Raw genomic sequence first — 115,343 nt, 5'->3', positions numbered from 1 at the left:
CGGTCCCTGCCCGAGAGCGAGCCGGCGGCACCGGACGAATGGCACGTGGCACGTGCCACGTGCCACGTGCCAGGTGGGCGCGCGTGCCACGAGCTAGAACGCCGAACATGTTGAAAGTCGTCTAATCCAGGATCTGAATCGCTGCCGCCTTCTGTTTCGGGTCGCTCCAGTCCAGGTCGAGCCCGGCCTTGATGCTGGGAGCCAGAAGCAGCGGGATGCCCGCCTTGCGGCAGATCTCCTCGGGCGGACGCTCCGTGATCTTCGACACGACGCGGACGATGCTGCGTGCAGCGTGGCCGAGCAGGTTGATCGTGTCCTCAACCCGCCCGGCCCCCGCTAAAGGGCGGCTATCGATGGCCACGCGCAGCGCCTTGGACACCGCACGCCTCTCGCCCTCCGTCATAGCGCCGGACCGAACAAGCGCCACGGTCCGCTCCAGCAGCATCCGGTCCATCTCGTGCGCGACCATCCGCTCCCGGAACGCCTGAAGCGCGCCCTGCGGGAACGGCGGCGTCGCCGCACCCAGGCAGCCGAGCACCGTCTGCCAGCGCAGGTCGACGACGCACAACTCCACCGCCTCGGCATCCGATGCGCCGACGTAGCCTTGGAGCAGCGTGACCATGCACATCAGCGCCGGTGGATGCGGCGCCTCGCCTGCCCCCGTCGTCCGGTACATGCCCTCCAGCTGCTCCTGGAACGTCTCATCGAACAGCTCGTGCCGGTGCTGCCTGAGAAAGCCGAACAGTGCTCTCACGCGCGTCAGCCGCTTCATCAGCGCCTGCTCTTGCCGCGACAGCTCCACCGGCGGCGACCATCGTTCCATCCGTGCACCTCCGGACGCGGACGAGATCATGGCCCGACGAGACCGTCGAACCTTCCATCGAAGCGACCAGAATTATCGCAAAATCAACCTGATCGGTCCTCTCGCCTCTTGCCGAAGATCCGGCCGCGCGGCGCGCCGAAGACCTCGTGGCACGGGCGTGCGCTCGGCGCTCGCTGGAACAGCTCGGTGACGATGCCGACGAACGGCAGCCGCGGCGTCAACGTGTTGACGACCGCTGGGGTTGACAGAATGGCACGGAATAGCCAGTCACGCCCGGGCTTTTCATAGCCGATGACAGACAGCAAGGCGCGACTCCGGAGGAGGCTGAAGCATCTGGGCGTTGGGCTCGCGGCTACGGCCGCGCTTTTCGTGCTCTTCCGGGCCGGCGCATCGGCCTGGGGGCAATCCCGGCTCCGCGATTACGTGGATGCCACCGAGGCCGAGTGGGACGCAGAGCGCGCGCAGATCCGCGAGCGCGCGCGGGCCGCCCGCGCAGGCGCCGGGGGCGAGGACTGCGGGGCGAGCTATGCGAGAATACCGATGATCCCGCTGAGCCCCCTTTCCCAGATGTTGGAGCAAGCGATCGAGGCTGGGCCCAGCGCGCCGCTCTCCCCCGAGCTCCTCGCCGTTCTCGAGCGGCAGCGCCCGGCGCTGGACGCCTTCCGGCAGGCGGCGCGGTGCTCTCACGTCGAGCTGGCGAAAGACGAGCCGGTGGGCGATCTCGCGCTGGTGTGGCCGGCGCTGAGGGCGAGCCGACTGGCCTTGATCGAGGGGCACGCGCTCGCGGCCAGGGGAGACGCTCGCGGCGCCCTTGATCGCTATCTCACCGTGGCCAGGGTCAGCGCGGACATGTCCGCTGGGTCGCACACCGCTGTCGTGATCAGCGCGTTCGCCGCCACGCCCGCGTACCGCGGCATCGCCGCGCTGGTCGCCGGCGCGCCGCGGCTCGCCCCCGCGGAGCTCGCCGAGCTGGACCAGGCGCTCGCGGAGCGAGGGCGCCACCTGCCTCTGCTCTCCGACGCTATCCGGAAGGAGCGCTTGGACCTCCGGAAGACGGCCGTGGGCCTGAGCGAGGGGGGCACTTCCGCCGAGGAGATCCCTTTTCGCGTGACGTCCACCAGCGTTCTCGCGCTCACCCTGGTGCTCCCGGCGGACGCCGTGTTCGGCGAGGGCATCCCCCAGCTCGACGCACGGCTGCGGCGCGCGGAGCAGATCGCGCTCGATGCGCAGCGCGATCCGTCTCAGATAGGACGATTCCGGGAGCTCGCGATCGACTCCCTCGCCGCCGAGGCCACCCCGTTCGGCACGTTCCGTGACCCTGAGTTTCTCCAGGACCTGGCGCGGCGGGATTGCGCCCTGCGAGCGTCGCATCTCCTCGCGCGCGCGGCCGTCGAGGCGGAGCGGGCGTATACGGACGGCGGCTACCCCGAGGCGCTCCCGGCCCTCGCGCAAGACCCTTGTGGGACAGGACCTCTCGTATACAGAAAGAGCCCGGACGGCGGTGGTTACAGCCTGTTCAGCGTCGGCAAGGATGGCAAGGCAGGCGGTCCGCGCGCCGAAAACGGCAGGATCAGCGACGGCGACGATCTCGTCGTCACCCGGCGAGGAGAGGGCATCCGGTAGCGGGCGATCAGGCGGCGGAGCGCTAGCCGCGGCCGGGCACGGTGACGGATGAGCCGCGACGATGAGCGCCGTCCCGACCCCGCGCACGTCGACCCGGAGGCCGCTCTACGGCTGGCTCATCGCCGAGGCCCTCTCGCTCACCGGCACCCGCATCTCGCTGATCGCGTTGCCGCTCTTCGTGCTCGAGACGACCGGCAGCGCGACCCGGACCGGCCTCGTGGCGCTCGCGGAGACGCTGCCCCTGGTCCTGTTCAAGGCGCTCGGCGGTCCCGTCATCGACCGGGTGGGCGCGCGCCGGGTCGCGATCGGCTGCGATCTCGCCTCGACGCTGGTCGTCGCCTCGATCCCGCTGCTGTACCACGCTGGCCTGCTGGGCTTCCCCCTGTTGCTGGCCCTCGTCGCCGTCGCCAGCGCGCTGCGTGGACCGGGTGACGCCGCCAAGCAAGCGCTCGTGCCGCTGGTCGGGGCCAATCCGGCTCGTGGAGACCGTCGGGCGTGGAGGGAGTGGAGCACTGGCCAGGTGGCAGCGACTTCGATAACTACTTATCGAGCAGAGGCCGCTCCGCCGCACCGGCCAGCCGGACGACCTCGCGCCCGTCGCGAGGGAAATTGACACCCGTCGTGTGAGCGTTCACAGTGCGCCCGCGCTCGTCCTTTCGATCTGAAGACTGCACGGGTCGTCATGCGCACCCGCCAGAGATCCTTGTAGCCGGGATTGGCGACCAGAACGACTCAGGACATGACCATGAGAAAATACAGCGCTTTCATCACGGCGACGATCCTGATCGGGTCTCTGCCCATCTCCTGCGTAGAGGACGAGCGGGTAGAGCCCGTGGCGTATCCCCTGACCATCGAGGCGAAGGGGGACGGGACGACCGATCCGCCGCCTGGAACCTACCTGCACAGGGCCGGCACCGTGGTGACCGTGACCGCCAGACCCGCGCCGAGCGCCGACTTCGCGGGATGGAGCGGAGCGGCGAGCGAGGCGGACGACGTCGTGGAGATCACGGTGGACGGGAACAAGACCGTGACCGCCGCCTTCGAGACAGCGACCTGGTCGAACGAGCCCCAGTCCACCTACCTCAACCCGATCCTGCCCGGCGATCACCCGGACATGAACATCTATATCGAGGGGGACGATTTCTACATCACCGGCTCCAGCTTCAACATCTCACCCAACGTCGAGATCCTGCACTCGCGGGACCTCATCCGCTGGGAGCGCGTGTCGCGCGTCGTCGATCCGGCGTGGTCCGGCCTGGAGACCTCTACCTCGGCGGGGGGCGGGACGTGGGGCGGCTTCATCGTCAAGACCGACGCCGGCTACCGGGTCTACTTCGCCGTCAACTTCAACCAGTACTTCGCGGAGGCCGAGAGCCTGGCAGGGCCCTGGGGAGAGCCCGTCCACGTGGAGCCTGTGGGCCCCTACACGCCGCCTGGAGAGGACCCGGAGCTCGTGTCGTTCGACCGCGGGACCGGCTACGACGACTCGGTGTTCGTCGATGACGACGGGACCACATACCTGGTCGTGAAGGCCGGGCAGTGCAAATGGAACGGAGCGACGGGCGGCGAGGAGAACAACTTCGGCGTCAACCTCCTCCAGAAGATCGATCTCGAGACAGGGCAGCTCAGCGGCGAGTCCATCGATCTAAGCTTCGTCAACTGGGACGTGGAGAACGGGGGGTGCGGTGATCCCGCGGCCGACCCTGACAACGCGGTCGAAGAAAACTGGGCCGAGGGGCCCACGATGACGAAGCGCAACGGCTTCTACTATTACTTCGATTCGACCCACACGGGGTGCGGCGGCGAGCAGTACGGGTGGCGCTCGGCCACGCTGAGCAGCAATCCCGACGACTGGACGCCGCTGGGCAGCGTCCTCACGGGCGAGGCCCCGTTCAGCGGCGCGCAGCACAGCACCGCGCCGTTCCAGATCGCCGACGGGACGTGGTGGGTCTTCTCCCACTCGTACGAGTGCGACAACAACTGGCGTGGCCTGGGACGGCAGGGATTGCTCAGCCAGGTGACGTGGATCGACGACGAGAGCGGCGCCGGGGTCCCGGTCGTGAACGGCCGTCTTGGCGAGCCGGCGCCGGCTCCGGCGCTGCCGCCCAGCGACATCTCGTTCCTGCTGCCCGTCAACGACGAGTTCACCGGGGACGAGCTCGCGCCGGCCTGGACTTTTTACGGCAACATGCCGTCCGATCGCTACTCGGTCACCGATCGCGCCGGGTGGCTCCGGCTCAAGCCGGCAGCGGACGAGACGCGGTGGGTGGTCCAGAAGGACGCGTTGCACCAGAAGGCGATGATCGTGAGGATGGACTTCGCCCCCGAGGCGGAGGGCGACGCGGCTGGCGTTCGCCTGGGCAACGCCGTCCCGGAGCAGGATCTCACGGCGTTTGGGACCTGGGCCAAAGCCATCAGCCAGGAGGTGTCGGTGGCGCGCGTCCGGGCGGACGGCGACGACCGGATCCGCTTCTCGTTCCGGTCGGTCGTCCCTGTCCTGAACGCCGACGAGAGCGCCTATGAATCGGTGGACGCGACAGAGATCGGCTTCGATGCCCCGGCGCCGGCCGAGCGCACCCTCTGGCTGAAGCTGGTGCACGGCAAGGACCACGAGGCCACCGGCTGGTTCAGCACGGACCGTCTGACCTGGACCCAGGTGGGCGAGCGGATCGATATAAGCGCGCTCGAGGACTACGACACGGTCAACACAGGCTGGGTCGGCAGCCAGGCCGGCGTCTTTGCCAGGAGCGCGAGCGCTGACTTCGACCTGTTCACCTACCGCGACGGCTTCACCGCGATCGTGGCCGCGGAGCCGGACCAGGAGTCCGGCACCGAGGTTGTGTCGAGCCAGTCGGCAGGGCCGGTGCTGGGCGGCCTGGAGGACGGCGACTGGGCCATGTACGGCAGCGTCGATCTGGGCAGCGGCGGCGTGGCGTCGGCCGAGATCGAGCTGCAGGCCTCCAGCGCGAAGGGCGGCGCCGTCGAGGTATGGCTCGACCCGCTGGCGGGCGGCCGCCGCGTCGCGACCTGCGATGTCCCCGCCACCGGCGGCTGGGAGACCTGGACGACCGTGACATGCAAGGTGAGCGCCGCCGGCTCCCACGAGGTCTACCTGAAGGCAAAGGGCGGCTCTGGTGAGCTGCTGCGCCTCGCGTCGCTCCGCTTCGTGCCTGGGAAGAACGGATGAGCTCAGCGTAATGTAGACAAGATACCACAGCCGAGTGAAGTCGTTGGATCTGTCGGTTTTTGTAGGCGGATCAGTGGATCGTACTCTTGTATATTATGTCGACTGCCGGTCGTTGAACGAAGCCACCTTCGGCGGCAGCTTCCTTCGCCCACGTCGACCGGGTAGGCTGCCGTAGCTGGCCGCGCGTAGGCGGTGATGCCCAGCCGACACTCTTCCCATGCCGGCGGGGAGGGGGCACTGGACGAGCCACGTGGCAGGTCCTTGGGTGTCGACGGCTTCCGCAAACCACGACGGGAATACTGCCGCGGATTTTTTGGTACCCGCCCGGGTGCCCCGCTTGAGGTCTGCCCGCAGATCCCGCTGCTTCAGCAACTTCCCCGTATTTAAGAGCAAGGCGCATGCCGGTACTGGACCGGGCCTGGCTGCCCGGGCGGCGCGCGACGTGAGGATGGGCGTGCTGCCGCTGCTGGGCGAGGTGTGGAACTACCTCCGTGGCTGGTCCACCGCATCTGCGGCGCGCCGGGTCGGTGAGCCGGGCGGGCAGGGCCGTCCGGCGGATCGCATCCGGTTTTGGTGCTCACCTCGCCTGCCCGATACAGCGCTCCTCTCCCTCGCCGCGCTCAGTGTCCCTCCGTCCTCGCGCATGCGCTCACATCTCGGCCTGACAGCCGCGATCCACGGACAAACATCGCGATGCATGAGAACCGGCATTGGCCGGTGTGTTCTGTATTGCGTCGACGTGTGAGTCTCCGCTCCAAGACTCGTCGCTTGCGCTCATGTGCCCTTGACAGAACGAAGCTCGATATGATGGCGTATCCCGCGGGGGAAGAATGTACTTTCGGATGCTTGCCGCGCCGCATCGCCGCCGTCGAGCGGGCGTGTGCTCCGCGCCTCGCCGGCGGCGCATGCGCTGGCTGGAGACCGGGCTGGTCCTGGGGCTCGCGTCCCTCTTCTCCGCCTCATGCGCGCCGGAAGAACCCCATCACCCCGAGAATGCGATCGTCCTCGGGGCGCTCCTGCCCTTCTCCGGCAGCGAGTCGGCCATCGGCCGCAACCTCGAGCAAGCGATGTTGCTCGCGGTCCAGGATCTGAACGCCGCGGGGGGGCTCGACGGGAGACCGTTCCACCTCCGGAGCCGAGACAGCCACTCCAGCTCGGAGCGCGGGCTCGAGGAGCTGCTCAAGCTGCTCTACACGGATCAGGTCCGCTACCTGATCGGGCCGGAAGAGAACGGGCTCGCCCGCGAGATCGCGCGGGAGGTGAAGGCGCTCGACGTGTTCCACATGCTGCCGGGCTATGCCGCGCCCACCGTCGCGCGCAGCGACGCGATGGGAGGCTGGATGCGGCTCGCCCCCTCCTCGTTCGACGTCGGTTGCACGCTGGCGCGCATCGCCTTCGACGAGGGCATCGAGACCGTGAACAGCCTGGCCGCGGGGGACGACTACAACACCACCGTCAGCAGCGAGTTCACGACCCACTTCGCGGCGCTCGGGGGGAGGATCCTCCCCTCGGTGACGTTCACGTCAGGCCAGCAAACGTATACGAGCAAGATCGAGTCCGCCTTCGGCGCGAACGCCGGCCGGACGCTCCTGGCCTCGTATCCCAGCACCGGCTCGATCATCGTGACCGAATGGGCCGTCTCCGGGCGGCCGGGCACCTGGTTCCTCGGCCCTGCGCTGCGCACCGAGGTGCTCCTCGCCAACATCCCGACAGGCTCACTCGACGGATACGTCGGGGTCTCGCCGTCGCTCAGCGTGCGGAGCGAGTGCCGCACGATGGCCGAGGGCCAGCAGGTGGTCGGCTGCACGACCGAGAACGCCGCCGCCTTCATCGGGCACTTCTCCAGCTTCTGGGACGGCGAGGCGCCGCTGCCCGCGGCGCACTTCTATTACGACGGGGTCGTCCTCATCGCGATGGGCCTCGCGTACGCCCAGGCGAAGAGCGGGGCGATCCCGACCTCCGGACACGATCTGCACGAGATCATCCGCGAGCTCAACGACCCGGCCCACGAGGCGGCCTCGTGGCGCGACCTCCCGGCGGCGATGACCAAGCTTCGCGCGGGTATCCCGCTCCGCTACGTCGGCGCGGCCGCCGAGTACGAATTCGATGAGTACGGGGCGAACAGGCATTACTTCATGCAGCTGTGGACCGTCGACGGCGACGAATTTGTCGATCTCGCCCCAGTCGCCGTCAGCTGCTTCGGCGGGCGATGAGGCCGCCGCGCGATAGAGCTTCACGCGAGGTTGCTGCATACGATAGGACGAACCACGGAGCATAAGGGGGTATCATGAACAGGATTGGACGACGCTGGGTGGCGGCCTTCGGGCTCGCGCTGATGACGGCGGCATGCGGATCGGGCGACACCACCGGCGAGGGCGAGCACGCCTCGCCCATCAAGCGCGCGCCGACGCCCAACAGCGAGTTCACGGCGAAGGAGATCGAGGCGACGCTCGACGCGCTCGTCGCCGAGATCAACGAGGGCGCCATCGAGCCCATGCAGATGGCGATCCTGCTGAAGGAGCTCGGCGGGTTCTTCACGCCGATCACCACGGGGGCGAACCGAGCCATGGGCGAGCTCGGGGCCACGGGGAACGTGGTCGGGCCCAGTGGACCGGGGAGCGATCAGCAGCAGAGGGCGGAAGCCCAGGGGGAGCAGATTGGACAGGCGGTGGTGGACGGCGCCGAAGGGATCGGTGTCTCGCCCTTCGGCGACGCCATCGCGGCCGGCATCGATGAGGCCGTCGCCGGCGGGGTTCCTGTGGTGACGCTCGACACCGACGCGAAGGACTCGAAGCGTTCCATCTATGTCGGAACCATCAGCGAGTCGGCCGGCGTCACGGCAGGAGAGACCCTGCTCGCGTTGCTGCCCCCGGCGCCGGGCACGGTGGTGATCCACGGCGCCGACGACCCGTCCTGGGTCGACGGGATGAATCGAATGCTGGGGGCTCGGCGCGTCCTCGAGGCCGCCGATTACACGGTCGTGGTGCGTCCGATCACCTGGTCCCCGCCGGGGGAGGTCGCTGACGTCGAGGCGATGAAAGCCCAGATCGAGACCGCGGACCCGCCCGTCGTGGGGTTGCTCGGCCTGCACAACGTCTCGTACCGGTGCGCGATGGCCACGGAGGCCGCGGGCGCGACGGAGCTCCCCGTCGTCGCCTTCGACTTCGAGCCGAAGACCGTCGAGTACATGCGCCAGGGGCTCATCAAGGCGACTCACGCCCAGCGGCAGTATTATGCGGGGTACCTCGTGCCCTACATCCTCTACGGCATCAAGATCGTCGGTCTCGACGCGACCAAGGCGATGCTCGCCCCTCGGATGGTCGACGAGAGCCGGCTCAACGTCGGCCTCGACGTGGTTCCGTGGGACAAGATCGACGAGTACAACGCCTTCCTCGATTCGATCGGCGTGACTCAGTAGCGCGGTGCCGTAGCACGAGGAAGACCACGAGCCCTCTGCGCGCCACGTCGTCAAGGTCGACTGGCGCACGCTGCTCGCCGCGTTCACGGGGATCGACCTGTCCATCTGTCCTCGCTGCGGTCAGGCTGCGATGGCTCGCCGCCCGCTGCCGCCTTGCGCGCGACGGGTCCGGTTCGAGCGAACCCGGCGCAACTTGCGCAAGACCACCTCAACCTGATCCCGCGTTTGGCGGAAAAGCCTGGCTCATCCCGCTGGCACGCCGCTTGATATGCGGCCAGCGCGCGGCCGCGCGGCGGGCCCTTGGGGGTGCGCGCGCAGCCGCCTCGCCGGCACCGACCGGGCCGGCACGAAAGGACGCGTTTGCCTATGCAGACCTTCGGCAAATATCTCGCCCTCGCCCTCGGCGGCGCCGCGATCGTCGTCGCGTGCAGCGCTTCGCCCGACTCCGATCCGCCCGAATTCCTCGAGCCGTATAGCGCTGCAGCGAAATGCGAGGATTGCGAACCGCCGCCCCCCCCCGAGTGCACGCCCAGCTGTGCGGGCAAGGTGTGCGGGGCGTCCGACGGCTGCGGCTGGAAGTGCAGCACCGGCTCCTGCCCGGCGGGCACGACCTGCGGCGGCGGCGGCGTGGCCTACCAGTGTGGGTGCACGCCCCAGTGCTCGGGCAAGACGTGCGGGGCGCCCGACGGCTGCGGCGGCATCTGCACCGGCGGCTCGTGCCCGGCGGGCCAGGCGTGCGGCGCGTCGGGCGTGCCGGGCCAGTGCGCGACGCTGCCGGTTGGGCAGGGGGTCGAGTGCTTCGTGTTCAACGACGGCGCCACCGAGTTGGCCGGGCCGACGCAGGCGCTCTACTTCCAGCGTGACGGCAAGGTGTGCATGCCCGACGGCACCCCGGGCGGCACCTGCCGCAAGTGGTTCGGCAACTGCCGCACCACCGACCCGAGCCACACGCCGGTGCTCTTCTCGGTCTTCAACGACGGCAGGGCCGACATGACGAGCCCGTCGGGTGCGGTGTACCTGACGTCGAACCTCAAGGCGTGCATACCCGACGGCACCCCGACCGGCACCTGCCGCGAGTGGTTCGGCGCCGCAACGCTGCCCGACGGGCGCCCGATCGAGTGCCGTCTGTTCGAGGACGGCGGCGCGCAGAAGACCAAGGTCACGGACGACGACATGTTCATGAGCGGCCTCCCGAAGGTCTGCTTCGACAACGGCACCGGGTACACGTACGGCAAGTGCCGCAAGTGGTTCGGCGAGTGCATGGTGGCCGGCTGCGGCGACGGCGCGTGCAACAACGGCGAGACGCCGTCGAGCTGTCCGTCCGACTGCAAGTGCGGCGACGGGATCTGCAACGGCAACGAGTGGTGTGGCAACTGCGCGACCGACTGCGGCTCGTGCTGCGGCAACCACGCCTGCGAGCCTAGCCTCGGCGAGAGTTGCAGCACGTGCTCGACCGACTGCGGCTCGTGCTGCGGCAACGGCGCCTGTGACAACAACGAGACGTGCGACAGCTGCTCGAAAGACTGCGGCGCGTGCGCTCCGAAGACGTGCTCGGGGCAGACGGCCGGGTCGGGGGCGCAGCACTTTGCTGTGAACGTCGAAGAAGTCTACGCGGTGGGCGGCGCACAAGTCGTCGGCTGCCTGGTCGCGACCCCGGTGTACCTCGCCAACTCGCTGGGCGAGGCCGAGCTGTGCGGGCATAACGCCTACCCCGGCTACAACATCACCACGAGCGGCACGCCCGCGCAGTACGTCTACCACAGCGACCCGACCTACTGCACCGCCTACTATCCTTATGCGACGTCGTCGTCGAAGGCGGACTGGTGCGGGTGGGCGCATGGCTACCCGTACGAAGGCCCTTGCCCCTGAAGCGCCGGTAGGGCGCCCGCGCGGCGCCCTGCGGGCCGGCATCGTCGAGGGCGTCGGGGGAGCGGTGGTCGACCTCGGCGACCGCGAAATCCCGTGCTGACGCGCGACGCTGCGGGGGCCCCATCCACGGCAGGGGAGACCCTGCTCGCGATGCTGCCTCCGGCGCCGGGTACGGTGGTGATCCACGGCACCACCGATCCGACCTGGGCCGATGGCATTGCTCGAACTCAGGCTGCCGAGGGCGTGTTCACATGTCCAGCGGCAGTACTATACGGGGTACCTCGGGCCCTACATCGTCTAAACCAGGGGTACGATGTTCACCCGCGCCTTGGCTCAACGCTGGTCGTACTCGTCGTGGCGGCGGAACCAGATGCCCGTCTCGTTGCGCCCTTTGGGTGCGCGGTCGAGCCACTGGTACATGCCCCAGAGACCGTCCAATCCGCGCGCATAGGCGGAATAGGTGTGGTAGAGGACGCCGTCCTTGAGCACGAACGCGCTCAGGCCCGGCCTGTCGAGCGAGTAGGTGGGCGCGTCGGTCCCGGTCATGGCCGCGGACTGGGCGACGGGCAGCGGGACCGGTGTCGCGTCCATCGCGTGGCCGGCGCGCTCGAAGTTGTATTCGACGGTCCCCTCGCGCTGTTGCTCCTCGGTGAACGCGACGTTGAAGTCGAAGTTGAAGCGGCCGTCGCCCGATGACGCCCAGGGGAACGTCCACCCCATCCGCCGCTTGTACGCCAGGAGCTTCGCGAGCGGCGCCCGCGACACCGCCGAAAGCGTGACGTCGTGGTTCGCCAGGTGGACGGCGATGCCGTTGAACCCGTCCGCGATCGCCGAGCAGGACACACAACCCGCCTTGTAGTCGGGCCCGAACATGAAATGGTAGACGATGAGCTGCGAGCGCCCTCGGAAGAGCTCTGCCAGCGAGGCGCTGCCTTCCTCGGTCTCGAATCGGTACTCCTTGTCGACCCGGACCCACGGCAGCTCCTGACGCCGCCGCGAAAGCTCGTCGCTGCGCCGCGTGAGCTCCTTCTCCGCCTCGAGCAGCTCGAGCCGCGCGGCCAGCCACTCTTCACGTGTCCCGGTGATGTGCGTCGTCATCGCTCTTCTCTCCCTTGGGTGTCCATCGTCGCTCGTACCGTTCTCGATACGACGTGCTGGTTTTTGGTCGTGAGAGATGTAGGACCGGGCATCGAGCCGCGGGAGTAACAAGTGTGTCGGGATTGCACGCGACGGCGGACACGGGCTGCGGCAGGCGCGGGAGAGCTTCGAGGCGAGCGCGGCAGAGGGCAGGGGCTATGTGGAGCTCAAGGGCGCGACGCACTTTCTCCACGGGCACCGTCAGGCGGCGGCGGGCCTGATCGCCTGACGTGATGGACCGTCGGCGTCGCCAGGCAGGGCATCTCACCTTTGAATGAGGTGTTTCAAATCGTCCTGGAGCGTCGCGTGGACGTGCGCGATCGTCTTGCCGCGGAGGCGCGCCTTCGTCGCCTCGAACGCCGGACGCGCGAGGCTCGAGAGCTTCGCCGCTTCCTCCTTGGCCCGCGCGAGCACCGCCTCGGGGGGCACCAACGCATCGAGATACCCCACGCGTACGGCCTCGTCTGGAGCGTAGATCTGCGCCATCAGCGTCGCTCGCGCGAGCTCCGTGCGCGCGAGGCGATCACGCGCAGATCGAAGCCGGCGCAGAACCGATCCGGCCGGCCGGCGACGACCATCGCGCTCGCCTCCTCTTCGGCCCTCGAGAGGGCCCCGAGCAGAGACTTGGCGCTCGGCATGATCGAGCGCGCCGTGCGCGACGGGATCCCCGGCGACATCGTGCTCGCCGACGCCTTCTACGGCAACGCCCATGAGTTCCGGGAGACCGTGCGCCAGGCGCCCCTCGGGCGGGCGGCCGAGCGCGGTCCTTGAAGCGCCGCGGCGGCGCCCCCATCATCGCGGCCGTGCGACGTGTACAGCTCGTGGAGCTCGAGGATCTCCCCTGGATGCCGGCCGCGATCCGCGACGGCGGCACCGACTTGCTCGACTTCGGCGTCGACCGCATGGGCTTCTACCGTGGCGTCGTGCCGAAGCTCGCCGCGCTCCTCGACCGGACGTCCCGCGCCGAGGTCGTCGACGTGTGCTCGGGCGGCGGCGGCGGCGCGCTCCAGGCGATCCGCGCCCTCCGCAGCGAGCGGCGCGTGGACGTCCGGTTCACCCTGACCGATCGGTACCCGAACGAGGCGGGCCGCGCGCGCGTGGCCGCGCTCGCCGACCCGAAGGTCGTCTACCGCGCGGAGCCGGTCGACGCTCTCGCGGTCCCGCCCGAGCTCGACGGCCTTCGCACGATGTGGGGCGCGCTGCACCACTTCCCGCCCGAGGCCGTGACGGCGCTCGTCGCCTCGATCGTCCGCGACGGCAAGCCCTTCGGCTTCTTCGACCTTGCGGCGTCGCCGATGTTGCGGCGGATGCCGGTCGTGTTCGCGCCGCTCGCGATGGGGTTCAACATGGCGGTGCTCTTCGCGGGCTCGCTCGCCGCGATGCCCTTCGTGCGCCCGCGGCGGGCGTCGCGCTTCGCGCTCACGTACGTCGCCCCGCTGATCCCGGCGCTCTTCGCGTGGGACGGCACGGTCTCCGCGCTGCGCGCCTACACGCCCGACGAGCTCCTCTCGATCGCGCGCTCGGTGCCCGGGAGCGACGGGTACGCGTGGGACGCGGGGGTCTCCGGATCGGCGCTCTACTTCACGGGATGCCGGCGGGGGGCGTGACGGGGCTCATTTTCCCGCCTTCATCTCGATGCCCCTCGGGTTTTTCGGAGCATAACAAATCAGCTCCGGGTGCTCGTCCTTCATGTTCGCCTTCACGTGCGCAATCACGGCCTCGCCCTGCTCCTTGCTCTTCACCGTGACCCCGATGCGCCGCCCGCCCTCGTAATACTCCACGAGGCCGATCTCGGCGACGGCGGGGAACGTGGAGAGCGCCTTCCGCGTCGTGGGGAACGTGAATTTCGCGTCGTTTTGCAGGGCCACGTCATAGAGCTACACGAACGGGGTCTTGCAGTAGGTCTCCGCCTCTCCGGCGCTCCACTCGCGGAGCGCGCGCCGAAGGTGGTTGCCGCGGACGGGAAGGCCGAGGGACGGCCAGCCTCGCCCACTGGCCGACCGCGGGTGGGCGGCGGTCGAGGCGGGGCGCGCCGCGCGCGCCGCGGTGAACAGGCGGCTCCGCGCGCTGCTCGGCGAGGAGCAGGTTGGCGCGCTGCTCGCGTCGCTCCAGCGCATCGCGGAGCGCACGGGAGGGCTCGAGCTCCTGTCCTCACGGCGACTCCGCCAGCCGTAGGCTCCGCGATGGTATACTCCCCGGATGCCGTCCCACCACCTCGCTCAGGTCAACATCGCCTTGCCGCTGGAGCCGCTCGACTCGGCGCGGCTGGCCGATTTCGTGTCGGCGCTCGCCCCGGTCAACGCGCTGGCCGACGCCGCGCCAGGGTTCGTGTGGCGGCTGCAGGGCTACGGCGGCGACGCCACCGGGGTGCGGGCGTTCGGCGACGACCAGATCCTCGTGAACATGTCGGTGTGGGAATCGGCAGAGGCCCTGTCCGACTTCGTCTTCCGCAATCCGGAGCACGCCGCCGTGATGCGCCGCCGCCGGGAATGGTTCGTCCCGATGAAGGAGGCGATCACGGCGCTGTGGTGGGTCCCGGCCGGGCACATCCCGACCGTCGCCGAGGCCGAGGAGCGGCTCGAGCACCTGCGCCGGCACGGCCCGACGCCCCGCGCGTTCACCTTCCGCCACCTATTCCCCGCGCCCGACGCGCCGGTCGCCGCCGTTCCCGCTCCCGTGGACGATTCGCCGCGCTGCCCTGCCGGCTGAGCCGCGGGTCGATTCCGATCCTCGTAAACCCCTCTTCCAGAAGCTGTCCTGTCATGACGCTGACCTCCGCGAGCCGCGCCTCGTGCGATGGCGACCTGGAGGCAATGGAGCCCCAGTCGGTCAGGCTGAGGGCGACGAGCTCCCGGAAATCGGGGTCATCGTCGATGATCAGCACGCGGTTTCGCAGCATGTTCCCTCCGCTAGCTAGCGTCGGAGTTCCAGCGAGAAGACCATGAGGTCATCGGGGCTCCGCTCGATCCAGAATCTCGCGCCGTGGAGCCGGGCGATCCCCTGGAGAAAGCGTTGGACGGCGGTCACCATCCGGCGGATGCGCGGCGCGATCGCGCGGTGCATGGCGAGGCCGAAGAGCGACGCCGCCGTGACGCCGCTGAGGCCGGCGGCCAGGAAGAAGAGGAGGATGAGCCGCCTGTTGCGCTCAGCGTGGTGTAGACAATATACCACAGCCGAGTGAACTCGTTGGATCTGTTGGTTTTTATAGGCGGATCAGCGGATCGTACTTTTGTACGTTATGTCGACTGCCCGTCGTTGGCGGGAAATTCTTGACAGGTCGGAATGGCTTTGCGCGGGCTATCCTCCGCCCCCCCGGGCGCGTCAGGCGATGGCCGCGATGCCCATCGCCTTTCGCCCGATCATGGCGTCAGAAGACGTAGACGCTCTTGGGGATGAACGGCAGCGGGCTCAGGCCGCTCTCCGCGTAGATGGGGTACGGGTAGCCGATGCAGTCCTCGTTCTGGAACATCGCGGCGCCGACGCCGTTGGTGTTGTAGGCAGAGTGTGCCCTTCCCTCCCAGCCGTGCTCCGGAAGGTTGACGCACGTGCCCACCTGCGGGTCCAGCGCCCGGACGTTGAAGATTTCCCCGCCGTAGTCCTCCTCCTCGAAGAGGCAGAGGACGCTGTCGAACGGGCAGGGAACGGGGTCCTCCTCCTGCGCCGAGGCTACCTCGGGAAGCAGCAGGCCTGCCCCCGCGAGGAGGCCGGCGCCCACCAGGGCACGCAAGCCCAGGGAGCGGGACGGAGTGAAACGACGGAGGTTCTGAACGTACTCGAGCCAGTGCATGTGTACTCCTCCTCCTGCCCACCCATGGGCAGGTACTGCGAGCCACCAAGCGCCCGAGGCCATTCACGCATTCCCGGCCTTCGGCTGTTGTTGACAGGATGTGACATGAAAAGCACGCGGGCTCGCATGTTCCTGGAAATATCTCGTCCTGACGGATGGCGGCCTCATCGACATGGAAGCCCTCGGCAAAGATTCACCATGTAGGCCAGAAGGGGCGGCGCGTGAACTTCTACAGGTTCATTGGCTTCACCGGCCGCACGAAGCCCCGCAGGGGGAAGGCATCATGGGAACGTGGGTGCGCCGGGATAAACCGGTACGGAGATGGGTTTGCAAAAGACCTACATCGAAGGCGTAGCGAGCCGCGATGGCCCCGAGTCATGCGCAGGCATCCGCGAGGAGGTCGGCGAAGCGTTGACAGGGATACGCGCAGACAGGGACATTGAGCCGCGAAATCACATCGATCGGGGTGCCGACGCTGTCCACGTAAGCGGAAGGCCACACGACCAGGAGCGCCAGCGCGAGCTTCTGGGCGACCCCGCGCGGTCGAAGACCCCGCGCATGTGCGGACTCTCCGTGCGCGAGAACCGGGAGGTCCCCTGGCCTCCGGCCCTCGATAGCGAGGCCGGACGCAAAGGGAAGGCCAAGGCCATAAGCCGACGATGAACGGCCAGGGGACGTCAGACAGGCCCGTAGTGTGCGCTGGGCAGCGCGCTGATCAGGAGGGTTCAAGTCCCTCCGGGTGACCCCAGGAGGACTCGCTACGTCTCCGGGTGGCACGGGGGAAAGCAACCCTATAAGCGCGAGCGACGTGGGAAGCGATGCGCGGCGAGTCGTCGGACGGACGGGTAGTACCACAAGCGCGGTGACAGCCGCGTGACCGAGAGATGGGAAGAAGGTCCACTCATTGATTGACAAGGTGTACAAACGGAAGATCCTTGAGATCGCCTGGAAACGCGTCAAAACGAACCGCGGAAGCGGAGGCGTTGACGGGGAGAGTGTTGATGCATTTGCCGAGCAGCTCGATGAGCGGCTCGACCAGCTTCATGCCGAACTCCGCACCAATACCTACCGCCCGAGGCCGGTAAACCAGACGCCTATCCCGAAGGCCGGTAAGCCGGACGAGCATCGCTTGTTGGGCATCCCGACGGTTTACGATCGGGTATGCCAGCAAGCGCTGCTTCAACGCTTGGAACCGATGATTGTTCGGGACGTCTTGCGTATCCAGAACCGACTCAACGTGCAGGCCGCGGTTGGCATCGAAGCGAACGACGAGGAGGGGCGCGAACGCCTCTGCCGCTACTGCGCCCGGCCGAGCTTCGCCCTCGATCGCATCTCGCAACTTTCGGACGGGCGCATCGCGTAGCCTGCCGCGGAAAGCAAGGCGCTCCCGCCGACCGAGCGCCCGGCAGCCCCGGCTCGTCGGTCGGGAATGGCGGCAACTCCAGCACCGGGGGCGGCTCGTCGGTCGGGAATGGCGGTTCCGCCTCGACCGGGAGCGGCTCCGGGCCGGCGACGGCCGGCGCGATCGCGCTCTTCAGGAATCAGTTCCCCGAACCGTCGAACGAGTCCGAGAGCAGCTCCTCCGCCGGCGGCGGGCCGGGCACTTCTCCGAACGATCTCTTCATCATCTTCGGCGCCCCGGTGAGCTCCTGCGCGGATCCATCCGGGACCATCGGCTGCGGCAACTGGCAGCTGGGCATCAGCATTCCCCCTGCGCTGCAGGTGCCCGGCATCATTGATCTGAGCGCGCCGGAGGTGTTGTTCTCGTCCTACGCTGTGAGCCGCCCTGACAGGGGCGACTGCTGGTGGGGCGAAGGCTCCTTCAGGTCCGGCACGATGGAGATCGTGAGCATCGACGCCGCGGAGGTCGTGGTCCGGCTGAGCGGCACCGATACCCACGACATCGACGCCAACGGCGAATACACCGCAGCTCGATGCCCCTGACGTCGCTGGCTCCGTGACGGAGAAGAATCCTCTCGTCGAGGGTCTGGCGATTCCCAAGCGAACGAGACGTCCGCTCATTTCGATCTACGTCACGAGCTGATCGACGTTCCTGCGCGGTGATTCAGCCGTGCGCGGCGCGCAGCTGCGCGCGGACAGCCGACGGCGTCGCCCCGGTCTCGCGCCGAAACGCGCGCTGAAACGCCTGCACCGTGGCGAACCCGACCGCGTGGGCGATCTGCTGGTTCGACAGCGTCGTCTCGCGGAGCAGGCGGCGCGCGTGCTCGGTGCGCAGCGTCGCCCGGTACGCCATGGGCGGCGCGCCCGTGGCCTCGAGGAACCGCCGGGCGAGCGTGGCGCGCGAGACGCCCACCGTTCGCGCCAGGGTGTCGACGCCCCACGCGCGCGCCGGGTCGTGCACGAGCTCGGCGATCGCGCGGGCGACGACGACGTCCTGCGTGGCGCCGAGCGCGGCGAGCTTCGCGGGCTCACGGTCGGCGAGCAGCCGCACGAGCTCGATGAGGATGAGCTCGAGCCAGCGACGGCGAGCCAGCCCCGCCCCCGGGCGCGTCTCGCGCAGCTCGCTCCGCAGGCGCGCCAGCGCGTCGGCAAACGAGGGCCGCGCCTCGATGGCCCGCGCGCCGGCGTGGATCACCGTCGGCAGGACCTGCAGCAAGGGGGCAAGCGCGTCGTGCTCGAACCGGAACACGCCGCACAGCGCGTGCGCCGTGGTGGCGCCGCGGCCGAGCACGCGCTCGCCGTCCTCCTCTCGCGAGACCTCGAGCCACCGGTCGAGGAGCACGGGCTTCGCCCTCGCGTCGCCGTGGTCGACGCGGTGCCCCACGTTCGGTCGCACCAGCGCCACGTCGCCCTGGTAGAGCGAGACAGCCTCTCGCCCGGCGCGCAGCACGCAGCTCCCCTCGGTCACGTGGTGGAGCACCAGGATCGGACGCGCCGGAAGCTCGAGCGCCCAAGCCCCTCGCGCAGCGGTCCGGCAGACGAGCTCGGACGAGAGTTTTGCCAGGAAAAATCGGCTCGATAGCGGGTCATCCTGGTACATGGAGCGAGCCTAGCGATGATCCAGAACGCGCGCAACGTGAGCGTCTGGGGACATTCGTTGCGCGCGCCGGCCATCGCGGGCGCGTCCGCCGAGGGCTACATCCAGCCCATGAACAACGCCACCATCGCTTCCTCCGCCTCGTCCCTCCCGTCGCGCCGCCTCGGCGGCGCGGGCATCGCCACGCTGCTCACCGGCCTCACGCTGTGCTTCATCGGCGCGCGCTTCCTGGTTGTCCCCGGCACCGCGGCTGCGGCCTTCGGCGTGCCGCTCGCTGGTCTCGCCGCGTACGCTGTCGCCAAGGGAGCGCGCGACCTCTCCGTCGGCGCCTTGCTCATCGCCTTCACGCTCCTTGGCGAGCGGCGCGCCGCGGCGCTCGCGCTGCTCCTCGGCTCCGTGATCCCCGTCGTCGACGGAGCCATCGTGCTCGCGTGGCGCGGCGCTCACCCGGGCTACCTCGCGATCCACTGGGGCACCGCCGTGTTCTGCATCGCGCTCGGCGTGCTGCAGCTCCGCCGCCGTGCGTGACCCTACCAGGTGCTTGAAGGAGTCCCACCGGGGCGATGGTTGATCACATCACGTACTTCTTCTGGTTCTACAACGCGGGGGTCGCGATCACTGTGCGCATGATGGGCGTCCACGGCATCGCGACCGTGCTCGGCTACCACGTGCCGGAGGCCGTGCCGTGGACCGCGGGGGTGGGCCACATCCTGCTCACGGTCGGGCTCATCCTGCTGTTCGTCCTGCTCGGCAAGCGCCTCGCCGAGCCCGTGAAGCCGGGGAGCGCGGAGTCGGAGCCCGCGAAAACCTCGGCCTGAACCGTCGTTCTTGGGCCTTTTCGTGCCACGCGCATCCCCGAGCGCCAGCCCGCGCTGGTGGCCCGCGCCGTTCTGCCTTTCGTGATCCGGCCGGCTCGTCCTAGCCTCCCCGCTCCGGGACGTGTCGGGGATGCTGCGCTCGTTCGACTACGTCGGCGCCTCGGCGCTCCGGGACAACCGCGTCCGGCCGGGGGACGTCGCGGTGCTCAAGCCGTGGACCGACGCCTGGGTGGCCTGGGTCTCCGCGAGCTACCTCGCGGGCTACCTGGAGACGATCGCGCGCGCACAGGCCACCGCAGAGGCGCGGACCGACGAGACGGCGCCGTTCGTGCCCGCAAACGACGCCGACACGGTGCTCCTGCTCGACTTCTACATGCTCGAAAAGTGCATCTACGAGGTCAGCTACGAGCTCAACAACCGGCCCGACTGGCTGGACATTCCGCTGCGGTCGCCGCCTGCAATATCGGGGCGCTCGCCTATCGGATCGGCGACGCGCCTGCTGCCGTGCGCTGGTTGTCGCTCTGCAAAGAGATCATGCGGCCGCCGAGCACGCGAGGAGCGCGACCTGTACGCGTCGCGGATCTTCGACCTGGCGCGCGCGCGCCAGCTCGTCGGCGAGCTCCGCATCGTCATCCCTGCCGGGGCTACCTGCGCCATCGACGGCGAGCAGGTCGCGGTCGAGCGCGACAAGCCCATTCCCGTCGACGCGGGGCGCCACGCCGTGGTGGCGACGCTGAACGGCGCCGCCGTCCGGGTCGAGGCCGCCGGCACGCTCGGGTTTGCGCTCTTCACACACCCGCGCGCCGAGATCACCGCGTCCACCACCGGCATGACGCTCCGCGGGGTGTGGTGATCCTGGTCCCCCGCTGAGCGCGCCGGCGCGCTGGACGAAGCGGGATGCGCCGTTATCCTCGAGGGCTGGTGGGGCGATGATCCGGCTGGAGCTCGCAGGCGCGCACACGCGATTGCACTCGACCTTGTGCGGCGCATGCCCGCAGGGGGCGACCGGCTGCTGCGCCAGCCCGCCGGGGGTCGAGTGGTCGGACATCGGGAGGATCGTGTCGCTCGGCGGCGCAGGCTGGCTCCTCGCTCAGATGACGGCAGGCAACCTGCGCCCCGGTCGGCGCGGCCTGCTCATCCTGCGCGTCGAGCCCCAGGGCAGCGACGGCCACGCGCTGCCGAAGAGGTGTGCTTTCCACGGTCCCGAGGGCTGCACCATCCCGCCGCAGCGGCGCGCGGCGACGTGCAATTACTATGTCTGCGACGACGCCTTCGCGCACGGGGGCGAGCCTCGCGGCGCCCCTGAAGCGCTGGCCGGCCGCAGGGCCCATGACGCGCTCGTGGACCTCTATGGGGGCTGGGATCTCGAGCTCGCCGATCGCATCCGTGCAGGCTGGCCAGACGGCCCTCCCTGGACCCAGGATTTTCTCGCCTGGCTCGGTCGAGAATACAATCGTCTCGCTGCCAGGGCAGCCTCCTCCACGCCGGCGCTGAGGGCTGGATAGCCCCGCCGCGCGCGCCGGAACGCCGAGACGGAGCAGCAGGATCACATTTTTCGATAATCGGTGCAATTCCGTTGCCGAATAGGTGCTCGATGCGAAATTTTTTTGACGTAGCTGCTTGGACGCTCGCCGTGTTAGGACATCCTCGTGCCCTTGATGGCTTGGTGGCGTCCGGGGGGCAACTGCCTGCCCGCTCGGGTCGCGCCGAGAAAAGGAGACTTATGTCACGGTGGTTGAAGCTCTCATTGGTCGCCCTTGGCGCCAGCGCTCTCTTGGCCGCGTGCGGGGATGACGGCGACTCGCCCGCTGGTTCCACCAGCACGTCGAGCGGCGCGAGCACGTCGTCCACGACCGGCTCGGGCGGCGGTGATGGCGGGAACGGCGGCGGCGGCGGCGACGGCGGCGGCGGCGACGGCGGGAACGGCGAGGGCGGGAACGGCGACGGCGGGAACGGCGGCGGCGAGGGCGGGAACGGCGGCGGCGACGGCGGGAACGGCGGCGGCGCGTCCCTGCGGGCCGAGGCGGAGATCCAGGGGTTGAACTCGAGCGGCCTGACCGGGGCCGCGGCCTTCACGCAGGTCGGAGAGGAGGTGACGCTCACCATCACGCTGTCAGGCTGCCCTGCCGGCGAGCACTCTGCTCACATCCACGAGAACAAGAGCTGTGGCAGCAACGGTAATGATGCGGGCGCCCACTGGGTGCCCAACGGCGAAGGACTCGGCAGCTTCGCGTGCGATGCGAGGGGCCAGGGCACGCAGACGGTCAAGCGCGGGACCGGCGTCTGGACCGTCGGCGACGGCGCGGACACCGACGTGACGAAGTACGCGATCGTCGTGCACGCCGCGGCAGACCCGGCCGCGGGCGGCCGCATCGGCTGCGGCCTCATCGAGCTGGAGTAACCCTCCGCGGAGCTCGTCTATCCGGACCCGCCGGGGGGCGCATCGGCCCCCGGCCGGCGCGCTCTCCCTGGGCTCGGGGCCGCTCGCGCCGTCCGTACACACTCAGCGTGGGACTCGGCCGCGCCGGATAGGGCGCTCCAGACACGAAAACCGCCATGGCGCCACGCGCGCCAAGAGAACCGAGATGATCCTCTTCTTGGCGTCCATGGCGCCATGGCGGTTCAATCTCTCCTCGCAGGAGCACCGCGAACCAGAGCGCAGCGCGGGCTTCCCGGGGCTGTCTATCTGGAGGATGTGCTCGCGTGTCCGTGCGGTGGGCGCCGGCGGCTCGTCGCCGACATCGGTCAACGTGCGCAGCGCGAAGCCATCGTGGCGATCGTGACCCATCTCGGCATCCCCACCGAGCCGCCGCCCATCGCCAGGGCCAGAGACCCGACGAGGCGGAGGCGCTCGTCGACGAGCTCGACGACGAGTCGCTCGAGGAAGCGGTGGCCGAGCTCCACGTACTCACAGGCATGACGACCTGGGCTTCTGCGGCGGGTGGGTGCGCTCCGCGCCCCCGTCGTGCCGCCCCCGCGAATCGTGATGAGTGGCGTATCCGACGCCTACCCCGCCGCGTCGAGGAGACCGAGGCAGGAGCGTGAAGGCTCCACACCGGAGGACCGCGCGGGCGGGTCTCCACGCCTCCGAGCGCGCGAGAGCGCGGCGGACCGCACGCCGGCGCCGCGGCGCTCACGCCCTCGCGACGGCACGGTGACGAGATGCACCGGATGCATGACGGACATGCAGTATTCGATTTGGAAAATGTATTTACAATGATCCACATGTCCGTCGAATCTACGCTGGGCGCCGCGTGCCCGCGGGCGAGCTGGCTCGCCGCGATGGGCATTTCAATCCGTACGCCCGCCCTCCGCGCGCGCTGGGCCCAGCATCTCCGAGAAAGGCAGTATGTTGGACAACAGCATCTCGTCGACGCACGTCACGTCTCGTCGCGCCCGGCGCGCCGCCCGCCACGGCGACGCGCTGGCCCTCTTGCTCCTCGGGGCTATCGGCCTGATCGTCGGGTGCTCCGACGACGAGCTCGCGCTCGAGGCCCCGGTCGAGACCTCCGCTCAGGAGCTCACAAGCATCCCCACTATCCCGGACGAAGCTCTCCAGAAGACCCTGGCGCCCCTCCGAGCGCTCGAGATCCCTGGCAGGGTCTACATGAAATCCGTCGAGGAGACGTTCTCCGGCTCGGGGACCTTCTCGCAGGTCGTTCACGTCTATCAACCAGACGCGAACGGAGAGAGGATCCGGTTCGAGCTCGCCGCGAAGACAGCGGGGGGACAGGTGGACACGAGCCACAGGTTCGAGTCCGCCAAGGTCACCTCGCGCCCGGGAGAGCCGGACCAGACCCAGCAAACGCTGTCGAACAGCAGCGGCCAGCAAGTGTACGAGCTCTCCAGCTCACGCCAGGGCTGGTATCGCTTCGAATTCACGTACGTCGCCCCGAACGCGGGCCGCACCCAGAGCTTCAAGGCCACGGACGTCTCCGGGAACTCCCTGAAGATCGTCTGGGTCGACCCCCCGAGCGCCGCCGTGCAGGTCCGCGCCAAGGTCGCCGTGGACAGCTCGGCGTCCCAGGTGTTCCTCAAGGGAGGCGCTTACCGGAACACCGATTCCAGCCAGTCCGCCTATGCCGACAACGTCAAGCTGAACGGCAACCTGCTCTATCGCCGCGGGTTCGATCAGGGCCGCTACAACTTCCCGCTGGGGCAGCTGAACGCAGCGGAGCACACGCTCGAGTTCTCGCTGGCCGCGAGCGGCTACAATCCTGCCAAGTTCTGGTTCGGCGTCAGCGAGAAGAGCTTCGCGCCGGCGGGCACCAAGACGAGCTGGGACCGGGTCCAGTTCCTCTACCACGGCGCGATGCGCACGGGCGACTATGACGCCTGGAGCGAGGGCGTGGCCTTCGCGCAGGGCGCCACCGTCGTGAACGGCGTCCGTCCTCCGCCCGTCCGCCGCGGCACGACGTTCGCGGTCGCCGTCGAGGACTCGAGCCTGAACGGCGCCACGCAGAACGCGACGCTGCGGGTCATCTCGAACGCCGCGGGCGCCGAGGTGTCCTGGGCGAAGTCTCTGCCCGCCGAGGGCGACTACACGGGAGGCATCTTCACGAGCGGCGCGTTCTCCAGCCGGAGCCGCGAGCACTGGCGGATCACCGTGCCGAGCGACGCGCCCATCGGACGCTACCTTGTGCGCGCCTTCGCCCCATCGGGCACCCGGATCGGTCAGGACGTCGTGTTCTACGTGATCCACAACCCCTATCCGCTCGTCGCCAGCGGGGCCATCTCCAAGGCAGAGCTCGAGACGTATGGCTACGACGAGGACGAGGACGGCGTCAATCTGAACGGCGGGTACGGCACCGATCAGGACAACATCCGCGATCACTTCACGGTGCTCTACGAGTGGTCGCCGCCGTACGCCGTGTACCCGAAGCTCACCGCGGCGTTCCGCCGGACGACAGACGAGTCGAAGTTCTCGTTCCTGGATCACGCCGTGGCGGCAGCGCAGGGGACCACGAGCGAGTTCGAGACGATGCGCCGGCTGTATCGCCTCGTCACGCAGCGATACCGGTACAGTCAGGCGACCAACCAGGGCGATGTATCGTCCATCTTCCTGAGCGATGGCCTGGATCCCGCTGAATCGCTCCAGTACGGGAAGCCGGGCTCGCAGCTCAGCTGGGACGACGGGGTGATGGGCGCCCAGTGCTACGACTACGCTCCGGTCCTGGCGGCCATCGCCCGCAGCGCCGGTGTCCTTTCCCGGGTCGTGTCCAGCCAGGGCTTCCTCGGCGGCTGGGGGAACCATTTCTTCACGGAGGCGTACACCCCGGGCGTGCCCCATCACGGCGGCAACCAGCAGAACAGCAGCTCGAGCCCGAACAGCGACACGAGTCCCTGGTACGTGTTCGATGCGACCAATCCGGATGCGTCCGGCAACACCCCGTATCAGTATCTCTGGGAGCGCTACTCGGAGGGGATCGCGCCGCAGGCGCAGTACGGCAAGGCGACGTTCGTGCTCTCGGGATACAAGCCTCTCGGCACGACGACCAACACCGTCACCTGGGATCCGCTGGGCCCCACGGACGATATAGGCGCGGACGACGTCCTGTCCCTGCAGGCCCAGTACGAATCCGGACCGGACTTCTGGCTGACGCAGAGCGGCGTCACGGGCTTCCTCGGGCGCGGCGAGAAGGACGTCTATCGCATCAGCAAGGCGACCACCGGGGCAAGGGCGGTCTCCGTCAGGACGGCGCCGGGCGGCGGGAACACCCTGCAGCCCGTGCTCTGCGTGGGGCCCTACGTCGATCCCAACGGCCCTCCCGTCGAGAGCGAGCCCGGCGTGGCGCCCAGGTGGGCCGCCTCCGTGCCGGTGCGTTGCGCGGATCGGGCGACGACCTATCCCCTTCCCGAGGGGGAGTCGTACGTGGTCGTCTTCCACGACCATGGTCAGCCGGATGACGCCTACCCCGACCAGAACGACAGGCTCAAGCTGGGAGACTCTGTCCAATACGTCCTGGATCTTCAGTACTGAACCTGCCGAGGCCCTCCCGTCGTGGCGGAGCGCCGCCCTCGTTCTTGGGCCTTTTCGTGCCCCGCGCATCCCCGAGCGCCAGCCCGCGTTGGTGGCCCGCGCGGTTTTGCTTTTCGTGATCCGGCCGGCTCGTCCTAGCCTCCGTCATCTGCCCACCGATGATCTACGGGCGGGGGACGGGATTGAAGCGCCACTCCGCCGGCGTCACGCAGCGGGAACCGCACGGGCTCGCGCCCCCGCGCGCCTCCTCCCGGGCCTGTTTGTAAAGAATCTTTAAAAATGGAGCTCCGGGCCGCGCCGAACGTTGAACATCGTTTTTGTTCAGCTACATCATCGGTCGCCTGAGGTCGCTCCTGGCACCGCCTGACGCTCCCAGCGCGCGGCCTCGCGCGCCGGGCGGCGAGGGCTGCCTCCCCGGCGGTTTCCCCGCCGGGGCGTGGCTCACGAGGTCCACGCCGCACCGCCGGGCGGCTCGGATGGCTCCGCGACCACAGCTGAAGAGTGGATGAAACGCGCCGCTTTCCTGCTCGTGGCCGCTCGCCACGGCCGGGCGCTGCGCTTGTAACGGAGAAAGCTCGATGGGACGCTCGAAGATGGGGCTGCTGCTCGCGTGCGGGGTCGGAATGGCGCTGTTCGCCGGGGGGTGCTCGGAGGCAGAAGACGAGATTCCGGAGCCCCTCGGCGAAGCTTCGCAATCGCTCGCGCTGGCGGATCGGCTCGCTGAATGCGCGCAGGATCCGCGGGTGGTCGCCGGGCTTGTCTCGCAGGACATCTGCGCGGGCGCAGGTGTCTTCTTCCACGAGACGTTCGAGGGCAACGGCCGCACCTGCGGCACCTGCCACCCCGTGGCCAACAACACGACGCTCGACGTGCCGTTCATCCAGGCCCTCGACCAAACCAGCCCCAATGACCCGCTCTTCGTGTTCCGGCAGGTGCCGGAGCTCGCCGAGCTCGAGACCTCGGATCTGCTGGACGACGCGGCCATCCTCGAGAACGTGGACGGCTTCGTCGATCCGACGCACCGGTTCGTCTCGCGCGGGGTGAACCACGTCCTCTCGCTCAGCACCAGCATCCGGGCGGATTCGGGGGACGGCACCACCAATCCCCCCACGGAGCGGACCGGCTGGGGCGGGGACGGCTCGAGCGACGGCACGCTGCGCGGCTTCCTCAAGGACGCGATCACCCAGCACTTTCCCAAGCGCCTCGCCCGCGAGCCGGGCGTCGATTTCCGGTTGCCGACACCGGAAGAAGAGGACGTGACCCTGGCCTTCCAGCTCAGCCTGGGCCGGCTGAACGAGCTCGATCTGGCGAGCGTTCGCCTGTTCGACGCGGAGGCGGAGGACGGCCGGCAAGCGTTCATGGACCCGAACCGCGGCCGCTGCAACTTGTGCCACCACAACGCCGGCGCGAACTTCCAGGACACCGGCAACAACCGCAACTTCGACACCGGCACGCGCACCAAGGGGTCGCCGCTCAACGGGGGCAGCTTCGGGGGCGAGTTCCTCGCGGACGGCGGCTTCGGCGGGCGAGACCTGCCGGCGCCCAACTTCGACGCCACGGGCATCGGCTTCCCCAACTCGTTCGGCAACGGCACCTTCAACCCGCCGCCCCTCATCGAGGCCGCGGACACGCCGCCCTTCTTCCACAACAACCTGCAGATCAACGACAAGGCGGATCCGGGCCTCACCGACGCCGTCACGTTCTACGCCTCGACGCCCTTCCTCTTCTCTCCCGCCGCCCAGGAGCTCGAGCAGCGCTTCGGGACGCCGCTCAACCTCGTGCCGCTCGACGCGATCGCCATCGCTCGCTTCCTGCGCGCGCTGAACGCCGCCTTCAACGCCGACATCGCGAAGCAACGGCTGGACGCCGCGCGGGTGCTCGTCGACCAGTTCGCGAACACGCGCGCCGACGTGCAGCAGAAGCTGATGGAGCTCGCCCGCGTCGAGATCGACGACGCCATCGAGGTGATGGCCCCGATGACGCTGTATCCCGCCGCGGCGCAGCAGCTCGACCTCGCGCGCGCCGAGATCGCCCAGGGCCTCGCGGCGAGCTCGGCGGCCGAGCGCCGCAACCGCATCGTGAACGCCACCGCGCGCGTGACGACCGCCCGGGCCCAGTTCGGTCAGAACATCACCTTCGTGCTCGGCCAGGGCAACCTGATGTACTGAGCGCGGCCGTGGCGCCGCGCCCCCGCGCCGCCACGCCCCTCCCGCATGGACTGGGCTTCCCTCATCCGCCGCGTCTATTGGGAGGATGTGCTCGCGTGTCCGTGCGGTGGGCGCCGGCGGCTCGTCGCCGACATCGGTCAACGTGCGCAGCGCGAAGCCATCGTGGCGATCGTGACCGATGCCGGCATCCCCACCGAGCCGCCGCCCATCGTCAGGGTGTTATTGAGACGGGTTCGCCCACGCGCGCGGGGGCGCTTCCCGTTTTCGATTCGTACTTGGCCTCGAATGGATTCGGCGGCATGATGCCGGCATGAGGATCGCGTTCATGACAGGATGCATGTCCGAGCGGAGCAGCGACGCTTGAGCACGTTCGTGTTGATCCACGGCGGCGGCGACGTCGGTTGGTACTGGCACCGGCTCGAGGCCGAGCTGCGCGCGCGGGGGCACGATGTCGTCGCGCCCGACCTCCCGGGGGACGACGACTCGCTCGAGCTGGACGACTACGCAGATGCGGTGGTCGCGGCGGTGGCCGATCGCAGGGATCTGGTCGTCGTTGCTCATTCGTTCGGCGGATTCACCGCACCGCTCGTCGCCGTCCGGCTCCCGGTCGACGCCCTGGTGTTCGTGGCCGGCATGGTCCCGTCCCCGGGCGAGGCGCCCGGGGACTGGTGGGTCAGGACCGGCTATCGAAAGGCAGTGGAGGAGCAAGCCGCGCGCGACGGCGGCGCGACCGGCAACCAGGATCCGTACGTCTCCTTTTACCACGACGTGCCGCGCGAGCTGGCCGCGCAGGCGCTGAGCAAGGAGCGGGCGCACCCGTCGGCGGCATGCACCGCTTCGCCCTGGCCGCTCGACGCGCTGCCGGACGTGCCGACCCATTTCGTCCTCTGCACCGAGGACCGCTTCTTCCCCCCCGGCTTCCTCCGGCGCACGGTTGCGGATCGCCTCGGCGTTGTCCCGGACGAGATCGCGGCGGGCCACTGCGTGGCGTTGAGTCGTCCGAAGGAGCTGGCCGACATCCTGGAAGGCTATACGAAGAAACTTCGTCCGCGGCTGCGGTGGGCCGATCACTATGACGCGGAGCTGCGGGCTCACGACGAGCGACTGCGCGCGGCGATGGTCGTCGACCAGGCAGACCGCATACTCGACATCGGCTGTGGGAGCGGCCAGACCACGCTCGACGCCGCTCGGGCCGCGACGTTGGGAAGCGCGCTGGGCGTAGACATCTCCGAGGAGATGCTGGAGCGCGCCCGCCGCCGCAGCGCCGAGGAAGGTGTTTCCAATGTTGCCTTCGAGCGGGGCGACGCGCAGATTCATCCATTTTCGCCGGCGCATTTCGACCTGATCATCAGCCGGTTCGGCACCATGTTCTTCGCCGATCCAGTCGCGGCGTTCACCCACGTCGCGCGCGCGGCGCGGCCAGGAGCGCGCCTCGTCATGTTGGTCTGGCAGGGTGAGGAGCAGAACGAATGGGCGACGGCGTTCCGTCAGGCGCTGACCGACGGTGCCGCGGTAGCGCCGGCGTCTGGGCCAAATCCGTTCTCGATGGCCGATCCGGATGTGGTCCGTTCCATCCTCGACGCGTCCGGCTTCGTCGAGGTCGGTGTCGCCGACGTGCGCGAACCCGTCTACTACGGACCTGACGCAGGAGCCGCGCTCGACCTCGTGCTCGACATGAGGCGGCACAGGGACCTGCTCGCGCGGCTGGACGCAGCCACTGCGCAGCGCGCGCTCGTCAGGTTACGCGAGACGCTCGCCGCACACGAAACTAGCAAAGGCGTACTGTTCGACTCGCGCGCCTGGCTGGTCACGGCCCGCCGCGCGCCGGCGTAGCGTTACTTGGGGAGATAGGTCGCCTCGGCACGAGCAGCGTGAACCGCCGGCCGAGGGCGCGGTCGCCGGGGACCTGGAGGTCGCGCAGGTCGACGGCGGGCGGGGAAGGGGACGACGCGGGCGCGGCGGCGTCCGCGAGGGCCTGGCGCGGGGCGAGCGCGGCAGCGCAGAGGGTCAGGACGAGGCGCCGGGGGAAGAGCATGCCGGCAGTATCGCAGCTCGTCGGCTCCCGGCGAGCGCGCATGCGACGAGCACCCTCGCCGGGGGCCTATCGCTTTGTTTTTATCCAAGTCGCCATCATCGACGACGCGATCGAACGGCACGCACGGAGGACGCCGGCCGCGTCGTCGGAGATCCGAGATGAATTGATTGCATGAGGATCATGATGCTTATGAATTGGAGCTTTGCTGTTTGAGCATTAAGCGGTGACGCCCTGGGGCAGAGTGTGTAAATGTTTGTTAAGGCTGTCAAAATCGTGCTCCAGGTGAATTGTAATGTTGAGCTGAGCTGCTACGTCCGCTAAACGTTGGGTCGCTAGGGGCTGCTCCGAGCGCGAGCTGCCAGATGGAAGCGCTTGAGTTCGGCGCGACCGAGCCTGGTATTTGCCCGCGGCGCAAGGGCTGGGCAGTCGAGCCTCGTCAACGCCTTTCTGGGCGTTCATGCCAGGGTCGGCAAGTGACGAGCGGCTGGTCTCGCGTCTTCAAGCTCGAGGTCTGCAGGACGCGAGCTCGGGGCTCTCGGCGGAACACAACAGGGGTCATTATGCGCTTTCTCGATCAGCACATTTCCCGATGGATGGTGGCCGGCCTGCTCCTCGCGGGGTGCAGCGCCAGCGACACCGACGCGGAGGTCATCGACACCGCGACCCAGGGGCTGGCTTCGGCCATCAGCTTCTGGCGGATGAACGACTGCGATCCGAGCAGCACGGCGCTGGCGGATTCGACCTTCTCGGCCTTCCACGCCACGCGATCCGCCTCGAGCGCGTGCGTGGACCGCCCGGATGGGCTCAAGGCGGTGGCGCTCGACGCGGAGGGGGAGCGGATCACGACGCCCGTCGCGGCGGCGTACGAGTTCGGTACCCGCTTCGCGGTCGCGGCCTGGATCAACCCGACCAGCATCGACTTCAGCACGGTCCGCACCATCTTCCGCCAGGGGAGCGGCAGCAGCGACATCATCGCGTTCCAGATCGGGCACGGCACGCTGGAGCTCAACCTGAACGTCAAGATTCCCGGATCGAGCACGCTTGTGAACATCCGCGGCGCGGCCTTCGGGCACAGCCTGTCGCCCGGGTGGATGCATGTCGGCGCCACGTACGACGGCCTGGCGATCCGGCTCTTCATCAACGGCCAGCTCGTGAGCACGACCAGCTTCGGCTTCTCGAGCCCGACGCCCATCAACGGCTCGCCCCTCTCGCTGGAGATCGGCGGGGCTCCCCCCCAGAACGGCAGCTCCCGTCAGTTCCTCGGGGCCATCGACGACGTCTGGGTGTCGAGCCAGCCGGTTACGACCGCCGACATGAGCGAGCTCTTCTCCCTGCCGTCCTGCCCCGAGGTGGACGAGAACAAGGAGCTCTTGATCAGGGATCTCGCGGTGGTCGAGGATCCGGTCAGGACCACGGGCGACGGCGTCTGGACGTTCAAGCACCTGATGGAGGCCATGGCGCCCACCCCGGCCCAGGCGCCCGTCATGGTCGAGCAGATGTTCCAGAGCTGGCTCTCGGACCAGACCATGAACACCCACGTCGTCCCCGCGCGGACGGGGATCCAGTCGCTCGTGCTCGATCCCTGGCCCAGGGTCGACGGGGCGCTCGACCTGTCGCGCGCCCCGATCCGGCTCCTCGCCATCGTGAATCGGCTGGATCTCAGGAAGCTCGCCGACGGCAAGGCGGGTGAGGGCCGGTTCGTGTTCGGGGTGACCGACAGCAGCGGGAGCCCGCTGCAGTTCACGATCATCCTGGAGTATCGCCTGCCGGCGACCACCGAGGCAGAGGTGCTCGACTGGGCGAACCTCTGGCACGAGCTGAACGCGCTCTCCCTCGGCTCGGCGGACTACAACGCGAAGCTGGCCGAGATCACCGAGCGGTTCGCTGGGAGCAACGCGGAGCCCGGCCGCGTGAACGGCAGCGCGCTGTCGCAGCTCCGGACGAACGAGATCGCCCTGGCCGGCCCCTGGGAGCTGCGCGAGTTCACCCTGTCGCCGGCCACGGGGCTCCTGCAGCCCGACACGGTGAAGCTGACGCCCGACACGAGCTTCATGGGGCAATCGATCGTCGCCGACTTCATCAACCAGAACGAGGCGTCCATCCTGACCGAGACGCACACCGTGCCCGAGGTCTTCCAGGGGGTCAGCTTCCTCGGCGGCAGCTCCATCAACGACTTCCCCCGCCCGCCCTGGAACGCCCCTGGGATCACCAACAACGAGGCTCGCCACAAGTTCTCGTTGAACGCTTGCAACGGTTGCCACGGCGTGGAGGCGCAGACCGTCTTCCTCCACATCAGCCCGCGCTTCGCTGGCGTCCAGGCCGACATCTCGGCCTTCCTGGAAGGCACCGACGTGCTGGACCCGGTCGACGGCGTCACCGTCCGGCACCTCGACGATCTCGAGCGCCGGGCGACCGACATGGAGCAGCTGCTCTGCGCGCAGCCGGGACCCGCCGCGTTCCGGGGCACGTCCGGGGCGAGCAGCTCCTTCATCGCCAAGGGCATCGATCGCGTGCACTGAGGCGCGCAGCGCAGCAGCTCAAGAGCGCCGGGCCGCCCGGCCCCGGAGAGGGTGTTCGCCGCGCGGGGCAGGCGCCGTAGACCGAGGCGCGGAAGCGGAGCTGTCGTGCACTTCCACGTCGTCGCGCTCGATGGCGTATTCACTCGAAAGGACGGTCCCGAGGTCGTTTTCCACCAGGGCCCTGCGCCCTCGCGCGACGACATCGCCGCTGTCGCCGCGCGCGTCGAGAAGCGCATGATGCGGTGGCTGCGGCGGCGGAAGCTCGTGGACGACGGGCCGAGCGAGGAGCGCTCCAACGAGGTCCCCGAGCTCTCCCCGCCCGAAGCGTGCATGCAACTGTCGCTCTTCGGCGGCACATTTGTGCGCCTCGATGAGGTCGGCGTCCCCCTCGCAGAGGCGGACGACGAGGATCGCTTCCGCCCCCGGGGCAAGAGCCCGTGGGCCGGCGAGGTGGCAGGGTTCAACATCCATGCGGGCGTCACGCTCCGCGCGGGGGATCGCGCCGGCCTTGAACGGCTGTGCCGCTACGGCGCGCGCCCGCCCTTCAGCCTGGAGCGCATCTCGCTCCTGCCCAATGGCCGCGTCGCGTACCGCCTTCGCAAGCCCCGTCGCAACGGCGCGACTCACCTGGTGCTGGCGCCTGTGTATTTTCTGGCGCGCATCGCGGCTCTCGTGCCTCCACCGCGGTATCCGTTGCTGCGCCTTTCCGGCGTGCTCGCGTCGGGCTCGTCGTGGCGAGCCGCCGTGGTGGCTCACCGACCCGCGGCGACGGGCATCCCGGTGCCGGAGACGAAGACGAGCGCGACGGCGCCACCGACCTGCGCCAACGACATCACGGCGCCACCTCCCGCGGCTACCTGGGACCCTCCGGCGAGCGCGCGCACGAGCCTCGGCGACGGCATCGTCCCGCCGGTCTACGCACGCATGGACTGGGCTTCCCTCATCCGCCGCGTCTATCTGGAGGATGTGCTCGCGTGTCCGTTCGCGCGTGGCCGTTGGCCAACCTCTGCCCGCAGCTCGACCCCATGCGAGCGGCGCCCTCGTTCTTGGGCCTTTTCGTGCCCCGCGCATCCCCGATCGCCAGCCCGCGTTGGTGGCCCGCGCGGTTCTGCTTTTCGTGATCCGGCCGGCTCGTCCTAGCCTCTCCTAGCCTCCGCGAGCAGAGGCGGAGCAGGCGCTCGCCTGGAGCGACCCGGACGCCGCCCGCCGCGCGCGCGCTCGCGGACCGGGGGCTCGCCCTGGGCGCGGAGCGGGACGTCGAGGCGGTGCTCCGCGGGATCCAGGAGGGGGCGTCCCGCGCCCTGGGCGCCGGGGGCGCCGCGCGCTCGTCGCGCTCGTGAGCGCTCAGGGCGGCCGCTTCCGCGGCCGCGGGATGCCGTACTCGTCGATGCGGTTGATCAGCGTGCGCAGCGAGACGCCGAGGAGCTTCGCGGCGCGCGTCTGGTTGCCCGCGGACCGCTCGAGGGCCTCGATGACGCGCTGCCGGTCGGCGGCCTTCATCTCGAGCCGGAGCCTCGTGAGGGCGTCGCCGCTCGGCGGCGCGGCGTCGGCTGGCGGCAGCCCGGCGCCGCTGGGAGGGGGTGCGGCGCCGCTCGGCGGCGGCGCGGCGCCGCTGGGAGGGAGCGCGGCGCCGCTGGGCGGCGGCGGGGGGATGGCGCCGCTGGGCGGCGGCGGGAGAATTGCGCCGCTGGGCGGCGGCGGGGGGATGGTGCCGCTGGGCCGCGACGCGGCGCCGCTCGACGGGGGCGTGGCGCCGTTCATCAGGTGCGGCGGCAGATCGGCGGGCAGGACCGACTCCCCCGCGCACAGGACCGCCGCGCGCTCGATCACGTTGCGCAGCTCGCGCACGTTCCCCGGCCAGGCGTACGCCTCGAGGGCGGCGAGCGCCTCCGGCGAGATGCGGGGCGTACCGCGCTGGTCGAGCTGCCGGCACGCCTCCTCGAGGAACCTGCCGGCGAGCGGGCCGATCTCGGCGACCCGCTCCCGGAGCGGCGGGACGACGAGGGAGATGCCGTTCAGCCGGAAGTAGAGGTCCTGGCGGAAGGCGCCGCGCGCGATCTCCGCCTCGAGATCGCGGTTGGTCGCCGCCACGAAGCGGAGGTCGAGCCGGCGCGGGGTGCGGCCCCCGATGCGGAGCACCTTCCGGTCCTCGAGGACGCGGAGCAGCTTCGCCTGGAAGGCGAGGGGCAGCTCGCCGATCTCGTCGAGGAACAGCGTGCCGCCGTGGGCCGCCTCGAGCAGGCCGGGGCGCGCGTGGCTGGCGCCCGTGAAGGCGCTCTTCTCGTGGCCGAAGAGCTCGCCCTCGAGGAGCGACGGCGGCAGCGCGGCGCAGTTCAGCTCGACGTAAGGCCCGCTCGACCGCGGCGAGCGCGCGTGGAGGGTCCGGGCGAGCACCTCCTTGCCCACCCCCGTCTCGCCCAGGATGAGCACGCTGATGGGGCTCCGCGCGGCGCGGGCGGCCTGCTCGTAGAGCGCCAGCATCGCCGGGGCCAGCAGCACGATGTCCGCGGGCGGCTTTCCGCGGTCGGGCTCCTCGGCCGCCCCGCCGGGCGCGCGGCCGACGACGACGGTGGTCGCGCCGAGGTTGAAGCGCTCGCCGACGCCGACCTCGGCGCTCTCCCGCGAGAGGCGCCGCAGGCGGTGCGTGCGCGCCGTCAGCGCGCGGGCCTGCGGCTCGCCGACGAAGGTGCCGTTGGCGCTCCCGAGGTCCTCGATCCGGAGCGGCGGGCCGACGTCGAGGGCCGCGTGCCGGCGCGACACCGAGCGATCGTCGATCCGCACGTCGCACCCCTCGTCGCGCCCGAGGACGACGCGGCCGTGGGGCGGCAGCGGGGCGAAGGTGATCGTGTTGCCGGCCACGATCGCGAGCCGGAGCGTCGTCGTGCAGGAGCCCCGCACATCGCTGCCGGGAAAGCCTTCGTCCACGAGCACATCCTACGCGGCGCCGCGCGCCGCCGTGCGCTGGTTTGGCGTTGATTTGCACGAATCATGCAAAACCGTGCAGAGCGCCGGGACCGCGCGGGCGATCGCGCGGCCGATCGTGCAGGCGGGTGCACGATCGGCGCACCTGTCCGCCGGCGCTCTCGCGCGGCGGCGCCGCGAATCGCTGGGTCCGCTGCCCGGCACGCCTCCTGCTGTTCAGGAATTCGGGCGCTCGCGAGCGTCGATGGCGACCTCAGCGACGGCGCGGGAAAGCGCGCCCGAGCGGGCTCTGCTGCGGCGCGACCCGGCCCCCCACGGATCACGGATCAGGAGCGAGCATGTGCACCGAGCATGGATTTTTGAATCGCAGGCGCCTTCTCCAGGGGCTGGGCCGTACGGCGGCGGTGGCCGCGTTCGCGCCGGCGGTCCTGTCGGCCAAGGTGGCTGAGGCGCACATCCAGACGACGTACGAGCGGCTCGTCCCTGGGCGGCCCGAGGGCGTCGGCCTGTGCTCGGAGCGCATCGAGGACGTCTTTGCGCGCATCCAGCGACGGGTGACCGACGGCCTGTTCCCGGGCGCGGTCGCCCTTGTAGCGCGGCGGGGGAGGATCGTCGGGCACCGGGCGTTCGGCTCCCGGGTCCGCGGCGCGGACGAGCCGATGACGCTCGACACGCTGTTCGACCTGCTCTCCATCACCAAGGTCCTCGCGACGTCGACGTCGGCGGTGATCCTCGTGGAGGACGGCGTGCTTCGGCTGAACGATCGGGTGGCCGATTTCATCCCGGAATTCGCGGCCAACGGCAAGGAGGCCATCACGGTGCGCGACATGCTCCGGTACACGGCCGGCTTGCCGCTGGACAGCCAGTTCCTGGACGACCCGGACGCCGAGCGCGTCTGGCAGCGCATGGCGGAGGCGCCGCTCGAGTACGTCCCTGGCACGCAGGTGCTCTACAGCGATCTCACCTACCGCCTCCTCGGGCGGGTGATCGAGGTCGCCTCGGGCATGGATCTCGACGCCTTCGCGAAGGCGCGCATCTGGGGCCCGCTCGGCATGAGCGACACGACCTTCAACCCGTCGGCGGCGCTCATCTCGCGGACCGCGGCCACGGGCTACTCCGAGCTCCGGGGAAGGATGTGCCGCGGCGAGGTGCAGGACGAGCAGGATCACGCGCTCGGCGGGATCGCCGGCTGTGACGGCGTCTTCTCGACGGCGCGGGACATCGCGGTGTTCTGCCAGATGATCCTGAACGGCGGCAGGTACGGCGGCGCCCGCGTCCTGAGCCGCCAGGCCGCCGCCGCGATGGTGAGCAACCAGACGCCCGAGGTGAAGGCGTCGGAGACCGACGTATCGCCGATAACGAACCTCCTGATCACGCCCAAGGGCTATGGCTGGGAGCTCGCGACCCACCGCTTCTCCAACGGCGGGTCGCGCCTCTCGAGCGGCTCTTACGGCAAGGCGGGCGGCACCGGGTGCTTCCTGTGGATCGATCGCCGCCGCGAGCTGATCGGGGTCATCTTGACGAACCACGGCGTGCCGACGCCGTTCGATGAGATCGGCTGGAACCGGATGCTCGACGCGGTCGGGAACGGGGAGTTCTTCGACGGGATCGTCAACGCCGTCATCGACGACTGAGCCCGGCGTCGGTTGGTACGGGGGGCGCCGTCACACGGTGATGACGATCTTCCCGCGCGCTCTCCCCTCGCCGAAGTAGCGGAGCGCGTCGGGGACCTCGTCGAGCGGAAAACAGCGATCGATGACGGGGCTCAGCTTGCCCGCCTGGAACAGCTCCCCCAGGGCAGCGAGGTCGTGGTTCGCCTTCGCTGGCATGAGGCGCATCTTCTTTTGCTCGCTCCTCGATATCCACGGCCCGACGAGCAAGAGCTGAAAGATTCGACCGATGGAGCCCCCGAGCATCACGTAGGTCCCCCCTCGGTTCAGCGCGCGCGCGTAGTCGAACATCGAGCGGTGCGCCGCGGCGTCGAGGATCAGATCGTAGGTCTTCCCGCCGGCCGTGAAGTCCTCTTTCGTGTAGTCGATGACCTCGGCTGCGCCGGCCGAGCGCATCGTCTCCAGCTTCTCCGTCCGGTCCACGCCGGTGACCTCGGCTCCGAGCGATGTGGCGATCTGGATGGCGAGGGTGCCGACGCCGCCGCCTGCGCCGTTGATCAAGACCTTCTGGGCGGGCCTGAGCCCTCCCTCGTCGCGGAGCCCCTGAAGGGCCATCGCGCCTGCCTGAGGGAGGGCCGCGGCTTGCTCGAACGTCATCCCGGCCGGCTTGGGCGTCAGCGCGCTCTCGGCGGCGCGCGCGTATTCGGCGAAGCCGCCCCAGCCGCACTGGCAGAGATCTCCGAACACCTCGTCACCGGGCCGGAACCGGGTCACGTTCTTGCCCACCGCCTCCACGCGGCCCGCGATGTCCGCTCCCGGGACCTTGTGCTTGGGCCTGAGCAGCCCCCAGAAGCGAAACAGCACCGGCGTTCCGGTCACGAGATCCCAGTCCCACGAGTTCACGGAGGCCGCGTGGACCCTCACCAGGACGTCGTCGTCGCCGATCTCGGGCCTCGGGATCTCCTCGAGCCTCAGGACGTCGGGTGAGCCGTATCGGTCATAGACAATCGCCTTCATCTCGTCTCCGCGGCGTTCCCGCGGCCCCTCAGGCTCACCCGAGCGCCGCGCGGCGCGGCCTCACTTGCCGCAGCCGACGCGCTCGGAGTGGAGCGCGAGGTCGTCGTACCACATGGTCTTGGCCCCGCCGTGGTACTTCTCGAACCCGAACTTGAAGAGCTTGTAGTCGTACGGGCCCCAGTCCGTGACGTGCATCGCGTTGACCTCGGTGCCGTCCACGAACACGCTCACCGAGCGGCCCGGCCCGTCGTAGTGGAACTCGAGGCAGTACCAGGTGTTCGCGACGAGCTTCACGCCGCCGCTGCACATGTACATTCCGCCGTTCGAGAGCATCTCTTTGTCGTCGCTCCTGCGGTTCAGCTCGAGCTGACACTGGTGCTCGCCGATGCGGATCTGCTCGCCGTTGTTGGGATCCCCGTTGCCTTCCGCGGCCGCGACATACGTGTTGTGGCCCATCTGGATGTCGGTGGCGCTCTTGAGGTAGACCCTGCCCCAGAAATTGCTCGGCACGGCCACGCCGAGCATCTGGCTGAAGTCCGTGCCCGAGACCTTGACGGAGCGCGTGCCGCTGTGACCGGTGCTGTCCAGCGTCACGAACTCGCTCATCCTCGGCCGCAGGTACTCGGGGAAGAACTGGATCTCGGAAGGCAGCGAGCCGCCTTCGAAGTCGGAGCAGAAGATGCTGCACCCGCCGGGGTCCGTGCCGCCGGTCGCCGCCGTGCTGGTCGTCGTGTCGCCGGCTCCGGTGCTCGTGGCGCTCGCGGTGACGTCGCCTGAGCCGCTGCTCGTGGCGCTGCTGCTGGTGGCGCCGCCCGAGCCGCTGCTCGTCGTGGCGCTGCCGCTGCCGCTCGTTGCGCCGCCGCCGCTCGTGGCGCCGCCGCTGGTCGCGCCGGGGCCGGAGGAGGTGCTCCCGGGGCCCGGGCCCGCGGCGTCGTCGCCCGACCCGCCGGCGCCGCCGGCCCCGGAGCTGGATTCGCCGCCGCACGCGGCCACGGACGCGAGCGTGTACATGGCAAAGAAGGCAAAGGAACGAGCCGAGAAGGACATACTGGAAGATCTCCTCAAGAACGGGCGCAGAACGGCCCAAGCGATGCGCGCGATTCTATCAGTGAACCCTGCGCGTGTCAGGCAGAACCGGAGGAGTGCGCCAAGGCCAGCTCAGGCCTGCCGGAGCCCCATGGCGCGCCCGACCCCATCCCGGTACGCCAGCCAGGCCGCGTGCGCTGCGGCCACCGCGGACGCGACCGCGTCCGCCGTCGGGCCCTCGTCCGGCACGTGCCCCAGCACCATCTCCCACGCGTCCCGCCGGTGCCCTCCTTCGACCGCCCGGTGCGCCCTCGCCAGGCGCATGCGCTCGGGCGGACACCCGTAGTGCCGCACCATCGGGTGCGCGCGCAGCGCCTCCTCGATCGGCGGCGCCTCGCGCTGCCCGAGGAGCTCCGCGCGCTCGTGCACGCTGCCCTCCACGAAGATGGTCAGCACCGCCGCGCCCACGACCCACGGCGGCGCCGCGCTCGCGCGGTCGAGCAGCGCCCGGTAAGCGTGGGCCTCGGGCTCGAGCGGGATCGACTCGTCCTCGATGGCCGCGCGCGGGATGCCCAGGCCGTCGATCATCTCCAGGAAGAGCGCCGGGTGCGACACGCCCAGCGAGAGCTTGCCCGTCTGCTCTTCGAAGAGGTTCTCGGCGAGGGCGCTGCGCACCGCGGCCGGCGGCGACTGGCCGAGCACGCGCGCGAGCAGCACCGGGAAGTCGCGCACGTAGACCCGGTATTCGTGCCTGAAGTGAACCGCGAGCTGGTCTCGCGTGAGGCCGGGGCCGGTGAGGTGCGCCCAGGCCCAGTGGTTCTTGCGGTCCATGATCGCGAGCAGGCGTTCCTGAAGACGACGCGTCATGCGGCAGCTCCTCGGCAAGGGGTGAGCCTTGGTTGTACAGCACCGACGGCGTCTGCCCAGCGCCGTCGTCGCAGGTCGCGCGGAGGGCGGCGCGCCGCCAGGGCAGGGCGGGGAGGAGCTCGAGAGCCTGAGGCGCTCGTGCGCCGTCCTTGTCACAGATCGCCCGCTCCGGCCGATGACGCGCCATGAGCTCACGTTCCTGGGGATTCATCGCCGCGGTCACCCTCGGCCACCTCAGGATCCGCGGGGCGATGGGGGAGGGGGTCGAGGAAGCGCGTGGCGGCTCCGGCCGGTGAGCGGTGCGGGGCGACCGAACCTGGGCCGGGTAGCTATCTTCTGGAGCTCCTTGAGTTCGGCATCGCTACGTACGGAGCTGGTGGCGCCATGTACGGAGCTTGCGTCGCTAACTACAGAGCTGGCTCCGGGTCGCCCAACCTGGGTCGGGTCGCTCTGAGCCGCTCAGGGACAGGCAACAGAGTAAGAGAGAGTACACAGGGAGACGGGGAGACGGGGAGGAGAGAGAGATAGACAGACCAAGGTGGAGAGGCGAGAGGCGGGGACCATCCTTCGCGCCTGCTCGCCGCCCCGCATCGATGCCGCCCGAAGCCGCCGGCGCCGAGCCTGATGGTTCGAACGGCTGATCCCCATCTCTCGCCTCCCCGCCTCCCCGTCTCCCTGTGAAGCTCTCCTTCTTCCTCTCCGCCCAACATTTTCTTCGCCCCCCCGTATCCTCCCGGCCGCGCCGTTCGTCGGTGAGCCATGACGACGACGACCCCGACCGAACGACGCCTCTACGTCTCCATGATCACGTCCCTCGACGGCTACATCGAGGGCCCGGGCCGCGAGCTGGACTGGTTCCAGGACGGCAACCCGCAGTTCGAGCGGTACTGCGACGAGATGGTCGACTCCGTCGGCCTCGCGATCTACGGGCGCACCTCCTACGAGCTCATGCTCCAGTACTGGCCCGACGCCGAGGCGCGCCCGCGCTCGCCCCAGGACCTCGCGTTCGCGCGCAAGATGAACGCCCTGCCCAAGGTCGTGCTGTCCCGGACCCTGACGCACGCCGCGTGGGCCAACACCCGCGTGGCCCGTGACCCCGAGGAGATCGCCGCGCTCAAGCGGCAGCCCGGCAAGCCGATCGTCGCCTGGGCCGGCGCCGCCCTGGTCTCGACGCTGATCGAGCACCGCCTCGTCGACGAATTCCGCCTGATCGTGCACCCGGTGGTGCTCGGCGGCGGCACGCCGCTGTTCGCGCGCCGCGACCATCGCCTCTCGCTGCGGCAGATCCGGACCCAGAACCTGGGCGGCGGGCTGTCGGTCCTGTGCTACGAGCCGGTCTGGTCATGAGCGACGAGCCGCGCGACCTCGGCGAGCTGAGCAATGACGTGAAGGCGTCATGGCAGCGGTTCCTCGACGTGTTCGAGCCGCTCCGGCCCGAGCTGTACCGTTACTGCCGCTACCTGACCCGGAGCCCGTGGGACGCCGAGGACCTGGTGCAGGACACCATGGCCCGCGGCTTCGTCACGCTCGGCACCCTGTTCCACGAGGTGCCCAACCCGCGCGCCTGGCTGTTCCGGGTGGCGTCGAACCTCTGGATCGACCGCGCCCGGCGGCAGCGGCTCGAGCGCGACGCGCTCGGCGAGCCCTCGGCAGCACACCCGGCGCCAGGGCACGCGCCCGACGAGCGGGCGCCGCGCGAGGCCGCCGGCACCCTGGTCGCGCACCTGTCGCCCCAGGAGCGCGCGGCGGTCGTGCTGAAGGACGTGTTCGATTTCTCGCTCGAAGAGGTCGCCGCGTCGCTCTCGACCTCGGTCGGCGCGGTCAAGGCGGCGCTGCACCGCGGCCGCGGCAAGCTCGTCGCGCCCGAGGCCGACGAGCCCCGGGCGCCCGCGCCGGGCGTGCTCGACGCCTTCTGCGCCGCCTTCAACGCCCGCGACCTGCCGGCCCTGACCTCGCTGCTCCTCGACAGCTCGATCACCGAGATCGTCGGCGTGGTGACCGAGTACGGGCGCGAGCCCCCGGCCGATCCGCGCACCGGGTCGTTCGTCGGCAGCCTCTCGCCGATCACGACCACCGACGCCGGCGGGGTCGACGCCCGTCACCTGGTCGGCTACCTCGGCGGCCCGCCACGCTGCGAGGTGCGCGAGCATCGCGGCGAGCTCTTGCTGCTCTTCTGGTTCGAGCACGACACCGGACCCGCGGTGCGCACCGTCTGGACCGTCGAGACCGACGGCGAGCACATCGCCCGCATCCGCAACTATTTCTTCACCCCCGATGTGATCGCCGAGATCTGCCGCGAGCTCGACGTGCCCTTCCGCACCAACGGCTACCGGTACTGGATCCACAGGTAGCGCCCGGTCGCTCAAGGACGAAGGACCACGGGGGGTGAGCGGCTGTCCACCGAGAGCACGTGGGGATACCCGGGAACGGCGATTTCGCCGCGGCGGCGTCCTCACATAGGCGGGTGAAGGTCGGGTCGCCGGTGCCGCCGGGCGTCGCCCTACGAGCCGAGTCACGACATACCGCCTGGAGGGGCTCACCTGTGACGTGGTTCACGTTCGCTGAGATGTCAGTCCGGGCTGATCTTGACAGGTCAGATGGAATGAGGTGTCCTGTCCCAAGGGCAGGCGTCGTCGAGGGCCGCCGGTCTGACCGGGCGGTATCAGGGGGGATCCATGAGGGTCGTTATCAAGCAATCGACCGAGACACGAACCGGCATCTCCGTCGTGAAGACCGCGGGGGCCATCGATACGTTCAACATCCTCGGCCGCCGCATCCATACGATCGAGAGCGCCTATCGCGATCAGCGCATCCTCATCCACCGGTGGTTCGGTGAGGTCTTCGATGAGGAGATCAAGGAGATTCTCGGAGGGCACTTCGTGGAAGCGTTCGTCGAGAGCAAGTGCACAAAGCTCCTCGCTGACCTGAGCCAGTGGGCCGCGAGCTGGGACGGCGTCAACGATTACCTGCGAGACGACGTGATGCCGCGGCTCTTCGCAGCCGGCCTGCGGCACCTGGCCGTGTTCGTCAAGCGAGACGAGAGCATGGAGGACGACGCCAATCGATTCGCGCTGGAGCGATTCGCGAACGAGATCGACAACGTGAACGCCTCGTTCTCCTCCGAGCAGGATGCCATGGAATGGCTGAGGACGCGCGGTTGAGCAGCGCGATGAACGCTGAGCGAGGGGCGCCGGGATGCAGGAGAACAACGATATAGCTCGCAGCGAGGCCGCTCCTGGGCACAGGCAGCCGGACCGCTCACCGGCGAGGCTGGGCGAGATGTTCGATCAGCTTCGCGACGCCGTCATTGTCTATCGACTCGACGGCTCCGTCGCTGATTACAACGCCCGCCTGCTGGAGATGTTCGAGGTCGGGCACGAGGGCGTGCGCCTCTTCGAGGTCGTCGAGGGCAGCGCCGGCGTCGCTCATCCGCTCGATCCGCTGCGCAAGCTCTGGCCCGAGCTGCTGAGCGACGTCCACAAGAGCTTCGAGTGCCGTCCCCGTACGCTCCAGGATGGCAGCCTGCTCCACGTGGAGTGCTACGCTCGCAAGGTGGATCTCGCGTCGGACCAGGCGATCCTCGTCGATATCCACGACGCGGCGCGGAGGCGGCGAGCCGAGGAGGCTTTGCGGGAGAGCAAGCGACAGCTCGAGCAGCTGGTCCTGAGCCGCACGGCGGCGCTGCAGGAGAAGATCCGGCTGATCGAGGAGCAGCAGGAGGCGCTGTTCGCGCTGTCTACCCCGGTGATCCAGGTCTGGCAGGGCATCCTCGTCCTGCCGCTCGTCGGCACGGTCGACTGCAGGCGCTCGCAGCAGATCATGGAGAGCGTGCTGTCGAGCATCGTCAGGACCTCGGCGCGGGAGTTGATCATCGATATCACCGGCGTGCCCTCGGTGAGCGACGAGGTCTCCCGTTACCTGCTCCAGACCATCGGGGCAGCGAGGCTCCTCGGCGCGACCTGCTCGCTCACCGGGATATCGGCGGATGTCGCGCGATCGCTCGTCGCTCTCGACGTCGACTGGTCGTCCCTGCGGATCAGCGGGACCCTCCAATCGGGTTTGCAGGCCGCGATCGCGCGGGTCTGAGCGGGGTGCCGTGAGGCCCCGTCGCCCGCGTCGGATCGGGCTGCCCCGCCCTCATGCCTGAGAGCGCCGGCGCTGGGGATCCGCCTCTACCGAGCGGCCAGTTCGCGTCGCTCATGAACAGCGGAATCTCGGTGCTGGGGGCGGGCCCCGGACGCAAGGGGAGCACGGCCCATGAGGCGAGCGGACGAGCCGAGAAGTACGCGCTGGAGATCTCCCCGACAAAGAGCGCAGAATGGCCCGGGCGATGAGGGCGACCTCCCGATCTGGCTTCAGGCTCACCAGCCGCCGCGTCGCGAGGCGCCACGAGGCCCTCGGCCGCATCTTCGGAGGCCTCGCGCTGCTCGCGATCGCGGGGCCCTTCCTCGTCAGCGTGATCGCCTCGGTCCTCGCAGGCGTGCTCCACGATCCGAGCCTCGGCAGGTTCGCGGTCAGCGCTCTCTTCCTGACCCTGCCCGGCGTGCTCGTCGCCTTGGGCCTCTCCTTCTTGAGCGCCCTGTTCGCCACCACCGCCGTCGGCTGGAAGGGGCCGGCGCATGTGTCCGCCGACGCGGCCGGGCTGCGCTTCACCTACGGCGCCGTGAAGCGATCGATCCCGCGCACCGAGATCCGCTCTGGCCTGGTCCTGTCGGATCCGCACGTCCGCGTGGAGCTACGCCTGCGCCGCGGGCAGGTGCTCGAGGTGCACGTCGCGCGCGAGGAGGAGGGCGCGCGCCTGCTCGCCGCCCTCGGGATCGGCCCCGCGGAGCGGCGCGTCGCTGTCTCGCTCGGCGGCGTCCACCGGGAGCTCGCGGCCGGCTGCGTCGGTGTGCCGGTCTTCACGATCCTCTGGCTCATCGTGATCTCGGCGCTCACCAGGCCGCTGTCGAACGCCGGCAGCTTCTGGCCGGTCGTCGCGTGGGCCGCCCTCGCCCTGCTGTCGACGTGGCTCCTTCGCCGCGCTGCGCGCAGCACCCAGGTCGTGGTGGGCACCGACGGCGTGCGCGTCGAGCGGCCTTTCTCGACCGTCTGGATGCCCTACGCCGAGCTCGCCGCGGTCCGGACGCTCGGTGATCGGCTCCTCCTCCTCTCCCGCCGTGGCACCTCGGTCGTGCTCAGGACAAGGGACAGCCTGACCGAAGCGCTCGCGCAGCGCATCCGCGATGCGCACGAGGGCGTCGTCGGCGGCGCTGCGCCGCGCGGCGCCGAGGCGCTGGAGCGGCGCGGCCGCGAGCCCGCGGTCTGGCGCGAGGACCTCCGCAAGATGCTCGCCGGCGGCGACTACCGCGCCGCCGGCCTGACCCCCGAGGACGCGCTCCACGCCCTCGACGACGCCAGCGCGCCGCGGGATCGCCGGGTGGGCGCCGCCCTGCTTCTGCGCGTCGCCGGCTACCCCGACGCGCAGGAGCTCATCCGCGTCGCCGCCGAGGGCACGGCCGACGATGCGTTGCGCGCGGCGCTCGAGCACGCCGCCGAGGAGGAGGTCGACGACGCGGCGCTCGCGCGGGCCCTGCGGTGAGCGGCGCTGCGGTGAGCCACTCTGGGCCATGCGCGGCGGGCGGCACCGTAGAAGGCGAGATCTCCAGGGATATCCGGCGGTAGCGAGATGGCACATGTCCTGCACGCTGCCGTCAGCGGAGGTGTTCATGTCACGTAACTTTCTTTCGGACGATGCATCCTTGTTATCGCCGCTGCCCACGCCGCCGCCTCGGACGGCGGCCCTTGTGCAGCGGGTGTCTCGAGCGGCTGTAGCGGCGGCTGCCGTCTTCGTGGTCGCCTGTGGTCCTCCGGGCGTGGACGAGGGAGAGGATCCGGTCGATCAAGGCGAGATCATCCCGCCGATGCCGCCGCCTCCTCCGGACGAGGAGATCATCCCGCCGATGGCACCGCCACCCGACGAGGAGGTCATCCCGCCGATGCCGCCTCCTCCGGACTGCGAGGGCGGCGAGATTGTCCCGCCGATGCCGCCGCCGCCGCCGGACGGGGAAGAGGGGGAGATCATCCCGCCGATGCCGCCGCCGCCGCCGGACGGGGAAGAGGGGGAGATCATCCCGCCGATGCCGCCGCCGCCGCCGGACGGGGAAGAGGGGGAGATCATCCCGCCGATGCCGCCGCCGCCGCCGGACGGGGAAGAGGGGGAGATCATCCCGCCGATGCCGCCGCCTCCTCCCCCGTGCAAGTGAGGCGCTCGATCGTCGCGCCGTTGCGCTCCCCAACATCGTGAGGTCGAAGATGGGCGAACAGGAACGCGAGCTGGAAGTTGCGCCCGAGTGGTGGCGCTGGGCCACGGAGAACCTGCTGCGCGGCGTGCCGGAGGGCGTGATCTCGGAGCAACTCCAGGCGGCCGGCGTCAGCGGCGCGCAGGCTGGAGAGCTGCTCTCGGCCATCGTCCGTTCGCCCATCTTCGTCGCCGCTCGGCCCTTTGCCAGGTCGGCGCGGCGGCACGAGATGCTGGCGCGGCTCCAGCAGCGAATGGCGTCGACCGCCTGCGACCCGACGGGAATTCCGCGGCGCTCCGGCGTGTCTGGCGAGGAGCTCCGCGACGTCTATGTCGCCGGCAACATCCCGGTCGTCCTGACCGACGTCGTGACCCGCTGGCCCGCCTTCGGCCGGTGGACCCCGGCGTACCTCTCCGAGCGCTTCGGCGATGTCGTGGTCGACGTCACGACAGGACGCCAGAGCGATCCCGACTACGACATGCACGCGGCGCGGCACACGGAGAGCACCCCGCTGCGCGACTTCGTCGCGCGCATCGCCGGCGCAGCGCGCGAGGAGACGAACGACTTTTACATGGTCGCCAACAACCGCGTCCTCGAGCGGACGAGGCTCGGCGCGCTGCTGGACGACGTGGTGCTCCCGGACGGGTACTGCGCCGCGCAGAGGCTGCTGGGCGCCTCGGCGCTCTGGCTCGGCCCTGCCGGGACCGTCACGCCGCTGCACTACGACACGTCCAACATCCTGTTCGGGCAGGTGTACGGCAGGAAGCGTTACCGCATGATCGCGCCGTTCGAGACGTCGCTGTTCGACGGCGCACGCGCGATGTACGCCGATCGGGATCCGGAGAAGGACCCGCTGGCCCCGGTGCTCGTGAAGGACGTCGTGCTCGAGCCGGGCGAGGCCCTCTTCATCCCGGTGGGCTGGTGGCACCACGTCCGCGCGCTCGACGCCAGCATCAGCCTGGGGATCAACAGCTTTCCGTTCCACAACAACTTCGACTGGTACCGGCCGAGCAACATCGGTTAGCGAGACGCTCGACCATCGGTCACCACGTGAACGTTTACGTGGTCGTAGGAGCATTCCTCTCTTCCTGGGGGCATACCGCGCTTCCGCGGCCATCCGTGAAATCGGTCTTGATCCTGCCCCGGCACACGGGGAAGTGGGCAGCTCCGCAGAGCGAGCCGCGAGCGGTCCAGCGAACCACGGGGCGAGCAGGACCGGCGCGATCAGCATCGTGAAGGGAGGAAACAGGGCGATCTTGAAGAAGGACCATGCCCCGCGGGACAGCTCCGCGAAGACGTACGCGGCAGGCACGGCGCGCGGCCCCGGCCGGAGCGGCGCGACAGGGCGAGCGCGCTCGGCGAGCATCGATTCCATCGCGCGGAGGGCCTCGCCGAGGCGAGCTGCTTCTCCGGCGTAGTACGCGCGCTGGCCCTGGAGGAGCTCCACGGAGGCCGGCGCCCCGGCCGCGATTGGGAAGGCGATGGAGAGGCTGAAGTTTCTTGACGTTCACAACAGTGCTTGGACTTCCTACCCGCCAGCGCCGAGCAGCGGCGTGATCAGGGCGGGATCGGCTCTCTGCGCTGCTTACGGGAGCGGCTTGTTCCGGAGGGCCTGGTTGTTGACGTAGGCAGCCTTGTAGGCGTCGTGGCACGCTTTGCAGTCGGCCTTCACGTCGTCCGTCTTGTTGGCCTTGGCGTCGTCGGCCGTCTTCTTGGCCAACTTGGCCCAGTCCGTCATGTTGGGACCGCCGAACTGGCTTGCCTTCTCCATCGCCTTCCCAATCGCGGCGAGTTCGCCAGATGCCATGGGCGTGCCCGCGTTGTCGCGCATCCACTGCTGGAGCGGACAGGGCTTCGCCTTGCCATCGCACTTCCCCGCGGCGATCGCCGCGCTCGGGAGCGCTGCGGCACCGACGCCCCCGGCCACGGCCGCCACCAGGATGGCCAGCCACACTTTCTGCATCCTTACCATGAAAGAATCCTCCAGGTTGAACCTAGCCAGGGCGTCGTGTTCGTCAGGAATGCGGCGCCCTCACGAGGATCAGACGACGCAGAAGGGCCAAGCGAACCGTGTGCCATGCTCGTCGCATCTGTTTGGCTGCGGGAAACATGGGTTACGGGTGTGCCGACGGCTGCGTTGATGGGTGCCTGTTCGGGGCCGCGCCTGCCTCGCCGGGGCCGCAGGTGATGACGGGAGGCTGCGGCCTCGGCGCATCACCCCGCGCATCTTCTCCGGGGCTCGAGGCGGTTTCGCGCAACCCCAGGGTTGAAGCCTCTGCGGCGTGCCGCGCGCGTCCCTGATCGCGCTGCTGCTCTACAGCCGCGCTCAAGCGGCAGCCCGGCGCAGCGCTGCGCGCCCTCCACGCAGAGGGTCCGATAACAGAGCGCCGCGCCTTCCGCGGAGCAGCCAACAACGCCGATGTGCTGGGACATGACGGTCGCGTCCGATGAAATGGGGGGAGCGCGCCGCTGCGCCGCCTTCGGTGCGGCTGAGCCGACCGTCAGGCTGCCACGGCCGGCGCCGCGCGGTCGAGCGTGCCGCCGAGCGCGCGGCCCGCCGGCGCCGCTGGAGCCCTCGCGCCCGGCGCTGGCGTCGTCGCTGCGAGCGGCAACGGACGCAAGGGGGAGCACGGCGAATGACGCCAAGGGGCGAGCCGAGAAGTACCTGCTGGAGATCGCCCCGACAACGAGCGCAGAATGGCCCCGGCGATGCGGGCGACCTCCCGACCTGCCTTCGAGCTCATGAGCCACCGCGTCGGGCGGCGCTACGAGCGCCTCGGCCGCGTCTTCGGAGGCCTCGCGCTGCTCGCGAGCGGGGGAGGGCCTTTTCTGATCAGCCTGATCGCCCTTGTCCTCACGCACGTGCTGGACGAGCCGAACCTCCACGGGGTCGCGTTCCACGCCCTGACCCTCACCGTGCCCGGTGTGGTCGTCGGCTTGGGCCTCTCGTTCGTGAGCGCCCTGTTCACCACCACCGCCGTCGGCTGGAAGGGGCCGGTGCGCGTGGCCGCTGACTCCGCTGGGCTGCGGCTCGACTCCGGCGCCGCGGAGCGCTCGATCCCGCGCGCCGAGATCCGCTCCGGCCTTGTCCTGTCGGACCTGCGCGTCCGCGTCGAGCTCCGCCTGCGCGGCGGGCGGGTGCTCGAGGTGCACATCGCGCGGGAGGAAGAGGGCGCGCGCCTGCTCGCGGTCCTCGGGATCGGCCCCACCCAGCGGCGCGTCGCTGTCTCGCTCGGCAGCGTCCACCGCGAGCTTTTGGCCGGCTGCTTGGGTCTGCCGGCCTTCATGATCCTCTGGCTCGTCGTGCTCGTGGCGCTCTTCCAGCCGCTCACCGGCAGCTCCGGACCGGTCGTGGCGTGGTCTGCCCTCACCGTGCTGTCGACCTGGCTCCTCCGCCGCGCCGTGCGCCGCACTCCGGTCGTGGTGGGCACCGACGGCGTGCGCGTCGAGCGGCCCTTCTCGACCGTCTGGCTCCCTTACGCCGAGCTCGACTCGGTCGAGAGGCGATACGGTCGGCTCGTCCTCTTTCGCCGGGGCAGCGATGGTCCGGTCGTGCTCCGGACGGGGGAAGCCCTGACAGAGACGCTGGCGCAGCGCCTCCGTGATGCGCACGAGGGCGCTGCCGGCAGCGCAGCGCTGCGCTGCGCCGAGGCGCTGGAGCGGCGCGGCCGCGATCTCGCGCTCTGGCGCGAGGACCTCCGCAAGCTGCTCGCCGGTGACGACTACCGCGCCGTTGGCCTGACCCCCGAGGACGCGCTCCACGCGCTCGACGACGCCAGCGCGCCGCGGGATCGCCGGGTGGGCGCTGCCCTGCTCCTGCGCGTCGCCGGCGACCCCGAGGCGCAGGAGCACATCCGCGTCGCCGCCGAGGGCACGGCCGACGATGCGTTGCGCGCGGCGCTCGAGCACGCCGCCGAGGAGGAGGTCGACGACGCGGCGCTCGCGCGGGCGCTGCAGTGAGCGGCGCTGCGGTGAGCCACTCTGGGCCATGCGCGGCGGGAGCGTCGGGCGGCGCTGTAGAAGGCGAGATCTCCAGGGAGATCCGGCGGTAGCGAGATAGCACATGCCCTGCACGCTGCCGTCAGCGGAGGTGTTCGTATCACGCAGCTTTCTTCCGGACGACGCGACTTTGTTATCGCCGCTGCCCACGCCGCCGCCTCGGACGGCGGCCCTTGTGCAGCGGGTGTCTCGAGCGGCCGCAGCGGCGGCCGCCGTCTTCGTGGTCGCCTGTGGTCCCCCGGGCGCCGAGCAGCGACAGGACCCGGGCGATATGTCGCCGGCAACATCCCGGTCGTCCTGACCGACGTCGTGACCCGCTGGCCCGCCTTCGGCCGGTGGACCCCGGCGTACCTCTCCGAGCGCTTCGGCGATGTCGTGGTCGACGTCACGACAGGACGCCAGAGCGATCCCGACTACGACATGCACGCGGCGCGGCACACGGAGAGCACCCCGCTGCGCGACTTCGTCGGCGCAGCGTCGTGCTCGAGCCGGGCGAGGCGCTCTTCATCCCGGTGGGCTGGTGGCACCACGTCCGCGCGCTCGACGCCAGCATCAGCCTGGGGATCAACAGCTTTCCGTTCCACAACAACTTCGACTGGTACCGGCCGAGCAACATCGGTTAGCGAGACGCTCGACCATCGCCGAGGCCACCCGGCGCTGGTTCGAGGCGCACCCGCTGGCCAGCTGGGCGGCGGCCGGCCGCTGAGACCCCGCGCGCGGGACGCGGTGCGGCGCCCCGGCGCTGGAAATTCTGCGAAATGCGGACGCTCGGACTCGGCGAGCGTCGCCGTGGCGCCGTGCCTGCCGCGCAGTAGACTGCACGGTGAAGGCAAAGGGGGTTGGCTCGAGGAAGCCCTCGGCGCCGCCCGATGGGTACACGTGCCGCCCAACGCGAAATGTGCTCTTGCGGCCGAGACACCCGGGCAAGCGCGAGCCGGACACGCGCACCTGCGGATCCTGGCAAAAGCCGCGAGTCGGCTCGTCCTCTGCGACGAGCCTTCGGCTCTCCTCGGATCCCTCTTCGAGGAGCTGGCAAACGACCTCGGCGTCGAGCTCTACTTCAATTACATGATCGGCGAAGAGCCGAATACCCTCGTCCTCGAGTCGGCCGCGGGCATCTCGCCCGAGGACGAGCGGCGATATCGGACGATCAGGTTCGGCCAGTTCATGTGCGGGACCGTGGCGGCGACCCGGATGCCCCTCATCGCCTTCGATCTCCAGCGCTCGACCCTGGAATGCGGGGCAGAGCTGAAAAAGGCGGGCGTGCAGGCCTATGCGGGATATCCGCTCATCTCGCACGACAGACTGCTCGGGACCCTGGCCTTCGCCACCAGCAAACGCTCGCACATGAACGCCGACGAGCTCTCGCTCATGCAGACGCTCAGCGTGCAGGTGGCGGCCGTCCTCGAACGCAATCGCCTCTGCCGGAGCTTGCGCGCGAGCGAGCAGGCCGCGCAGCGCCACCTCGCGCTCCTGCAGAACGTGTATTCGACGGCCCCCGTCGGCCTCTGCTTCCTCGACCGGGATCTCCGGTACGTGAGCGTCAACGAGACGCTCGCGCGCATCACCGGTCGGCCCATCTCCGAGCACCTCGGCCGCACGCTCGGCGAGTTCATCCCCGAGGCCACGCCTTTCAAGGACCTCTGCAAGCGTGTCCTCGAGACGGAGCAGGAGGTGACGAATTGCGAGCTCCGGGTTGCGCGGCCCGAGGGGGACCACCATTGGCTGGTCAGCGTCCACCCCGTGCGCGACGAGGCGGGCACGATGCTCGGCATCAACGTCGTGGTGCAGGAGGTGACCGAACGAAAGCGGGCCGAGCAGGCGCTGCTCGCGAGCGAGCAGGCGCTCCGGGAGGCCGATCGCCGCAAGGACGAGTTCCTGGTGATGCTCGCCCACGAATTGCGCAATCCGCTCGCGCCCATCCGGACGGCCATCCAGGTCCTCGACATCACCGGCGGCGACGCGCCCGAGGCCGTCCGGACGCGCGACATGATCGCGCGCCAGGTGGCGCACATGGCCCGGATGATCGACGACCTGCTCGACGTGTCGCGTGTCGCCCGGGGCAAGATCGAGCTGCGAAAAGAGCCCTGTGATCTCGCGCGGATCGTCCGTCAGGTCACGGACGATTATGCGCCGAGCTTCCAGGACAATGGCATCGAGCTTCTGGTCTCCCTCCCGGACGAGCCGGTCTGGGCCGCCGGGGATCACACGCGCCTCGCGCAGGTCATCGGCAACCTCCTGCACAACGCGCTCAAATTCACGGACGCGGGGGGCCGGGTGATCGCCTGCCTGGAGGCGGATCCGGCGACGAACACCGCGGTGATCGTGGTGGAGGATTCGGGGATCGGCATGGATCCATCGATGATCCCGCGCGTCTTCGAGACCTTCAGCCAGGCCGACAGCAGCCTCGATCGACGGCGCGGCGGCCTCGGCCTCGGGCTCTCGCTCGTGCACAGCCTGATCGCGATGCACGGCGGATCCGTCGAGGCCCACAGCGAGGGCCCCGGGCTCGGATCGACCTTCCGCGTCCGATTGCCGCTCTCCTCCACGCCAGTTCCTTCCATCCGACGGCCGGAGCCCGTCCGGCCTGCGACAGCGTCGCGGGAGGAGTCGCTCCGGGTGCTCGTGGTCGAGGACAACCTCGACACGGCGGACATCCTCAAGCAATTCCTCGCCCTCCTCGGGTATCAGGCCGAGGTCGCGTACACGGGCCCCGCGGGGCTCGCCATGGGGCGCACGCTCGCGCCCGACGTGGTGCTCTGCGACCTCGGATTGCCGGGGATGGACGGGTATGCCCTCGCGCGGGCGCTGCGCGCCGATCCCGCCACGGCGGGGGCCTACCTCATCGCTCAGACCGGGTACGGCCACGCGGAAGATCGCCGCCGCGCCCAGGAGGCGGGGTTCGATCTGCACATGACGAAGCCGATCGATCCCACGGAGCTCGAGCGGGTCCTGTCCTCCGTCGGCACCCGCGCTTAGCACCACTGCGGGAAGTTGCCCCGGATCGGCAGAAAAACCGCCATGGCGCCAGGGTCGCCAAGGGGAGAGAGGACGCGCCGTCTCGGCATTATTTCCTACCATTCCTCTGGTTTCTTGGCGTCATGACGGTTCGCTTCCCCGTCCGACTTCCCGCAGTAGTGCTAGCCCGCCCGCTTCAGGCTGCGGGGAAGCGAACGCGCAGCGAGCTCGGCCCGCGGTCCTGCAGGTTCGAGCCGGCGTAGCTCAACGTCGGTTCGGCGAGCTCCCAGCGCGGCAGCGAGAGCAGGGCGCGCACCGACTCCTCCACTTCCATCCGGATGAGCGGGGCCCCGGGGCAGTAATGAGCGCCGCTCCCGAAGGTCAGGTGCCGGCTCTGCTGCCGGGTGATATCGAAGCGGTCCGGCTCGGAGAACAGCCCGGGATCGCGGTTCGCCGCGGCGATCATCGCGAAGACGAACTGCCCCTCGGAGACCCTGGTGCCACGGATCTCCGTGTCCCTCGCGCACATGCGGCTGAGGGAGAGCACGGACGGCTCGAAGCGCAGGCTCTCCTCGACCGCGCCGCGGACGAGGCCCGGCGCCTCCCGGAGCTTCGCGAGCTCGGCGGGGTGGTTGAGGAGCGCGAGCACGGTGTTCGCGATCTGGTTCACGGAGGTGACGAATCCCGCGGCGACCATCTGGAAGCATTGCATGGCCGCCTCGCCCGCAAGCTCGGTGTCTCCGCCTTCTGCCTCGATGAACCTGCTCGCGACGTCTTCGCCCGGCGCCTTCCGGCGCTCCTCGACGAGCCGCATCATGTAGTCGACCATGTCGCAGCAGCTCTGCTTCACCGCCCGCTTCTGCTCCTCCGAGGTGACCCCGCCGCCGGCGAGCTTCAGGAGGTCCGTCGACCATCTCATGAACTGCGGCCGATCGGCCTCAGGTATCACGAACATCTCGGCGAGCGTGTTGAGCGCGACCGCCTCGGAGAACGCCGAGACGACATCCATCTCGCCGTCGCGCCGCGCCTTCTCGGCGGCGCGCTGCACGAGCCCCACGACCCGCGGGCGCATCCACTCGACGGCCGACGGAGAGAACCCTTTCATGATGAGCTGTCGAAGCTTCGTGTGGCGCGGCGGGTCCTGAAAGAAGGCGAGCCGCGACAAGGAGTCGAACGTCTTTCTCGAGAGCTCGTCCTCGCCGAGCATGCCGAGGCTGCCGAGGATCGCCGTCGCCCGCCGCGCGGTGAAGCTCGGGTCCTTCACGAGCCCCTCGATATCGGCAGGAGCGGTGATGAGGAAGCACCGCAGCGGCTCGAAGAAGTAGACCGGCGCCTCGGTGCGGAGCCGATCGAGCGTCGGGAATGGATCGGCGAAGAAGCGTTCGCTCGTGAGGTCGAAGCCAGAGGTGACGGCCATGGTCCTTCTTTCCTTGTGGCGCTCGCGGCGCGGCGGAGATCCACGGCCAGGCTAGGGTATCGCCACGCCGCCGTGAAGCGCCCCGCCCGCGCGTCGATCGCCGCGCGACGGCGGCCGAGATGGGCGCGCGAGGCTCCTCGACGCCGCGGCGCAGCTCGACGACCCCGCGCGGCGCGCGCGGTCCCTCGAGCGCGTCGAGGAGAACGCCCGCACGCTCGAGCTCGCGCGGGCGTGGGTCGACGAGGGGAGCGCCGTCGCATGAGGTGAGGAGCCGTTGCCTCGTCGAGGAGAAGCGTTGTTCCCGGAGAGGCGCCGCTTCACGCCGTCGCCGGGAGCACGACGATGTCGGCGGCTCGGCCTGAGCGGGGCGCTTCCCGTGATCGGGCCGCCCTGATACGGTGGGGCCCCTCAAGGAGGAGCTAGCCTGATGGTCGCCATCAACGAAGCACGCGTGAAGGAGAGGTACGGCCGGCTGCCGAGCTCGGACGAGCAGGCGCTCTCGTACCTCAAGGCGCTCAAGGTCATCGTCGGCGCCGACGGGGAGATCCCCGAGGCCGAGCTCAAGGCGCTGCGCAAGGGCATGCAGCGCCTCGGGCTCCCGGAGTCGTTGACCCGCGAGGTCGAGGGCTTCGACTTCCGCAGCGGGAAGCTCGAGGTGCTCCTGCCCGGCTTCAAGAAGGGCGGGCTCCGCGCGCGCATGCTGCTGCGCGACGCCATCGAGGTGGCGCGCGCCGACGGCACCTACGCGGAGGCGGAGAAGGCCGCGGTGGCCAGGGCGGCCGCGCTGCTCGGCGTGGAGCAGGCGACGGTGAAATCCATCGAGGCGCTGGTCGAGCTGGAGCACGCGGCCAAGCACCTGCGCAAGGCGCTCTTCCCGAAGAAAGAGAAGTAAGCCGCGGATGGATGCCCCGGCGCGACCCCGGCTGACATCGCGCCAGCTCGGGCTGGTCAGCGCCATCACCCGGAGCCCGCGCCTGAAGCGGGCGCTGGTCGAGGCCACGGAGGCGCTGCCCGAGGGCGCGGTGGTGCGCGTCGGCGGGCGGTTCCTGCGGGTCGGCGGCGCGCTGGGCAGCGGCCTCGTGGGCGTGGTCTACGAGGCGCGCTGCCTGGAGACGGGCGCCCGGCTCGCGTACAAGCGGTCGCGGGCGGGCGTCGCCTTCTTCCGGGAGGCGCTCCGGGTGGAGGCGCTCTCGGCGCGCCGCGCGGCGGCGCTCCGCGCGCTCCGGCCCGCGGCCATCGTGGAGACCGACGCGCGCGGCATCACCAAGGAGCTCTGCGCCCGGCCCACCCTGCAGGCGGAGCTGCTCGCGGGCGAGCTGGATCCGGCGCGGCGCGCCGCGCTGGTCGAGGCGCTCGGGGAGGCGGGGGATCTCTTCCGCCGCGAGGGGATCCTCCTCGATCTCTCCCCGAAGAACCTCTGCTGGGACGACGGGTGGGTGCTGCTCGACACGGGCCCCAAGCTGCAGCGCTCGGACCTCGTGGGCGTGCTGGAGCGGCCCGCGTGGTCGACCTACGTCGCGCACGCGCGCCGGAAGCTCGCCGCCGGCCCATCGGCCCCGTCGGCGGTCGCGCTGCCCGGGGGGCCCGAGCCGCCGCTCGCGGCGCGGCGCTGGGCGTTCGTGCGGGATCTGTGGCGGTGGTTCCCCGTCGATCCGGCGCCGGACGTGGCGTCGTTCCTGGTGATCGTCGACGACGATCACGCGGACGACGAGGCGGTGTTCCTGACCGACGAGGCGGACGGCCGGGTGGTGCCGGCGCCGGGCGCGGACGCGCGCCTCGCCGGGAGCGCGCTCGTCCGCCGGTGCGCCGAGGAGGCGCCGGACCGGCCCTTCCGGCCGCGCGGGGAGGCGCCGCTTCCGCTCCCGCTGGCGGCGCCGGTCGTGGATCTCCCGTCGCTCTCGCGCGAGGTGGCGCCGGCCTTCGCCGGGCGCGCGCTGAAGATCGCGGTCGCGCCGGGCGCGCCGCTCGCCGCGCCGACGCTGCCGGTCGGGCGCTACGCGCACTGGCGCGATCTCGCCGCCGCGGACAGCGCGCTGCGGCCCACGGACATCTTCACGCACGAGGTGCTCGAGGGCTCGCGCGCCCTCGCCGAGCGCGTGTTCCGGGCGCGCGGCGCCCGGCGCGTCGACGTCCCGCTGCCGCGCTCGGACGGGCCGTTCGCGGAGCTCACCTGCATGCAGGTGGGCGAGGCCCGGCGGGCCATCGTGCTCGTGCCCGGCTTCCGCGCCGGCCCGGACGCCGCGGCGGCGCTGGTCTCGGCGCTGGCCGAGCGCGGCGTCGCGGGCCTCTACGCGATCGCGTACGTAGGCGTGCGCAACCCGCGCGGCCAGCCGCTCGTGACGAGCGGCCGCTGGGAGGCGATCTTGCTCTGGAGCGCGATCGACCACCTGTGCGCGCGGCTGGGCGCCGGCAGCGCCGCGCTGCTCGCCGCGTCCCACGGCAACTTCGGCGCGATGATCGTCGCCGGGCTGCACCCCGCGGTCGACTGCCTAGCGCTCGACTCGCCGATCGAGCGCCCGCTCGATCTGCCGGCGAGCTTCGGCGCGCTGCGGGGCGTGCCGGCGTCCGCGATCCATGAAGAGCTCGCCGCGCACCACCTCCCGAGCGAGCCGGTCTCCTTCCGGATCCCCGACCGGCCCGGGCTGCGCGTGCTGACGCTGCGGCCGCGCGAGGACGCGTTCGCGCGCATCTGCGGGGGGCTGGAGGGCGGGGAGGTGGTCGTCTACGACGGGGGGCACGCGGCGACGATGCGCCACGACAGCGCGGAGCGCGGGGTTCCGGCGGTGTGCGTGGAGCGGATCGCGGGGCTGCTCGGGCCAGGATGACTGCGCGTTGGCCGGGGTCGGCCCTGGGCGGTTCGATGGTGCCGCACCCGCCAGGGTCCCCACGAGCGGCGTAGACAGCTCCCCCAGGCCGAAGAAGTGCGCCAGCGCGTACAGGCCCGAGCCGCTCACCGGGGGTGGCCGGCCGGGTGCTCCTGGTTCGACGGGGTGTTCAAGAAAGGATCCCAGTCGCCCCCCGGATCATGGTGTTCGATCGCCGTGAGGCGATGTGCGCCGGGTCGTCGAAGCTGGGCGGCGGATCGACCCGCGGCGATTCTCGCCGCTGCCACGCGCGCCGACGTGGCAGGACGATGCTCGAGCTCAGCTGCGACACCGCGCGAGGAGGGAGCGGCTACAGGCGAGGCGGCTGTGCAGGTGGCGGGAGCTTGGCCCATGGGCTCTTGGCTACTGTAGGCCGAGCAAGAACTCCTGTATGCGGGCCGATACCACGCCCCCTGCCTCGAGGAGCATCGCGTGGCCTGTACGGAGCACGATCATCCACTCGGCACCCGGAATGAGGCGGCGCAACGCGTCGAGATCGGCCCGCAGGGCCATCACGTCGCGCTCGGGCGCGATCACCAGGACCGGCACCCGCACCTGGGGGAGGACGTCCGACGCGCGTGCCTCCATCAACGACCGCAGAGACTCCCAGTAAGCGCGAAGGTCCATGGTCCCGACGGCGCGGAGGAAATGCTCCAGCTCCTCGCGAGGCGCCTCGGGCCCGAAGACGCCCGCGGCCTGGCCCAGGGGGAAGAGGGCCTTGGACGCCGTGACGCGGCGCACGACCGGCGCAATACGAGGGACGATGGGGGCCGCCGTCCGTAGCGCCACACGGAGGGCCGCGCGCGCGCCGGGGATCCGGAAGGCGGCGTTCGACGCGTAGGGGTGATCGGCGCCGCCGGCGATGAGCACCATCGCGCGCACGAGATCAGGGCGGCGGCGGTAGAGCTCGAGCAGCACCGTGACGCCCATGGAAAAGGCGATGTGCACCGGCGCGCCGGCGAACGTACTACGAGCACGGACCGCCTCCGTCACCCGGAGAAGGTCGTCTGCGTGGGTCGGAATGGCGTAGTCGCCCGAGCGCGCCGTCTCGCTCTGCCCGTGGCCCCGGTAGCTCCAGTGGACCAGGTGGGTCGTCGTTGCGAGCGCGCTGACGAGGTGCTTCCAGAAGTTCTCCGTCGTGCTGAGGCCGTTCGTGAGGACGACAGGCGCTCGATCTCGCAGCTGCACCTCGTCGCCTGGGCGCTGGTGCGTGTGCCACGCGATGCGCGTCCCATCGCTTGCAACGATGTGCCGGAGGATCGAGCCTTCCATGATCGGAACGGACGGTAGCATGCGCGACCTCGCGACCAGCGCGCGACAGGTCAGCGTTCCACCTGCTCGGAGGTCACGCGTGAACGGCCCCGGGCGTCCCCGGGGCCGTGATTCAGCAGCCAGCGCTGCCGCTCGTGGTCCCCGCTACCGCGCCGGGCTGATGGTCACCTTCAGCATCTGGTTGGCCGCAGGATACAGATAGCCGTCATCGACGGAGCGCACCCGGTCCGTGGGATCGTCGGCGCCCATCTGCGGCCCGGCCTGGCGCGGCGCCTGGTCGGGGCCCACGCCGGGCCACTGGTTGGCCTCGGTGCCCGCGTCCCAGATCGAGACCTGGTCGGAGACATCGCCGCTCACCGGCTCGCCGCTCGCGTCGAACAGCGCGATCCCCTCCTCGCTCGGGGCGAAGAACAGATCGTTCGATTGCCCCAGCATCGACGCGAAGCTCAGCCGCTCGCCGGGCCGCGCGGTCACCCTGAAGCTGAACTTCGCGCCGGGCAGCAGCGGCCCCGGCATCGAGGCGCCCACGGGCGTGTCGTAGACCAGCACCGACGAGAGCCCGCTCTCGCCCCCGACCTCGGCCTCCAGCGACTCCGCGAGCGTGGTCGGGTTCCCGTCCTCGGCCAGCATCCCGAGTCCCTTGCTCCGGTCCGCCTCGCCCGACCTGAACAGCGGCGCTGCGGCCCCGTGCACCACCGCGACGCCCGGCGCCGCCGGCGAGGTCAGCCCCGCGCGGGGCATGACCCCCTCGTGCAGCATCATCGGGTTCCCGTCCTCGGCTTGCGCCTCCAGCCCGTTACCGGGGTACGCCTGCCCGACCGTGAACAGCGGGTTTTCCATCGTGTGCACCACGAAGAGCCCCGGCGACAGCGGCACGGCGGCCGGCTCTCCGCCCTCGGGCATCAGCGTCCCCACCTCCGACATGTTGGTGATCCGGATCGTGAACTCATTGCCCGGCTCCGGCGTCACGATCACGTGGATGACCTCCTCGACCGCCGGGTAGGTATAGCCATCCTGGACCAGCCGCACCGTGTTGTCCGGGTCCTTGGCGCCCGTGTTCGGGCCGCTCTGCCGGGGCGCCTGGTTCGGCCCCGCGCCCGGCTCCTCGTTGGCCTCGCTGCCTGCGTCCCACAGCAGGACCTGGTCGGTCACGTCCCCGCTCACCGGCTTGCCCGCCTCGTCGTACAGCGCGATCCCGGCGCCATCGGGCGCATAGAACAGATCATTCGACTGCCCGAACATCGTCGTGAACGACAGCCTGTCGCCTGGCAGGGCGCCGACGCGGAACTCGAAGCTCTTCTCTGGGAAGAGCGGTCCGGGCATGCTCTCGCCCACGGGCGTGTTGAACACGCCGGCCACCCGGTAATCCCGCGCGGGCGTCACGTTCTCGATGGTCACCTCGAAGCTCGTGGCCGCATCCCCGCCAGCAGATCCGCCGGCGCCTCCCCCGCCCATGCCGCCGGCGCCTGTGGTATCGCCGCCTCCGCCATCGCTGCAAGCAGCGGCGAGGGTCAGGACAAGGGACATGGCCGACAGCGTGCGACGCCGAATCTTCATGACGATCCTCCAGAAGCAGTGAATGAGATGACGCGAACTGGATCGCCCTCGCCGCGGCGAGCGGCGTGCAGCGATCGTTCCTCCAACGCGCTGGAGACCGGAGCGGCCGCGGGCGCCCGCGTCGGCTCGCGATGGCCAGTGGCGCGTGGTTCGAGGGTGCTACGCGGCGGGTGCAGATCGGTTTCGCGACTTTCGCACGCGCCTGCACGATCGCGCTCGGGAAGAATTGTTCAGCGCGGCCGTCGGTCGCCTCGAGCGCGTGGGCGCCTCATTTCGGACTCCTCTGTGATCGGCCCGGCGGCGCCCCGCTCGGCACGCCCGCAGCGCTGGCGAAACCGCGGCTCGCGTAGAGGGGTCAGCACGCCCGCAGCTTTCACCCGATCGCCGCGAGCGTGGCGCTCGGGTGCCGGCACAGGCGGCGGCACCGGCGCGGGCAGCAGCAGCAACGCGGGCGGCAGGGCCTCGTGGGCCGGGGGCGTGACCTTCGTCCATACCGGAGATCACAAGGCGGCCGGTTGGGCTCGCGTCGGGCCACACCGGAAGACGGTTCAGCCGCCCGCGTCCCGTGTAGCCATTGAGAATTGTCAAAGTCTCCGCCGTTCGTTCCTCCGCGCCAGCGCCGTCGCCCAAGGACTTCCCTGGTACGAAGGAGCGATCGGGGATAATTTCAATAATTTCGATGGGTTCTGATCGAGGCTCCACACCCCTGGCTTTCGGTGTGGCCCAACGCGGGCCCAACCGGCCGCCCTCGGGTGCATCCGCGTCCGCCGTGGCGGGGGCAGCGACGTCGCGCCGGGCTTGTGCCTGGCCGGTCTGCGCCGGGGTGAGGGCGGCTTCCGCGTGCGCCGCTCGCGTAGCCGGTCCAGAAGGCGCGGGAGCGCCTCCCCCGACCGAACCTCCCTTGCCTCTCAGCTCAGGGATCGCCTCATCCAGGGGAGCGAAGTCGCCCAGGGCAAGCTCCGCGACCTTGCGCGCAGCGCGCTTGTAGTTGTGAATCTGGTCGCTCGAGCTGTGGCCGGTCCGGTCGGAGATCCACGTCTCCGTGCGGCCGTTCGCGAGCTTGATGGTGATCGACCACGCATGATGCAACTCCTGTCACATTCTTTTCGAGGCCTTCCTGCTCGGCGGTAAAGGGTGTTCACGACGGAGTCGACGAAGCCGTCGTAGCTCCACCTTGTCGACGATTACTGCCCACTGCCCTTCGATCCGGCGAGCTTGCACCAAGCCACGGCGGCGCCACCCATGCAGGGTGACAACGGGCATCTTCAACTCGCGAGCCAGGTCCGCAACCCACCAGGCGTTTTCGGCGTTCCTCGGCGGCGGCTTGGGCCCCCGGGGGACGGAGCCGTAGCGAGACAGCATCGCGAAGATCAATCGACCGTTGAACTGGTTTTGCTGTGTCGGAGTGATCCAGCCGTCTGCGTTAAGCTGCTTGGCGATCCGTTCTGCCGTGAGCCCCTTGCACCGCAGGTCGTAGATCGTCGCCATAAGCGCATCCTTGTATCCCGTCTTGCCCAGGTTGTGAACGGGGCGGCGGATGCGCTGATGTGTTTGATGCCCACCGACCCAATGCACGATTAGATCCATCCACGACGTGTCGTTTTCGGTCGTGACGACCACGTGGTCGATCAATAGCCTCAACACAGTCTTGTGCTCTATAACCGTCGTTGTAGGCGCGTTCCAAAGCGCAGGCAGATCTGTAGCAAGGGCACGGATAGCAGCGAGGTCCTCGGTCGTCAGGTGTTGAGGCGCCTGCTGAGAGTGCCGTTCGTACGCTTCGCGCAACTCGCGCTCGGAGCGGAGCGCGTCCTCCCAGGTTCGCTCAAGCGTGCGGGCTACAAGCCGGTTCTCTGGCTCCACGCTCCTATACTGCCGAGCGGCGCGCTCTGCTTCGTAGCGTGCACGCTCGAGGCGCTGCTGCCAGAGGGCTTCCTGCTGCGTACGCTGCTGCTCGAGATCGGTGCGAACCCGCAGACTGATCTCCAGCGCGACCGGCGTCAACGCCGAAAGCGCCAACGCCGTAACCACCCGATCGACACAGGGGCCTGAGATGCTGGTGCAAAGCCGACCACCATGGTGAACCGATTCGTCGTTGCAGACGTAACGCGGGTAGAGACGTCCGTTCTTTTTGCATGAGACGTACTGCACCGACATTCGCACGTTGCAGCGCCCGCACTTGACGAGCCCCTGCAATAAGGCGCTCCCACGCCGCACGGCGCCCCAGGCCGCCTGCGTACGGTTAGTCTTTAGGCGAAGCTGGTTACGCTCGAATTGCTCCCAGCTGATATACGCCGGAAGGCGATCACGGACGCAGGCCTGCCAGTCCGCTGGCTCCACGAACGGCGTGCGCCCCGTCGCGTGGCGGCCTGGTTGTTGCCGACGTGGGTCCGTCTTGCGACGGCCATACACATAGGCTCCCGCATAGATCGGATTGCGAAGCATGTTCGCCACCATGCCACGATGGGGACGGTGCCATTCAAGGCCACCGCGGTCTGCCCCGGTTCGACGACGCACGCCGATCTGGAGCCCCTGCTCGACCATCGCGCACAGCACGGCACGCACATTGCCGAGGCGTTCAAACTGCTCGAAAATGAAGCGCACAACCGCCCTGACTGACTCATCGGGATCGAGGACCACTTCGCCGGAGGCCTGCAGCAGGTAGCCCGAGGGCACTGGCTTGCTCAGCTCTCCACGGCGCGCCTTCTGCAGCTTGCCCTGGAGCAGCCGCTGACGCAGGATGTGTAGCTCGGCCTCGGACATCGTCCCCTTCAGTCCCAGCAGCAGTCGATCGTTGTATTGCGACGGGTCATAGAGACCGTCTAAATCTGCAATCAGGGTGCCGAAGCGAGCGCATAGCTCGAGCAGCTGGTGCCAGTCCTTGTTCGAGCGTGCGATTCGCGACATCTCCACGCCCAGGATCATCCCGACGTGATCCAGAGCGACCTCGGCCAACAGCCGCTGGAAGTCGTGGCGCCCCGCCGCCGAAGCCCCCGAGGTTGCGAGGTCCTCGTCGAGTATCAGGATCCGCTCCGCTTGCCAACCGAGCCCCCGCGCCATCGCTTCGAGGCTGTATTGCAGTCGTGTCGACTCTTGGTTGTGCTGAACTTGGTACACCGATGACTGGCGTATGTACACGATTGCAAGCCGATCGAGGTGGCGGCTGCTGAGCTTCGTCGGGCGCGCCTCGATGCTCGTGCAGGACCCTGCCATGGTTGTCATCGGCCGCCTCCTGGTGCGCCGCCAGGCAACGGCTCAGCATGCTGCTGAGGACGCTCACGAGCTGCGCCTGACTCTCTGGCGTCAGCGTCGCCCACAGATGCTCCTCGGTGGTCCTCTGCTGGGGCATGTGGCACCGTCCCTCCCGGACCTCGCCGCTCACACGGCGCGTCGCTCGACCGTGTACGCAGCCACCGTGCCAACGCCAGCAGCGCCTCTGCGGCAACGACCGGCAGCTCGCTGGGGGTTGAATCCTTTGTGACTTTACCTGTATTCGGTTTGGTTGCTGGTGATGAAGGTCGCACGGGTGTCGTGCAAGCGGATGTTCAGCCGCGCATCGGTCGTCTCGAACAGCTCAGGCCGAGCGATGCCCGCGCGTCGGAGGTGGTCTCTGAAGCGCGCTGCCCCGTTTTGACCCGGCAATGCGTTACCCCACTTCCCCACAAAGACACGCTGCTGATCCTCCGCACAGATGGCCCGCCAGGCTCGAAGCGCGCGCACTACATCAGGCGAGAGTGCCCAGGCGCGGGGATCATCGGTCTTGTTCTCATCGAGAACGACTGCACCGCGCTCAAGATCCACATCCGACCATTCCAGCTGTCCGGCTTCGTCAGCTCGCATGCCTTCTCGAATAAGGAAACCGTAATAGATCCGAAAGCACAGGGGGATCGCCTGGCTTCTCATGAGGACCTGGTCCTCGTCAGGGTACAGATACCCTTTGGCTTTGCCATCGTCTGACTTGGGGACCCATCCGCGCGGCAAGGGATTACTGCTTATGAGGCGCGCCGGATAGGCAGCCAATGTCAGTATGCGGTGAATGACCATCGCGATATTTCGGCGCGAGGCAGGCTCCAAGTGTCCGGGCAGCAGTGACATCGCGCGGTCGGCATGGTCGAGCGTGAGGCGCACGAGAGGGACGGGACCGAGCACGTCGAGTACGTGGCTCAATCTCCCTCTGTAATCATCTGCACTGCGGATCGCCCTCACATGATCCGGGTACTGCTCGGCAAGCTGCCCCGAAAGAACGCGCTCGGCAAACTCCGCGAAGGTGGTCTCTCCGGTTGCGCGGGCGCGCGCTTCGCCCCGACACAGCTGATCGATGGCAAGCCGGACGTCGCGGAGCGCGCTGCCCTCACGCGCCGCAGCGTGCTCCAGCAACGGCATGCCGAGCACGATCTGCCCGGCAGCGAGTAAGCGCCCCGCGAGGTCGGACAGCACCTCCAGGCGCGCGTTGGCTTCTTGCTCGGTCCGGCACGTCGGCAACTTGAACGTGGGTCGACCGGCCTCGCCGAGGCTGAGGCGCGCGGTCCACATCTTCCCGCGCAGCCGGACGGACCCGGAGCCGTTGGCGCGCTTGTCTCCTGCGGGCCTGCCGGGCGCGCGGGCCGCCAGCTTCGATAGCGCCGTCATGCTCGCCGAACTCGGCGAGTCTGCGGCGGGCGCAGCTGTCTCTGCCACTGGAGAAGGGCGCCCGCCGGAGCGGTTCGAACGCGGACGCCGGTCGGTGGTTGACGCTGGTGCAGAGAGGGATGAGGCAGGGAACGACGGCGAGCGCTTGGCACGCGCCCGTCGCTGGGGTACGTCGGTCATGGGTCGGTCTCCGGTGATGCGGGGGTCGATCAAGGGCCCGTCCGGCGTTGGTAGCGCCGAGCGGGCCCGCTCTACTTCGGCGGCAGCCTAGCACGGCTTATACCTGCGGGAGGAGCGCTCGCCCGGCCGGTGCGCGGACATGGGATAGGTTCGAGGCCGGCAGAGGCCAGCACGGAGGCAACCCGCGTGCGCTCATCCACCTCCGCGGCACGTCGTGATACCGGGTCACTGGCCAGCGACTGGAGGTAGGCGATGAACGCCTCGCGCTGGACGATGCGCAGCTTGCCAAGCCTCGTGACCGGGAGCGGGAATCCCGGTCCGCGGATCGTGTCGAGGTAGACGCGTGCCGGGATCCCGGTGACCGACTCGACATTCTTCTGCGAGAGCATCTCCGGCTGCGGCGCTGTGAGCGTGAGCCCGTCCAGCGGGATCGCGAGCGTCGCCGTTGGCGTGGTGGGTCGGGGAAGCCCCCTCGGGGGGCACGATCTTCGGGCTGGCACGTCCGGGAATGTCCTCTCGACCACGCGCGTGCCGTTGTCCGCCTGACGAAGAGCAAGGGGTGCCGATACACGGGCGAGAGCCGCTCGTGTCATGATGTACCTCCATCCGTGTTGGGTTCGTTCGCAACCGTGACCGACGCCGCCGGAAGGTGCCCGAAACGGTAGTTCTGCGCTCCCGGTAGTTCGCGACGAACTACCGGTGTACGCGCCCGGAAAGAACATCAAGCGATGTCGCGGGGTTAGGTGTTCTTGGAAGCGCCGCTGAGGGGCCGAAAAACGGGGAAAACGAAGGGCTCGATTTGGTAGTTCTGAGCGCCCCCTCGGCGCCGCTCGCGGAGGCGACACCGAGGGGTGCACCAGGACCGGCTGCGATCGCGGGTGCGGCCGTGCCGTGGCGGTGGGGGTCATCGGCGGCCCCGGGTCATCTCCATCGCACATCGGCGCACGCTGCCAACGGAACTGCGTCCATTCCGTGCGGTTTCGGCCGTGGGGCGCTCCTCGTCGGCAACGAGCTCGGGCGGCCTCCAAGCGCCCGGCGCGCTCGGCGAGCACCTCAGCCGCCGGTTGGCTTCGCCCTCGGTCCGGAACGCCGCGGTGGGTTTCAGCGTCGGCGATGGGAGGCCGCGGACGGCGAGGCGAGCGCCGCCGCACGCTCGTCTGCTGGTCGGGCTCTGGTCCATGCTGGTGGCGAGCGCTGTGCTCGCGTGACCGTGTCAAGGCTCGGCGTGCCCGCGGCGCGTCGCGCTCGCGGGCGACGTCGTGCAGCCCAAGCCGCGCGGCGGCTAGCCCACTCGCACGGCGACCTGGACCGGCAGCCGATGCCGGCAGGTTGACGAGCACTGGAGCCGCGCAGGCAGCGGCGCACTGGCGCACGCTCTGGACGGTACGACCCACGTCCATGGCGGTGTCCTTGTCTAGATTCCGTTTGACGCCCAATCCTGTCCTCAGAAGAATGGCCCGCGTCGCCACGTTGCTCGTGTGTTTCGGAAGATGGGGGGAGAGACGATGAGGACGACAGGCCGGCAGCTCTCATCGTGGGCGGTGTTCGCGCTCCTGCTCAGTGTCGTTCCGACACAGGCAGACGCATCCGAGCTGAGCGCCGGAATAAGCCTCGGGTGGCTCCAAGCCGGTACCGTTCCGCGCCTCGCGGTGGGGCCGCACGCTGGCATATCGTGGCCCATCCAGCGAGATATCCTGTTCACGGTGCACGACCTGTGCACGATCCTACCCCCGACCCAGGAGGACGGGCCCGGGGTCTACAACCAGACCTCGGTTGACATCGGGTACGCGTGGAAGGACGGCAACATCATCGCGGGGCCATCGGTCGCGTTCTACGTCATGCCGGCGTGCGGCGTCACCTTGTGCGGCCACGTCGCTGGCTTGGCCGTAGGCGGCCACGCGCAGACCAACGCGTACGTTGCCGGACCGCTGGGAGTGTCGGTGAGCGTCAACGTGGATTGGGTCGGTCGGGGCAGCCTGGTGCTCCCGGGCTACGTGTCCGTCGTCGTTGTTGCTGGTCCTGTGCTTCGATGGAGTGAGAAATGAACGCGAGAAGAGTTCTGTTGCTGATCGTGACCATATCGGTTTGGACGCTGGCGGCGTGCAACTGGACGTTCGGCGACTGCTATCCTGTCGAGGAAAGGACTTCGGGTGCAGGTGCCGGTCCAGGCTCGGAGCCCCGCCCCATCTACACCTCCGCCGCATCCGGTGACTTCGGGGCCGACCCGCAAGGTGGCGGCGAGCGCAAGATCGCGTGCAACGAGTCGGATCTCGAAGACGAAGACGACGAGGAGCGCCCGAGTGACAGCTCGGAGAAGCCGACAGCTAGCCCGACGAGCCCGCCAGACCCCTGCCAGCAGAGCGGCGCTCCGACCATGGGGTGCACAGGCAAAAAACTAATCGACCCGAGGGCTTTCGATTTTGTTACCATCGTCGCCTACGATGGGGCAGTCGCGGGTGGTTGGCAGGAGGCAAAGGCATATCTGTTCTTCGGCCACAATCAAGAGGGCGACGATGCGTGCATGGTTTACATTGGGATGCCATTGCAAAGCGTGGTTTGGGGGAAGATCTCGGCGGAGAGGGCGGCCACTATCAGCGCTGATGTGGCGAATTGGTCAGCGGATGAAGTGTACAAAAAGGATGACGGCGAGAACCTCCCTCCTGGTATATTCTGTAGGACGTTCAAGGCTAGAATAACAGAGCAATTTGAGAGCGATTTTTACAAGCCCCTCGGCGCCAGACTCCAGAATCCATGAAACACAGCCTTGCCGAACTACTGGACATTGTCTACCGATACTACCCCCGTGGGGTTGGAATCACCGACGATGTCGACGAACAGCTCCGCAACAAGACCGAAGAGCACGCCCGGCTAGTGGCCGCGCGGATCCAGGCTTCAAAGGACAAGCGCTGGCACGCCATGCGGCGTCGGATCGGAGAACGCTTCCCCGGCATGCTCACGGATCAGTCGCTACATCTCCACAGCGGCGGCTGCGATGGTTGCTATTCCTTCACGATCAATATTCCACAGTCTGCCGGCCGAACGCTCTCGTTTGAAGTGAGCTTTCTGGCTCCTTACTACATCATCCACAGTCCGCGCACGATCGAAATAGTGAAGGAGCTAAGGGACTCTTTCACGGTCTCCTTTCGGGGTATGCTATTCATTGTGTCTCGAAGCCCGCTCGATCCCTGGCACATCTCGAACCCGGACCATGAAAGCCCAAGGACCGTCACCATAACCCGGCGATACGTCACCTTCGATCTGTCGCCTGACGAGCAGCCGTACGCGGACTGGATCTCCCACGAGATCGAAGCAACGTTTGGTTGCGAGCGCATGCCGCCAGAGGTCGGAACCGTACTCGTGCCGGAGGTGGCGACGAACCTGCGGATTCCGGGGGAAGTCAGGCTATACGACTGCCTGTTTTCGGATCGCTACACATGGGTGAAGCCATCGCCGTCCGAAGTGCCGGCACCCCGTGCAAAGGTCGATGAGAGCAGCCTCACGGAACGGTTCGTTGCGGTGCTTACTGTGCTCCGGGCGCATCACCAGATTGGATGGACTCTCAGGTGGCCTGCGATGGTTCGAAGATTGCCGGAGTCAGAACGACAGTCGGCAGCGGTTTTTTTGTCAGCGTCGACGGATGGCTTTCTGCACAAGGACAAGATGCTGGACGAGCTTGCGCGCATGCGCCCGCACGACGAATCGTCGGAGACTCTCCGCGCCATGGCTGCCAAACGGGAGCTCGAAGCGCTGGTCGCTTCGTGGGACGGTGAAGGCGAGCCGCCGGCCTCCATGGTCGCTTGGGCCTCCAGCTTCCTGGATAGCTGGCTCGTGGACTCGGATTCCGAAGCTCACTCGTAGCCGTCGTGGAGCTCTGCGCCGTCCTCGCCGGGACGTGACCTCGGCTATTCGGGAAAGCGAAGCGTCGGGTGGACCTCGCCGCTCTCTCCCACCGTCGTGCTGCCATCGTGGTTCCAGCTCATGCCGCCCTTGCCCGGCTGTCCGGTCTCGATGGTGACGCCCTCGAGCGTGAGCTGGTCTTCGTCGAGGTAGGCGATGCCGATGGAGTCGCCGCCGCGCCCTGGGCCGCCGTAGCCGCCTGGCCCTCCTTGGCCGCCTCGGCCGCCGAAACAGGCGGCGAGTTCATCCCCGAGCGTTCCGCCCGGTGCGCCTCGGCCGCCTATGCCGCCGCGCTGGGGTTCCCCGCCGTCGCCGCCATTGCCGCCGAAGTCCGCCGTGATCTTGGTGTCGCGCACGGTCACCCGGGCGTGAAGCACGAGGACGCCGATGGACGGCGGTGCGTTCGCTCCCCCGCGGCCTCCTCGGCCTCCGCAGCCGCCGGCCCCTCCCGAGCCGCCTGCTGGGCCTCCCTTGGAGCCCACACCGCACACGGCGAGCCCGCCCCAGCGCCCGCCACCGCCGCCGCCGCCTTGGCCCGGCGTGCCCCAGGTCCCCTCGGCCCCCGTGTCGCCCTCCCATCCTGCCTCGGTGAGGCGCCCGATGCCCTTGCCGGGCGCGCCCTGCGTCCCCGGAGCCCCCGGGCCCCCCTCGGATCCGCTGCTGCAACTGACGTTGTCCCGCTCCCCGATACCACCGCGTGCGGGCGGCAAAAGGTCGGCGGGCTCCCCGTCGCTTCCATCCTCGGCGCTGTCGGGCAGCCCATCGCCTCCCTTGCCACCGATGCTCGTGAGCCCGCTCTCGCACCGGTTCACGACCGCAGGGCCGCCGGCGACGACGGCCGCCGAGCAAGCGTCCCCACCGAACATGCCATCCGGTCCGGTGGGTTGCGAGGTCTGCCACTTCTCGCCAGCCTCCCCTCTCAGTCCACCGCGGGCGGAGATCTCGCTACGCAGGATCTCCATCGCCGTGCTCGACTGAACGAGCACTCCGACCTGGCCCGCCGACCGGACGTAGAGATCGGCGAGCGTCGACACCCCGTCCGCGGCCCCGCTGTCCTCGGGGTTCGCGGGCTCGACGATCACCATAGGGCCGAAGACACTAGCGTGAGAAAACTGGGTCCGCGGGAGCAGGGGGTCGCGCTCCCATTTCCGGCAGTGGAAACCCCCGAGGAGGTCCACGCCGGATGGCACCTTGATCTGATCCACCACGAATCCCTCGTTGCAGAGGAACACGCGCCCCCGTCCAGCGCGCGCGAGCTCGATCGCGCGCGCGACGGTGTACACCGGCTTCGCCTTCGTGCCGGGATTCCTGTCGTCGCCGCCACCGACATTTCCGGCGAGGAACACGCCGCAGCCGTCGTCGAGGATTCCGGCGGCGACGTGCTCGACGCAGACCGACTCGGGAGGCGGCTCGTTCTCGCACGAGGTGCCTTCACACGGCGTCACTCCAGGGTCGTTCACGCCGGGAGCAGTTCCGCAGCCAGTGGCCCACGGCGACAACAGAAGGACGAAGGTAGCAGCGGTGGTCTTCCTCATGGGCGTCTCCGGACGTGCGCCGCCAGCACCGGGCGGTTCATTGAGGCGGCTCCGGGTCTGGCGCATCGAACCGGTACCAGAACTGCGCAGTCCCATCGTTCCCCTTGCCGAGCGGGCGTTCCGGGGTTGAATTGCCGCCGAGCCCGCCGGTGCCGGCTTGGCCGGGCAAGACCGTCGCCTTGTACCCAAGGGTCACGGTGGCGCTCACGGAGCCGATGCCGAGCGAGTGGCCACCGAGACCGCCGCCGGCATCGCCCCCGCGGCCGCCGTTGCCGCCACCGCCGCCGGCGCAGCCTCGCGACCAGTCGGGCCCAAGACTGTGCCCACCGTGGCCGCCATCGGGGCCTAATCCGCCCCACTGGCCCGTTCCGCCGACCCCACCATTGCCGCCCTTGGCCCCGAGGACCTTGCTGTCCTCGACCGTGAGGTCACTTCCCTGCAAGGCCACAATCCCGATGCTCGCACCGCCGTAATCGCCACCTTTGCCCCCCTTGCCACCGCAGCCGCCGCTGCCCCCCGATCCGCCGGCCGCACCGCCCTGGGGCCGACCCGCCGGACACGCGTTCATGGGGTCGCGCCCTTTGCCACCGCCACCCCCGCCGCCGCCCTGACCGACGCCGCCCGGCTTCCCGTCCTTCCCGCGGGCGCCGACCCATCCCTCGACGCCCAGGAGGCCAGCGCTTGCCGCTCCGGCAGCGCGCTCCGCGTCGGCACCGTCTGCTCCGCGGCCCCCAACCGTGCACGGCATGCTGGACGCGCCGGTGCCAGCCGAGCCGCGATTGTCCGGAATCTCGACCGGCTCCGGCAGTCCTGACGTTCCATCATCGCCCACCTCGAGGCCTCCATCGCCCCCCTGGCCACTCGTTGACTCGATCCCCTCGCCGCACACGGTCACGACCGGAAGGGCGCCCGGCGCCATGTTCTCCGTACACGCATCCACGCCGTCGTTCCCCAACGCGCCGGCGTTCGCGCGGTAGCTCGGCGCATCCTCGCCCGGCTCTCCATCCTTACCGTCGCCTGCGAGGATCTCGCTCTCCCGCACGATTGCCCTGGCTGCATAGCTCAGGAGCATCGCGATCGACGACTTGTGGTCGCTCGCGGAGGCGTCGGCCGCCACGGCGCGCACGCCGAAGATCACCGACGTCGCGTCGTTCCCTGCGTTGACCGCGTCGTCCCCGCCGAGGACCCGCACCGGGATCCCCACGGGCGGAGCGATGACGGTCAACGCGCTTTGCCCGTCGAGCGGCCCTCCGTAGGACCAGTCGCCGCCGGCACACAGACGGCCGCCCCAGAGGTCGACTCCCTGGGGGAGCGATATCGCCTCCTCGAACACCCCGCCGCACGCGTACACGCGCCGGGTCGGCGTCTCGCCGCGGCCTCGCCCGTGCGCGGCGAGCCCGATCGCGTGCTGGAGCGTCTTGACCGGCGCTCCTTTGGTTCCGGGGCTGTTGTCGTCGCCCTGCTCGCTGACGAACACGCCGCATTTGTCGAGCGCTGGCGCTGTGCCGGGCTCTCCCGCGCACGGGTCTAGCGTGTGCTCCAGATCGGGAGCACACGCCAGCTTTTCCGAGCAATCCTCGGAATAGGCAGCGCAAGCTGTCAGCGTGCTAGCTCCCCACACGCAGACTGCGAGAGCAACGACCGACGTCACGGCGCCTCGGTCTGCCCGCGGACCCATTCTCTCGGCCCCCCGCGTGCTCACCATACCCCCTCGATTCGCGCGCCGATTTCGTTCCCATTCGCCACGGGCGATACGTTGACCCGATCCTGAGCCGGCTTGAATCTCAGGAAAGAGAGGTCCGTGAAGAATGACGCGGCGGTCACGGCACCGACGACACCGCCCGTGATCACCGTGGCCAGACCGGCGCGGCCGAACGTGTTTCGCGCGTCCTGCAGGCGCGCCAGCTCGCCACATGGCGAGTTCCGAGGCGCGTGCCAGCACATCGACGTGCTCGATGACGGCTCGCTTTGGAGCCAGTCACGCCGGGCGCTCAGGTCGTCATCGAGCTTGCCCGCGTGGATCATGAGGATGGTGCCCACCGCCACGCCAGCCGTCGTGACGGCAATCCCCGTGATGCGCAGCGTCCCCGGCCAGGAGGCCCACGGGCTGGGAGCCTTCGCGCGCGCAGCGGGCAACGTGCGTAGGGCGGGCGGCGTCGCTGGCGCGGTGTCCTTCGTGCTGCTCGCCTCGGTGGCGCTCCCCGCCGCCGCGCGGGACAGCTCCATCGTCATCTCGTGCTCCACGCCCGCCACGCCAAGGAACCCCTGAAACGCGTCCGCGTGGCCCGGTGCACGGCCCCGCACCATGTGTTTGTCCCCCGGGTCGAAGAAGAGCGTATAGGTGCGCGCGGTCCGTCCAATGCGCTCACCGTCGATGAGCACCTCGGCGTCGGGCGGATCCACCGAGAGCACGAGCGTAGCGACGCGCTTCACAGCCTCGCGCTGCCCTGCCTGGAATCGTCGCTCGAGCGCGTCCGGCAGCGCTTCGCGCTGTTCGAGGCCCTTGGCAAGGTGCTCGGCCGCATCGCGATACTTGTGCAACGCGACCTCGCAAAGGCCGAGCTCGCCGGCGATCTCCGCCCGCTCTCGCTCGGTGCTGGTCGTCGGGTCCGCGGCGTCGAAAGCAGCCTTGTAGGCAGCGTATGCCTCGCTCCACCGCCCGGCATTGCGCGCTCTCTGAGCACGGCGAACATGGTCCTTCACCGACGAGCTGTCGTTCGGTCCCGCCTTCGAGGGGGACATCGGCGGAGCTGGCAGACTCCGTGAAGTCTGTTGCGCCTTCGGAGGGGCATCATCGGCGCTGGCCGAGGTCGGGAAGCCTGTTGCGACCCCGAGCGTGAGAAATATCGAGAGCGAATGCGCAATGCAACGCATCCAGGGACGGTACTGACGCCGGCCGTTCGGCGTCAACCGCCAGAAATCGCGACGCCTCGGCCGTTTGGGCGAGAATTGGCGGTCGTATGACGGAATGTGCTCAGTCGTCCTCTAGACCCGCTTTTGCGTGGTTGAAGATGACACCTTGGCTTACATTATCCGACCAAAGTTGCTCGTTAGGTCTTTTTTTTGAAGCGGTTGGGCCCGCTCAAGTGTGCTGCTTACCGTGGGCAAGCCACCGACCGTCTTCCCCGGCTTCGAGCTTTTCCGGCGCCTCGCCAGGCGCCACGGCGTGCCGGAGCGAAACGCCGAGGATATCGCTCAGGATGCGCTGCTGCGCGGGCTGGAGGCCGATAAGCGGCTCGACCCGGGGGGAGACCCAGCGCCGTACCGCGTCACGATCGCCATCAACCAGGCGCGCAATCACGTCCGTGACGCACGCTGCCGCGGCGAGGTGCTGACGTCGTTCGATGAGTGCGAGATCCGAGACGAGTACCCCACGCCGGAAGAGCTGCTCCGGAGACGGCAGCGGGAAAAGTTCACGCGGGAGCTGATAGACCAACTCGATCCCAAGTACCGGGATGTCGTGATCAAGCACGACCTTCAAGAGGTTCCGCTCGCTGAGATCGCGGCCGAGCAGGGACTTCCGCTGGACACGGTGAGGACGCGACACTGGCGGGCGCACCAGGAGCTCCGGGTGCAGCGGGAGCGGTGGCAGGCGCAGGAGCGCTCGCAGGGAAGGGACGATCGCCTCTGCGTGCCGCTCGCACTGGGCTTCGGCCGCCGCGCGTCGTGGGTGGCCTCGCTACGCCGCCTGGCCGTGAGGATCGTCGTTCAGGGTGCGCTCGCCGTGCTGACCGGCGCGCTCGTCTCCTCGGTGTCGTCCCTGCCCGATCTGCAATCGTGGTACGGGGCGGCGGCGGTCCCTGCCACCCCGCCCGCTACGCAGGAGGCTGCGGCGTCCCCTGCGCGAGACGGCGCGCAAAGCGCCGCAGCGCCCGCCGGCGGAGAACGCGCGCACAGCGCCGCAGCACCGGCCGCGCCGATCGCGCCCGGGATGTCGTCGCCGAGGGCGCAAGGAAGCGCGCGCGTGCAGGCCGTGGCGAGCAGCACGCCCGTTCCCTCAACGACGACCGATCGCCGGCCCGCGTCTCCGGCGAGCGCCGTTCGACCGACCGGCGCGGAGCGCGAGCGGAGCCTGATCAACCAGGCTCGGAGGGCCATCGAGGCCCGCAATGTCACGGCGAACGTCGAGGCTCTCCGGCTGCTGAACACCCACGCGCAGGAGTTCCCCCGTGGGCGGTTCGTCGCCGAGCGCGAAGCACTCCTCCGGCAGCTTCGCTGAATCCTCGGCTGTCCTTCGGCAGCTCACAGGCGGTGACCTTGGTGATGTCTTCAGACAGCACAAGGCGAAGATCCGCCTTGCATCCCCACATGAGCGATCACGTCCAGGAGACGAAACGCGATGAATACGATGGAGGATCTACTTGGTGCGATGTGGCTCATTTCGCCGCTCGGGCTCGCAATGATAGCCTGCGTCGCGATCGGCTTCGCCGTCACCGCGCGCGAAGCGCTGGGACGGGAGCGCGGGCTTCGCGAGGCGCGTGAGCACGCGCATGACGACGACGAGGCAGCCCTCACCGATGCGAAGGAGCAAGCCGTGGGGGAGCGGGACCGATATCGGCGCCTTCTGGACTGTCACGTCGACGCGGCGCTCGCGGAGCTGACAGACGCCCGTGCGCGCCCCGTCCCCTGGCCAGGAAGGGTCCTCGAGTCGTTCTGCGCGACGATGCCTTCGTGGAGGAGGAAGCTGGCCGAGAGCACGGGGTTGGAGCCGAGGGAGGTGGAACGGTTGCTGAGGAGCGACTTCCCGATGACGCCCGGCCTTGCCCGGCAGCTGGAGGCCTTCACCGGCACGCCGGCGCGGTACTGGGAGCGCCTCTGGCAGCTGCACGACGACCACCGGACGGATGCCGAGGAGACCGTGGTGATCCAGGTCGGCGAGCCCGTCACCAAGCGCGAGTGCTCGGCGCATCCGGCGTCGTCACCCGCGCCGAGCTCGGCGCCGCCGCTCCCGCCCACGATACCTCCCCGCGCGCTCGACGTTCCTCCGCCCGTGGTGCCGTCTCCCGAGCTTGCGGCCAGGAGCCCGCGGGCGAAGCTCCCGCCGCCTCCACAGCTGCGGCTTCGGTCGCCGCTTCCTGTTCGCACCGCCACGGGGCCAGAGTCCGCCCGTCGTGCTGCCACACTGACGAGCTTCCCGCTACAGCGCGACGAAGGAGGGGCGAGCTCCGCCAACGGGTCCGATTGGGAGGAAGCAGAGCGCTCGCCGCTGAACACGACCCTTCCGGGAGTAGGGAGCCATGGATGAGCGCCACCGCGCCTCGCAGCTACACGCCATCAGGCGCCTGCTCGCAAGCATGCCGGCGCAACGGGAACTGAGCAGCTACGGCTGACGTCTTCCTTTGGTAGCGGACAGCGAAGACCGCGAACCGGTGCCGCACAGTGCGGACACGCAGCATCGTCAGATTACGGGCGATTGCCCGAGGGGGAGGGTAAAGCCATGGGTCGTCCGTCGAATGAAGACGAGCGAGCCGCCGCGCACGCGCGCCTGTTTTGCCCGGCGCAGGTTCGTGCCGTGCTGCGCTGGCTGGAAAGGCTGGGGGTCCGCCGGTGCCATCGTACCGACGTCGCAGGCCAAGTCTGGCTCAATGCCTGGGAGAGCTGGCCCAGGTTCGATCCGAGACGCGGCAGGCCGGAACGCTGGTTGAACGCGATCACCGTACACGTTGCATCACACTATCACGAGCGTACGGAGTGCCGCAGGGAGGAGCTCGTCGATTTCAACGATGTGGCCGATCCAGCGCCGAATGCCGCTGCTACGATGGAGTCCGACAGCATCAGGACGGCCACCATCGACGCGGTGAACGCGCTCGATCCGAAGCTGCGCTTTGTTCTCGTGGCACACGACCTGGATGGGATCCCGATGGCCCAGGTGGCAGAAGACGCGGGGCTACCTCTCTCTACGCTCTACAAGCGACGCACAAAGGCCATCGGTGTGCTGCGCGACATCATCGGGCTTCGGGTAACCATGGAGACATTCGCCCGGAGAGTGGGGTCGCAATGAGCATCAAAGGCCTGGTTGTGCACTTCCGGCGCGACTTGGACGACCATGAGGCCGAGCGGACCATCGACGCTCTCATGATGATCAAAGAGGTCATCAAGGTGTCACCTGTCGCAGCCGGTTACGAGGACGATCTGAACCGCCAGCGCGTCAAGCGAGAGCCGCTCGACAAGATTGGTGTGCTTTTGAGTGACGACGAGGCCTCGAGCTAGGTGCCGACGAACCCGCCTCAGAGAGGGGTCAGGGCCAGCGTCATCAGCGAGCCCGCCGAGGTGTGCAAACGCCCGCCGCGTCCACGCTGCGGCCGGGGGGCGCCGAACTCGCGCTCGAGTCGCTCGTCGCCGGCAAGGCGCCCGTGCGCGGTCCGGTGGCCGGCGTCGTGCCTGCGCGTGCCGACGCGTTCGAACGCCTGGACGATCGCAGCGGTCGAGCATGCGCGCCCGGCTTATGCACGCCTGTCTGGTTATCCCCCCGGATCTCCTTCCGAAGAGCTGCCTCTACGCCTTTTCGTTCACGAGTGCGTCGTACTCGACCTGGTCGGCGAGCTTCGTCACGAGCAAGTCCACCCACTCGGGCGTGTAACTGTAGTCCCGGTGCCTCGGATCCGCGACGCAATACCGCGTGTTGCATCCGCCCGGATCGAAGCCTGATCTGCGTACCTTATACCGGGCCCACGCCAGCGTGTGGTGGTGAATGTTGAAGGGCCGCCCGATCTTCGAGGCGACTTCCTTCGCAACCGCCTTCGGAGAGAGCAGGTGCGCATTTGCCACCGGCACCTGCCGCTCTTTTATGAGAGCAATCTGCTTCTGGATCTGGGCCATGTCCTCCGGACGGTTCGGGTCGTACTTAATGAACTCGAACGCAAGGTCGGACGTGTTCGCGTGGTTGCCTGTCTTCGGCACGAGAAAGACTCGGAAGGCGAACCTGGAGTCCTCGTAGAGCGGGCTCGGCAGGCCCGTCCTGTAGGCGTCGATGAACTCCTTCACGTCGTCGAAGTGCTTCGCCTGGAGCTTTCGGAGCGCCTCGGTCTGGCCGGCGGTACGTAGGGCCGTCGTCTGTAACGGGACCGCGAGCGACTCCCGGATGGCGTAGTACGTCCCGAAGTGCTGGACGAGCATCTCGTCGAAGTTCAGGAGGAGCGCCTGACACTCCCCTGCAACGTGGGGATCGATCGCCGGAACGTACCGATGCTCGACCCGGTTACGGAGGCGGATGAAGAAGTCGAGGTTTCGCCTCATCGCGTGATCGGCAGCGGCCCAGAGCTTCTTCATGCACGTATCGAGTTCCCAAGCCTTTTTGTCGCCGTCCACGAGCTTCGGCGTAACGCCGTCCGGCTCCGTGTAGAAGTAGCTCTCGGACCTCTGCTCGAAAACGGCATGGAAGAGCGAGGTCCATGCGATCACCATCAGCACCGCAAACCCCTCGGTTCGGAACACGGTGGCGGGGGCGTTGTAGACGTGGAGCGCCAGCAGGGCGGACTCCCGAGCCTTGCGCACGAGAGCCTCGACCTCGGGGTCGAGATCGGGGCGCCTTGGGTCGACGCTCACCTCGTCCTTCTGGGACATCAGGCGGACGTACTCGGCCTCCGTGAAGCCGCTGACGCCGACAGCGCGAAATCCATGCGTACCCTTGTGGACGAGCTGCCCCCACTTCTTCTTCAGGTAGGTGCCGATCGTGCCGCGCTTCCATCCGGTCGCCGTGACGAGCTCATCGATGGTGAACGTCGTCCCGGCCTGCTCGTGTGCCAGAAGGAACTGGTACGAGCGTCGGACCTTCTCGACTTTAGCGGTCGAGGGCTTCGCAGTCTTCTTGTTCCCGTTCGCCATGGCCCCGCTATGCGATGAGCTCTTGGACGACGGCCTCGACGAGCTTGGCCGCACGGTTCTCGGCTCGGCGTAGACGGGCTTCGAGTTCGTCGCAGACCTTCATGAGCTGCTCGACCCTGGTGACGATGCGCTTCTGCTCCTCCAACGGAGGAAGAGGCAAGGTGATGAGGACCATCCGAGTTAGGCCGAGGTCTCGGTTACCCGTGCCGTGTGTGAGCTTCTGCGACTGGGCGTAGCAATGAGGACTGTTCAATGCCATCGCCACATACTGCGGGAAGACGTTCGCGAGATAGAGCTTCAGCACGGCAACGTGAACCCATACACTGAACTCGAAGTCCAGGTTGTTCACGAGGGCAACGCCCGTTGTGCCACCCTTCGTGTAGAGAATATCGCCGGGCTCCGGCTTTATTCGATCGCAAAACGTCCGATGGTCTTCGGGGGAGACGTATTTCATGTTCTCAAGCTCGAAGCCATCGACCTTGACGTTTCGCCCGGACAAGAAGGGAACGCCTCCCTCCTTCGCCACGTACTTCGGGGAGAAGTGTGGGCCATCAGCAACCTTCCAGCATAAGTTACCCAACCGCGTCCATGACCAAGAAGCCGGGACCGGAAATGGCACTTCGTCGCTGTTCACTGGAGGGATGGAATCCATGCGACGAACCTCCTTTGCTCCAACCCGCCTCTGCCGTTCTGCCTCGATCCGTTCTAGCTGAGTCGCGCCCAATTCCTCGTTTATTTTGCGGTTCGTTAGCGCGCCGCGTATCGCGAGGTTGCGAATGGCGCTCTTGAGCTCGACGGCGCTCTCCGCCCGGTCAATGAGCACATCGAAGTTCTCGACGACCCTCTTCCACGCGGCGTCGAACTCCTCCGGCCCCTCGACGGAGGTGAGAGCTTCGAGGGCCGACTTGGTGAGCCGGGTCCCGGTCTCGCGTTTCTTGGCCTGCCGAGCTTCGAGGTGGTCGCAAAGGGTCATGAGCTGATCGACCTTGGCAACGATGCGCCTCTGCTCGGCGAGGGGCGGGAGCGGGATTCTCAACCTGCGTACGTCCTCCAACCCGAGGCTGTTCTTGATTCCTCGCTGGGCACCCTGCAACCGGCCCAGAAGAGAGGGTGTAGTCAGAGCACGGGCCACAAAGGCCGGCACGACCTTAGGGCCAGGCCGCGCCAGCGCGATATGCTGGTTGATGTACGCCTCTCCAAGGTTCGGAGGCACCAACCCGACCATCCCCGTGTCTCCGGTGATCGAGATCAGGATGTCGCCTGGTTCAACTCGGGTTCGGACGCCCTCCGCATTAGTTGGCGGTTGAACATGTTGAAGGCTGTTGAGATCGAGGTTCGTCGTCTCGTAGTCTAAATTTCCGATGCGCAGAAAGAGTGGTCCTTCGTCGGCGTAGTACTTTGCCCAGCCACGAGAACCGCTTGTCACGAAAGAGAACACGTCGTCACCATGGCTCCAGCACCAATCGTCCGGAACCGGATACGGCGCTTCGACATCCTTATGGGCAGCTGGACGTGATGAGGTGAAGCGTCCTCGGACAGCCAGTTCAAGGACCAACCGCCGCAGTGCGGAGACGCCTCCCGTGGCCTCGGAGAGAACCTCAAAGTTCTCGACGAACTTCCTCACGTCGAACCCGTCGCCCACCATCTCCGCGACCCGCGCCGGCACCTTCGATGTCTTCGAACTCGTCTTCTCGAACAAGGGGATCTGAACGCTCATCTCCTCGCCCCTTCAATAGCGGCTCGCAGCTCATCACGGAGCTGGTTCCGGATCTTGGCAGCCTCGGCAGCGGCTTCCCGGTACTGCTGTAAGAGCTGTTCGGCATCACCTGGACCATCATCGACGGCCCGCGGGTTCTTGATGTCGAGGTTGTAGCTTCTGGCCTTGATGTCCTGAATGGAGACCTTCCACGCCTGGTCGGTTTCCTTGCGCTTTCCCCACCACTTCTTCTCGGGGGCGAACTCCTCGATGCGAAGCGGCTTCGTCTTCGAGTAGCTCTTGTAGCCCGCCGGGTAGGGATGCTCATAGAACCACACGTGTTTCGTGGGCTCGCCCTTCGTGAAGAAGAGCAGGTTCGTTTTGATGCCCGTGTACGGGCTAAAGACGCCCTTTGGCAACCGGACGATCGTGTGCAGGTTGCACTCTTCGAGTAGCTTCTCCTTGATGCGCGTCTTGATCCCTTCACCGAAGAGCGTCCCGTCCGGGAGAACGAGGGCGGCCCGCCCGTCCGGTCTCAAGAGCGCCATCAGAAGGACCAAGAACAGGTCGGCTGTCTCTCGCGTGCGGAAGTTTGCCGGAAAGTTATTCTCTATTCCGTCCTCTTCCATCCCTCCGAAAGGCGGGTTCGTGATGATGACATCGACCCGATCCTTCGGGGCGTAGTCCCTCAGCGGACGCGCGAGCGTGTTATCGTGCCGGATACTAGAGGGGACCTCTATCCCGTGGAACAGCATGTTCGTGACGCAGAGGAGGTGCGGGAGAGGCTTCTTCTCGACGCCGTGGATGCTAGCCTGAAGGACCTCCTCGTCTTTAGTGGTCTTCACGTACTTCTTCCGCATGTGCTCGATTGCGCAGGTGAGAAACCCGCCGGTGCCGCAAGCTGGATCGAGGATCTTCTCGCCGAGCTTGGGATCCACCTGATCCACGATGAACTGAGTCACGGCCCGCGGCGTGTAGAACTCCCCGGCGTTGCCGGCGTTCTGTAGGTCCGAGAGGAGCTTCTCGTAGACGTCCCCGAACTCGTGGCGGTCCGAAGCCCGATTGAAGTCCACCTCTTCGAGCTTGTTGACCACCTGGCGGATCAAAGTGCCGGACTTCATGTAGTTGAAAGCGTCCTCGAAGACACCCCGAACCACCCCGGCGAGCGCTGAGTTCCTCCCCGTCGCGGGGAGCTCCTTCAGCGTCTTGAAGAGGTCGTTGTTGATGAAGTCGGCAAGCTCTTCGCCGGTGATGCCCTCGGCATTCTTTGCCCACGAACGCCACCGTAGCCGCGTCGGGATCGGGCTCTTGTAGTTGTCTTCAAGCAGCTCCTTCTGGGCCTCGTGGTCGTCGAATACTTTCAAGAAAATCATCCAGACGAGCTGGCTTATCCGCTGGGCGTCACCGTCGATACCCGCGTCCTTTCGCATGATGTCCTGGATGGTCTTGATCGTCGTGCCAATGCTCATGCGCTCTTCGGTCCCTGGTTCGCTTCGTAGAGCTCGTCTTCGAGCCCTCGCACTGCCTTCAAGTACGGCCCCTTGCCACCGAACCGCTGCACCAGCTCGACTGGCGTGCCGAGCTGAGAGATCGGCTGCACCTGGAGCACACGGATGTTCTCGATGTCGTCCACGCCTTCGCGCTCGAACTTGTCAAGGAGCGCTTCGAGGACGGCCTGGGCCGCGTCACCGAACTTGGTGAAGTAGTTCCGCTTTCGGACGTTGTTCGCCCGCTCCTTCCGCGTGAGCGGGGGCTGGTCGAAGGCCACGTGGCAGATGAGATCGAAGGCGGAGAGCTCCTTGCCGACCTCCTTCGCGAGCTCCTCAAAGAAGACGCCCTGCTCTTCGAGCTCCTTGATGATGGCCTGCTTGCGGTGGGCCTCGCTCCACGTCTTCAAGAACGCGTCGAGGCTCGTGAACCGCTCTCGGATAGCATTTTTCGAGTAGTCGCGCAGCGACTCGGTGATGAGCTTGCCATCCTTGCCGTAGTATTGGACCCGCTCGGCCACGACATACACGGGCACGTCCTGCACCACGTACTTGATGCGCTTGCCTCCGCCGTCGGCTCCGTCGCCTTCAGGCCCCGGACCTGGACCGCCCGGTCCGCTGTCAGCTCCGGCGCCGATACCATCAGGTCCGCCCGGTACAGCGTCTTCACCCGCGTGTTCGTCGGGAGGAGCGATCGAGTCGCCGTCATCGGGCCGGTAGACCTGGACGGGATTGCCGTCGAAGTCTGGGTCGGCGAAGAGCTCGGTGGCCTTCCGAAAGTCGAGGATAGTGAAGTAGAGCTTCCCGTAGTCCTCGTCAATCCGCGTACCCCGACCGATGATCTGCTTGAACTCGGTCATCGAGCGGATCGTCTGGTCGAGGACGATGATCTTGCACGTCTTCGCGTCCACCCCGGTCGTCATGAGCTTCGAGGTCGTGACCACGACGGGGTAGCGCTCTTCCGGGTGGATGAAGTTGTCGAGTTCGGCTTTGCCCTCGGGGTTATCCCCAGTGATCCGCATCACGTATTTACGGTTCTGGGCACAGAGGTCGCCGTTCTGGTTCACCAAGGCCTGCCGCATCCGTTCGGCGTGGTCGATATCCTCGCAGAACACGATCGTCTTGTCGAACCGGTCGGTGGCCGCGAGGAATTGCGTGACCTTCTGGGCGACGAGCTCGGTCCGCTTCTCCAGGACGAGGGTCCGATCGAAGTCCCGCTGGTTGTAGATGCGGTCTTCGATCTCTTGCCCGAACTTGTCGAGCTTGCCCCTCTCGGGTCGCCACCCGGCGAGGTCCTTGTCGAGATCGATGCGGACCACCTTGTAAGGGGCGAGGAAGCCGTCCTCAATCCCCTGCTTCAACGAGTACGTGTAGACGGCCTCGCCAAAGTAGTGCGTTGTGGAGATATCCGCCGTCTCCTTCGGGGTCGCCGTGAGGCCGACCTGGGTGGCCGACGAGAAGTAGTCGAGCACCTCGCGCCACGCGGAGTTGTCGGCAGCACTGCCTCGGTGGCACTCGTCCACGATGATGAGGTCGAAGAACTCGGGGGAGAACTGCCGGAAGATGTCCTTTTCTTCCTCGGTTCCGGAGATCGCCTGGTAGAGCGCGAGGTAAATCTCGAACGACTTGTCCACCTTGCGGTTTGTGATCTTCGTCATCGCCCCGCCGAACGGCTTGAAGTCGTTCGTCTTGGTCTGGTCGATCAAAATGTTGCGATCCGCGAGGAACAAGATCCGCTTCTTCACCCCCGCCTTCCAGAGGCGCCAGATGATCTGAAAGGCCGTGTACGTCTTGCCGGTGCCCGTAGCCATCACGAGCAGGATGCGGTCCTGCCCCTTCGCGACGGCCTCGATAACGCGGTTGACGGCTTTGACCTGGTAGTAGCGGGGAGCCTTGGAGGCGTCGGAGTAGTAGTCCTGAGCGACAATCGCCTCGGAGGCCGGGGTGATCGCCTTCCAGGCGCAATACCGACGCCACAGCTCCTCGGGCGAAGGGAACTGGTCGAGGGTGAGCTGCTCCTCGGTCTTCGCGGCTTGGCCCGTCCGGTCGTGGAAGAGGAAGCCGTCGCCGTTCGAGGAGAACACGAAGGGCACGTCGAGCATCTCGGCGTAGCCGAGCCCCTGCTGCATCCCGTCCCCCACCCCGTGGTTGTTGTCCTTGGCCTCGACGATCGCGAGGGGGAGGTTAGGCTTGAAGTAGAGAACGTAGTCCGCGAATTTCGCCTTCCCCCGGCTGACCAGTTTTCCCCGGACAATCACCCGGCCCTTGGTCAGGTGGACGTTCTCACGGACCTGAACCTGCACGTCCCACCCGCCCCGTACGATCGCCGGGGTGATGTACTTCGTGCAGACGTCCCTCTCCGAGAGGTCCTTTTTGTTCAGGGAGGCCATCATCGTCCTTGCGCGCCGTTGAGGCGGTAGCGGGCGCGAGCTCGGGCTCGTTCCTGACCAGTCTGCGGCGATGGACGCGGCTGAGTCGCGGCCGCATCCCGTCGCGAGCGAGGGCCGCACCGCGACCTGGTGGCGCCCGCGGGGCTCCCGACACGAGCGGCTCGCGCCGGTGCCGCTCCGCATCGCGGCCTGCGCGCCCTGCTGCCCTCGACGAGGATCCCTCCGCTAGCCTTCGCGAACGCAGACAATTCACGGGCCGCCAACGCGGGTAGCGCGGCATGTCGCCCGCCCGCGTGCTCGTCCAGCTCGCACCCGAGGACGTGGAGCGCCCGCGTCATATCGGTGTCGGCACATCTTTGTGCGAGCCTTCGCATCGGTCCGCCGGGCAGCTTCACCCACGGTTCCGAGGGACGCCCAGGCATGCGTCTGCGGAAGGAGCCGCGCGAACTAGTCATCGCCGCCCGCCTCATCGATCAGATCCGTGTGCCACCAGCCGAGGCAACGCGACGAGCATCGACCTTCGCACGCCCTCCGAATCGTGAGCTGCATCGCGAGGATCGCGTCGAGCGTTCCATCGGGGGCCAGCCTCGCCATACGGTCGAGGTTACGCCCAGCTTGCCGACCTGATCAAGGTTGGTTAGCCTGCCGCTCGTGAGCCGCCGCCGTCGCCAACCGGAGCCCGCGGATCTGATCACGATCGCCCAGGCCGCGAAGCTGCTCGGCGTCAGCCTGCCGACGATGCGCCGGTGGGACGATGTGGGGAAATTTCCTGCGCGCCGGCACCCAATCAACGCTTATCGCATGTATTTGCGCGAGGATGTGATGAAGCTGCGGAAGCAGATCGTCGAGGGGGAGCGAACCGCGTAGCAAATGGCTCAACGGCACCAGCACACCAGTGTGGTGAGGGACAGCCTCGTCCTGTCGGCTGTGGCGATCAAAATCGAGCAGTCGGAGTTCCGAGGGGCGCTTCGAGCCTACGAGGGGGACAACGCCTTTCAAGCGCTCAAAGAGCAGAGCGATCTCTACGTCTATCGACATCGAGGCCGACCGAAGGACGCCGAGGTACTCGTTGTCCCCCGGCACGAGGCTGCAAAAATTGAGGGCCCCCCACTTGAAGCGCTCCCCGTCCAGGAGCACCTCCCCGGAATCGCGCGCCTCGTTGAACATCGACTCGTAGACCTTCTCCCCAAGCTGAAACTACGACGAATCCGATGGGGGCTGGAGCGTATTCGGCGAAAAGACGACCTCATCGACGCCGCGTTTGAGCACCTTGGGCGCGTGCGTCTGGATAAGCTCGCAGGGTTTCATCGCTTCCATCGCACCGTGTTTCGCGTCCGCTGTGAACACGTCGCAGGACGTGGAGCATCGCTCATGATGACCGTTGAGTTCCGGCGGCATCAGGAAATCATCGCGACGGTCGCCGAATTGATCCAGCGCGGCTTTCAACTGCGCGGTCTTGATGTCTTCGAAACGGAAGACGTGGGCTCAAGGAGGTGGCTTGGCCGCATCGTTCGAGCCGAGGAAGGGCGCGTCGTCCTTCACGATGGGTCATGCGAGACCACAATCAACGGCCAAGCCCAGTATGTTGAGTCATCATCCGACACGTTTGCGTCGCTCTTCGAGCAAGCGCTTGGCCGCGAACTCTACGAGCGGCTCAGGCAGGCCGAGTGGGCTCTGCGAGCGAAAGAAGTATGCGGTCAGGGCTACGTAGCACGCCTTCAGCAGGTGGCCGACCACCTGAGAAGTACTGGACTGCTCGCCATCGCGCCTTCCATCGCCATCAGCTTCGGTGACATCGTTCCACTCACGGTCAGCGGTCGGACGCCATCTGCAAAGCAGCTTCCGCCGGTTGAATACTGCTTCTCCTGGGATCGGACGGCGATCGACAAGTACCCCGCGAGCGGTCTGGACAAATTCGGTCCATTTGACGGAACCACCTTCGACATTAAGGAGCCGCGCCTTCTCGTGGTGTGCCCCGAGCAAGCGCGCGACGACGTGGATCGGTTCGTGCGCCGCCTGCGGGACGGAATGGCGGCTGATGGCAAGGATCGCTTTGCTCGGGGGCTTGTCGGCACCTACCGATTGTCTCGGCTCGCCACGCGATTCGCCCCCGTGGTACTTGGGGCCAGAGGACTTGTCGGCCAACGCTATGTGGACGTACTTCGCGAGCAGCTCGGGCGCGAGCGGGCGCCCGATGTCGCGCTTATAGTCGTTCGCGACGAGGACGCCTTCGTCGAAGCCGACAACCCCTACCTCGCGGCAAAGTCGTTTCTCCTCGCTCAGGGCATTCCTTCGCAAGAGGTGCGCCTCTCCGTCATGAGGACGCGCACCGCGGGGTTGCCGTACATCCTGGAGAACATTGCCGTTGCCATCTACGCGAAGCTCGGCGGTTGTCCGTGGACGATTCGTCCAACCCCGCCTCTCACAAAGGAAGTCATCATTGGTATGGCGCACGCACAGTTCGGCGGGCGCTACTCGCCGCTCCGAAGGGTAATGGGCATCACCACCGTCTTCAGTAGTGACGGCACGTATCTGCTTGCGGCCGGTTCACCGCGTTGCGAGTACGAGAAATACCCAGAGACTCTCGCTGCCTCGGTGCGCGACACGCTCGGGCGACTGGCCAAAGAGCAGGGGTGGACGTCAGGGGATGTTGTGAGACTCGTTTTTCACGCGCCCAAGCCGCTAACCGGCAACGAGGTTGACACTATCGCGAAGATCGCGATTCGCACCCTAGGCGACGGGATCCAGTTCGAGAGCGCCTTTATGACCATCGAAACCGACCATCCATTAAAGGTTATCGCTCCGCAAGAGCGCGGGAAGGAAGTTTTCGTCGAGCGTCTTGACGGGAGCAGCGGGAAGGCTCGGGTCGGCGAATGCGCGCCCCAACGCGGTCTCGCTATCGATCTTGGGAGGTCGAAACGACTGCTCTGCGTAAACGGTCCCCTGCTGATAAAGCGTGAAGGAGAGTCGATCCCTCAGCCCCTTCAGATCACGCTGCACAAGAGTTCGACGTACGCCGACATGACAGCGCTAACCCGTCAGGTCTTTCAATTTACGGGCCTCTCGTGGCGGTCTATGCTGCCCGTGACGGAGCCCGTGACGATCTTCTACCCGCGCCTGATCGCCAAGTTGCTCGTGCGACTGTCTACCTTGCCCGGATGGTCGGACGACCTGCTCGACACGCGCCTTCGAAGGAGTCGCTGGTTCCTATGACGACCGGTTCCGCCGCCCAAACGATCGCGCTCGACGCGGTGAGGTCACTACGCGCGCTTGTCGTCCAGGAAACGCGAGAAGTCGGCGACGTAAGACGGAATGCGGCGGTCTTCCTTGCGAGAAGAGCGGGAGAAAAGCGGTCTTCCTTTGAGCGAAATCTCCGGCCCGTCGTCGACGCAACGCGCCTGACCGAGCTTCCCTATCTGGGATCGCTCGGGTACTTGCTCGCGGCAGGCCTGCTCGGACACGCCGCAGCGGACCAACTCAGGAGGGCGCTCGAAGCCATTGGGCGACGTGCCGCTCATACGGCGGAGCGAACCGGCTACGCTGACGATGCCCTGTGCGCCTGTGGACTTTTCCTGCTGGCCAGGGCAGTTCAAGATGAGGCGCTATGCCAGCAGCTGCGCGAAGGGTTGGGCGAGATGGCCTGCTCGGATGCGGCCGTGAGCGCCATTGTCGCGGCCACCATCTCCGCCACAGTACGCTCGACCGTCGAGGTTGATGACCGATCTCCTGAGCACGTCGCAGCCGCCCTCTTGCTACGTCGGGTCGATGAGGGCGTCGGGCGCAAGTTGTTCCCAGGTCTTTCAGCGGATCTAGACGGACACCTTCTCTCGCTAGTCGCGGGAGGCTCTTACACACCGACGGCCGACTTCGGCGCGATGGTGGTGCTCGCGGCGCTCGAAGCAAGTCTCGCGCTGCCTGACGACGAGCTGCCCGCGGAGGATGGGCGCTGCAACGTTGGTATCGTCGTCGCCCTCAAGGAGGAATTTCGCATCCTCTTCGATCGCTTCGAGAGTCGCCACACGCACGTCGAGGATGGCGGTCGTTCCTACTACCTATTCGATGTCCCGACCCTCGCAGGTGTCCGTCCGTATCGATGCGTCGCGACGCTCGTGGGCGAGATGGGCACGAACCGGATTGGCGTCATTGCCGAGAAGATGATCGGGCGATGGGACCCCTCACTCATCGCGATCGTCGGTATAGCGGGTGGTGTTCACGGTGACGTGAAATTGGGTGACGTGGTTGTGGCATCCGAAGTGAACAACTACCTCGAAGGCGCAAAGGTCGCTGACGGCACTGCTGGCCCGCCGTTTCAGCGCGGAAGCGACAGCTTCAAGACGAACCATGCGATCCTTGAACGGGTGAGGAACTTCGAGTTTGCGAACAGGGCGAGCTTTCTGAAATGGCAGGCGCGTTGCACGACGCGGAGAGGAGCGCTTCCTGCAGAAGTCGACGCGCTGTTGAAGGACGGGCTGCTTCGCGAGCGGCCGTCGCAAAAGGAGGGCCACGTCGCCAGCGGTCCCCTTGTAGTCACGTCGAAAGAGTTCGTAGCCTGGATTCGTGCTGGGGACCGTGCTTGCTTGGCCGTCGAGATGGAGGCCGGTGGACTAATGATTGCCTCGCACATGGATCCCGAACGACGCGATACCCTGGTGATCCGTGGTGTTTCGGATTTCGGCGACGATCGCAAGGCCAAGCTGGATCAGATCGGCGAAGGCGTGCTTAGGCACTACGCGATGGAGAACGCGACAGACTTTCTCTGGAGCCTGTTGGAAGCGGGAGTCCTGCCAGGTGGCGCTGAAGTCGCTACAAAACCTGGCTCGGCCGAAACGATCGAGGAGGCATTGCTTCGAGTGCTTGGTGCCCGGGCAGATGTAAACGGCGAGGTGACGGCGACGTGGCGCGAGATCCAAACCTGGATGGGAGGTCGTGCGGGTGACCTCCACGCCGCCGCAATTCACCTGAAAAAGGATGGCTACTTCCGAAGCGCGATGTTCGACGCTGGGCCTGATGGCATGTGCAATGTCGTTCTTCGCCGATGAGGGTATGCTACTCAGGTAACGCGACCATCTATGTCTCCGGCAAGAACGTGGGGTCGTTTCACGCACCGGGTCCACCACAGTCATCTATCGATGACGGGCGAGGAGCGATCGTGCTAGCTGCGCTTCAACATGAGTTGGCTTGTGCGGTCGATGCGCGACTATGTTGAGGTCGGGCACGCCCGGCATGTCACGTGCCCCCCCAAATTGCGGCTAAAGCCCTCGGCCATGCCGTGCGGACCCGCGGAGACCACCTCCCGGCGGCGGTAGGCCTCCCCTTACGTTACGGGCGCGAGCGCGCTCGCCCCTCCGGTACCGCCGACAGTCCGAGCAGCCGACCGATCGCATCGTGAACGACGCGGGCTGCTGTCTCATCTCCAAGCGCGACGGCGCGGGTAAGCGTCTCGGCGAGCGAGGCGACCACGGCGGCCCGAGGCGACGGATCGACCATCGCGAGCTCCCCGTGCCCGGGGCTTGCCGCTTGGGCCGGGGTTGGGGCCATGCCTTCCGAAGGGGTGCGATCGGTGGTCTGGTGCCCCCAGAATTGCGGCAAAAGCGACGGTTCGCGACGGTTCGGCACGGCAAAATCGTTGCCCAAGAACTTCCCCGGTTCCGCGCTCACGGCAGGCCCCCGGCGGCTTGGCACCACCTCACACGCAGCCACACAAACACCTGGGCGACGCGCCGCTACACATCCGGAGCGCCTCCTGGGCTAGGGTAGCGATCCCTGGACCGAGGCGACGCCCCGCGCACCCCCGCCCAGCGCTGCGAAGGAGCCCCCGATGAGCCGTTACGCCGACCATGAACCCGCCTGCGTGGACTCGTCCGCGAACGCGATCGAGCTCGTCATCGATGCGCGCGCCCGCGATCTGGGCGGCTTCTCCGTGCGACGCGTTCTGCCGTCGGTCCGCCGCCGGCTCGTCGGCCCGTTCGTCTTCTTCGACCACATGGGCCCTGCGCGCTTCGCCGTGGGGCAGGGCATCTCGGTGCGCCCGCACCCGCACATCGGGCTCGCGACGCTGACGTACCTGTTCGAGGGGGAGATCCTCCACCGCGACAGCCTCGGCACGGCGCAGCCGATCCGGCCGGGCGACGTCAACTGGATGGTCGCCGGGCGCGGCATCGTCCACTCCGAGCGCGGCGACCTGGCGCACGCGGCGCACCTCCACGGCGTCCAGTGCTGGCTCGCGCTGCCGATGGAGCACGAGGAGGACGCGCCCCGCTTCGAGCACCACCCGGCGGCGACGATCCCCGTCGTCACCCGGGAAGGCGCCGTGCTGCGCGTGATTGCGGGGGAGGCCTACGGCGCGCGCTCGCCGGTCGGCGTCCTGTCGCCGACGCTCTACGTCCACGCGGAGCTCGACCCGGGCGCGACGCTCCCGCTGCCCGAGGAGCACGCGGCGCGCGCGGCCTACGTGATCGACGGGTCGGTCGGCTGCGAGGGCCAGCAGTTCGGCGAGGGGACGATGCTCGTGTTCCGCGCGGGAGCGCAGCCGGAGCTCCACGCGCTCTCGCAGAGCCGCGTGATGCTCCTCGGCGGCGCCGCGCTCGACGGCGACCGCCACATCCTGTGGAACTTCGTCTCGAGCTCGCCGGAGCGCATCGAGCGCGCGAAGCAGGACTGGAAGGCAGGGCTCTTTCCCAAGGTGCCGGGCGACGACATCGAGTTCATCCCGTTCCCCGACGGGTGAGGGGGCGCGAGGTTCAGAGCGGCGCTCCCAGGCGCCGCGTTCGAGGGAGCCGGAGCGGCGCTCTCAGGCGCCGCGTTCGAGGGAGATCAACGGGCCATGTTGAACGGAGCTTGTTATTGCGGTGCCGTGCGCTTCGAGGTCGACGACGCGTTCGGCTACGCCTTCTACTGCCATTGCTCGAGGTGCCGGAGGCGCACCGGCGCCGCCTGCGCCGCCATCGGCGGGATCGAGATCGACAGGCTCCGCGTCACCGCGGGGCGGGAGCACCTGCTCCGGGTCGGCGAGTCCGAGGACGGGTACCGCTGCGTCTGCCAGCAATGCTTCTCGCCCGTGTACGACGTCGTCCGCGAGCAGCGGTTCGCGCACGTGCAGCTCGGCACGCTCGACGGCGCGCCGGCGAAGGGGCCCGATCACCACATCCACGTCGGCTCGAAGGCGCCCTGGCATCAGATCACGGACGCCTTCCCCCAGTTCGAGGAGCTGCCGACGTAGCGCGCGGCCCGACCGGGCCCGGGATCCCGGCGGCCTCCGCCCCGGAGCTCACGCGACTACATTTGTAGTTGACGGACGGCCGTCCATGAACGACACTTGTCGTCGTGGGAACCGAAGCGCTGACCGATCTGCAGCTCGCGGTGATGAAGGCCCTCTGGGCCGTCGGGGAAGGCACCGTCGGGGACGTCGTCTCGGCGATGGCGGAGGACGGGCGGGAGCTCGCTCCCACGACGGTGGCGACCTTGCTGCAGCGGCTCAGCCAGCAGGGGTGGGTGGAGCGCAAGAGGTCTGGCAGGCAGTTCGTGTACCGCGCGTCGGTCGACCAGAAGGAGGCGGCCAGGGGCGTGCTCCACCGCGTGCTGCGCTCGTTCTTCGGCGGCAGGGCGTCGGCCCTCACCGCGCAGCTCCTCGAGTCGGAGCAGCTCAGCCCTGAAGAGCTCGAGGAGATGCAGCGGCTGATCAAGGAGAAAGGCGCGTGATCCTGGCGCTCCACCTGCTCGCAGGGCCGGGCGCCTGGCCCGGCATGGCGGCCCTCTGGCTGGCGCTGCTGCTCACCTCTTCGGTCCACGCCGCGGTGTGGACCGGGGCGGCGGCGCTCCTGGCTCGACGGAGATCCCTCTCGTCCTCCACGCGGCACCTGCTCTGGAAGATGGCGCTGTTCGGTCCGCTCGCGACAGTGCTGCTCACGGCGGCGATGTCATGGGGCTTCGAGCGCGCGCCCGGGGACACGGCATCTCCTGGAGAGATCGCCGTCCTGTCGCTCGAGGACGCCCCCGCGCCGGCGGTCCTCGATGCCGCGCCGGACGCCGGCGGCTCGACCAGGGAGAGCGCCGGCGCCGGATCGCCGGCGTGGCGCGCCGGGGGAAGCCAGGGGTGGAACCTGCTCGCCGCGTGCACGGCCGGAGCGGCCGCGCTGGGGCTGCTGCGGTTCGCCTCGTCGGCGCTGCTGCTGTGGCGTGGGCTCCGCGGGCGCAGGGAGGTGCAGGACGCGCGGCTGCTCCAGCGGCTCGAGCGGCTGCGCGCCCGGATCGGGCTGCGCCGGGTCGCGCTGACGGAGAGCGCCGGTGTCGGCAGCCCGCTCGTCATCGGAGCCTCCGAGATCTGCGTCCCGCTGGCGAGGCTCGCCGCCCTCACCGACGCCGAGGTCGACGCCGTGTTCGCGCACGAGCTGGCGCACATCGAGCGCCGCGACGGGCTGTGGTTTCCGGCCGCTGGCCTCGTGCAGTCGGTCCTGTGGGCGCATCCTCTCGTCCACTGGGCGTCGTCCCGCTTCCGCCAGACAGCGGAGCTCGCCTGCGATGATCGCGCCGTCGAGCTCACGGGGGATCCCCTCGGTCTGGCGCGCGCGCTGGTCCAGGTCGCGTCGGGCGCGTCGCTCGCCCCGCGGCGCGCGCTGGTCCCGGCCATGGCGCGCTCGGCGGGCGCGCTCCTTCCGCGCGTCAGGCGCCTCCTGGATGCGGGGAGCCGGGCGCGATCCACGCCGCGCCCTCGGGGCCGGCGGCGGGCCATCGCCAGCCTCGCCGCGGCCGGCGTGGCGGCTGCGGGCCTGAGCGTCCAGGTGGCGCGCGCGCGGCCGCCGCTGCTCGCGTCAGGCGCGGGCGGCGCGCTCGCGCGGGATCGTGGCGCTGCCCTCGACGCGACGGCATCGCCGCCCGACGCGGCCGCGGCGAGCGAGCAGATGGTCGAGCTCGCGCGCCGTGAGCAGGAGATCGAGGCGCGGCTCGAGGAAGCGCTGCTCCTCCCCGACGCGCAGCGCGAGGACACCCAGGCTGCCGTGCTCGTGCTCGAGCTGCGCCAGGAGCTGAGGCACGCGCGCGCCGCGAAGGCCTGGATCGAAGAGCGATTCGTCGACGAATGGACGACGTGGGAGAGGCGCCCGCGGGCGTCCGGCAGCGCGCCTCGGTAGCGCGCTCCGCACACCGCACGGGCCTGTCCAGAACAGGAGCTGACATGTCGATCATGAAGAGGACGCCGAGCGCGTGGCGCACGGCTGCGCGCTCGGCGCGTGCGGGGTTGACCGCCCGGGCTCTGTGCGCGGTCGCGACGATGGGGCTGACGGCCGCCGGCTGCGCGCGCGCGGAGGTCGTCACCCTGGAGCGAACGGGACAGCCCATCACCGTCCACAGGCCAGCGCTGTATCCGGAGACGATCGAATTCGACGGCAGCCGAGGCAAATTCCTCGTGAGCTCGTTCAGGGAGGGCGCGATCTACGCGGTGGACGGCGATGGCGGCGTCTCCCGTGTCGTCGACGACCCACGCCTCTGCTCGGTGCTCGGCATCGCCGTGGACGTCGAGCGGGGGCGGCTCTGGGCGGTGAGCTCCGATCTCGGCGCGAGCATCAAGCCATCTGCCGCGGGGCCGAAGAACCTGGCCGCCGTGGGGGTCTACGATCTCTCCACGGGCAAGGCCATCCACTACGTGGATCTCGCGCCGCTGTCCCCCGGCGCTCACCTCGTGAACGGCATCGCCCTGGACTCGGCCGGCAACGCCTACGTGACCGACAGCTTCTCGCCGACCATCTACAAGGTCGATCCGCAGGGAAACGCGGCCGTCTTCCTGCGGGACGAGCAATTGGCCGGCGAGGGGATCAACCTCAACGGGGTGGTCGTCCACCCCGATGGCTATTTGCTGGTGGTCAAGAAGAGCGATGGCAGCTTGTTCAAGGTGCCGCTCGCGAACCCCTCGCGGTTCGCCAGGGTCGATGTCGCCGAGCGGTTCGTGGGCGGCGACGGGCTGACCCTGGTGGGGAAAAAAGATCTCGTGGTCGTCGCGAACCAGGCCGCTGGCGTCGCGTCGAACGCCGCGTTCTCGCTGTCGAGCGAGGACGGCTGGAGCACCGCGAGGTTGCGCGCGGTCCAGCGGCTCGGCGACGTCTATCCGACGACCGGCGTGCTCCGGGACGGAAAGCTCTATGTCATCTACAGCAAGCTGAACGAGCTCATCCAGTCGTCACCGGAGCAGCGAGAGCGGCTGCGGGTGGAGGCGACGATCCAGCAGATCGGCAGCGCAGCGCTGTAGCCGCGGCGCGCCTCGCGGCCGGATCGAGGCGGGCAGGGTCCTGCGGGGCGCGCCTTGCGGCGGCGTCAGGGCTGGTCTTCGCCCTGGCCCTGGCCTTCGTCGGTGTTGCCGAGATCGGGGCATTTCTGCGCGATGAGGTCACACGCCGCGACGGGGGCCTCGAGCGCGCTCGTCGTGGAATCGCAGCTGAGCGCTCGGACCTTCTCGGCGTTCGCCAGCATGCACGCCTCGTACTCGGCCACCGTCGCGGTGCAGCCGACGCGCGCCTCGGCCGGCGGCAGACAGCTCGCCGTGGCCGCCTCGTCCGCTCGCGCCGGCGGCTGCTGGCCCTCGGCCAGGCACTTGTCCCTGACGACGGTGCACGCCTGCCCGACCGTGGACCACAGGAGCCCGACGAACTCGCAGGTATCCTGCCTGGTGAGCACGAGGTTCGGCGTGAGCGACTGGCACGTGGTGCCTTCGTCCGCGGTCGTCAGGTCCTTGAGCTGCTTGCTGCTCAGCGCGGCGGGGATCGGAGCGGCCGCCACGTCCTTGCCGCCCCAGAGGACGAGCGACAGGAAGGCCGAGAGTGCTCCGAGTCGAATCAGTCGATTCATTCGTTCTCTCCCTTGTACGAGCGGCCGGCTCCGGCCGCGGACGGGCTCGGAGCAACCGACGTACCCGCACCCGCGTTGTGCACGACGGGGCCGCGCGTGTCTCCGTCGCCGCCCGCGGCGCGACGATCGAGGACCAAGCGCTCGTGGGTCTTCCAGCCTTCCCTCCTTCGCGGCCGCGCGCTCTGGCGAGATCCCATCCAATCCACCCTGGCCGCCTGTCCTTCGGTGTGGGTGCGCGCGCGCTCGCCGGCGCGGGCAGGATGGGTACAGGGCCGCTCGCCCTGCCATGGCGGCGGCGGGCTTACAGGGGACGGCGCTCTGGCGCTCGGACGAAGCGGGGCGGACGACGTGAAGTCGAGCCATCCGGCGCAAGGACGCCAGGGAGAGAAAATCCTGGCTCTCCTGGCGTCCCGGTGAACTCCTGGTACTGACGAATCATCTCATTGGGTCGGCATTGTAGCGGAATATTCACAGGGAAGCGGAGAGACAGGGAGTTTAAAAAATTACTCCCCGTCTCCCCGTCTCCCTGTGAATATTCCCGGAAGATTCGAGGGGGATGCTTCAGCTCCCGGCACGCGCTGCCGCGCCGGAGCGAAGGGCGGCCGGGGGAGGGGCCTTCAGAAGAGGTCCCGCTCTCCGCCCGGATACACGAAGGAGCTGCGGGGCGAGTACCACGAGGCGCTCTTCACCACCTGGATCGGGCTCCCGGGCCGCAGCGCGTACACCGGGTGATCCTTCGCGAGGAACTCGACGGCGAGGAGCTCGTACGGGTCGGCCATGTCCGCGATATAGGGGTAGTTGCCGGCGACGAGCCGTCCGTCGACCTTCGTCACGTAGGCGAGGTGGCCGCGCGCGACCACGCCGATCTTGTTGCCGACGAGCGCCGTGGTCCGGATGATGGGCACGCCATCGACCGAGGTGGTCGCCACGAGCTCTCTGCCGTGCAGCTCGAGCGTCGTCGCCCCGGGCGACGCCGGCACGCCGCGCTCGCGCACGTACCGGCGCACCGTCTCGGAGGAGTTGACGTAGTGCGTGAAGAACCGGGCCGGGCTCGCGCCGTCGGGCGTCGTGTGATCCGCGAGATCCAGCCCCAGGTAGGTGAGCGAATAGGCGCCGAAGCCGGAGGTCTGCTCCGGTTTGTCGACCACGTACTGGTTCATGTAGATGGCCTTGTTCTCCGCCGGCCTGATCCCGTCCGGCAGGAGCGCCGCGGCGGCGGCCGGATCCGCTGGGACCCAGCTCGAATAAAGCATACGGCTGTCGATGACCATCTGCGGCGCGGCGAGCTTCGACTCCGACATGGTGCTTTCCTTCTCCCCCCGGGAGACGAGCAGTATCACAACTCGGCGCCCCGCGACGCACGAGGCGCCGGGCCGACCCCGCGGCGAGCGCCGCAGCGCCCGGGCCGCTACTGGACGAGCGAGCAGACGTAGAACCGCTTGTTGTCGCAGTAGTCGCCGCTGCACTCCACCGCCGTGATGAACCGGTTCGTGCCGAAGTGTACGTACCACTCCTCCTCCGACAGCCAGTCCGACCAGGAGCAGCTCGTGAGGCGCCCAACCGCAGGTTTGGTGCACTCGAGCGAGATCTCGTCGCAGTAGCTGTCCGCGCAATCGATGCCCGTCACGATGCCCTTGTTCCCGCGGCCACCGAAGCAGTAGCGCACGTTGTCGCCGAGCTCGAACGCCTCGCAGCTGCCGCCGCTCGGGCCGTCCGAGCACACCAGCTCGCCGAGATCGCTGTCCCCCTCCTCGGAGAAGTAGCTCGTCCAGTACCTGGTGGAGATGTCCAGAGAGCTCCAGGAGGGCAATCCATTGCAGTGCAGCGCGACCTCGTCGCAGTAATCCCCCCAGCATGCGAAGCCGGTGGCGGCCTCGGGGCCGGGACAGTAGGCGGGGGCGTCTTCTTCCGAAACGTAGCCGGTCCAGCCAGCCTGGGCGGGAGAGGCCGCCGCGATCGACGCGAGCGCAACACAGCCTCCGAACAGCACGGCGATCTTGTTCATGACAGCAAGGCTCCTTTCTCTGTCGTGTCGGCAGGGCGTCGTCGGGCGGGCATCGGCCGGAGGATTCCGGCCAGACGTGCGTGGGTCGGGAACCTCCACGCGGCCTCGCCGTCTGCGTTCGAGCGCCTGCTGGCGACGTCGAATAGCAACCGATGCGCCACGCGCCGCGGGCGCGCCGGGCGCCGGCGTTCACGGGGGTGCAGGAGGAAATGCGCGCGGCGCGCGGCCAGCAGCTTGAGCCAGCGTTGCGCAACTCGAGCGTCATCGGCCCGAGCTGGTTCGTCCGGATGGTGGGGAGGTGATTTTGCGTCGAAGCTGTACGGCGAACAATCGACATCGACCCGTGCCCAAACCGGGACCCCTGCGGTCTCTCCAGGTCGAAGGGGCCAGCGAAGGCGGGTCCCCCTCTGGGGCGCCGCGCTGCACCGAACGGCGGGCGTCCCGCCGTGCATCCAGGAGAGCTCCGTCGGCGGCGCGACCGCACCACGGCGGTGACGGCGCGCGCTGCGCGCGGCGTCCTCTCGCGGATGGCTGGTTTGCTCGTTCACCATGGCTCGTTGTTCTTTTTTTCAAGGAGAAATGTCATGAACTTTCGTTCGATGCTCTCTTGTGCTCTTCCGCTCCTGCTCGCCGCGTGCGGCGACCCCCAGGTGGGCTCCGAGTATCCGGGCGAGGCTCTGCTGACGGTCGAGGGGACGATCGTCAATGAGCTCGACGTCGCGCCTGCGGGGCCGGTCGACGCCGTGCTGGTCTGGAACACCCAGGGCGATGTCGAAAACTACCCCGTCCAGACCGCGGTGACCGGGAGCTTTCCCGCGAGCTTCACGCTGTCGATCCATGCGCCCCCGCAGGAGAGCGCGCTCAACGATTTCAGCGAGTTCGGCCTCGTGGACACCCGGGTCGGCATCGCCACCGTCGAAGCGGCGCTCGACGAGGCCTCGGCCGGGGAGGGCACCTCGCTCGGCGTCGACGAGGATCATGTGATCGTGTACGTCGAGAGCGAGATGGCCGAAGGCGGCTTCTGGTCGAACCTCTTCGGAGGACAGCTCTCCCCCGGATTCCATGTCATGGATGTGGTCAGCCGCGAAGGCGACGTGGACGCAGAGCTGCAAGCGGCCTTCGACGCCTGCGACGCCGCGGCGACGACGGAGGCGGAGCACAACGCCTGCGCCGGCTATGACGTGAAGGTCAAGATCCGTCCCTCCGCCGGCGGGTCGAGCACGTCGCTCACCGTCCGGATGGCGCCCTCCGCGGATTTGACGTACCCCGACTGGCACTGATCGTGGTACACGCTCGGACGTGGAGGATCGCGAGGCGCTGGTGTCGCTGATCGAGGCGGCTTACCGGCAGCATGGGCACCTCGTGCTGCGCCGGGCGCGGCGGCTCCTCGGGAACGAGCAGGAGGCGCGGGAGATCCTCCAGGATGTCTTCGCCTCCCTGCTCGGCGAGCCCGGGCAGCTCGACGGCAAGGGCCCGATGGTGGGCTGGCTCTACGGCGCCACCACGCACGCGTGCCTGAACCGCATCCGCGATCACAAGAACCGGCTGCGGCTCCTCGACACCCACGTTGCACCCCTGCAGCAAGAGAGCGCGGCGGCGTCCGCCGAGAACGCCCTCCTCACGCGGGAGCTCCTCGCGCAGCTCCCGGGCGACCTCGCGCAGGTCGCCGTCCACTATTACTCCGATGAGATGACCCACGAGGAGATCGCGCGCGTGATGGGCTGCTCCCGCCGGCACGTCGGCAATCTGCTGGAGCGGCTGAAGGCCACGCTCTCCGACCGGATGAGAGAAGGGAGTTCGAGTCCATGACGCGACCCGAAGGGTGCCTCTCGGAGCTGAAGCTCGACGAGCTCATGGCGGGCCAGCTCGACCCGGCCGCGGCGCAGGAGGCGGGCGCGCACGTGGCTGGCTGTTCGCGGTGCTCGGCGCGGCGCTCCGAGATGGAGGCGGCGCGGGCCTCGTTCGCGGCGTCGGCGCCGCCCCTGCGGCTCGCCCGCGGCGCCTCCATCTCGGAGCGCCGCGCCGTGGCGAAGGTCCGCCCGCCGCGCCGATGGCTGGCGCCCGCGGCGGCGAGCGCGCTCGCCGCGGCGGCGGCGGCGCTCTTCTTCTTCCGCTTCCACGCCGCGCCGGAGGGGCGAGACGCGGAGATCCCCGGAGAGCGCATCAAGGGAGCGGAGCACATCGGCTTCTACGTCAAGCGCGGCGGGAGCGTCCTGCCGGGCGGCGCCGGCGAGAGGCTCCATCCAGGCGACGCGATCCAGTTCACGTACTCCAGCGCGGAAGCGCGATATCTCGTGATCCTGAGCGTCGACGGGGCCTCCCAGGCGAGCGTCTATTACCCGAGCGGTCCTGTCGCGGCGCGGATCGAGCCGGGCCGGGAGGTCCTCCTCCCCCAGAGCACGGTGCTCGACGGCACGCTCGGCACCGAGCGGATCTTCGGGCTGTTCTGCTCGGAGGCGATCGCGGTCGAGCCGCTCCGGGCCGCGCTCGCGGCGCACCCCGACGCGCCGCCCGCCCCGCCGGGCTGCGACGTCGACGCGCTCACGGCGGAGAAGGTCGCGGCGTCGCCGTGATCCGCCGTCGCAGAGCGGCGCTCGCCGCCGCGGCGTGCGGCCTGGCCGTCGCCGCCGCGGCGGCCCCGGCCGAGGCGCGCATCGAGCGCTTCGCGGTGCTCATCGGCAACAACGCCGGAGAGAAGGGCGAGGTCGAGCTCCGGTACGCGGAGGACGACGCGTCGAAGATGTACGACGTGCTCAAGGACCTCGGCGGCTTTCCCCCGGCGAACCTGGTGCTCCTGCGGAGCGAGGGCGCGGAGACGGTCCGGCGCACGCTCATCACGATGAACGACCGTGTCCGCGCGGCCATCTCGAGCCCGGACACCGATGTCCTCTACCTCGTCTATTACTCCGGCCACGCCGACGCGAACGCGCTTCACCTCGGGCCGACGCCGCTCTCGCTGACGGAGTTCGAGCAGCTCGTCCGCGGCTCGGCGGCCTCGGCGCGGCTCTTGCTCGTCGACTCGTGCCGGTCCGGGGCGCTGACGCGCGTCAAGGGCGGCACGAGCGCGCCCCCCTTCGTCATCAAGCTCGATCAGCGGCTCGCCGGGCAAGGGATGGTGACGCTCACGTCGAGCTCCGGAAACGAGGACGCTCAGGAGTCCGATGAGCTCAAAGGGTCGTTCTTCACCCACGCGCTCGTCTCGGGGCTGCTCGGGACGGCCGACGCGGATCGAGACGGCGCCGTCTCCCTCGAGGAGGCGTACCGCCACGCGTACGAGAGCACCCTGCGCGCCACGAGCCGCACGTGGGCCGGGGCGCAACACCCCACCTTCCGTTACGACCTCCGCGGCCAGGGCAAGCTCGTCCTGACCGAGCTGCCGGTCCATGCGTCGCTCCGGGGCGTGCTCCGATTTCCTGCCGGCAGGGCCTACCTCGTGATGCGAGACGCCAGCGAGGGCGCGGTGGTGGCCGAGGTGGGGGCGAGCGACGCGACGCGGACCGTCAGCCTGCGCCCTGGCCGTTACTTCGTGCGGGGGCGAGGCCCCGACTTTCTCCTGGAGGGGAGCGTCGACGCCGGGGCCGGGCAGACGATGGATGTCGGCGACGAGCGATTGAGCCGCGTCATGTTCGCCCGGCTCGTGCGCAAGGGCGGCGGCGTCCGCGAGGTCGCGCACGGGCCGGTGGCGGGTTATCAGCTCAGGACGCCCCTTGTCCCCGGGGATTCGCTCTGTCACGGCGGCTTCGTCGGGTACGGGATCGAGCTCCAGCACCTCGGCGTCGCGCCCCGGCTCAGCGCGTGCCGCAGCGCCTTCCAGAACGAGCACCTCACGGCGAGCGATGATGAGCTCGGCCTGGACGTGCGCCTGTCCCGCTCCTGGGACCTTCCCGTGATCAGCCTCGGCGTCGGGCTGAACGTCGGCCTCGCCGTCATGAGGCAGCGGTTCGAGACCGCCGGGCGCGCGCCCGACCGCCATGGCCTGGCAGGGGCGTTCGGCGTCGATACAGGGGTGAACATCGATCTGCCGGAGGGCTTCTACCTCGGTGTCGAGGCGGCGGCGCAGACGTACGTCTTCAAGCAGCAACGCGCGGGCAGCGACGAGGGCGAGGTCGGCCCCGCGGTGGCCATGCGGCTCCGCGTGGGTGTGGGCATGAGCCTTTGACGCGGGCTGCGCTCCTGCAACATGGCCTGGTCCGCGTGAACCAGCTTTCCGGTGCCAGGGCGCTCCAGGCGGGCGGCGATGCGGTGCGCCGGGCGGATGGCCCAGGGTCATTCGGCGGGCACGTGCAGGACGAAGGCGTCCGACGTGGTAAAGAACACGCCGGTGTACCCGGCGACGTACAGATTGCCGTCGGCGTCTGCGGCCGCGGCGAGCGCCGTGTCGCTGCGCGGCGTCCCGATCTCCTTGGTCCATTGCGCTGCGCCGCTCGCGTCGAGCTTGCGCACGTAGACGTCCTCTTCGCCGCTGCTCGTGGATCCCACGAGGTAGACGTCGTTCTTGCCGTCTATTGCCAGGGCAAAGCCGTAGTCGTAGGACGCATTGCCGGCCTGGTGAGTCCATGACGTCGCGCCGCCTGCGTCGAACTTGCGCACGAAGGCGTCCGGGGAGCCCTCGCTCGGGCCGCCGATCTCGCCGGCGGTGCTCCCCGCGACGTAGAGGTTCCCGCTGCCGTCCACGCGCGCGGCGAAGACGAAGTCGTTCTCCGTGGAGCCGAACTGCCGAGTCCATGACGTCGTGCCGCTCGAGTCGAGCTTGCGCACGAAGGCGTCCCGCTGTCCTCGGTCCGAGCCTGCGACGACGCCACCGGAGGTGTACCCGCCGACGTAGGCGTTGCCGCTGCCGTCGACCGCTACGGCCATGGCTTCGTCCTCGTCTGGCCCACCAAACAGCTGAGTCCACGCCGGCGCGCCGTTCGTGTCGATCTTGGTCACGAACGCCTCACCCGTGTCCTGGCCGCCGCCGTAGCTGGTTCCGACAACATAAACATTTCCTTGGCCATCGACAGCCAAGGCGTTTGCCGACTCCGAACGCCACGTGGCAAGCTGCCGTGTCCACAGCGTCGCGCCGCTCGAGTCGAGCTTCCGCACGAACGCGTCGCCAAAGCCTCCGCTGGCACCTTCGAGCCCGCCCCCCGTGGTTCCAGCCACGTAGACGTTGCCGCTGCCGTCGACCGCCACGCCCTTGGCGTGGTCGTCGCTCGATGTCCCAAACCGCTGAGTCCACACGACGGCTCCATGCGCATCGAGCTTGCGGACGAAGGCGTCCGATTCACCGCCGTCCGGTCCGAGCGCGCCGTGGGCGTTTCCCGCGACGTAAACGTTGCCGCCGCCGTCGACCGCCACGGCAAAGGCCCCGTACCAGCCCTCCGAACCGAATCTGTAATAAGGGTCGGCGCATACGGCGTCCGCGGTTGCAGCTCCGGCGGTCGCCACACCGCCCTGTGGCCATGAGCTCGAAGCCGGCGCGCAACCCGTCCACGGCGAACACTTGTCCATGTTGGAGGACTGGCTGAAGCTGCCAGACGGGCAGCTCGTGCACTCTCGATCCGTGGCCGCGCTGCCTGCTCGCGAGACGTACGTGCCGGCGGCACACGTGGCCCACGGGGAGCAGCACGTGGCGGGATCACCGTCGTGATCCCAGGTGCCGTTGTCGCAACGCACCTGGGGGGTGAGCCCGCCGGCGCAGTAATCGCCGGCGTTGCAGGCCTCACATTCCGCCGGTGTGGCTCCGCTTGCGGCTGCGACTTGCACGGTGCCGGGCTCGCAAGCGCCCGAGAAGAGGCAGGCTCCCGCCGGAAGGCACTGACTTCCCGGCGCGGGTTGGCTCGCGCTGGGGCAGGCGCTGCACCGCTGATCGGCCGTCGTGGATCCGGCTTGGCTCACATATGTACTGGGCGCGCAATCCGTGAAGGGCGTGCACGCGCGCACGTTCTGCATCGTCGAAAAGGTACCATCGCCGCAGATCACGCACTGGCGGTCGCTGGTGTCGGTGCCTTCCTTCGCGATGTACTGACCCGGGGGGCATCGCGACCACGCCTTGCAGGGATTGCTTGGGTCGCCGTCATGATCGAACGAGCCATCAGGACAGATCTTGGGTCTGTCGTCCGGCGCGCCGCCTGCTCCTCCGCCGCCCGGCGTTCCGCCTTCGCCCGTGGCTCCGCCCGACCCCACTCCGCCTTCGCCCGTGGCTCCGCCTGACGTCCCTCCGCCTTCGCCGGTTGCTCCGCCCGACGCCCCTCCGCCGCCGCCCGAGTTCCCCGCGGCGGCGGTCGTGTTCCCTGCGTCGTTCCCAAGGCCGCCGCTCCCGCCCCTTCCGCCGCTCGATGTTCCGCCGCCTGTCGCTCCGGTGCCTTCCGAGTGACCTGTGCCTCCGGAAGAAGGGTGGGTGTCCTCGTCGTGGACCGTGCTTCCGCAGCCGAAAAGGACGATTCCGATGAGCAAGCCGCTGACCTGGCGGTACGCTGGCCGCTGGCGATCGTGCATTGAATGCATACTGACCCCGATGCCCCCCCGCGCAGCGCGGGTGCTGAAGTAGCGTACGCCACTCTGCTGAGGATGTCGGCTAGTTCCTCGAGCTGGCCCGCGCTTTCAGTGTGAATGATAGGTTGTGGTATTGCTGATCGCGGCGATCTGCCGGCGCCGCGACGCGAGCGCCCCTGCCTTCCGCGATCCAATGCGCGGGTTGTGGGCCAGGAAATCCAAACCCGCGGGGGCTCGCCGACACGCCACGCTCTCCCCCGGCGCCCGCAGGTTGTGGAGTGAACGCGGCCCCCACGAGGCATGGATGAGTTGCTGATACAGGGCGGAGCTCGCCCAGCGCGGACGCACGGCGCTCGCGCCGATTCAGGCGGCCTTCTGCATGGCGCCGTCGGACCAGATGGGCGCGTAGCCGATCGTGGCCGCGCAACCGGACACGTCGGAGGAGCTCCGCCGTCGCCTGGCGAGCGTGGCACCGTGCCCGCGCGTAGCAACTCGGCACGCCGATCTCCGGAACGGACGAGGCGACTCCCGCGCCAGTGCAGTGTTGACACAGCGGCCGCTCACCCGGAGTGGTGCAGCCCTCCTGGAACGTCCGAAATTCAGCCGGTCCGCCTGCGGGCTGATAGTAGACTTGGTCGCGATGCGCGGACAGCTAGGGACCATCGTGGAGTTCAACGTCACCGACGCCCTCGGATGGATCGAGCTCGACGAGGGCGGGCGGGTGCGGTTTGGAGGTACGTCTCTCCCCCGTGAGTGGGGCTTCGCCTGGGTCTCGGTCGGGACGCGCGTCGAGGTCCGCGGGACGAAGCCGGGTTATAGGGGCGTGCCGAAGGCGGTGGCGGTGGTACCATTGGTCACACCTGAGGACTCGGAGGGCCTTGTCGACGGAGCGCTGGCAACGTCACGCCCCATCCAGCTCTTCGTGACCTTTGCCCCGGTAGACGACGCCTTCGCGCGCTGCCTCGAGAACCACCTCGCCGCCCTGGAATCGAGAGGTGTCGTCCGCACATGGAGTGAACGCCGGCTCGATCCCGGCGCCGACCGAGAGGTCGAGATCGGGGCGAGGCTCGATGAAGCCGACATCGTCCTCCTGCTGATCAGCGCGGATTTCCTCGCTTCACCTGCCTGCATGCGGCTCGCCGAGCGCGCGCTGGAGCTGGCGCATTCCGCGCCAAGGCCAGCGGAGATCATCCCCATCCTCGTTCGCGCCGCCGACTGGGAAATCACTTCGCTCGCGTGTTTTCAGGGGCTTCCATCCAACCGAGCGCCAGTCGCCAGCTGGCCCAACCACGACGACGCATGGGTCGATGTCGTCAAGGGGATACGAGAGGTTGTCAAGAGGCTGGCGCGCTCTCGCCAGCGAGCGAGCGAACCCCCGGGCACGGCTGCCGATCCAGCGCCGCAGGAGGGGAGGGCCAAGCCCGTCCGAGAGCAGCCGAGGCGCGAGCCGGTCTACACGCAGGAGTCGCCCGGCAGGCTCACGCCCATGGAGGTCGATCTTCTCGTTGAATACCTGAAGGACGCTTGGCCAGAGGCCTTGAGCCTGACCCTTCATGTGGACGAGGGGTATGGGATCAGTGGTTTGGATGACCGCCTGTTCGTGGGTCGGGCGCGCATCTACGAAGAGCTCGCTCGCCGCAAGCTGATCGAGGAAGCGACAGAGCGGAGATCGAAGCGGTGGTGCGCGCTCTACTACCCCGGCGCCACTCCGTCCCACTCGTTCCTGTTTCAGGCCGTGCTTTACTTTGACGAGCTATTCGTCATCCACCCGGGTAGTACCCTGTCCAGACAACAGCGCGTGTTCCGACGTTTTGGCGAGCCTGGTTGCAGCCAGGACGACCAAAAATTTCTGGATCGTCTGTCCGTGTTCGATCAGGCTGTGTTGCCGCTCAAGGAGGCGCTCGTCCTTCACTGCGTGCCCCCACAGATGCACCGGCATCCAGATTTCGTACGGCTCCTCACGTCCGACCTCGACGACCCCGGGTTCGTGTCGCTCGCGAGTGAGACCACCCACGAGCCCGTGTTCATAGCGGCCAAGAAGATGGAGTCCCTGCTCCCGCTGATCGGCGAGGGGGGAGACGTGGATTCCATCCGTCGTGACCTTCACCGGCGAGCAGGATACGGTCGCTCCGGCGATCGGAGGGGAGAGCTGTTCCCCGGGGACAGCTTTTACGGCGTCAAGATGGTGACGCCCGTCCTCGCGTCCTCCATCCTGCTGAATCATGCTTTCTTGACGGCGGAGCGATACGGGCTCATTCCGGTCACCGACGATCCAGGCATGGCGCGGCTGCTCCAGCGGAAGCTCGCTCGCATCAGCGCTCGAAAGGAGTTCGTCGACTTCCGCAGGGAGCTGCAGATCAAGGCCGGCTCGCTCGCGATACGCGCCGTCGAGGAGTACCTGCCCAGCTTTCGGTTCGAGAGCTTCGAGCATGTCCTCGAGGCTCGAGAGAGGCTATCCGAACATCTCCTTTCGTTCCGGAGCGCCATGTTGTCGCTGGCGGCAGAGATTGATGAATCGCCGTACGACCAGCTCTTCCCCAAGAGGGTCGAGCACGTGCTGAGCGTCAGGATCAGGCCCGCAGTCGAGGCGCTGCGGAGAGAAATTCAGAGATCGCAGGACTCGTTCGTCGTGAAGTTCCTGAGGAACGTTCAAGTGGGATCCATCCCGATCGTCGGCCTCGTCCTGGCTGGGCTGCCGCCCTCCGCGGTGATCGCGATGGGGGCAGGCGTGCTGACGGCGGAGGCGGCGATCGAGACATACCGTGACGTGAAGGCTATTAGGCGCAATGGATTCTCGTTGTTGCTGGGGGACGCCTGCAACCCGTGATGCCCTTGGCGGCGATGTTGTTCCGTGTCACAGCCCGGGATCGGTCGCGGCCTCTCGCGCGCCGTGCACGACCGTGCACCGAAGGGGCCGCCTTCACTCCACAGCCGTCACGGCTCCGAAAAGTTTGGCTATCGACATGGCCGGCTGCACCGCGTTAGGAGTCTCCGCATGCTGCGAATGAACGAAATTACCGGTTTGGTCATCGGGCTTGGTCTGCCGCGCGAGGGCATGCCGGCCCTCCTGGAACAACGACGCTGGTTCAACAACCAATCCGCGTCGCCGCTCGAGGCGGCGCCGCGCCGCTGGACGGCGCCCGCGGGTACGGCTAGCTCCAGACCATGAACCTCACCAACGTCATGCGGGAGCTCGCCGCGCTGAGCAACGAGAAGATGCGCGAGGTCAACGCCCGCGCCGGAGACGCCCACGGCGTGAACCTCACCCAGCTCCGCGCGCTCGCGAAGCAGCTGAAGACGGACCACGCCCTGGCCGGCGAGCTGTGGCGCACCGGGGACCCCGACGCCCGCCTCCTGGCGACGCTCGTGTTCAAGCCAAAGACGTTCTCGGCGGACGAGCTGGACGCGATGGTCCGGGAGATCGGCTATCCCAAGCTCCTCGACTGGTTCATCGTCAACGTGGTCAAGGCGTCGCGGCACGTCGAGGAGCTGCGTGTCCGCTGGAAGGACTCCGCGAGCGAGCTGGTCGGGCGCGCCGGCTGGAGCCTGACGACGGATCGCGTCGTGAAGAGCCCAGCCGGCCTCGACCTCTCCGCGCTGCTCGACCAGATCGAGGCGGAGATGAAGACGGCGCCGGGCCCGAAGCAGTGGTCGATGAACCACTGCCTCGCCGAGATCGGCATCCACAACCCCGGGTTGCGCGCCCGCGCAGTGGCCATCGGCGAGCGGCTCGAGGTGCTCAAGGACTACCCGGCGTCGCCGGGCTGCACGCCGCCGTTCGCGCCGGTCTGGATTGCGGAGATGGTGCGGCGGCAGAAGGCGGCGAAGACGCCGGGCAAGTGAGGGGGCGATGCGCGAGCGGGAGCTTCGCGACCCGCTGGGAGAGCAATTCGTCTCGCTCCCAGTTCCGGATCTACTGTACGCCCGGTCCATCGTCCACGACGAACCACGTCTGGACGACCGATTGCCCCAGCGACAAGGTCGCGACGGGGGTCCAGTGCGTCACGAGCAGTGGCCAGGGATTCTGCTCGCCGGCGACGGTCCGGTGCAGCACGCCCGTGGGGACGGGTTGGGGTACCGGCTCGCCGTCGTCCCAGAGCCCGACCTCGATCGGCACGAATCGATACCAGTGTCCCGACACACCAGTCACGGGGTATGGATACGTGGACCGCATCAACTATACGGGTGGTGTTTGCGGCACGCTGTGGGGGCCGCTCCCCTGATGCGACCTCTGGCGGTTCCCGTCGAGCAGGTCCCTGCCGCGTTCACGGCTGACCGGCGCGCCCGCCGGTAGACGCTGCTGGGGCGCAGCGCAACCAGCCCTCGACCTCCGGCAACGACGGCGGGCCTCTCCTGGCCGCGCCGATCCGCCGCTCGACCCGCCTCTTCCTGCTCGATACCGGCGCACGTATCCGCCGCTCGGTGAGCGCCTCGCCAGCTGATAGGATCGCGGGCGTCACCGTGAACGATCGCCGCGAGAGCTTCCAGGCCATTCCCCACGACGAGATCCAGCGCGCCGAGGACCGGTCGTGGACCGATCGGCTCCTCGGCTGGCTGGTGCTGCCCGAGCTCCCCGAGGCCGAGCGGGACGAGATCGCGACGACCCTGGCGCGCGTCGAGGACCCCCGCGCGGCGGCGCGGCTCATGCGCATCGTGGAGGCGCGCGAGCTGCCCGAGGCGGCGCGCGAGGCTGCGGGCGCGATCCTGAGGAGCGCCGGGAATCCGCCGGGCGGCGCCTGGCTCAGGGCCGCCTGGGCGGAGGGCGACATCGTGCTTCGCCGTCACGCGCTGCTCCTCATGGAGCGCGCCGAGGCGGACCTCATCGAGCCGGTCGCCCGGGATTCCGCGCACCCGCTTCACAAGGAAGCCATACAGGCCCTCGCGCTCGGCTTCTCGGAGCCGCGCTTCCAGGCGCTGATGATCGCCGCCCTCGGGCACCCCGACGCGGGTATCCGCAAGGTCGCCGCCGACGCGCTGGTATGGGACGAGCCCGTCGCGGCGGAGGCGCCGCTCCTGCGCGCCGCCGCGGATCCCGCGGTCGACGTCGCCGTCGCTGCGCTGGAGACGCTCCACTATTACCCGAGCCGGCGCTGCCTCGATGCGGTCGCCGCGCTTTGCGGGCACCCTGACGAGCGGGTGCGCGCCGCGGCGGCCGCCTGCGCTTTCGAGATCCGCGAGGGGAGGTTCCGGTGGGCGCTCGAGCGCGCCGGGCCGGCCGAGCGGCGGCTTCTCCTCGCGTGGATGGAGCCGGTCCGGCATCTCCTTGGCGTTCTGGGAGACGATGACGCGTCGGAGGCGGACGATCCCGCCGCGCGCGGCCGGATCTCCTCGCCCGGCGGCGATCACGGGTCGGGGGCAGATCTCGAGATGGCCGAGCTCCTCGCGCTCTATGCCGATCTCGACGGCTGCTGGGCGGAGAGGAAGCATCGGTTCGCGGACCGCTTCCGAGCAGCGGGAGTTGCGGCGGATCGCGGCGCAGCGGCGGCGTTCCTGGCGGGGCATCCGGATCCCTGGATCCGCGAGCGAGCCGCGTCGCTCCTCGCCGCGTGGGACGAGCAGGAGGCCCTCCTCGGGCTCACCCGCGATCCTGCCTTTCACGTCAGGAAGAGCGCGATGTACTGGCTCGGCGAGCTCTCTGCGAACCGGGCCCTCGCGGGGCCCGCCTGGGAGCACCTCGGCGAGCTCGGGACGACTGGCACGCATGCGCTCGAGACCCTGAACACGTACGTGGCCCATGCGCTCAAGGAGGAAGCCATCCCCCGGCTGCTCGCGCTGGCGCGCAGCGACGAGCGCGAGCCGGTCCGATGCGGCGCCGTCGACGCGCTCGCGAAGCTCGGCGCGCGCGCCGAGATCGTGGCGCTCCTCCCCTTGCTCGCCGAGCCGCCGCAGGTTACCTGGGCGGTTCACGTCGCGCTCCTCTCCGCGTGCGAGCGTCTCGGTCTCCACCCGGGACGGTGCGACGCGCTCCGCGAGGTCGACAACCTCGATGTTCAGCTCGCGCTCGCGCCCTGGCCGCGGACGCCGACCACGCTCAGCGGTCGGGCGCGCCTGCGCAGATCCAGTCGATGATCGTCTTCATGTCGGCCTCGGGCAGCGGCGCGCCCGGGGGCATCTGGATCTCGGCATCGCCGCACAGGCCGGTGCCGTTCAGCTTGTTGATGAGATAGCTGCTGCTGGGCATGAACGGCCTCACGAGCACCTGGTCGCCGGAGCAGCGGCCGGCGTCCTGACTGACGAGCTCGCCGACCGCCGCGCTCGCGCGGAGGTCGAGCCCGCCGGCCGGCGTGCTGGCGTTGCCATGGCAGTACTCGTTGGAGCAGCTCCGCTCCAGGATGGGTTGCACATCGGCGAAGGTCGCCGTCGCCGTGCCGCAGGCGGGATCGAGCGGCGGCGCGCCGCCTGCACCAGCGGTCGTGGTGGAGCCGTCGCCGCCCGCGCCTGCGGTGGTGGTGGTGGTGGTGGAGCCGTCGCCGCCCGCGCCTGCGGTCGTGGTGGCGCCGCCCTCGCCGCCCGCGCCTGCGGTCGTGGAGCCGTCGCCGCCCGCGCCTGCGGTGGTGGTGGCGCCGCCCTCGCCGCCCGCGCCTGCGGTCGTGGCGCCGCCTTCGCCGCCCGCGCCGCCAGAACCAACGGTGCCCGTGGCGCCGCCGTCTCCCTCGCCACCTTCACCGCCGCCGCCGCCGGTCGCCGCGGCGCCGCCCTCGCCGCTGCTCGCCGAGGAGCTCGCGGATGCGCTCGAGCCATCGCCGCCGTCGACCGATACGAGCGCGGGCTTCTCGGCGCCGTCCGCGCAGAACCCCCACGACGCCGTGGCGCCCGGGCTCAGCGTGCCGTTGTAGCTCTCATTGACGGCGCGCAGCTGCCCATCGGACGGCGTGACGCTGGCGGTCCACGCATGGCGCAACGACGAGCCGTTGAGCGCCACGACCACGCCCCAGGCGGTGGTGGTCCGGTCGGTGCTCTTGTTCCTCACCGTCACAAGCGCGCAGTATCCAGATTGCCACTGTGCCGGAACCGTGAGCTCCGCCTCCATCGTGCCATCCAGGCTGCTCAACCCCGAGACGAGGGAATCGCTGCGCTCGTCGTGCAGCGGCCCAGGGCTGCAGGCGAGCAAGAAGCATGCAAACGAAGCGAAGCAATGTCCAAGAAAGCGAGTTGTACGCATCGAATTTCTCCAGGCAAGATCAAGTGAGTCGCAGGGTTCCGTCCAATATGAATAAGTGAATCAGGGCGTGCCCGCGAGCTCCGTTGATCGATTAGGTGAACTCGTCATTCCCGGCAAGCATCACTTTGATCGCGGCTGTGTCCGCCGATCGGCGCCCGCCGCATGCGACGATGACAATGTGGTCATCGGGGCGCTCGTCGCGTACAGGCGGTCTCATCGATTCATCGCTCCGGCAGGCTGTGCAATGAAGGTGGCCACCTCGACGCATGGATAGGCGATCGAACGAACATCGCCTCTCCAGGAGGGGAGCCCGATCGTCCGACGGATCGTCGGTCAGTCGTCGTGTGCGGCGTGGCGGCGCGACTGGATGAGAGCGCCGGACCATCCGTGATGGCGAGGAGGCGGGGATCTCGGCGACTGGCGCGCTCAGGGGCGCGAGCGACAGCCCTTGCGCGCCGAGGGCTGCGCGTTCATGCCGGCAGAAAGGCCTGCTTCGAGGAGAGGAGCGCGTCCATCAGGGCCTCCCGCTCGGCCGTCGGCTGCGCCGCGACCCGCTCCCACGCCTCCCTGCGGAGGCTCGCCTTGGCGAGGCGGAACGCCGCGGCGGGGCGGCCGCACGCCGTGGCGAGGAAGCGGCGCGCGTCCTCGAGGGGCTCGGCGGAGAGCGCGTCGCCGACGCCCATGTCGAAGAGGCTCGCGGGGGAATGGAGCTCCGCGCCGAAGACGAGCCTCCGGAGCGCGCGGGCGGGAGAGGCGGTCCGGGCGATCTCGAAGGCGACGCGCGGGAAGGCGATGCCCACGGCGAGCTCGGGGAGACCGACCTTGTAGTCGCCGGCGCCCAGGGCGAGGAAGTCAGCGCACATCGCGAGCAGGAGCCCGCCCGCGATCGCATGGCCGTGAACGGCGGCGGCGAGCGGCTTCGGAAAACGGAAAGCGGCGCCGAAGGCGGCGTCGAAGTCGTCGAGGAAGCTTCCAAGCCCCTCTCGATCGAGCGACGCGACCTCGCGGAGATCGAGACCCGCAGACAGGCAGTTGCCGGCGCCGCGGACGAGCACGCCGCGCGCGGCGTCGTCCTCCGCGAGCCGCTGGAAGACGTCGGCCAGCTGGCGGAGCACCGCCTGGTTCATGGCATTGACCTTCGGTCGGCTCAGCGTGACCTCGGCGATGCCGTCTCTTGTGAGCACCTCGACGAATTGCATGGCGAGACGATCGCGCAGAGACGAGCGCGGCGCAAGCTCGCGCGCCCTGGCGCCCGGGCCGCGGCCCGCGGTGATCAGGCTGCGTGTGCGAGATCGCAAGCGATCCCTCCTGCAAACGCGGCGCTCTATCGACAGATGATCCATGCAACGAAGGGTTGCTTTCACTCCACAGCCACCCTGAGCGGACCTGTCAGAGGTCCCAGACGAGCGAGACGGGCACGGCGCGCTCCGCATCTCCTGCAAAATTTCCGTGCTGTAACCGCACAGTTCCAGCACCCGGTCGTTCTTGACGCGGGATCGCGGTGAGCCCAACCTCGCGGCATGCGGAACCCGTGGTGGGTGGGCGTGTTTGCGGCGATTGCGTTCGCGTCGGCCTGTGGGGCCCGGGATGCGCTCGACATCGAGGGACCGTCGGCGGATGAAGGCGAGGTCGGATCGACGGCAGGGGCTGGCGGCGCCGGCGCCACGTCATCGAGCTCGGGCGACCCAGCGATCGGCGCGAGTGCCAGTTCAGGCGGTCAATCCTCGGGAGGTGGGCCGAGCGAGCCGGGCGTCGGGGGCGCGGGCGTCGGGGGCGCGGGTGCCGGTGGCGCGGGTGCCGGTGGCGCGGGTGCCGGTGGCGCGGGGGGCGCCGAGCAGGGGTGCGACCCGGCCCGCGTGGAAAGCGGCACCTGGAATGTCAATCGCCAGGAGGATCTCGAGAAGCTGCGCGGCGTCACCGTGCTCAATGGCAGGCTCGACATCGGCGGCGAGGTCTCCGACCTGTCCCCGCTCGCGTGTCTGACGAGCATCTCGGGCCGCCTCGTGATCAGCGACACCAGCCGGCTGCCCAGCCTGAGCGGGCTCGACTCCCTCTCCTTCATCGGGGCGCGGCTGGAGGTGGCGCGGAACGCGTCGCTGCTGCGTCTCGGCGGGCTTCCGAGCCTGCAACGGGTCAAGGGGATCATCGAGATCCGTGAAAACCCGATCCTCGAGAGCGTCGCCGGCGTCGGGTTGACGTCACATGAGGTGCACGTGATCGACAACGATGCCCTCGATTCCTTGTCAGGCTTCGAGAGGCTCGAGGAGGGGGTGCTGTTGATCCAGGGCAATGACCGGCTCGTGTCGCTGGACGGGCTGCAGGGCCTCCGCCGGGGGACGCTCCGCCTTGTCGACAACGATGCGCTCCTGTTCTTGCCAGGCGTCGAGAATTTCGAGGAGGGGGAGCTCTGGATCGTGGGCAACGACGGGCTTTCGTCGCTGCGCGGGCTGGCGAGCCTGCGCCGCGGGCAGATCAGCGTGCTCGAGAACGATGCGCTGATCAGCCTCGACGGCCTCGAGGCCGTCGAGGAGCTCGATGTGCTCGACATCTCCGGGAACGACGGGCTCCGCGAGCTGAACGGTGTCTCGCGGCTCTCGACCGTCCAGAACCTCGTGTTGGCGGAGAACCCGCAGCTGACCTCGCTGTACGGCCTCGACCAGCTCCGTCACGCGGGATCCATCTCCATCGCGCGGAACGAGCGTCTCCGGCACCTGGTCGGGCTCGGGGGGCTCGAGACCGTCGACGGTCTCATCATCACCGGCAATTCATCGATGGGCACGCTCACGGGCATGCTCTCGCTCCGTGGTGTCCTGTATGCCGTTATCGAATCGAATCCCGAGCTGGTGATCGCCGACGCTCTCGCGCACCTCGGCTCGGACTCGAGCGAAGTGCAGTCGATTTATTTCACCTCCAACCCCAAGCTCACCAGGATCGATCTCGGCGGCCTGACGCGCCTGCGAGAGCTGTTCATCTCCGATTGTGGCTCCCTGGCGGACCTGTCCGACCTCGCCGGCGTGACCGAGCTGTCGGTGCTCTCCCTGGGCCATAACGCCGGGCTCGTGAGCCTTGCAGGCGTGGAGCAGATCTCGGATCTCTCGCTGCTGTCGATCGCGTACAATCCCCGGCTCGCGGATCTGCGGCACCTGAGCGGCCTCCGCAACGTCCGAAACGGGATCGAGATCGTCGGTAACCCCGCGCTGACCAGCCTCGACGGGCTCGGTTCGTTCAGCGAGGGCGTCGGCGTGACTGATGTCGTGACGCTCGAAGGCAACGAATCGCTCGTGGACATCGACGCGCTGCGTGGCCTGGTCCGCGTGAGCCAGCTCGTCATCCAGGACAACGACGCGCTGCTCGGGCTGACCGGACTCGAGGGCCTGGCTGATCTCGATAGCCTCATCGTCGAGGGGAACCGCTCGCTCGCGACGCTCCGCGGCCTGGGCGCCCGAACGGTCAATGGTTGGATCGAGATCATGGGCAACGAGAGCTTGCCGAGCTGCGAGGTCGACGCGTTCGTGGAGCGCCTCGACTGGGTGCCCGAGAGCGTGCGCGAGGAGGACAACGGCACCGGGACCTGCTCGCCCTGAGCGCGCGGGAGCCCGCCGCCGCGCGCGGACGACGCGAGCGCGCGCCGGGCTCGGACGCGCGCAGCGGCGCTTCGCAGCGGCGCTGCGCTGGCGGGATCAGCGGGCCGCGAGGCTCCGCATGCAGAACTTGAGGGCCTCGCGCAGGGTGGCGTGCGTGCCGAGGGAGCGCAGATCGACGTCGAGAGAGGTCATGGTGCGCGCGACCGCGGGGCGGATGCCGGTGACGATCGGCCGGACGCCCAGGAGCTCGACGGCGCGCATGATGCGGACGAGGTGGTCGGCGACGGCCTCGTCGATGGTCTCGACGCCGGTGGTGTCGAGGAGGGCGAAGCGCACGTCGCCGCGCGAGACCGCGTTGAGAAGGCTCTGCATCAGCTCGCTGGCGCGCTCACCGTCCAGGGCGCCGATGAGCGGCACGGCCAGGACGCCATCCCAGACCTGGAGGATGGGGGCGGAGAGGGCGTGGATGACCTCGCGCTGCTGCTCGATGAGGGCGCGCTGCTCCAGCATCCGCTCCTCCTGCTCGCGCTCCCGCGCGGCATAGAGCACGCCGAGCTCGGCGTGCGCCGCGCGGAGCTCGGCCGTGCGGGCCTCCACCTTGTCCTCGAGCTGGGCGAAGAGGCGGGCGTTCTCCAGCGAGACGGCGACCTGGGCGGAGAGAAGACGGATGAGCTCGACGCGATCGTGCGTGAAGACCGCGCTGGCGAGCGCGTTCTCGAGGTAGACGATCCCGAGGACGCGCCCCTGGTGGAAGATGGGCGTCGCGAGGAGCGATCGCGGCTGGACGGCCTTGATATAAGGGTCGGATCCAAAGGCGGGATCGCTCGGGGCGTCGGCCATGACGACGCTGTCCTCGGTCCGCGCGACATACTGGACCACGCTGGCGGCCAGATCGGAGCGGGAATCCAGAGGGGTCGAGGCGATCCGCTCGACGCCGCCGGCGATGTCGCCGGCGGCCTCGATGGTGAGGCGCCCGTCGTCCTTCAGGATCAAGAAGCCGCGGCGCGCGCCGGCGCTCTCGAGCATGATGCGCATCAGCGCCTCGAGCAGCCGGGACAGGACGATCTCCCCGGCGAGGGCCTGAGAGGCCTTGAGCACGCTGCGCAGGTCGAGGTCTTCCCTGACGCCGGTCCTTGCGCCGGTAGGGGCGGGCAGCAGCACGAGATCGGGATGGTCGCGCTCGAGGCGGGCCATGGCGCTCGCGGCGCCCCAGCGCGCATACTGGGCGTGGGCCTCGGTCATGTAGGCGCGCGCGCTCGTGGTCCTGCCGAGAGCCAGGTAGCAGCGCGCGCAGAGCTCGTTGCCGAGGGCGCTGTCGTGGAGATAGCCGCCCTCGACAGCCGCGCGGATGCCCTCGTCGTAGAGATCCAGCGCCTCTCGCCTGTCGCCGCTCACGCGCGCGAGCTCGGCCGCGAGCAGGAGGTGGCGGTGCCTCATGTTGTCGGGCGCATGGCTCGCCCAGAAGGCGACCTTCTCGCCGAGGGCACGGGCCTTG

The 115,343-nt window shown here is 68.7% G+C and carries 96 protein-coding genes and 3 pseudogenes (1 of these 99 running past the window's edge); 62 read left to right on the top strand and 37 right to left on the bottom strand.

The window, feature by feature from the left end; genetic code table 11:
- Positions 1 to 121: 121 nt before the first annotated feature.
- Positions 122 to 823, bottom strand: a complete 702-nt coding sequence (locus WMF39_RS35700; RefSeq protein ID WP_437740940.1) for a transposase — start codon at positions 821 to 823, stop codon at positions 122 to 124.
- Positions 824 to 906: 83 nt separating this feature from the next.
- A complete protein-coding gene (locus WMF39_RS35695; protein ID WP_437740939.1) occupies positions 907 to 1,128 on the bottom strand; it encodes a hypothetical protein in 222 nt (73 codons plus the stop codon).
- Between the two features lie 64 nt (positions 1,129 to 1,192).
- Here WMF39_RS35695 and WMF39_RS35690 point away from each other — a divergent pair, with 64 nt between their 5' ends.
- The 6 genes from WMF39_RS35690 (at position 1,193) to WMF39_RS35665 (ending at position 10,920) form a co-directional block, all read left to right on the top strand.
- Positions 1,193 to 2,446: a hypothetical protein gene (locus WMF39_RS35690; protein ID WP_437740938.1), complete on the top strand. Its 1,254-nt coding sequence runs from the start codon at positions 1,193 to 1,195 to the stop codon at positions 2,444 to 2,446.
- Between the two features lie 61 nt (positions 2,447 to 2,507).
- Positions 2,508 to 3,059, top strand: coding sequence for an MFS transporter (locus WMF39_RS35685; RefSeq protein ID WP_437740937.1), 552 nt, complete (start codon positions 2,508 to 2,510; stop codon positions 3,057 to 3,059).
- Between the two features lie 126 nt (positions 3,060 to 3,185).
- Positions 3,186 to 5,633 carry a family 43 glycosylhydrolase gene (locus WMF39_RS35680; protein WP_437740936.1) on the top strand — a complete coding sequence of 816 codons (2,448 nt, stop codon included), beginning with the start codon at positions 3,186 to 3,188 and terminating at the stop codon, positions 5,631 to 5,633.
- Positions 5,634 to 6,538: 905 nt separating this feature from the next.
- Entirely contained in the window at positions 6,539 to 7,846 is a 1,308-nt protein-coding gene (locus tag WMF39_RS35675; RefSeq protein ID WP_437740935.1) for an ABC transporter substrate-binding protein, read from the top strand.
- A gap of 74 nt (positions 7,847 to 7,920) precedes the next feature.
- A complete protein-coding gene (locus tag WMF39_RS35670; RefSeq protein WP_437740934.1) occupies positions 7,921 to 9,051 on the top strand; it encodes a substrate-binding domain-containing protein in 1,131 nt (376 codons plus the stop codon).
- Positions 9,052 to 9,417: 366 nt separating this feature from the next.
- A complete protein-coding gene (locus WMF39_RS35665) occupies positions 9,418 to 10,920 on the top strand; it encodes a hypothetical protein (RefSeq protein WP_437740933.1) in 1,503 nt (500 codons plus the stop codon).
- A 333-nt stretch (positions 10,921 to 11,253) separates the two neighbouring features.
- Here WMF39_RS35665 and WMF39_RS35660 read toward each other — a convergent pair whose 3' ends face one another.
- The 3 genes from WMF39_RS35660 to WMF39_RS35650 all read right to left on the bottom strand — a co-directional run bounded on the left by WMF39_RS35660 (position 11,254) and on the right by WMF39_RS35650 (position 12,695).
- On the bottom strand, positions 11,254 to 12,018 hold the full coding sequence (locus WMF39_RS35660; RefSeq protein ID WP_437740932.1) for a DUF899 domain-containing protein: 765 nt from the start codon (positions 12,016 to 12,018) through the stop codon (positions 11,254 to 11,256).
- A gap of 303 nt (positions 12,019 to 12,321) precedes the next feature.
- Positions 12,322 to 12,543, bottom strand: a complete 222-nt coding sequence (locus WMF39_RS35655) for a hypothetical protein (protein WP_437740931.1) — start codon at positions 12,541 to 12,543, stop codon at positions 12,322 to 12,324.
- On the bottom strand, positions 12,543 to 12,695 hold the full coding sequence (locus WMF39_RS35650; protein WP_437740930.1) for a hypothetical protein: 153 nt from the start codon (positions 12,693 to 12,695) through the stop codon (positions 12,543 to 12,545). The genes WMF39_RS35655 and WMF39_RS35650 overlap by 1 nt, the downstream gene beginning before the upstream one ends.
- Here WMF39_RS35650 and WMF39_RS35645 point away from each other — a divergent pair.
- On the top strand, positions 12,694 to 12,828 hold the full coding sequence (locus WMF39_RS35645; protein ID WP_437740929.1) for a transposase: 135 nt from the start codon (positions 12,694 to 12,696) through the stop codon (positions 12,826 to 12,828). The two genes, WMF39_RS35650 and WMF39_RS35645, sit on opposite strands and share 2 nt — an antisense overlap.
- A gap of 32 nt (positions 12,829 to 12,860) precedes the next feature.
- Positions 12,861 to 13,664 carry a class I SAM-dependent methyltransferase gene (locus WMF39_RS35640; RefSeq protein ID WP_437740928.1) on the top strand — a complete coding sequence of 268 codons (804 nt, stop codon included), beginning with the start codon at positions 12,861 to 12,863 and terminating at the stop codon, positions 13,662 to 13,664.
- 6 nt (positions 13,665 to 13,670) lie between these two features.
- Here WMF39_RS35640 and WMF39_RS35635 read toward each other — a convergent pair whose 3' ends face one another.
- Entirely contained in the window at positions 13,671 to 13,925 is a 255-nt protein-coding gene (locus WMF39_RS35635) for a hypothetical protein (RefSeq protein WP_437740927.1), read from the bottom strand.
- A 178-nt stretch (positions 13,926 to 14,103) separates the two neighbouring features.
- On the opposite strand from WMF39_RS35635, the gene WMF39_RS35630 reads away from it, so the two are divergent.
- The 3 genes from WMF39_RS35630 to WMF39_RS35620 all read left to right on the top strand — a co-directional run bounded on the left by WMF39_RS35630 (position 14,104) and on the right by WMF39_RS35620 (position 15,216).
- Positions 14,104 to 14,232 carry a hypothetical protein gene (locus WMF39_RS35630; RefSeq protein WP_437740926.1) on the top strand — a complete coding sequence of 43 codons (129 nt, stop codon included), beginning with the start codon at positions 14,104 to 14,106 and terminating at the stop codon, positions 14,230 to 14,232.
- Positions 14,233 to 14,256: 24 nt separating this feature from the next.
- Entirely contained in the window at positions 14,257 to 14,766 is a 510-nt protein-coding gene (locus WMF39_RS35625; RefSeq protein ID WP_437740925.1) for a DUF3291 domain-containing protein, read from the top strand.
- Between the two features lie 273 nt (positions 14,767 to 15,039).
- The gene (locus WMF39_RS35620) at positions 15,040 to 15,216 is read left to right on the top strand and encodes a hypothetical protein (RefSeq protein ID WP_437740924.1); all 177 of its coding nucleotides are present in this window, start codon (positions 15,040 to 15,042) and stop codon (positions 15,214 to 15,216) included.
- Between the two features lie 208 nt (positions 15,217 to 15,424).
- On the opposite strand, the gene WMF39_RS35615 is transcribed toward WMF39_RS35620, so the two are convergent.
- Positions 15,425 to 15,844 carry a peptidase inhibitor family I36 protein gene (locus tag WMF39_RS35615; RefSeq protein ID WP_437740923.1) on the bottom strand — a complete coding sequence of 140 codons (420 nt, stop codon included), beginning with the start codon at positions 15,842 to 15,844 and terminating at the stop codon, positions 15,425 to 15,427.
- Positions 15,845 to 16,748: 904 nt separating this feature from the next.
- On the opposite strand from WMF39_RS35615, the gene WMF39_RS35610 reads away from it, so the two are divergent.
- A complete protein-coding gene (locus WMF39_RS35610; protein WP_437740922.1) occupies positions 16,749 to 17,207 on the top strand; it encodes a hypothetical protein in 459 nt (152 codons plus the stop codon).
- Between the two features lie 178 nt (positions 17,208 to 17,385).
- Here WMF39_RS35610 and WMF39_RS35605 read toward each other — a convergent pair whose 3' ends face one another.
- Complete coding sequence (locus tag WMF39_RS35605; protein ID WP_437740921.1) at positions 17,386 to 17,544, bottom strand: hypothetical protein; 159 nt, start codon at positions 17,542 to 17,544, stop codon at positions 17,386 to 17,388.
- A gap of 22 nt (positions 17,545 to 17,566) precedes the next feature.
- Here WMF39_RS35605 and WMF39_RS35600 point away from each other — a divergent pair, with 22 nt between their 5' ends.
- Positions 17,567 to 17,788, top strand: a complete 222-nt coding sequence (locus WMF39_RS35600; RefSeq protein WP_437740920.1) for a hypothetical protein — start codon at positions 17,567 to 17,569, stop codon at positions 17,786 to 17,788.
- Positions 17,789 to 17,909: 121 nt separating this feature from the next.
- On the opposite strand, the gene WMF39_RS35595 is transcribed toward WMF39_RS35600, so the two are convergent.
- Positions 17,910 to 18,845: a cupin domain-containing protein gene (locus tag WMF39_RS35595; RefSeq protein WP_437740919.1), complete on the bottom strand. Its 936-nt coding sequence runs from the start codon at positions 18,843 to 18,845 to the stop codon at positions 17,910 to 17,912.
- 15 nt (positions 18,846 to 18,860) lie between these two features.
- Between WMF39_RS35595 and WMF39_RS35590 the strand changes: the two genes are divergently transcribed.
- The 9 genes and pseudogenes from WMF39_RS35590 to WMF39_RS35550 all read left to right on the top strand — a co-directional run bounded on the left by WMF39_RS35590 (position 18,861) and on the right by WMF39_RS35550 (position 29,641).
- Positions 18,861 to 19,370 carry a DUF4267 domain-containing protein gene (locus WMF39_RS35590; RefSeq protein ID WP_437740918.1) on the top strand — a complete coding sequence of 170 codons (510 nt, stop codon included), beginning with the start codon at positions 18,861 to 18,863 and terminating at the stop codon, positions 19,368 to 19,370.
- 35 nt (positions 19,371 to 19,405) lie between these two features.
- Positions 19,406 to 19,660 (top strand): DUF2871 family protein, encoded by a 255-nt coding sequence (locus WMF39_RS35585; protein ID WP_437740917.1) that lies wholly within the window; start codon positions 19,406 to 19,408, stop codon positions 19,658 to 19,660.
- A 130-nt stretch (positions 19,661 to 19,790) separates the two neighbouring features.
- Positions 19,791 to 20,513 (top strand): hypothetical protein, encoded by a 723-nt coding sequence (locus WMF39_RS35580; RefSeq protein ID WP_437740916.1) that lies wholly within the window; start codon positions 19,791 to 19,793, stop codon positions 20,511 to 20,513.
- 76 nt (positions 20,514 to 20,589) lie between these two features.
- Positions 20,590 to 21,165: a hypothetical protein gene (locus WMF39_RS35575; protein WP_437740915.1), complete on the top strand. Its 576-nt coding sequence runs from the start codon at positions 20,590 to 20,592 to the stop codon at positions 21,163 to 21,165.
- A 230-nt stretch (positions 21,166 to 21,395) separates the two neighbouring features.
- Positions 21,396 to 22,061, top strand: coding sequence for a superoxide dismutase family protein (locus WMF39_RS35570; protein ID WP_437740914.1), 666 nt, complete (start codon positions 21,396 to 21,398; stop codon positions 22,059 to 22,061).
- 948 nt (positions 22,062 to 23,009) lie between these two features.
- Complete coding sequence (locus WMF39_RS35565) at positions 23,010 to 25,640, top strand: transglutaminase-like domain-containing protein (protein WP_437740913.1); 2,631 nt, start codon at positions 23,010 to 23,012, stop codon at positions 25,638 to 25,640.
- Positions 25,641 to 26,218: 578 nt separating this feature from the next.
- Entirely contained in the window at positions 26,219 to 27,808 is a 1,590-nt protein-coding gene (locus WMF39_RS35560; protein ID WP_437740912.1) for a hypothetical protein, read from the top strand.
- 333 nt (positions 27,809 to 28,141) lie between these two features.
- Positions 28,142 to 28,765, top strand: a pseudogene (locus WMF39_RS35555) (alpha/beta hydrolase); the annotation flags it as partial.
- Positions 28,766 to 28,861: 96 nt separating this feature from the next.
- Positions 28,862 to 29,641, top strand: a complete 780-nt coding sequence (locus WMF39_RS35550; protein WP_437748072.1) for a class I SAM-dependent methyltransferase — start codon at positions 28,862 to 28,864, stop codon at positions 29,639 to 29,641.
- On the opposite strand, the gene WMF39_RS35545 is transcribed toward WMF39_RS35550, so the two are convergent.
- Complete coding sequence (locus WMF39_RS35545; protein WP_437740911.1) at positions 29,616 to 29,843, bottom strand: hypothetical protein; 228 nt, start codon at positions 29,841 to 29,843, stop codon at positions 29,616 to 29,618. The two genes, WMF39_RS35550 and WMF39_RS35545, sit on opposite strands and share 26 nt — an antisense overlap.
- 560 nt (positions 29,844 to 30,403) lie before the next feature.
- Here WMF39_RS35545 and WMF39_RS35540 point away from each other — a divergent pair.
- On the top strand, positions 30,404 to 32,362 hold the full coding sequence (locus tag WMF39_RS35540) for a LamG domain-containing protein (protein WP_437740910.1): 1,959 nt from the start codon (positions 30,404 to 30,406) through the stop codon (positions 32,360 to 32,362).
- A gap of 105 nt (positions 32,363 to 32,467) precedes the next feature.
- Positions 32,468 to 33,502: a transposase gene (locus WMF39_RS35535; RefSeq protein WP_437740909.1), complete on the top strand. Its 1,035-nt coding sequence runs from the start codon at positions 32,468 to 32,470 to the stop codon at positions 33,500 to 33,502.
- Between the two features lie 204 nt (positions 33,503 to 33,706).
- Here WMF39_RS35535 and WMF39_RS35530 read toward each other — a convergent pair whose 3' ends face one another.
- Entirely contained in the window at positions 33,707 to 35,287 is a 1,581-nt protein-coding gene (locus tag WMF39_RS35530) for a sigma 54-interacting transcriptional regulator (RefSeq protein ID WP_437740908.1), read from the bottom strand.
- A gap of 356 nt (positions 35,288 to 35,643) precedes the next feature.
- Between WMF39_RS35530 and WMF39_RS35525 the strand changes: the two genes are divergently transcribed.
- The gene (locus WMF39_RS35525; protein ID WP_437740907.1) at positions 35,644 to 36,918 is read left to right on the top strand and encodes a serine hydrolase domain-containing protein; all 1,275 of its coding nucleotides are present in this window, start codon (positions 35,644 to 35,646) and stop codon (positions 36,916 to 36,918) included.
- Between the two features lie 30 nt (positions 36,919 to 36,948).
- On the opposite strand, the gene WMF39_RS35520 is transcribed toward WMF39_RS35525, so the two are convergent.
- From WMF39_RS35520 to WMF39_RS35510, 3 genes are all read right to left on the bottom strand, one after another.
- Entirely contained in the window at positions 36,949 to 37,911 is a 963-nt protein-coding gene (locus tag WMF39_RS35520; protein ID WP_437740906.1) for an NAD(P)-dependent alcohol dehydrogenase, read from the bottom strand.
- Between the two features lie 60 nt (positions 37,912 to 37,971).
- Positions 37,972 to 38,958, bottom strand: coding sequence for a hypothetical protein (locus tag WMF39_RS35515; protein WP_437740905.1), 987 nt, complete (start codon positions 38,956 to 38,958; stop codon positions 37,972 to 37,974).
- A 111-nt stretch (positions 38,959 to 39,069) separates the two neighbouring features.
- A complete protein-coding gene (locus WMF39_RS35510; protein WP_437740904.1) occupies positions 39,070 to 39,804 on the bottom strand; it encodes an iron-containing redox enzyme family protein in 735 nt (244 codons plus the stop codon).
- 759 nt (positions 39,805 to 40,563) lie between these two features.
- On the opposite strand from WMF39_RS35510, the gene WMF39_RS35505 reads away from it, so the two are divergent.
- From WMF39_RS35505 to WMF39_RS35475, 7 genes are all read left to right on the top strand, one after another.
- Positions 40,564 to 41,151: a dihydrofolate reductase family protein gene (locus tag WMF39_RS35505; RefSeq protein WP_437740903.1), complete on the top strand. Its 588-nt coding sequence runs from the start codon at positions 40,564 to 40,566 to the stop codon at positions 41,149 to 41,151.
- A complete protein-coding gene (locus WMF39_RS35500) occupies positions 41,148 to 42,155 on the top strand; it encodes an RNA polymerase sigma factor (protein WP_437740902.1) in 1,008 nt (335 codons plus the stop codon). Before WMF39_RS35505 ends, WMF39_RS35500 begins: the two co-directional genes overlap by 4 nt.
- 324 nt (positions 42,156 to 42,479) lie before the next feature.
- Positions 42,480 to 42,965, top strand: coding sequence for a hypothetical protein (locus tag WMF39_RS35495; protein ID WP_437740901.1), 486 nt, complete (start codon positions 42,480 to 42,482; stop codon positions 42,963 to 42,965).
- 118 nt (positions 42,966 to 43,083) lie between these two features.
- On the top strand, positions 43,084 to 43,890 hold the full coding sequence (locus tag WMF39_RS35490; protein ID WP_437740900.1) for an STAS domain-containing protein: 807 nt from the start codon (positions 43,084 to 43,086) through the stop codon (positions 43,888 to 43,890).
- Positions 43,891 to 44,134: 244 nt separating this feature from the next.
- Positions 44,135 to 45,385 carry a hypothetical protein gene (locus tag WMF39_RS35485; protein ID WP_437740899.1) on the top strand — a complete coding sequence of 417 codons (1,251 nt, stop codon included), beginning with the start codon at positions 44,135 to 44,137 and terminating at the stop codon, positions 45,383 to 45,385.
- A 274-nt stretch (positions 45,386 to 45,659) separates the two neighbouring features.
- Positions 45,660 to 46,049 carry a hypothetical protein gene (locus tag WMF39_RS35480; RefSeq protein ID WP_437740898.1) on the top strand — a complete coding sequence of 130 codons (390 nt, stop codon included), beginning with the start codon at positions 45,660 to 45,662 and terminating at the stop codon, positions 46,047 to 46,049.
- 49 nt (positions 46,050 to 46,098) lie between these two features.
- The gene (locus WMF39_RS35475; RefSeq protein WP_437740897.1) at positions 46,099 to 47,109 is read left to right on the top strand and encodes a cupin-like domain-containing protein; all 1,011 of its coding nucleotides are present in this window, start codon (positions 46,099 to 46,101) and stop codon (positions 47,107 to 47,109) included.
- Between the two features lie 561 nt (positions 47,110 to 47,670).
- Here WMF39_RS35475 and WMF39_RS35470 read toward each other — a convergent pair.
- Both WMF39_RS35470 and WMF39_RS35465 read right to left on the bottom strand, forming a co-directional pair.
- A complete protein-coding gene (locus WMF39_RS35470) occupies positions 47,671 to 48,057 on the bottom strand; it encodes a hypothetical protein (protein ID WP_437740896.1) in 387 nt (128 codons plus the stop codon).
- A 380-nt stretch (positions 48,058 to 48,437) separates the two neighbouring features.
- Positions 48,438 to 48,518 (bottom strand): annotated as a pseudogene (locus WMF39_RS35465) (aspartate racemase); the annotation flags it as partial.
- Between the two features lie 264 nt (positions 48,519 to 48,782).
- On the opposite strand from WMF39_RS35465, the gene WMF39_RS35460 reads away from it, so the two are divergent.
- From WMF39_RS35460 to WMF39_RS35445, 4 genes and pseudogenes are all read left to right on the top strand, one after another.
- On the top strand, positions 48,783 to 50,045 hold the full coding sequence (locus tag WMF39_RS35460; protein ID WP_437740895.1) for a hypothetical protein: 1,263 nt from the start codon (positions 48,783 to 48,785) through the stop codon (positions 50,043 to 50,045).
- A gap of 348 nt (positions 50,046 to 50,393) precedes the next feature.
- Positions 50,394 to 50,525: pseudogene (locus WMF39_RS35455) on the top strand (cupin-like domain-containing protein); the annotation flags it as partial.
- A gap of 38 nt (positions 50,526 to 50,563) precedes the next feature.
- On the top strand, positions 50,564 to 50,707 hold the full coding sequence (locus tag WMF39_RS35450; protein ID WP_437748071.1) for a cupin-like domain-containing protein: 144 nt from the start codon (positions 50,564 to 50,566) through the stop codon (positions 50,705 to 50,707).
- Positions 50,708 to 50,873: 166 nt separating this feature from the next.
- Positions 50,874 to 53,063, top strand: a complete 2,190-nt coding sequence (locus WMF39_RS35445) for an ATP-binding protein (RefSeq protein ID WP_437748070.1) — start codon at positions 50,874 to 50,876, stop codon at positions 53,061 to 53,063.
- Positions 53,064 to 53,238: 175 nt separating this feature from the next.
- Here the strand turns inward: WMF39_RS35445 and WMF39_RS35440 are convergent, their stop codons facing one another.
- Complete coding sequence (locus WMF39_RS35440; RefSeq protein ID WP_437740894.1) at positions 53,239 to 54,459, bottom strand: cytochrome P450; 1,221 nt, start codon at positions 54,457 to 54,459, stop codon at positions 53,239 to 53,241.
- Positions 54,460 to 54,886: 427 nt separating this feature from the next.
- Between WMF39_RS35440 and WMF39_RS35435 the strand changes: the two genes are divergently transcribed.
- Together WMF39_RS35435 and WMF39_RS35430 are read left to right on the top strand one after the other, a co-directional pair.
- A complete protein-coding gene (locus WMF39_RS35435; protein WP_437740893.1) occupies positions 54,887 to 55,351 on the top strand; it encodes a TerB family tellurite resistance protein in 465 nt (154 codons plus the stop codon).
- A 7-nt stretch (positions 55,352 to 55,358) separates the two neighbouring features.
- Positions 55,359 to 57,284, top strand: a complete 1,926-nt coding sequence (locus WMF39_RS35430; protein WP_437740892.1) for a hypothetical protein — start codon at positions 55,359 to 55,361, stop codon at positions 57,282 to 57,284.
- Between the two features lie 402 nt (positions 57,285 to 57,686).
- Here the strand turns inward: WMF39_RS35430 and WMF39_RS35425 are convergent, their stop codons facing one another.
- The 4 genes from WMF39_RS35425 to WMF39_RS35410 all read right to left on the bottom strand — a co-directional run bounded on the left by WMF39_RS35425 (position 57,687) and on the right by WMF39_RS35410 (position 64,778).
- A complete protein-coding gene (locus tag WMF39_RS35425) occupies positions 57,687 to 58,616 on the bottom strand; it encodes an alpha/beta fold hydrolase (protein WP_437740891.1) in 930 nt (309 codons plus the stop codon).
- A gap of 123 nt (positions 58,617 to 58,739) precedes the next feature.
- Complete coding sequence (locus tag WMF39_RS35420) at positions 58,740 to 60,152, bottom strand: spondin domain-containing protein (protein ID WP_437740890.1); 1,413 nt, start codon at positions 60,150 to 60,152, stop codon at positions 58,740 to 58,742.
- A gap of 1,095 nt (positions 60,153 to 61,247) precedes the next feature.
- Complete coding sequence (locus WMF39_RS35415; protein ID WP_437740889.1) at positions 61,248 to 63,371, bottom strand: recombinase family protein; 2,124 nt, start codon at positions 63,369 to 63,371, stop codon at positions 61,248 to 61,250.
- Positions 63,372 to 63,632: 261 nt separating this feature from the next.
- Positions 63,633 to 64,778 (bottom strand): tyrosine-type recombinase/integrase, encoded by a 1,146-nt coding sequence (locus tag WMF39_RS35410; protein WP_437740888.1) that lies wholly within the window; start codon positions 64,776 to 64,778, stop codon positions 63,633 to 63,635.
- Positions 64,779 to 66,463: 1,685 nt separating this feature from the next.
- Between WMF39_RS35410 and WMF39_RS35405 the strand changes: the two genes are divergently transcribed.
- From WMF39_RS35405 to WMF39_RS35395, 3 genes are read left to right on the top strand one after another with little or no spacing between them, the layout of a single operon-like run.
- Entirely contained in the window at positions 66,464 to 67,003 is a 540-nt protein-coding gene (locus WMF39_RS35405; RefSeq protein ID WP_437740887.1) for a hypothetical protein, read from the top strand.
- A complete protein-coding gene (locus WMF39_RS35400; RefSeq protein WP_437740886.1) occupies positions 67,000 to 67,713 on the top strand; it encodes a hypothetical protein in 714 nt (237 codons plus the stop codon). The genes WMF39_RS35405 and WMF39_RS35400 overlap by 4 nt, the downstream gene beginning before the upstream one ends.
- Positions 67,710 to 68,816 (top strand): hypothetical protein, encoded by a 1,107-nt coding sequence (locus WMF39_RS35395; protein ID WP_437740885.1) that lies wholly within the window; start codon positions 67,710 to 67,712, stop codon positions 68,814 to 68,816. The genes WMF39_RS35400 and WMF39_RS35395 overlap by 4 nt, the downstream gene beginning before the upstream one ends.
- Positions 68,817 to 68,860: 44 nt before the next feature.
- On the opposite strand, the gene WMF39_RS35390 is transcribed toward WMF39_RS35395, so the two are convergent.
- The 3 genes from WMF39_RS35390 to WMF39_RS35380 all read right to left on the bottom strand — a co-directional run bounded on the left by WMF39_RS35390 (position 68,861) and on the right by WMF39_RS35380 (position 73,300).
- A complete protein-coding gene (locus WMF39_RS35390; RefSeq protein WP_437740884.1) occupies positions 68,861 to 70,390 on the bottom strand; it encodes a hypothetical protein in 1,530 nt (509 codons plus the stop codon).
- A 37-nt stretch (positions 70,391 to 70,427) separates the two neighbouring features.
- Positions 70,428 to 71,867 carry a hypothetical protein gene (locus tag WMF39_RS35385; protein ID WP_437740883.1) on the bottom strand — a complete coding sequence of 480 codons (1,440 nt, stop codon included), beginning with the start codon at positions 71,865 to 71,867 and terminating at the stop codon, positions 70,428 to 70,430.
- 221 nt (positions 71,868 to 72,088) lie between these two features.
- Positions 72,089 to 73,300: a hypothetical protein gene (locus tag WMF39_RS35380; RefSeq protein WP_437740882.1), complete on the bottom strand. Its 1,212-nt coding sequence runs from the start codon at positions 73,298 to 73,300 to the stop codon at positions 72,089 to 72,091.
- A 190-nt stretch (positions 73,301 to 73,490) separates the two neighbouring features.
- Between WMF39_RS35380 and WMF39_RS35375 the strand changes: the two genes are divergently transcribed.
- The 4 genes from WMF39_RS35375 (at position 73,491) to WMF39_RS35360 (ending at position 76,600) form a co-directional block, all read left to right on the top strand.
- Entirely contained in the window at positions 73,491 to 74,609 is a 1,119-nt protein-coding gene (locus tag WMF39_RS35375; RefSeq protein ID WP_437740881.1) for an RNA polymerase sigma factor, read from the top strand.
- 120 nt (positions 74,610 to 74,729) lie between these two features.
- Entirely contained in the window at positions 74,730 to 75,635 is a 906-nt protein-coding gene (locus tag WMF39_RS35370) for a helix-turn-helix transcriptional regulator (protein WP_437740880.1), read from the top strand.
- A 192-nt stretch (positions 75,636 to 75,827) separates the two neighbouring features.
- Complete coding sequence (locus WMF39_RS35365) at positions 75,828 to 76,391, top strand: sigma-70 family RNA polymerase sigma factor (protein WP_437740879.1); 564 nt, start codon at positions 75,828 to 75,830, stop codon at positions 76,389 to 76,391.
- Positions 76,388 to 76,600, top strand: a complete 213-nt coding sequence (locus tag WMF39_RS35360) for a hypothetical protein (protein WP_437740878.1) — start codon at positions 76,388 to 76,390, stop codon at positions 76,598 to 76,600. The genes WMF39_RS35365 and WMF39_RS35360 overlap by 4 nt, the downstream gene beginning before the upstream one ends.
- A gap of 285 nt (positions 76,601 to 76,885) precedes the next feature.
- Here WMF39_RS35360 and WMF39_RS35355 read toward each other — a convergent pair whose 3' ends face one another.
- From WMF39_RS35355 to hsdR, 4 genes are all read right to left on the bottom strand, one after another.
- A complete protein-coding gene (locus WMF39_RS35355; protein WP_437740877.1) occupies positions 76,886 to 77,953 on the bottom strand; it encodes a DUF3644 domain-containing protein in 1,068 nt (355 codons plus the stop codon).
- Positions 77,954 to 78,221: 268 nt separating this feature from the next.
- The gene (locus WMF39_RS35350) at positions 78,222 to 79,931 is read right to left on the bottom strand and encodes a restriction endonuclease subunit S (protein WP_437740876.1); all 1,710 of its coding nucleotides are present in this window, start codon (positions 79,929 to 79,931) and stop codon (positions 78,222 to 78,224) included.
- Entirely contained in the window at positions 79,928 to 81,379 is a 1,452-nt protein-coding gene (locus WMF39_RS35345; protein WP_437740875.1) for an N-6 DNA methylase, read from the bottom strand. The genes WMF39_RS35350 and WMF39_RS35345 overlap by 4 nt, the downstream gene beginning before the upstream one ends.
- Positions 81,376 to 83,778 carry an EcoAI/FtnUII family type I restriction enzme subunit R gene (hsdR, locus tag WMF39_RS35340; protein ID WP_437748069.1) on the bottom strand — a complete coding sequence of 801 codons (2,403 nt, stop codon included), beginning with the start codon at positions 83,776 to 83,778 and terminating at the stop codon, positions 81,376 to 81,378. The genes WMF39_RS35345 and hsdR overlap by 4 nt, the downstream gene beginning before the upstream one ends.
- A gap of 660 nt (positions 83,779 to 84,438) precedes the next feature.
- On the opposite strand from hsdR, the gene WMF39_RS35335 reads away from it, so the two are divergent.
- The 3 genes from WMF39_RS35335 to WMF39_RS35325 are packed head-to-tail and all read left to right on the top strand — an operon-like array spanning position 84,439 to position 88,826.
- Positions 84,439 to 84,654 (top strand): helix-turn-helix domain-containing protein, encoded by a 216-nt coding sequence (locus WMF39_RS35335; RefSeq protein ID WP_437740874.1) that lies wholly within the window; start codon positions 84,439 to 84,441, stop codon positions 84,652 to 84,654.
- Between the two features lie 33 nt (positions 84,655 to 84,687).
- The gene (locus WMF39_RS35330) at positions 84,688 to 87,000 is read left to right on the top strand and encodes a Piwi domain-containing protein (RefSeq protein WP_437740873.1); all 2,313 of its coding nucleotides are present in this window, start codon (positions 84,688 to 84,690) and stop codon (positions 86,998 to 87,000) included.
- Entirely contained in the window at positions 86,997 to 88,826 is a 1,830-nt protein-coding gene (locus WMF39_RS35325; protein ID WP_437740872.1) for a phosphorylase family protein, read from the top strand. The genes WMF39_RS35330 and WMF39_RS35325 overlap by 4 nt, the downstream gene beginning before the upstream one ends.
- A 280-nt stretch (positions 88,827 to 89,106) precedes the next feature.
- On the opposite strand, the gene WMF39_RS35320 is transcribed toward WMF39_RS35325, so the two are convergent.
- Positions 89,107 to 89,421 carry a hypothetical protein gene (locus WMF39_RS35320; RefSeq protein WP_437740871.1) on the bottom strand — a complete coding sequence of 105 codons (315 nt, stop codon included), beginning with the start codon at positions 89,419 to 89,421 and terminating at the stop codon, positions 89,107 to 89,109.
- 184 nt (positions 89,422 to 89,605) lie between these two features.
- Here WMF39_RS35320 and WMF39_RS35315 point away from each other — a divergent pair, with 184 nt between their 5' ends.
- The 5 genes from WMF39_RS35315 (at position 89,606) to WMF39_RS35295 (ending at position 94,024) form a co-directional block, all read left to right on the top strand.
- On the top strand, positions 89,606 to 90,514 hold the full coding sequence (locus WMF39_RS35315) for a pirin family protein (protein ID WP_437740870.1): 909 nt from the start codon (positions 89,606 to 89,608) through the stop codon (positions 90,512 to 90,514).
- Positions 90,515 to 90,610: 96 nt separating this feature from the next.
- Positions 90,611 to 91,006: a GFA family protein gene (locus WMF39_RS35310; RefSeq protein WP_437740869.1), complete on the top strand. Its 396-nt coding sequence runs from the start codon at positions 90,611 to 90,613 to the stop codon at positions 91,004 to 91,006.
- A gap of 104 nt (positions 91,007 to 91,110) precedes the next feature.
- Entirely contained in the window at positions 91,111 to 91,485 is a 375-nt protein-coding gene (locus WMF39_RS35305; RefSeq protein ID WP_437524485.1) for a BlaI/MecI/CopY family transcriptional regulator, read from the top strand.
- Positions 91,482 to 92,912 carry a M56 family metallopeptidase gene (locus tag WMF39_RS35300; RefSeq protein ID WP_437740868.1) on the top strand — a complete coding sequence of 477 codons (1,431 nt, stop codon included), beginning with the start codon at positions 91,482 to 91,484 and terminating at the stop codon, positions 92,910 to 92,912. Before WMF39_RS35305 ends, WMF39_RS35300 begins: the two co-directional genes overlap by 4 nt.
- A 44-nt stretch (positions 92,913 to 92,956) precedes the next feature.
- The gene (locus WMF39_RS35295; protein ID WP_437740867.1) at positions 92,957 to 94,024 is read left to right on the top strand and encodes a hypothetical protein; all 1,068 of its coding nucleotides are present in this window, start codon (positions 92,957 to 92,959) and stop codon (positions 94,022 to 94,024) included.
- A 65-nt stretch (positions 94,025 to 94,089) separates the two neighbouring features.
- Here WMF39_RS35295 and WMF39_RS35290 read toward each other — a convergent pair whose 3' ends face one another.
- The 3 genes from WMF39_RS35290 to WMF39_RS35280 all read right to left on the bottom strand — a co-directional run bounded on the left by WMF39_RS35290 (position 94,090) and on the right by WMF39_RS35280 (position 96,625).
- On the bottom strand, positions 94,090 to 94,620 hold the full coding sequence (locus WMF39_RS35290) for a hypothetical protein (RefSeq protein ID WP_437740866.1): 531 nt from the start codon (positions 94,618 to 94,620) through the stop codon (positions 94,090 to 94,092).
- A gap of 617 nt (positions 94,621 to 95,237) precedes the next feature.
- Complete coding sequence (locus tag WMF39_RS35285; RefSeq protein WP_437740865.1) at positions 95,238 to 95,921, bottom strand: hypothetical protein; 684 nt, start codon at positions 95,919 to 95,921, stop codon at positions 95,238 to 95,240.
- 107 nt (positions 95,922 to 96,028) lie between these two features.
- On the bottom strand, positions 96,029 to 96,625 hold the full coding sequence (locus WMF39_RS35280) for a hypothetical protein (protein ID WP_437740864.1): 597 nt from the start codon (positions 96,623 to 96,625) through the stop codon (positions 96,029 to 96,031).
- Between the two features lie 584 nt (positions 96,626 to 97,209).
- Between WMF39_RS35280 and WMF39_RS35275 the strand changes: the two genes are divergently transcribed.
- Genes WMF39_RS35275 through WMF39_RS35260 form a run of 4 tightly spaced genes read left to right on the top strand, consistent with a single transcriptional unit; the run spans position 97,210 to position 100,784 of the window.
- Positions 97,210 to 97,905 (top strand): hypothetical protein, encoded by a 696-nt coding sequence (locus tag WMF39_RS35275; protein WP_437740863.1) that lies wholly within the window; start codon positions 97,210 to 97,212, stop codon positions 97,903 to 97,905.
- 19 nt (positions 97,906 to 97,924) lie between these two features.
- Positions 97,925 to 98,434, top strand: coding sequence for an RNA polymerase sigma factor (locus WMF39_RS35270; RefSeq protein WP_157907086.1), 510 nt, complete (start codon positions 97,925 to 97,927; stop codon positions 98,432 to 98,434).
- The gene (locus WMF39_RS35265) at positions 98,431 to 99,198 is read left to right on the top strand and encodes a DUF4384 domain-containing protein (protein WP_437740862.1); all 768 of its coding nucleotides are present in this window, start codon (positions 98,431 to 98,433) and stop codon (positions 99,196 to 99,198) included. The genes WMF39_RS35270 and WMF39_RS35265 overlap by 4 nt, the downstream gene beginning before the upstream one ends.
- A complete protein-coding gene (locus WMF39_RS35260) occupies positions 99,195 to 100,784 on the top strand; it encodes a caspase family protein (protein WP_437740861.1) in 1,590 nt (529 codons plus the stop codon). Before WMF39_RS35265 ends, WMF39_RS35260 begins: the two co-directional genes overlap by 4 nt.
- A 107-nt stretch (positions 100,785 to 100,891) precedes the next feature.
- On the opposite strand, the gene WMF39_RS35255 is transcribed toward WMF39_RS35260, so the two are convergent.
- The gene (locus tag WMF39_RS35255; protein ID WP_437740860.1) at positions 100,892 to 101,965 is read right to left on the bottom strand and encodes an SBBP repeat-containing protein; all 1,074 of its coding nucleotides are present in this window, start codon (positions 101,963 to 101,965) and stop codon (positions 100,892 to 100,894) included.
- 1,801 nt (positions 101,966 to 103,766) lie between these two features.
- Here WMF39_RS35255 and WMF39_RS35250 point away from each other — a divergent pair.
- From WMF39_RS35250 to WMF39_RS35240, 3 genes are all read left to right on the top strand, one after another.
- Positions 103,767 to 105,929, top strand: coding sequence for a toll/interleukin-1 receptor domain-containing protein (locus WMF39_RS35250; RefSeq protein ID WP_437740859.1), 2,163 nt, complete (start codon positions 103,767 to 103,769; stop codon positions 105,927 to 105,929).
- Positions 105,930 to 106,097: 168 nt separating this feature from the next.
- On the top strand, positions 106,098 to 106,271 hold the full coding sequence (locus WMF39_RS35245; RefSeq protein ID WP_437740858.1) for a hypothetical protein: 174 nt from the start codon (positions 106,098 to 106,100) through the stop codon (positions 106,269 to 106,271).
- Entirely contained in the window at positions 106,268 to 106,945 is a 678-nt protein-coding gene (locus tag WMF39_RS35240) for a DNA alkylation repair protein (RefSeq protein ID WP_437740857.1), read from the top strand. The genes WMF39_RS35245 and WMF39_RS35240 overlap by 4 nt, the downstream gene beginning before the upstream one ends.
- Before the next feature lie 70 nt (positions 106,946 to 107,015).
- On the opposite strand, the gene WMF39_RS35235 is transcribed toward WMF39_RS35240, so the two are convergent.
- On the bottom strand, positions 107,016 to 107,252 hold the full coding sequence (locus tag WMF39_RS35235; RefSeq protein WP_437740856.1) for a hypothetical protein: 237 nt from the start codon (positions 107,250 to 107,252) through the stop codon (positions 107,016 to 107,018).
- A 311-nt stretch (positions 107,253 to 107,563) separates the two neighbouring features.
- Between WMF39_RS35235 and WMF39_RS35230 the strand changes: the two genes are divergently transcribed.
- Complete coding sequence (locus WMF39_RS35230) at positions 107,564 to 109,171, top strand: hypothetical protein (protein ID WP_437740855.1); 1,608 nt, start codon at positions 107,564 to 107,566, stop codon at positions 109,169 to 109,171.
- On the opposite strand, the gene WMF39_RS35225 is transcribed toward WMF39_RS35230, so the two are convergent.
- Positions 109,134 to 110,132, bottom strand: coding sequence for a cellulose binding domain-containing protein (locus WMF39_RS35225; RefSeq protein WP_437748068.1), 999 nt, complete (start codon positions 110,130 to 110,132; stop codon positions 109,134 to 109,136). The two genes, WMF39_RS35230 and WMF39_RS35225, sit on opposite strands and share 38 nt — an antisense overlap.
- 602 nt (positions 110,133 to 110,734) lie before the next feature.
- Positions 110,735 to 111,463, bottom strand: a complete 729-nt coding sequence (locus WMF39_RS35220) for an enoyl-CoA hydratase/isomerase family protein (RefSeq protein WP_437740854.1) — start codon at positions 111,461 to 111,463, stop codon at positions 110,735 to 110,737.
- A 321-nt stretch (positions 111,464 to 111,784) separates the two neighbouring features.
- Here WMF39_RS35220 and WMF39_RS35215 point away from each other — a divergent pair, with 321 nt between their 5' ends.
- Positions 111,785 to 113,848, top strand: coding sequence for a leucine-rich repeat domain-containing protein (locus WMF39_RS35215; RefSeq protein ID WP_437740853.1), 2,064 nt, complete (start codon positions 111,785 to 111,787; stop codon positions 113,846 to 113,848).
- A gap of 96 nt (positions 113,849 to 113,944) precedes the next feature.
- Here the strand turns inward: WMF39_RS35215 and WMF39_RS35210 are convergent, their stop codons facing one another.
- On the bottom strand, positions 113,945 to 115,343 hold the 3' portion of the coding sequence (locus WMF39_RS35210; RefSeq protein ID WP_437740852.1) for an AAA family ATPase. It continues 3,467 nt past the right edge of the window; 1,399 of the gene's 4,866 nt are visible here — the last part of the coding sequence; its start codon lies beyond the right edge, outside the window — the gene reads right to left on this strand; its stop codon occupies positions 113,945 to 113,947.

Origin of the sequence: Sorangium sp. So ce1504, assembly GCF_051521635.1 — a bacterium.
Classification (GTDB): Bacteria; Myxococcota_A; Polyangia; order Polyangiales; family Polyangiaceae; genus Sorangium; species Sorangium cellulosum_B.
Note: the sequence above shows the minus strand (reverse complement) of the source record. Positions and strands in the feature narration are given on the sequence as shown.

Bases quoted from the DNA above. Each gene is read 5' to 3' on its own strand.
- WMF39_RS35325 (WP_437740872.1), top strand. From the start codon at position 86,997: ATGACGACCGGTTCCGCCGCCCAAACGATCGCGCTCGACGCGGTGAGG.
- WMF39_RS35425 (WP_437740891.1), bottom strand. From the start codon at position 58,616: ATGCTACCGTCCGTTCCGATCATGGAAGGCTCGATCCTCCGGCACATC.
- WMF39_RS35420 (WP_437740890.1), bottom strand. From the start codon at position 60,152: ATGAAGATTCGGCGTCGCACGCTGTCGGCCATGTCCCTTGTCCTGACC.
- WMF39_RS35510 (WP_437740904.1), bottom strand. From the start codon at position 39,804: ATGACGCGTCGTCTTCAGGAACGCCTGCTCGCGATCATGGACCGCAAG.
- WMF39_RS35520 (WP_437740906.1), bottom strand. From the start codon at position 37,911: ATGAAGGCGATTGTCTATGACCGATACGGCTCACCCGACGTCCTGAGG.
- WMF39_RS35615 (WP_437740923.1), bottom strand. From the start codon at position 15,844: ATGCACTGGCTCGAGTACGTTCAGAACCTCCGTCGTTTCACTCCGTCC.
- WMF39_RS35315 (WP_437740870.1), top strand. From the start codon at position 89,606: ATGAGCCGTTACGCCGACCATGAACCCGCCTGCGTGGACTCGTCCGCG.
- WMF39_RS35360 (WP_437740878.1), top strand. From the start codon at position 76,388: ATGAGCATCAAAGGCCTGGTTGTGCACTTCCGGCGCGACTTGGACGAC.
- WMF39_RS35660 (WP_437740932.1), bottom strand. From the start codon at position 12,018: ATGACGACGCACATCACCGGGACACGTGAAGAGTGGCTGGCCGCGCGG.
- WMF39_RS35655 (WP_437740931.1), bottom strand. From the start codon at position 12,543: ATGGCGCAGATCTACGCTCCAGACGAGGCCGTACGCGTGGGGTATCTC.
- WMF39_RS35295 (WP_437740867.1), top strand. From the start codon at position 92,957: ATGTCGATCATGAAGAGGACGCCGAGCGCGTGGCGCACGGCTGCGCGC.
- WMF39_RS35490 (WP_437740900.1), top strand. From the start codon at position 43,084: ATGTTCGATCAGCTTCGCGACGCCGTCATTGTCTATCGACTCGACGGC.
- WMF39_RS35355 (WP_437740877.1), bottom strand. From the start codon at position 77,953: ATGTCCCAGAAGGACGAGGTGAGCGTCGACCCAAGGCGCCCCGATCTC.
- WMF39_RS35430 (WP_437740892.1), top strand. From the start codon at position 55,359: ATGGATGCCCCGGCGCGACCCCGGCTGACATCGCGCCAGCTCGGGCTG.
- WMF39_RS35245 (WP_437740858.1), top strand. From the start codon at position 106,098: ATGCTGCGAATGAACGAAATTACCGGTTTGGTCATCGGGCTTGGTCTG.
- WMF39_RS35665 (WP_437740933.1), top strand. From the start codon at position 9,418: ATGCAGACCTTCGGCAAATATCTCGCCCTCGCCCTCGGCGGCGCCGCG.
- WMF39_RS35470 (WP_437740896.1), bottom strand. From the start codon at position 48,057: ATGGTAAGGATGCAGAAAGTGTGGCTGGCCATCCTGGTGGCGGCCGTG.
- WMF39_RS35365 (WP_437740879.1), top strand. From the start codon at position 75,828: ATGGGTCGTCCGTCGAATGAAGACGAGCGAGCCGCCGCGCACGCGCGC.
- WMF39_RS35350 (WP_437740876.1), bottom strand. From the start codon at position 79,931: ATGAGCGTTCAGATCCCCTTGTTCGAGAAGACGAGTTCGAAGACATCG.
- WMF39_RS35435 (WP_437740893.1), top strand. From the start codon at position 54,887: ATGGTCGCCATCAACGAAGCACGCGTGAAGGAGAGGTACGGCCGGCTG.
- WMF39_RS35680 (WP_437740936.1), top strand. From the start codon at position 3,186: ATGACCATGAGAAAATACAGCGCTTTCATCACGGCGACGATCCTGATC.
- WMF39_RS35625 (WP_437740925.1), top strand. From the start codon at position 14,257: ATGCCGTCCCACCACCTCGCTCAGGTCAACATCGCCTTGCCGCTGGAG.
- WMF39_RS35580 (WP_437740916.1), top strand. From the start codon at position 19,791: ATGCTGCGCTCGTTCGACTACGTCGGCGCCTCGGCGCTCCGGGACAAC.
- WMF39_RS35670 (WP_437740934.1), top strand. From the start codon at position 7,921: ATGAACAGGATTGGACGACGCTGGGTGGCGGCCTTCGGGCTCGCGCTG.
- WMF39_RS35225 (WP_437748068.1), bottom strand. From the start codon at position 110,132: ATGGAGGCGGAGCTCACGGTTCCGGCACAGTGGCAATCTGGATACTGC.
- WMF39_RS35460 (WP_437740895.1), top strand. From the start codon at position 48,783: ATGGCCCCGGCGATGCGGGCGACCTCCCGACCTGCCTTCGAGCTCATG.
- WMF39_RS35595 (WP_437740919.1), bottom strand. From the start codon at position 18,845: ATGTACCAGGATGACCCGCTATCGAGCCGATTTTTCCTGGCAAAACTC.
- WMF39_RS35515 (WP_437740905.1), bottom strand. From the start codon at position 38,958: ATGTCCTTCTCGGCTCGTTCCTTTGCCTTCTTTGCCATGTACACGCTC.
- WMF39_RS35370 (WP_437740880.1), top strand. From the start codon at position 74,730: ATGAATACGATGGAGGATCTACTTGGTGCGATGTGGCTCATTTCGCCG.
- WMF39_RS35405 (WP_437740887.1), top strand. From the start codon at position 66,464: ATGAGGACGACAGGCCGGCAGCTCTCATCGTGGGCGGTGTTCGCGCTC.
- WMF39_RS35285 (WP_437740865.1), bottom strand. From the start codon at position 95,921: ATGTCGGAGTCGAAGCTCGCCGCGCCGCAGATGGTCATCGACAGCCGT.
- WMF39_RS35220 (WP_437740854.1), bottom strand. From the start codon at position 111,463: ATGCAATTCGTCGAGGTGCTCACAAGAGACGGCATCGCCGAGGTCACG.
- WMF39_RS35605 (WP_437740921.1), bottom strand. From the start codon at position 17,544: ATGCCCAGCTGCCAGTTGCCGCAGCCGATGGTCCCGGATGGATCCGCG.
- WMF39_RS35675 (WP_437740935.1), top strand. From the start codon at position 6,539: ATGCGCTGGCTGGAGACCGGGCTGGTCCTGGGGCTCGCGTCCCTCTTC.
- WMF39_RS35590 (WP_437740918.1), top strand. From the start codon at position 18,861: ATGATCCAGAACGCGCGCAACGTGAGCGTCTGGGGACATTCGTTGCGC.
- WMF39_RS35475 (WP_437740897.1), top strand. From the start codon at position 46,099: ATGGGCGAACAGGAACGCGAGCTGGAAGTTGCGCCCGAGTGGTGGCGC.
- WMF39_RS35415 (WP_437740889.1), bottom strand. From the start codon at position 63,371: ATGACAACCATGGCAGGGTCCTGCACGAGCATCGAGGCGCGCCCGACG.
- WMF39_RS35345 (WP_437740875.1), bottom strand. From the start codon at position 81,379: ATGAGCATTGGCACGACGATCAAGACCATCCAGGACATCATGCGAAAG.
- WMF39_RS35560 (WP_437740912.1), top strand. From the start codon at position 26,219: ATGGGACGCTCGAAGATGGGGCTGCTGCTCGCGTGCGGGGTCGGAATG.
- WMF39_RS35485 (WP_437740899.1), top strand. From the start codon at position 44,135: ATGAGGGCGACCTCCCGATCTGGCTTCAGGCTCACCAGCCGCCGCGTC.
- WMF39_RS35545 (WP_437740911.1), bottom strand. From the start codon at position 29,843: ATGCTCTTCCCCCGGCGCCTCGTCCTGACCCTCTGCGCTGCCGCGCTC.
- WMF39_RS35650 (WP_437740930.1), bottom strand. From the start codon at position 12,695: ATGCCGAGCGCCAAGTCTCTGCTCGGGGCCCTCTCGAGGGCCGAAGAG.
- WMF39_RS35275 (WP_437740863.1), top strand. From the start codon at position 97,210: ATGAACTTTCGTTCGATGCTCTCTTGTGCTCTTCCGCTCCTGCTCGCC.
- WMF39_RS35495 (WP_437740901.1), top strand. From the start codon at position 42,480: ATGAGGGTCGTTATCAAGCAATCGACCGAGACACGAACCGGCATCTCC.
- WMF39_RS35440 (WP_437740894.1), bottom strand. From the start codon at position 54,459: ATGGCCGTCACCTCTGGCTTCGACCTCACGAGCGAACGCTTCTTCGCC.
- WMF39_RS35280 (WP_437740864.1), bottom strand. From the start codon at position 96,625: ATGAACAAGATCGCCGTGCTGTTCGGAGGCTGTGTTGCGCTCGCGTCG.
- WMF39_RS35290 (WP_437740866.1), bottom strand. From the start codon at position 94,620: ATGAATCGACTGATTCGACTCGGAGCACTCTCGGCCTTCCTGTCGCTC.
- WMF39_RS35585 (WP_437740917.1), top strand. From the start codon at position 19,406: ATGGTTGATCACATCACGTACTTCTTCTGGTTCTACAACGCGGGGGTC.
- WMF39_RS35310 (WP_437740869.1), top strand. From the start codon at position 90,611: ATGTTGAACGGAGCTTGTTATTGCGGTGCCGTGCGCTTCGAGGTCGAC.
- WMF39_RS35390 (WP_437740884.1), bottom strand. From the start codon at position 70,390: ATGAGGAAGACCACCGCTGCTACCTTCGTCCTTCTGTTGTCGCCGTGG.
- WMF39_RS35645 (WP_437740929.1), top strand. From the start codon at position 12,694: ATGATCGAGCGCGCCGTGCGCGACGGGATCCCCGGCGACATCGTGCTC.
- WMF39_RS35540 (WP_437740910.1), top strand. From the start codon at position 30,404: ATGCGCTTTCTCGATCAGCACATTTCCCGATGGATGGTGGCCGGCCTG.
- WMF39_RS35700 (WP_437740940.1), bottom strand. From the start codon at position 823: ATGGAACGATGGTCGCCGCCGGTGGAGCTGTCGCGGCAAGAGCAGGCG.
- WMF39_RS35400 (WP_437740886.1), top strand. From the start codon at position 67,000: ATGAACGCGAGAAGAGTTCTGTTGCTGATCGTGACCATATCGGTTTGG.
- WMF39_RS35215 (WP_437740853.1), top strand. From the start codon at position 111,785: ATGCGGAACCCGTGGTGGGTGGGCGTGTTTGCGGCGATTGCGTTCGCG.
- WMF39_RS35575 (WP_437740915.1), top strand. From the start codon at position 20,590: ATGATCCGGCTGGAGCTCGCAGGCGCGCACACGCGATTGCACTCGACC.
- WMF39_RS35240 (WP_437740857.1), top strand. From the start codon at position 106,268: ATGAACCTCACCAACGTCATGCGGGAGCTCGCCGCGCTGAGCAACGAG.
- WMF39_RS35505 (WP_437740903.1), top strand. From the start codon at position 40,564: ATGACGACGACGACCCCGACCGAACGACGCCTCTACGTCTCCATGATC.
- WMF39_RS35395 (WP_437740885.1), top strand. From the start codon at position 67,710: ATGAAACACAGCCTTGCCGAACTACTGGACATTGTCTACCGATACTAC.
- WMF39_RS35565 (WP_437740913.1), top strand. From the start codon at position 23,010: ATGTTGGACAACAGCATCTCGTCGACGCACGTCACGTCTCGTCGCGCC.
- WMF39_RS35265 (WP_437740862.1), top strand. From the start codon at position 98,431: ATGACGCGACCCGAAGGGTGCCTCTCGGAGCTGAAGCTCGACGAGCTC.
- WMF39_RS35500 (WP_437740902.1), top strand. From the start codon at position 41,148: ATGAGCGACGAGCCGCGCGACCTCGGCGAGCTGAGCAATGACGTGAAG.
- WMF39_RS35685 (WP_437740937.1), top strand. From the start codon at position 2,508: ATGAGCGCCGTCCCGACCCCGCGCACGTCGACCCGGAGGCCGCTCTAC.
- WMF39_RS35410 (WP_437740888.1), bottom strand. From the start codon at position 64,778: ATGACGGCGCTATCGAAGCTGGCGGCCCGCGCGCCCGGCAGGCCCGCA.